The sequence below is a fragment of the Listeria cossartiae subsp. cayugensis genome (genome assembly GCF_014229095.1).
GTDB classification, from domain to species: Bacteria; Bacillota; Bacilli; order Lactobacillales; family Listeriaceae; genus Listeria; species Listeria cayugensis.
Genome location: NZ_JAARZC010000002.1, coordinates 230,685 through 346,027, shown reverse-complemented (window position 1 = coordinate 346,027; position 115,343 = coordinate 230,685). Strand labels below are relative to the sequence as shown.

The window sequence follows — 115,343 nt, the reverse complement described above, 5'->3', positions numbered from 1 at the left end:
AAAAAAAGTTTGAGATAGATTATCTCAAACTCTGTGATTATTCTTTTTTAGTTTTTTGTCGGCAATCGGCGCAAACCCCTTGGAAAGTCAAACGATGATCTTTAACAAGAAAATTCCACTTCGATTCAACGATTTTTTCCACATCTTCTAGTAAATCTTCTTGAATTTCTTCCACAGACCCACATTCTAAACAAACTAAATGATGGTGAAAGTGCTTAGCGCCTTCTTGTCTCAAGTCGTAACGAGATACGCCGTCACCAAAATTAATTTTATCTACCACGCGTAGCTCTGTTAAAAGCTCAAGCGTTCTATAAACAGTTGCAAGACCAGTGTCAGGCGCAATATCTTTCACACGCAAGAAAACTTCCTCGGCACTTAAATGATCTTTTTCATTTTCCAGTAAAACGCGAACAGTAGCTTCTCGCTGTGGTGTTAATTTATAACTAGCATCATGAAGTTGTGCTTTAATGCGTCCAATACGACCTTCCATTATGGTTCCTCCCTTGGTTGCTACAACAAGTTGTCTTTCTAAATTATCATCATTATCATTTAACAATGAATACAGTTTATAATAATTATAAATAAAATGCAAGTTAGGAATTTCCTTTTCACGATAAAAATGGCACGTAGTCAATTCCTATTGCTTATGTTTACTAAGATATCACAAAAGCAATAGGCTGTCTACAATGATTATCAATTACTCATTAATTTCTCGTTATCAATAATAATTATTATTTAGCTTTAGCAAGAAGGAACAAGAAATACGGTGCGCCGATAATCGCGACAACAATCCCCGCAAATATTTCCGATGGTTGAATAATCAATCGTCCAATCGTATCTGCAAGTAATAATAACAAACCACCAGAAAGTGCCGCCGTTACCATTACCCAGCGATGCGCCGAGCCGACTAGCTTCCTCGCAATATGTGGCCCAATCAACCCGATAAAGGCAATCCCGCCACTAACAGAAACGCAAGCCGCAGCAAGACCAACTGCTACTATTAATAGAACAAATTTTTCCCGTTCCACGCGAACACCAAGCCCAGTAGCCACTTGATCTCCAAACGAAAGCACATCTAGCGTTTTCACTTTCATAAAAGCAATCGTCCCTAAAACAATTAACCATGGTAAAAGTGCAAAGACATATTGCCAGCTCGATGCCCAAATATTTCCAGCCATCCATTCCGCATAACGTTGATAATTCTGCGGATCAAGTCGAACAGTTAAAAGGGTAATTAACGCCGCAATCGCCGCCGCAACAGCAATCCCCGTAAGTAGCAACCGGTTAGGCAACAATCCTTCACTCCTACTATAAGAAAGCCCATACACAACAAACGCCGTTAAAATCGCCCCGATAAACCCAATAAAAGGCATAAATAAAACCGGTACATCCATCGTGGAAGGAAAGAAGGAAATATAAAGCATAACCGCAAGACCTGCACCGTTATTAATCCCAAGAATTCCCGGGTCCGCCAGCCCATTTCCAGAAATCCCTTGTAAAATCGTTCCCGAAACCGCGAGCCCAGCACCAACTAAAAGTGCAATAACAATCCGAGGCAATCGAAATTCCGTCACAATAAGCTGTGTGCCCGCATCCGCCATTCCAAAGAAAGATTTAATCACTTCTAAAAATGGCAATTTCGAATAACCAGCATTGACACTATATGTAAAAGTACAAAATATCAGCACACTTAAAATAATTAACGTCCAAATTCGCCGTGATCTTTTTCGCTTTTCTGCAACCGTCATATACATTATAAGTTCCTCCTTTCTTTACGAGCTACATATAAGAAGAAAGGAACCCCGATTAGCGCAAAAATAACACTGATTGGCGTTTCATACGGTGGATTAATAGTTCGCGCCACGATATCCGCCGCTAAAGTCAAAAATGCCCCCACAACAGCCGAACATGGAATAATCCAACGATAATCAACCCCAACTAAAAATCTGACTAAATGTGGCACGATCAAACCAATAAACCCAACCGGCCCAACAACCGACACAGCTAGTCCCGCCAAAATCAACACCACTACCATCGAAGCAATTTTAACAAAAGTTGTTTTTTCACCAAGACCAACTGCAATGTCATCGCCTAAACTTAAAATCGTAATTGACTTACTCAGCAAAATCGCCGCAATAAGCGCACCGAGCAACCACGGCCAAATCGCCGCAAGTTGGCTCCATTTCACGCCAGCAACCCCACCAGCGTACCAAAATGCCAAATCTTGACTCAGTTTAAAATAAATCGCCAGCCCTTCACTAAGTGCCGTAAGAAGTGAACTAACCGCCGCACCAGCAAGTACTAACCTCGTTGGAGACATCGCACTCCCAGCCAGCGAACTAACGCCAAAAACCATGAAAGCACCAATCGCCGCTCCAACAAATGAAAACAAAATTAACGAGTTATAACTGAGCCACGGCATAAATGCAAAACAAACTGCTACCATAAATGTCGACCCAGCATTCAACCCAAGCAAGCCCGAATCAGCCAGCGGATTCCGCGTAATCCCTTGCATAATCGCGCCAGCCACCGCAAACGCCGCACCAATCGCCATATCCGCAATCACCCGTGGAACACGCAAACTACGAATAATCTGATGCTGCGTTTCCGAACTATTATAATGAAAAAGTGCATCCCAAACCGTACTCAAATTAATATCGGCCGCTCCTACCGCAATTCCGAACAAAGCGAGAACTAGAAGCAACAAAAGCCCACCCGAAAGTATAAAAATCGCGACAGTTGGTCTTGTATTCATTTTTATCTGTTTTGACTTATCCATCTGTACATGTTCCTTCCATCTAAATTATCCGCTCATTTTAAGTGATAATAATTATCAGTCGCAAAGAAAATTATATCAATATCAAACACTAAGCGCAATCATTAGTTAGATTCCAGTAACTTCTCAACAATCATATCCAACTGCCCTTCCACTGCTAGAGGATCATAATAAAACATCGTATCAAAATCCATTTGATAAACATTCCCAGCTTTAAACGTCGGTAAATTTTTCCAGATTGGTGAGTCCGTCAAATCTTTCAACGTCTTCTCGCCGTCTTTAGAATCTCCAGAAGAAGTCGTCGTTACAAACATTCTATCTGCCGCAAATTCTGGCAATACTTCTAGTGAAATCTTCTGCCAATCTTGCCCGGCCAGCACATCTTTTTGAATTTTTGCTGGAGCTTTCAACTGCAAAGCATTATAAATCGCTTGACCACCACGCCCCATATTTTGCCCCATCACATAAAAATCTTTGTCCTGCACTTCGTAAATCCCCACTGTTTCATTCGCATCTAGCTTCCCTGCTAATTTCGCTCTACTTTCTTTCGCTTTTTGGTGAAACTTATCTAGCCATCCTTCCCCAGCTTTCTTTTCACCAACCAAATCAGCAATTTGGCGCACATCTTCTTCCACATTTTTAGAAGTCGCATATGGAATTAACACAGTTGGCGCAATTTTCGACATTGCCTCAAATTCATCTTCCTTTGAAACGATAATTAAATCCGGTTGTAATTCCGCCACTTTTTCTGCTGAAACAGGATCACCAATATCCGCAATCCCATCCACTTTCCCTTTCAAAAATGGATTTTCCAGTTGTTTCGCTCTAGCACCAACTGGCTTCATTCCTAGCAAAACAATGTTTCCTAAATATTCCGAAGCGACAATTCGTTTCGGGTGCGCTGGAATCTCTACTTTCTTTCCATTTGTCATTGTATATGTACGCATCTCGACCTGTTCTTTCCCAGCCGATTTGTTATCTCCACAAGCCGTCAAAACCACTGCAATTAAAAGCATTGATACGAGTAAAAAGATACCTTTTTTCAATTGAACCCCTCCTGCAACTGATAATAATTCTCAGTTAGTATAGCAACATTCTTCACAAAGTGCAAATCATCCTCAGCAAAGTATCGCTTGCATCTTTTCCATAAAAACTCTATACTTAACCATTGAGAATGATTATCACCTTAACTTTAAATTGGAGCGATGAAAATGAAAGACCTTCATACAGATAACCTGCAAATTTCATACGACAAACGAATCATTGTTGATGGTTTAGATATAGCCATTCCAGCGAATAAAATAACCGCCTTAGTTGGTGCAAACGGCTCGGGGAAATCGACTATTTTAAAAACGATGTCCCGCTTAATGAAACCTACTAAAGGAGCTGTTTTTTTGGATGGTAAAACGATTCATAGTCAGCCAACCAAAGAAGTTGCCAAACAGTTAGCTATTTTACCACAAAATCCTTCTGCACCTGATGGTTTGACGGTGTTTGAATTAATTTCTTATGGACGTTCCCCGCATCAAAGCAGTTTCAAATCGATTACCGCAAAAGACCGCGAAATCATTTTTTGGTCATTACGTGTAACGAATTTGACGGAGTTTGCGGATCGACCAATCGATAGTTTATCAGGCGGACAACGCCAGCGTGCTTGGATTGCCATGGCGCTTGCTCAAGAAACAGATGTACTTTTCCTTGATGAACCGACAACCTTTTTAGATATGACGCACCAACTAGATGTACTTAATTTATTAAAACAATTAAATCAATCGGAGAACCGCACAATCGTAATGGTTGTCCATGATTTAAATCACGCATCTCGTTACGCCCACCATATGATTGCCATTAAAGAAGGAAAAGTTATTGCAGAAGGCACGCCTGTTAGTGTAATGACCGAACAAACTTTAGAGGATGTTTTTAATATCAAAGCAGATATTTTAATTGATCCACGCAGCGGTGTCCCTCTTTGCCTCCCATACGAAACATGTAACGGATGCGAAATTGTAAAGGAGCTTGATTCCATTGCCAAATGAGGTTTATGACGTAACAATTATCGGAGGCGGTCCAATTGGCTTATTTTCCGCATTTTATAGTGGCTTACGTTCAATGAAAACAAAAATCATTGATGCTGAACCAGCTGTTGGCGGCAAAGTCCGCTACTTTTTCCCTGAAAAAATTATTCGCGACATTGGCGGCATTCCCGCAATTACAGGAGCAAATCTCGTTGCAAATTTAAAAGAACAAGCAGAAACATTTCATCCTACGATTGTTTGTAATGAGCGCGTGGTTGACGTGACCAAACTAACAAATGGCACATTCCAACTAACCTCGCATAACGGCGCGATTCACTTTTCTAAAACGATTGTTATCGCAACTGGTAGTGGCACTTTTGAAGTCAATAAGTTAGAAGCAAATCATGCCGAAGATTTCCCTTTAGCGATTCATTACGATGTCAAAAACATTGAGCAATTCCGCGATAAAGTAGTGGTAGTGTCTGGTGGCGGAAATTCTGCCATTGACTGGGCTCAAACCCTCGAACCAATCGCCAAACAAGTGCACCTTATTTACCGCGGCGAAGATTTTAAAGCACATGAAGAAAGCGTGCGCGAACTTAAAAACTCCCGTGTTGAAATTCATATCCACCACGAAATCAGCGAACTAATTGGAACGAATAACCAACTAACTGAAATTACCGTTTGCTGTAATCAAACGCAAACGACGAAAACAATTGAAACTGAGGCACTTTTTATTAATCATGGTGTGAAAGTAGACCTTGGAACAATGGCTGAATGGGGCTTTGAACAAGCGGATTTCGGCATTGTTGTGGACGATGAAATGAAAACGACGGTCCCAGGCATTTTTGCTTGTGGAGATAGCGCCACCTACCCTCGAAAAATACGCATTATCGCAGCTGGCCTTCATGAGGGACCCATCGCGATTAATAGTGCGAAAAAATATTTAGAACCAACTGCCGCAGATGAAGCGATGATCAGCACACATCACGAAAGTTTTATTGGTTAAAAAAAGGATTTGGGCTCACTCGCCCAAATCCTTTTTCTCTTCACATATCCCAAATTCAACAATCCGCATCATTTCCGTAAAATCATTCGCAAGCGGAACAAAATCTTCCATCGTCGCATTCGGATGGCTTTGCAAATAAATCGTACTCGTCTCTGTAATATGCTTAAAAAGAGCCGCCATCACTTTACGCGCCGCATCCATATTCACATCTTTCTTCAACTTCATCTCACGTAAAACCTGATTCATTTGCGCTTCCGACCGCTCAATCGCCTTATCAAAAAAGCCATCTAGCTTCCCTTTTAATTCAGCTGGCGGATTTCCATAAGCCTGCATAATCAAGCCAAACACCGCGGGATACTGGCGATTAAAATCCAGTTTCATCTTCGTCGACCAAATCGCCATCTCGACAAAGTCACCCCAACGTTCCCCTTCCAGACTAACCTCATTCGTCGCAAAATCAACCGCATAACTAACCGCCGCAATATAAAGCTTTTCTTTAGACCCAAAGTAGTGAAAAATGAGCCCTTTCGAAACACCAGCTATTGCGCAAATTTTATTTGTACTAGCCGCCTGGTATCCTTTTTCCGTAAATTCTTCCATTGCTGCTTCTAAAATTTTCAACCGTTTTTCATCCATTATACTTTCAAATCCTTTTTCTTATAAAGAACAAAGGTTGCCGCAACCATCACGACAATCACCCCGCAAGAAATCAGTGCGTTCGTCCCAGTAATTCCTTTATCCATAATCTCAGATGGAATCGCATAGTTGATTGGTGAAAAATATTTGAAAAAATCGACCTTGTCATTTAAACCAGCCATAATTCCTAAAATATACGTTAAAAATACGAGCGCAAGTGCAACTGGAGAAGCTTGCTTGGCTGAACGAAGCACCGCCGAAATCATAAAGCCAGCACTCATAAATACAGCAGCCACAAGCAACTCGCTAGAAAACACGCGTACAAGCTCCATGACTAAATTACCACCATCAACTCCATTCGGCTTCAAGAAAAGAACAAGTACGACCGAAGCCACAAATGTAATTGCCCAAAAAGCTACAAACGACAATAAGTTCCCAATCATTTTCCAGAAAACTAGACTAGTCCGTGTAATTGGCTGCGCATATAAAAACTCAATCGTCCCGTCCGTTTCTTCTTTAATCAACGCCTGCGCACCTATTAACGCCGCGTATACACATGCCGCAATAAAAATATACTGAAAAACATACGCAAAATAGGCATCAATATTCGTTAAATCTGCCATCGAATCCATATGCAAAATTTTCATCATATCTTGCGGAAGTGCATTCATTTTCGTATTCACTAAATCTTGCATTCCACTACTTTGCATACTTGGGAAGAAAGCCATAAACACACCTAAAATCACAATTACCACAACAGCCCAAACAACCAGACTTTTTATCCGTGTTTTCCATTCAATGTGTAAAATGTTCACTTAATTTCTCCCCCTTCGTATAGCGTCATAAATTTATCTTCCAATTCTTGATTGGTAATCGTTAAATCAGTAATTTCTTTTTCTTGCAATAACGGCAAAATCGTTTTAATATCCTCATCAAAAATAAGCCGCGCTTTCCCCGTTTCCTTTTCGATAATTCTTGCGCCCGCATTCGTCAATTTTTCCAGTGGTAAATTCGTTCCTTTCAGCGCAATCACTTTGCCAGTCATTTGTTGATTGGCGATATCTTCCACCGCGATAATATTACCATTTCGAATAAAAGCAGCCCTTGTACAATATTCTTGAACTTCCCGCAAATTATGGCTAGAAAGAAAAATCGTCATGCCTTCTTTATTGCGCTCGGTCATTTCTTTAAATAAATAATGTTGCATCAAAGGATCAAGCCCATTCGTCGGTTCATCCAAAATAAATAATTTCGGCTCGGTAATAAGTCCCGCAACAATCGCTACTTTTTTCTTATTTCCAAGCGACATTTCTCCAAAACGTTTTTTCGGATCAATCGCAAACATTTCATAATACTTGTTCATTTTTTGTGCCGCGTTTTCAATATGATGAAACTTGGCAGCATAGTGGATAATATCATTAGCAGTCATTTGTGGATAATAACGCACCTCACTTGGCACATAGCCAACCATTTTTTTAATTTCCGCTGAATCTTTCACGACATCTTTCCCGAGAACTGTCGCACTCCCACTCGTTGCATAAATAAAATTCAGTAACACTTTAATTGTCGTTGATTTCCCCGCACCATTCGGACCAATAAAACCATATAGTTCGCCTTCATTTACAGATAAATTCACATTTTCAATTGCTCGCTTTTTATGATAATTTTTTGTGAGCGACTCCACTTTAATTGCTTCCATGTTCTCTCCTCCACACTCAAATTGACCACTTAGTCAATCTGAGTATAAGCCCTTTTGACCAGGTAGTCAATCAAGAACTATTAAACCCTTTTTCACAAAAAAATCTAATCCACCTAAAATCTATAAAAGTAGATAAATTACTGTTTTTCATCTGTATTTATGCTTAGAAAATATGGGATTCAGCCTAAAATCACTAATTTCATTAACCACTCCATTATACATAGAATAATCATATTTCGGATGCTATAATTATAGTTAAGTAAGCAAGTATATGGTGGTGGCTAGTTCTTTCAACAAGAAAGGATGATGCCTATGAATTTTTTGTTAGGAACTCCTGGAAAGGATAATCCATGACCGTTTATGAAGCCCTGTCTTTTGCAGTCGCTTTTGCAACCTTAGTGTTGTTATTAAACAGTCAAAATAACAAAAAAAATAACCACTCATAAACTTTGGACGGTTTAGTGGTTATTTTTATAATACATTAAACTAGCTGCCACCTTAAATGGGCTTACGCTTGAGGGCCATGTTCACGCATGGCTCTCTTTTCACATTAATAATACCACATTCCAACCTCTTCTGACAATGTTTTACATAATGAAGACACAACAATGCTATAACTTTAAATGAGCTAGGTTATCTAGTCCTATATAATGTCTTTCTAAACTGCAGCCATCATAAATAGATTTATGCTTTCATATACTATTATTAAAAAGCCTTCTTCAAAATATAAAGTAACCTTCTATTTGCACCTTGCGTCCTATTTTAGAACAACTTTATTTGATTTTTTATCTATTGAAATTAATAATGAATCTCGATAGTTAGGATCATGAAAGCTATTCCAGGGCACTAAAGAATGATACGCATTCATGAAGCTTACAATAATTCCAGAACCTCGTGAAGTAACATTTATGAAACCGTCCCTCCTTAATTCATCCAGTTTGATATACTTATTAATTGGAAATTCTGTGGAAGCCATGGAAAAAACCTCCAATCCCCGAATCTAAAAGGTCTCTAGTTACAAATAGTAATGAAATCGTAAATAAATCACCCACACTTGTTTTTTTCGCTTTGTCATTTTTCATAGTTTCCTATAAATTTATCTCATACAGTTGAACAAGATTTATTCGTTTTCTTCTATTAATAGTTGTAATTTCCAGTATTGCATGGCATACATTGTTTTAGCATCATGAATGAGTTGTTGTTCTATTAATTGTTCTGCTTCTTCTGGAGTTACTTTGACTAAATTAATAAATTCATCTGCATCTTGTGCCAATGGTTGTTCCATTTTCCGGAGGTCACGCGCTACATAAATATGTAAAAGTTCATCGGCAAACCCAGGTGATGTGTAAAAAGAAGTAAGATACGTTAAATCATCTGACTGAAAACCAGTTTCTTCTTCTAGTTCTCGTCTGGCCGTTACGAGCGGATCCTCTCCAAGCTCCATTTTACCAGCTGGAATTTCGATAATCGTTTTTTCGAGTGGCTTTCGGAATTGTTCTACTAAATACATTTCGCCATCTGCTGAAAACGGAATAATTGCTACAGCCCCGGGATGCTTAACGATTTCGCGTTTGCTCTTTTCCCCGTTCGGTAACTCCACATCATCTACTTGTAAAGCTATCACATTTCCATCAAATATCTTTTCCGTATGAAGTGTTTTTTCTTCCAGTAAGTCCATCTCTGCCACCAACTCCTCGTTTTTTTTCATTATAACATAACTGAGTCCGAGGTGAATTTACATCGCACGACTGATAACATCTATTTTCTAAATATGGTATGATAAGAACAAATAAAGGACACTTTCTAAAATATAAAAACCTTGCAACTTGCCTAGTGCTAGCATACAAAATATACTTAAATGGTAAGTTACTTTCCACTAATCTTTATTTTTAGAAAAACATATTATAAGAAAAGCGGACCTTTTAACAGGTACTTAAAGGAGAAGATGTATAATGACCGTTTTTAAAAAGATATTAGCATTCACAGGTTCTATTTTCCTTGTCATTATTTTGGCTGGTATTCTCACTTTACTAATCCATAATGGCTTGATAATTGCAACGATTGTTATTGCTGTTGCGGCTACCCTATTTTTCTTTTCATCCAAAGCCGGGGACCGCGCGCAAATGATTGCAACTGGATTAACCAAGAAAGAATACAAATATATTCGCACCAACTTAGAAGAAGCTCGCGTGAAAATTATCCGCCTTCAAAAAATCATGACTCAAAACAAAGCGCTATATTCTTTCCAAGAACGCAACAAAACGCTTTTACTTACAAAAAGAATTTACGGTATCGTAAAAGATGAACCAAAACGTTTCTATGAAGCAGAAGATTTCTTTTTCTCCCATCTTGATTCTTTGGTGGAGCTAACCGAAAAATATGCTTTCTTAGAAAAACAACCAGTAAAAGACAAAAAAATCTATCAAACACTTTCTGATACACGTACACTTCTAAATGATTTAAGTCGCGTTATTGAAAAGGATTTATTTACACTTTTAAATCAAGACGTGAATAATCTTGACTTTGAATTAGAAGTAGCGAAAAACTCCATTTCTAAACAGAAAAAGAAATTCGAAAGGGGTACAAAAGATGACCGAGAACAAGCCAAATGAAGAAACAAATGAATTAAAAGATTTAGTAGTTGAGAAAGAATTCAACCAAACGTTAGATGATCTTTTAGCTAACCCGTTTGGATCAGATGGTGAAACTGCTGCAAGTATCGTAAATAACGAAACGGATGCAGCTCCTCGCCTAGTTGATATGCTTACTGAAACAAATAAAAAACAAGCACTAGAGTTATCCAAACAAATCGAACCTGGAAATCAAGCAGCAATTCTTGGTTACGGAGCTCCGGCCCAAGCTAAGCTACATGATTTTTCTCATTCGATGTTAGCACATGTCCAAAAACAAGACGTCGGCCCAATTGGCGATATCATTAGCGATTTAATGTATCGTTTACAAGAAGCAGATCCTGATGAACTTGCGGCTCGCAACAAAAACGTCTTCACAAAAATGTTCCACCGAGTAAAACAATCCATCAATGAAATTACTTCTAAATATCAAAAAATTGGTACCCAAATTGACCGCATCGCGTTAAAACTGGAACACTCAAAAAAGCGTTTAATGGAAGATAACTCTTTCCTAGAACAGCTTTATGATAAAAATAAAGATTACTTCCAAGCACTTAATATTTACATTGCTGCTGGAGAATTAAAATTAGAAGAAATTAATACTAAAATGCTCCCAGAACTTCGTAAAAAAGCGGAACAAACTGGCGACCAAATGGATTATCAAGAAGTGAATGACTTAACGCAATTTGCTGATCGACTTGATAAACGCGTATACGATTTACGTTTAAGCCGTCAAATCACTATTCAACAAGCGCCGCAAATTCGCTTAATCCAAAATACAAACCAAGCACTTGCTGAAAAAATCCAATCTTCTATTATGACTGCCATTCCACTTTGGAAAAACCAAGTAGCTATCGCGCTTACCTTGCTTCGTCAACAACAAGCCGTTGCAGCTCAGCGCCAAGTGTCCGAAACAACCAACGAACTGCTCAAACGAAACGCCGATATGCTAAAAACAAACGCTATCGAAACAGCGCGTGAAAATGAAAGAGGTATTGTGGATATCGAAACGTTGAAAGAAACTCAATCAAGCTTAATCGAGACATTACAAGAAACGCTTAAAATCCAACAAGAAGGCCGTGCAAAACGTGCCGTTGCTGAAAAAGAACTTGTAACAATGGAACAAGAACTTAAAGAACGTTTATTAGAAATGAAATAAGCAAAAAGGCTAGCACCTAATCCGTGCTAGCCTTTCTTATAATCCTTCTAACCGTAAATTTTCAAAGTAAACAGGTTTTAAATTAGTTACAGTAAGCCCTATCAAACGTATGCTATCCTGACCAGTGTAACTCTCTCGGAGCAGTAATGCTGCTGCTTGATAAATTTGATTAGCATCATTGGTATATTCGTTTAAGGTAATCCGCTTGGTAATCGTTGTAAAGTCACTGTAGCGCAATTTTAGTACCACGGTCTTGCCATGTTTTTGTAGCTTAATGAGGCGTTCTTCTACTTTCTTAGCAAACTTCATAAGACTTTGTTCTAGAATTCGATTATCGAGCACATTGAATTCAAAAGTCGTTTCTTTACCAACCGATTTGCGATCACGATGCGGATTCACAATGTTGTTCGAACGACCTCGCACGTGACGATACAACTGATAACCATGCTTATGCAATTCACGAATAAGGTCCCATTCACTCCACTTCTTCAAATCCGCCCCTGTTTCAATCCCAAGTCGATGTAATTTTTCTGCGGTCACTTTCCCTACCCCATAAAATTTCGTCACAGGAATTTGTTCTAAAAAGGCTTCTGCTTCTTCCGGAGCAACCACGGTAATACCCGCAGGTTTTTTGAAATCTGAAGCAATTTTTGCAATGAATTTATTGAAGGATACGCCAGCAGATGCAGTTAGTCCGAGTTCACGGTAAATCGTTTGTTGGATGTCACGTGCAACTAGTGTGGCGGATTTCATTCCTTTTTTATTTTCGGTCACGTCTAAATAGGCCTCATCTAAAGAAAGTGGCTCAATAATATCCGTATATCTGGAAAAGATTTCGCGGATTTGATTAGATACTTCTACATAATGCGCCATATTTCCATGAATAAAAATACCATTCGGACAGAGCTTGGCAGCTTGGCGAGTAGGCATAGCTGAGTGTACACCATATTTGCGTGCCTCATACGAACAAGTCGAAACAACACCGCGCTTATTCGGATCACCGCCAATAATTAGTGGCTTCCCGCGAAACTCCGGGTGATCGCGTTGTTCTACAGATGCGTAAAAAGCGTCCATATCAATATGAATAATTTTCCTACTCGTATCCATAACTGCATCTCCTTTAAAAACGAACAGGCGTTCTTATCTAATTATAAACGCTAACTTAATTAATTACAAGAAAAAAATACCCTATTTTCACAAGGTATTTTCTCCTGTTTTATTTCTTTAAAAATGCGCCTTTTCCGAAGAATTCTATAACTTGCGGCATGACTTGGTAAAGCCGTGTTGCGATATTCATCACGAAAGGTAAGTTGATTTCGCGGCGTCTTGTCCCCATAATTTGCACGGTTTTTCTAGCTACTTTTTCTGGTTTCAAAACTAATTTACCCACTGTTTCTAAGTAGTTCCCTGATTTATCTGCAACCTCGAAAAAGTTCGTTGCAATCGGGCCTGGATTTATCGTCGTTACTTTGATTTTATCGGGAATTAATTCTAAACGCAGCGCATTGGAAAAACCGAGTACAGCATATTTTGTTGCTGAATAGACTGTTGATTTTGGTGTGGCAATTTTGGCTGCTTGAGACGCGATATTGATGATATGACCAGACTTGCGAGCTTGCATTTGTGGTAAGATGAGTTGCGTTAACTGAATCAAACCTAACACATTCGTATCAAACATTTTTTCGATGGTCTCAAACGGGATATCTACTGCATTTTCAAACAAACCAAAACCAGCACAGTTGACTAACACATCTACTTGATATGCCGCATTGATTTCAGCGCTGACTTGTTTTACTTGCTCAAAATCTGTCATATCGAGCGTAAAATAAGTCGCTTCAACTGAAAAATTGGCACTTATTTCTTTTTGTAAAGCGATTAATTTTTCCGTACTTCTTGCTGTAATAATAACGTTTGCGCCAGATGCTGCCACTTGTCTTGTGATTTCTGCACCAAGACCGCTAGAAGCACCAGTAATTAATACCGTTTTATTTTTCAAAAAAGGGTTCATTTCGTCACTCTCCAATTGGGAAAACAGCTAAGTCATACGCTATTTCAGTATTTTCAAAAACAGATTGTGCTTCTATTAATAGTTCTTTACTTGCTTCACGATCGTATCTGGAGCTGATGTGCGTTAATATTAATTTTTTGACGTTGGCTTTTTTCGCAAGACTCGCAGCCTGCAACGTGGTCGAATGCATGTATTCTCCTGCCAGCTTTTCTTTATCGCCTTCAAATGTTGCTTCGTGTACTAACACATCGGCGTTTAGCGCTAATCCAAGTTCACTATCTGTGGCTTTAGTGTCGCCGAAAATACTAATGATTTTCCCTTTTTGCGGCTCATCAATGTAGTCTTTTCCGTTAATGACACGTCCGTCAGCTAATGTGACTGTTTCACCATTTTTCAGATGTTGGAAAATAGGGCCTGCTTCGACACCCGCTGCTATTAATTTTTTCGCATCAAGCGCACCCGGTTTATCTTTCTCAATAATTCGGTAACCAAAGCTACGTAATCCGTGATCCAATTCGTCCGCGGTAATCGAAAACATCTTATCTTCAAAAATCAAACCAGGTTCAATCTCGTTAAAGATAATTTTGTATGTTAGTCTAGTCCCACTTAGTCGTAAAGAAGTTTCAACGTATTCTTCTATTCCAGCTGGACCATAAATAGTTAGGTCGGATTCCCCTCCTTGGAAAGAACGGCTACTTAATAAGCCAGGCAGTCCAAAAATATGGTCACCATGCAAGTGGGTAATAAATATTTTTTCTAGCTTACTTAGTTTAATTTGACTGCGCATGATTTGGTGTTGTGTTGCTTCTCCGCAATCAAATAGCCAAATTGTATTTCGTTCGTTTAACATTGAAAGTGCGATGGATGTGACATTACGGCCTCGTGACGGTACGCCTGCTCCAGTTCCTAAAAAAACAAGTTCCATATATTGTTCCATTCCTTTCCCAGTTCGTGTCTTATTTTATCACATTCTTAAACGAACAGGAAATAAACATTTTCCCAATAAAAACGCTTATAATTCAGAAATAACTGTCAAATTAAAAAAATATTCGAACCAAACAGTTGCACAAATGCCTCATTATGGATAAAATAGTATGGACTAATGAGGAAAATTAATAGCTCATTTAATAAGGCCTTTTTTTGTGGGGTTCTTTTCAAACTAAGAAAACTTTTTCTTAGCAGTTAATTTTTTGCCATTAAGAGAATAAGAAAGAGGGTAAATGACGTATGACAGATGAGTTAGAACAAAAAGCACTGATTACTATTTTTGGCGGTACGGGAGATTTGGCAAATCGCAAACTTTACCCTTCGCTATATCATTTGTACAGTAAGGGATCTCTTGGCGACAATTTTGCTGTTATTGGTACAGCACGTCGTGAATGGAGTAATGATTTCTTCCGTGATAAAGTAAAAGAGTCTATCAAAGACATTGACGGTTCCGAAAAAGACGCGGATGCATTTGCTTCTCATTTCTACTATCAATCTCATGATGTGACGAATAAAGAATCTTATGTAACGCTAAAAGATTTGTCTGATGAACTCGATGCAAAATATGACTTAGGTGGTAATCGTCTATTCTACCTTGCTATGGCGCCGAATTTCTTTGGAACTATCGCAAGTCGTATTAAATCAGAAGGCTTTGTGGACACGGATGGTTTTCATCGTTTAATTATCGAGAAGCCATTTGGCCATGATTTAGCTAGTGCGGAGGAATTAAACGATTCGCTTCGTCAAGCATTTAAAGAAGATGAAATTTATCGTATTGACCATTATTTAGGAAAAGAAATGATCCAAAATATCTCGGTTATTCGATTTGCAAATTCGATCATTGAATCGCTTTGGAACAACCGTTATATCGATAATATCCAAGTTACTTTAACAGAAGTGCTTGGTGTGGAAGATCGTGGACGCTATTACGATGAAAGTGGCGCACTTCGCGACATGGTACAAAACCATATCTTACAAATCGTTTCTTTACTTGCAATGGAGCCACCGATTAATTTATCAACTCGCGAGATTCGTCATGAAAAAGTTCGCGCGCTTCGTTCTTTACGTGTTTTTGAAGGAAAAGAAGTACATCAAAGCTTTATCCGTGGTCAGTATGGTCCCGGTGAAGTAGATGGCAAAGAACTAAAAGGCTACCGTCAAGAAGATAATGTCGACCCTCATTCCAATACAGAAACTTTTGTTGCAGCAAAACTGGAAATCGATAATTTCCGCTGGGCTGGCGTTCCATTTTACATTCGTACTGGTAAACGTCTTGCGAAGAAAACAACGCAAATTGCGATTCAGTTTAAAGATGTACCACTAAACTTATTTGGCCAACAACAATCGCTTGGTGGCAATGTGCTTGTTATTCATATCCAACCTGACGAAGGTATTACGCTTCATTTGAACGTAAAAGAACCTGGTCAAGGAATGGTGACAATGCCAGTCAACTTAAATTATATTCATTCTTCACCAGATGGCATGAATACGCCTGAAGCATATGAAAAATTAATTCTCGACTGTCTGCGCGGCGATGCAACTTACTTCTCTCACTGGGATGAAGTTTCGCTATCATGGAACTTTATCGACCATGTAGCAGATGTTTGGACAAATACAAAAGATCATTTCCCGAACTACAAATCCGGTTCAATGGGTCCAAAAGAAGCAGACGACCTTATTCAACGTGACGGATTCCAGTGGTTCCCAATCGATTAATCAAAAAACCAGAAATATGGCTAATCTAGCCTGTTTCTGGTTTTCTTTGTTTACTTGCAAAAGCTACTAGGCATGTTAGAATAGAGAGGAAAACTAACTAGTTAAAGGAGCTCATATAATGGCTGAAAATATTGATGACTATCTAGAAAAAGGCATGTATGGGGCAAAAGAAATTAATCCCGCTGAGAAGAAAAAATATTTAGGAACTTACCGTGAACGTGTCTTAGTCGCGCTCACAAAAGAAGAAGTTTTAACCCAAGAATATCTTCCAGAACTAGAGAAAGCAATCCTAGAAAATAGTGACTCCAAACTTCTGTTAAACGGATTACTGCATTACAATTCTTTACGCCCTTATATTAAACTTGCAGAAAAATGTAAACATGAATTTTCAATTGTTACTCGTTTGGAAGGTGAAACAGATATTTATCTTGTCCTTGCCTGTCAAAAAGCGGTAAACAAAGAAGATATTCATTTATATAAAGAAGAACAGGTAGAAAAACAAGAAGAACCTGTCTCTTTACTGAAGAAGGTTCGCAAATTGTTTAATTAAGTTTCCCGCCCAACATCGAGGAGGTCGATTTATGTTACATCTTATCACGGTATCACTCGCTATTTTAATGGCGTTACAAACGATTTATTTTTTCATTCGTAAAAACGTCAATATGGGGGTTATGTTTTTACTCATAACTGCTGCCCTTCTACTGCTTAGTACGATTTAATGGAATGTTTGTCTCGACAGCTTGCTTTAACACTTGCTGCATGACACCAATCCCTGTTGCACCTTCAAGAGGAAAACAAAAAGATTGTTTATTGTCTGTAATACTCGCGAGTAGCCCTCTGAACTTTTTACCGCCTAACATCGGGATTTGTTCAGTAGGGTTTATTTGTAATTTTTGCCACTGCGCTTTTAGTTCCTCGAGCTGAATGGTGTCCGCCCCTGTTCCTTTCATCGTGAAGCGAATATCATATGTTGTTGGAACGATATCATCTGGTCGTAAAAAACCGTATTTAGGCGATAAAATTAAGTATTCTTTCGCAAATTGCACTGCGTAGGCTTTACTTAAACGGTGAAATGTTCCGGTGTATACTTCACTTGCTTTTACTGGGCCGATATCCGGCAATTTGTCCCATATTTTCGGTTTTCCTGATGCAATAATAATCAGGTTTGTTTTATTGGATATTCCCACATCATCACTCTTCCTTGTCTCTCTTCGGTATCTTTTTCCTCGATATGTACAAAATGATTATGTTTTAGTACTTGGATGGATGCACCATTTTGCTCGTAGCTTCTGGCAAAAATACGGTTTATTTCAGGCTGGTCTTCTAGCCAAGTGATCATTCCTATTAGCGCTTCGGACATATAGCCTTTATTTTGGTAGTCTGGCACAATACTATAGCCGATTTCTATTTCGCCAGTTTCGTCGGGATTCCCTTGTCCACCAATTTCGCCGATAATCTTATTTTCTTGTTTTAAAACGACTAGGCGTGTCCATTTAATCATTCTATCGTCTTTTTTTACATTTTCTAACACATAGGGTAAATAAAAAAAGAAATCAATTCCAGGCCAATCAGGCGACACGTGGTAGCCACTTGCTTTTTCTAAAGCTTCTGTCCCATTGATTGTTGCTTGAATCATTTCTAGTGTGTAGTTAATTAAAATTAAGCGATCTGTTTCTAAATTATCCACAACTAAAACCCGGCTTTCCTACGAATTTATTACTTTCAATTTAGCAGAATTGGGTAGAGAAACGCAACTAATCTGTGATTTTTTATCCAAATTATTATTTAAATGGTGGAAAACTATAAAAATAAAACTATTCTGACTATATACTTGACCTTTCAATTTTGAATGCGCTTCCATGTTAGTTATAGTCCAAATATAAGACCAGGTACTAATTTCAGTTAAAAGTGCAAGTTGCTTGAATTGTGCAAACTGACGGAAAACTTTCAAAATAACAATTGACAATCGCATGGCAACCGTATATATTAAATACTAACATAACATTTCTTGATATTAATTTTTTCAAAAATGTGCGACTAATCGAAAAATAAAACCATTTAACGAAGGGGATAATGACTTATGAAAACGACTAAATCAGTCATTACAATTTTATTACTCTAGAAGGACTTTGAGCACTGTAGAAATTTACAGTAGTTTGAGTCCTGTTTACGTTAAATGGGATTCTGGCAAAGCATCCCATTGTTTTCATCATTGGGGTGCTTTTTATTTAGCCGGATTTCGGATTTTCAAGCATTAAAAAGCGATTATCAAGCAAGCAGAACTTAATCATATATATTAATGCCACGCTATTTAGTGAATTCTAAAAATTCAGTGTCGGCAAACAATTCTTAATTAGAAATGGGGTAAAGTCATATGCGTAGTGACAAAATAAAAAAAGGTGTCGAACAAGCTCCAGCAAGAAGTTTGCTGCATGCTACAGGTCAAATTAAAAGTCCAGGTGATATGGACAAACCATTTATCGCTATTTGTAACTCTTACATTGATATTGTTCCTGGTCATGTGCATTTGCGAGAACTTGCGGATGTAGCTAAAGAAGCAATTAGAGAGGCTGGCGGTATCCCATTTGAATTTAATACGATTGGTGTAGATGATGGCATTGCGATGGGACATATCGGTATGCGTTATTCCCTTCCCTCTCGTGAAGTGATCGCGGATGCAGCGGAAACGGTAATCAATGCGCACTGGTTTGACGGAGTTTTCTACATCCCAAACTGTGACAAAATTACGCCGGGCATGCTCCTCGCTTCGGTTCGTACAAACGTCCCCGCTATCTTCTGTTCTGGTGGTCCAATGAAAGCTGGATTGTCAGCTCACGGAAAAGCACTCACTCTTTCTTCTGTTTTTGAAGCGGTTGGCGCATTCAAAGATGGCAGCATGTCGCAGGAAGATTTCCTTGATATGGAAGCCAATGCGTGTCCAACTTGTGGATCTTGTGCTGGTATGTTTACAGCGAATTCAATGAACTGCTTAATGGAAATACTCGGTATGGCTGTTCCGGGAAATGGTACCACACTTGCTGTTTCTGACGCGCGCCGTGACCTTATTAGAGAATCTGCGTTTCATTTGATGGATTTAGTTAAAAAAGATATTCGTCCTCGTGACATTATTACAAAAGATGCGATTGATGATGCTTTCGCGCTAGATATGGCAATGGGTGGTTCGACAAATACCGTACTACATACACTCGCACTTGCAAACGAAGCTGGTATTGAAGATTACGATTTGGAACGTATCAATGATATCGCCAAACGTGTTCCCTACCTTTCCAAAATTGCACCATCCTCTTCTTACTCGATGCATGACGTTCATGAAGCTGGCGGCGTTTCTGCCATCGTTAAAGAACTTGTTGACCTTGGTGGCGCCATTCATCCAGACCGTATCACCGTTACCGGAAAAACGATTCGCGAAAATGTAGCTGATGCAAAAATTAATAATACCGATGTTATTCATCCAAAAGAAAATCCATACAGCCCAGTTGGCGGACTTTCGATGTTATTCGGAAATATCGCACCAAAAGGAGCAGCTATCAAAGTTGGCGGCGTAGATCCTTCCGTACAAGTTTTCAAAGGAGAAGCGATTTGCTTTAGTTCTCATGATGAGGCTGTTGAGGCAATTGATAATCATACGGTTCGCGAGGGACATGTGGTTGTTATCCGCTACGAAGGTCCAAAAGGCGGCCCGGGAATGCCAGAAATGCTTGCACCAACTTCCAGTATTGTTGGACGTGGTTTAGGAAAAGATGTTGCCTTGATTACAGATGGCCGTTTTTCCGGAGCTACTCGCGGTATCGCAGTTGGGCATATTTCTCCCGAAGCTGCGGCTGGTGGTCCAATCGCACTCGTTCATGACGGCGATATCATCACGATTGATTTGCCAAACCGGACGCTGAATGTGGATGTTCCTGATGAGGTTTTGGAAGAACGAAGAAAAGAATTACCGAAATTTAAAGCTAAAGTAAAAACTGGTTACCTTGCACGATACACTGCGCTAGTAACGAGCGCCCACACTGGTGGTATTTTGCAAATTCCAGAAGATTTAATCGACTAAAAAATGAGGTGATAAGCGTGATTGATACGACGAAGACAAATGAAAAAGCGACAAAAAAGCAAAGTAAAAGTGGAGCAGAACTTTTAATTGACGCCTTGAAAAAACAACAAGTCGACATGATTTTTGGTTATCCGGGTGGCGCGGTTCTTCCTCTCTATGATGCCTTTTATGACTGTGATATTCCGCATATTCTAACACGGCATGAGCAAGGAGCGATTCATGCGGCGGAAGGTTATGCTCGTGTTACCGGGAAACCTGGTGTCGTTGTTGTAACTAGTGGACCTGGTGCAACCAACGTACTAACTGGTATCGCGGATGCAATGAGTGACTCGATTCCATTAGTCATTTTTACCGGACAAGTTCATACGCCTGGCATTGGAAAAGATGCTTTCCAAGAAGCGGATATGATTGGACTAACAATCCCCATTACGAAATACAATTACCAAGTGCGCGATGTTCGTGACTTACCAAAAATCGTCAATGAAGCTTTCCATATCGCAAGTACTGGTCGTAAAGGTCCTGTTGTCGTTGATATTCCAAAAGACATGGGGATTATCCAAACAGAGTCTGTCCGACCAGATACGATTGATTTGCCGGGTTATCAACCGACTTATTCACCAAACCCACTTCAACTTGAAAAACTAATGCAATCTCTTTCCGCCGCAAGTAAGCCACTAATACTTGCCGGAGCTGGCGTCAATCATGCCAGAGCTACAGCTGAATTACTAGAATTCGCTGAACGCTATCAAATTCCTATCGTGAATACACTGCTTGGTCTGGGAAGTTTCCCGCAAAGCCATGATTTATTCCTTGGTATGGGTGGTATGCACGGTTCTTATGCGGCCAATATGGCGCTAACGGATTGCGACTTGCTGATTAATTTTGGCTCCAGATTCGACGACCGGCTTGCAAGCGCGCCGAAAGAATTTGCCACGAAAGCAACCATTGCTCATATCGATATTGATCCTGCTGAAATCGGCAAAATTATCGAAACGCAAATTCCGATTGTGGCGGATATCAACGAAACACTCACTCAACTTTTACAAATGGAACTTCCGGTTCATCCAGATACATCTCATTGGTATAAATTAAATATGACTCGTAAAAACCGTCATCCTTTTAATTTTGATAGAACGAAAAAAGTGGAAATTAAACCACAGCGTGTCATTGAACTGATTGGTGAGATTACGCAAGGTGAAGCGCTTGTTTCTACCGATGTTGGCCAGCATCAAATGTGGGCGGCACAGTTTTATCCATTCCAATTTGATCATCAAATTATTACGAGTGGCGGCCTTGGCACAATGGGCTTTGGCTTCCCGGCAGCAGTTGGTGCACAGCTGGCTTTCCCGGATAAAACGGTAGTCGCGATTGTTGGCGATGGCGGTTTCCAAATGACTAACCAAGAACTCGCGATTTTAAACGATTATCAAATCAATGTAAAAACGGTCATTATCAATAATGGTTCGCTCGGGATGGTTCGTCAGTGGCAAGAAAAATTCCACGGTGAAAGATACTCCCATTCGATTTTCACGAGTCAACCAGATTTTGTCAAATTATCTGAGGCTTATGGCGTCAAAGGGGTTCGCCTGACGAATCCTGAAACGCTGGAAAAAGATTTAAGAAAAGCGTTCGCTCACCCTGGACCAATTGTCATTGACGTTCATGTTGCCAAAGATGAACTCGTACTTCCAATGGTTCCAAGCGGCAAACCAAATCACCAAATGGAAGGAGTGGAATAAATGCGCCGAATCATTACCGCTACAGTAAACAACTCTTCTGGCGTATTAAATCGTATCACTGGGGTTATCTCCAGACGCCAATACAATATCGATAGCATCTCTGTCGGCTGGACCGAAATCCCAAATGTTTCCCGGATTACCATCGTCGTCCATGTCGATTCCTTATACGAAATCGAACAAGTAACAAAACAGCTCAACAAACAAATTGACGTGCTCAAAGTGAGCGATATTACTGACGATGCGCATATCGAACGCGAACTAGCTTTGCTTAAAATCAACTCCCCCGCCGCCTTACGATCTGAGTTAAACGCAGTCATCGAACCATTTCGCGCAACCGTCATTGATGTCGGCACGAAAAATGTCGTCATTCAAGTAACTGGCACAAGCGAAAAAATTGATGCTTTCGTTGACACAGTTCGCCCATACGGCATTAAACAGATGGCTAGAACCGGCGTAACCGGCTTTACAAGAAGCCCTAAAAAAATGGGTTAAAATCATTTACTACAGAGCAGTCTCTTGCTTTGCTAGCATCAGAACAGCACATCGCTATTCTGAAATATAAAAAGAATTTAGTTGGAGGTTAGGAAAAATGACAAAAGTTTATTATGAAGATGCAGTAAAAAACAACGCACTAGAAGGTAAAACAGTAGCAGTAATCGGGTATGGTTCGCAAGGTCATGCGCATTCTCAAAATCTACGTGACAATGGCAATAACGTTATTATCGGCATTCGCGAAGGAAAATCTGCCGAATCTGCTAGAAACGATGGCTTTGATGTTTATTCTGTTAGCGAAGCCGCTGAAAAAGCAGACGTTATCATGATTCTTTTGCCAGATGAAACGCAAGGTGAAACATACGAAAACGAAATTAAACCTAACCTAAAAGCTGGCAATGCACTTGTTTTCGCACATGGTTTTAACATTCATTTTGACGTAATTAATCCTCCAAGCGATGTAGATGTTTTCCTAGTAGCTCCAAAAGGGCCAGGTCATTTAGTTCGCCGTACATTTGTTGAAGGTGGCGCGGTTCCGTCCCTATTCGCAATCTACCAAGATGCAACTGGAAACGCACGTGATACAGCCCTTTCTTACGCAAAAGGTATTGGCGCAACTCGAGCTGGCGTTATCGAAACTACTTTCAAAGAAGAAACAGAAACAGATCTATTCGGCGAACAAGCAGTTCTTTGTGGGGGCGCGACTCACCTTATCCAAGCTGGGTTTGAAACACTTGTAGAAGCTGGCTACCAACCAGAACTCGCTTATTTTGAAGTACTACACGAAATGAAACTGATTGTTGATTTGATGTATGAAGGCGGCATGGAAAAAATGCGCCACTCCATCTCCAACACAGCTGAATATGGCGACTATGTATCCGGCCCTCGTGTTGTTACAGCCGATACGAAAAAAGCAATGAAAGAAGTACTTACCGACATTCAAAATGGTAACTTTGCTAAATCTTTCATCAATGACAACAAAAACGGCTTTAAAGAGTTCCATAGAATGCGCAAAGAACAACAAGGTCATCAAATCGAAAAAGTTGGTGCTGAACTTCGCGAAATGATGCCATTTGTCAAACCGCAACATTAATACTTAATTCGGATTGCTAGGCGAGTTTTTCGCCTAGCAACCGTTTATCCTTTTTCAATATGAGTTGAAGGTAGAACGCGTTTCTTTCTTAAACTGATACTGAAAGCAGGAAAAATCCAAGCTTCCCTATCTAATATAAAACAAGAGGTGAAATCGAATGAAGAAAATCCAGTTTTTTGATACTACACTTAGAGATGGCGAACAAACACCTGGAGTTAATTTTGACGTAAAGGAGAAAATCCAGATTGCCTTACAACTCGAAAAACTTGGAATTGATGTGATTGAAGCCGGCTTTCCGATTTCTTCTCCTGGAGATTTTGAATGCGTCAAGGCGATTGCAAAAGCGATTAAACATTGTTCTGTAACAGGGCTAGCGCGCTGTGTTGAAGGAGATATCGACCGCGCGGAAGAAGCGCTTAAAGACGCTGTTTCTCCGCAAATACATATCTTCTTAGCAACGAGCGATGTGCATATGGAATACAAATTAAAAATGAGTCGGGCGGAAGTTCTTGCTTCCATTAAACACCACATTAGTTATGCAAGACAAAAATTCGAAGTAGTACAGTTTTCACCAGAAGATGCAACTCGGTCAGATCGTGCTTTTCTAATTGAAGCCGTTCAAACAGCAATTGATGCCGGAGCAACTGTCATTAACATTCCGGACACGGTCGGATATACTAATCCAACCGAATTCGGACAGCTATTCCAAGATTTGCGTAGGGAAATTAAACAATTTGATGAGATTACTTTCGCTTCCCATTGTCATGATGACCTTGGTATGGCGACTGCAAATGCACTTGCTGCAATCGAAAATGGTGCAAGACGCGTCGAAGGTACAATTAACGGGATTGGCGAACGTGCTGGGAATACGGCTCTTGAAGAAGTTGCTGTCGCGCTTCATATTCGCAAAGATTTTTATCAAGCAGAAACAAATATCGTTTTGAACCAATTTAAAAATTCTAGTGATCTGATTAGTCGTTTGTCGGGTATGCCTGTTCCCCGCAACAAAGCAGTTATCGGTGGTAATGCTTACGCGCACGAATCCGGTATTCATCAAGATGGCGTACTAAAAAATCCAGACACGTATGAAATCATCACCCCTGCCCTAGTTGGCGTAGATAAAAACTCGCTTCCTCTTGGTAAACTTTCTGGAAAACATGCCTTCAATACGCGCATGGAAGAAATGGGTTACACACTAACCGAACAAGAACAAAAAGATGCCTTTAAACGTTTCAAACAACTAGCAGATGCGAAAAAAGAAGTAACTGAAGAAGACTTGCACGCGTTAATTCTCGGCCAATCTTCCGAGTCAGCCGATGATTTCGAACTAAAACATTTGCAAGTTCAATATGTTACTGGCGGCGTCCAAGGTGCGATTGTTCGCATTGAAGAACGTGATGGCGCTCTAGTAGAAGACGCAGCAACTGGTTCTGGTAGCATTGAAGCGATTTACAACACAATTAATCGCCTAATGAAACAAGACATCGAATTAACCGATTATCGTATCCAAGCAATTACAGCCGGCCAAGATGCCCAAGCAGAAGTCCATGTCGTCATTAAAAATGACAAAGGCGCTGAGTTCCATGGTATCGGTATTGATTTTGACGTTTTAACAGCTAGTGCTAAAGCTTATTTGCAAGCATCAGGCAAAAGCAAAACCGCCAGCAAGCAAGCTGATTTCGAGGAGGTAAAGTAACGTGACCTATAAAATTACTTCCCTAGCTGGCGACGGAATTGGTCCAGAAATTATGACTTCTGGACTTCAAGTCTTAGAAGCAGTCGCAAAAAAATACAACCATACGTTTGAAATTGACTCCCAACCATTTGGCGGAGCGGGCATTGACGCAACTCAAGATCCAATCCCCCCTTCCACTTTAAAATCGTGCCAAGATGCCGACGCGATTTTACTTGGAGCCATTGGTGGTCCTAAATGGGATAACGCACCGAAACGACCCGAAGATGGCTTACTTGCACTACGAAAAGCACTAGGTCTTTTCGCCAACATTCGCCCTATTCAAGTCCCAAGTTCCATCACGCACCTTTCTCCTTTAAAAAAGGAAATTGTCGAGAACACTGATTTTGTCGTTGTTCGTGAGTTGACAGGCGGACTTTACTTCGGGGAACCGAAACATTGGGACGATGCGGCAGCTGTGGATACTCTAACGTATACACGTGCAGAAATCGAGCGAATTATCGAGAAAGCTTTCGAAATAGCTGCGACGAGAAATAAAAAAGTTACTTCTGTGGATAAAGCGAATGTGCTAGCTTCTAGTAAACTATGGCGTAAAATTGCCGAAGAAGTCGCGAGTCGCCATCCAGATATCACATTAGAACATTTATATGTCGATGCTGCCGCAATGCTTATGATTCAGCGACCAACGACCTTTGATGTTATCGTGACAGAAAATTTGTTTGGCGACATTTTAAGCGATGAAGCGTCGGTTATTACTGGCTCACTTGGAATGCTCCCATCTGCTAGCCACGCGGAAAATGGACCATCTTTATATGAGCCTATTCACGGATCCGCACCAGATATTGCGAATCAAAATATCGCGAATCCAATGTCAATGATTTCTTCGGTGTCGATGATGCTACGCCAATCTTTCTCTCTTTTTAAAGAAGCAGATACGATTGATGCAGCAACAGCAAGAACGATGCAAGCCGGATTTTTAACTGCTGACCTTGGAGGCAATACTTCCACAACAGACTTTACAAATGAAGTTCTAAAACAAATTGAAGGAGGAGAATAAAATGGGGAAAACACTTTTTGATAAACTTTGGAACCGTCATGTCATTTATGGCAAAGAAGGTGAACCGCAATTATTATACGTTGATCTTCATTTGATTCATGAAGTTACTTCTCCTCAAGCGTTTGAAGGACTAAGAATGGAAAATCGACCACTGCGCAGACCAGATAAAACGTTTGCGACAATGGATCATAACGTTCCAACCGAAGATATTTTCAACATTCAAGATCTTGTTGCTAAAAAGCAGATCGAAGCACTGCAAACCAATTGCGAGGAATTCGGCGTAACGCTAGCTGATATGGGTAGTGATCGCCAAGGAATCGTGCATATGGTTGGACCAGAAACCGGACTAACACAACCTGGTAAAGTGATTGTTTGTGGGGATTCTCATACGGCAACACACGGCGCTTTCGGGGCGATTGGCTTTGGGATTGGTTCTAGTGAAGTAGAGCATGTTTTTGCGACTCAAACCATTTGGCAACAAAAACCAAAATCAATGGGCATAGAGATTAACGGCAAACTTCCAAAAGGTGTCTATGCGAAAGATATTATTTTGCATTTGATTGCCACGTATGGTGTTGCTTTTGGAACTGGTTATGCCGTCGAGTATTATGGTGAAACTATTCGAAATATGTCAATGGAAGAACGGATGACAATTTGCAATATGGCGATTGAAGGCGGAGCAAAAATGGGCATGATGGCGCCAGATGAAACTACTTTTGAATATGTGCGCGGTCGTGAATATGCTCCCGCTGATATGGATAAAGCAATTAGCGACTGGAAAACGCTTCAAACTGACCCAGATGCAGAATACGACCTTCATATCCAAATGGATGCGAGTATTTTGGAACCATATGTCACTTGGGGAACGAATCCAGAAATGGGTGTTCCTTTTTCGAAAGCATTTCCAGAAATTAAAGATATGAACTATGAGCGCGCCTATGAATATATGGGGCTAAAACCTGGACAAACGGCGGAACAAATCGAGCTTGGCTATGTGTTTATTGGTTCTTGTACGAATGCCAGACTTTCTGATTTAGAAGAAGCAGCTCGTATCGTCAAAGGAAACAAAGTGAAAAATAATATTCGCGCCCTCGTTGTCCCTGGTTCTCGCCAAGTGCGTAATGCGGCAGAATCCATCGGACTAGATAAAATTTTTATAGAAGCTGGTTTTGAATGGCGTGAACCTGGTTGTTCGATGTGTCTAGGGATGAACCCCGATCAAGTACCGGATGGTGTTCACTGCGCATCAACTTCGAATCGCAACTTTGAAGGACGGCAAGGTAAAGGCGCTCGTACGCATCTCGTTTCACCAGCAATGGCTGCGGCCGCGGCAATCAACGGACACTTTATCGATATTCGAAAGGAGGCGGTTATCAGTGGAGGAAATTAAAGTACACATTGGAAAAACAGTTGCGCTAATGAACGACAATATTGATACCGACCAAATCATTCCCAAAAGTTTCTTAAAACGCATCGAACGTACTGGTTTTGGTGAATTTCTCTTTGATAGTTGGCGTTACCTTCCGAACCGTAAACCGAATCCAGATTTCCCGCTCAATGCTCCGGACCGCCAAGAAGCAACTATTTTGATTACTGGAGATAACTTTGGTTGTGGTTCTTCTCGGGAACATGCCGCCTGGGCGCTACTCGATTACCGTTTTCGTGTGATTATCGCTGGAAGTTATAGTGATATTTTTTATATGAACTGTACGAAAAATGGCGTGCTTCCAATTGTTCTTCCTCGCGAGGCTCGTGAGAAATTAGCGCAAATTTCAGCCGATGAAAAAGTGACGATTGACTTGCCAAACCAGCAAGTTATCAGTTCAGTTGGCACCTACCCTTTTGAGATTGATGCTACGTGGAAAAATAAATTTATTAATGGACTAGATGATATCGCCATTACATTCGAACATATTGATGCGATTAAAGCCTATGAACAAAAAGTGGATTCAATATAAGAAAAGGTAGTGAGGATGATGGAATTAGTTGACTTATTAGTAACAGAAGAAGATGTCGAAAAGGCCTATGATGTATTAAAACCGGTCGTCAAACATACACCACTCGAGTATGATTTTTATCTTTCAGAAAAATATCATTGCAATGTCTATCTGAAACGCGAAGATTTGCAAAGAGTGCGGTCTTTTAAATTACGCGGTGCTTTTTATGCTATTTCTAGATTATCAGCGGAACAATTAGAAAAAGGCGTCGTCTGTGCAAGTGCTGGAAACCATGCGCAAGGGGTTGCTTATACGTGCAAACGAATAACGGTTCCTGCAACGATTTTCATGCCGACAACGACCCCGCAACAAAAAGTATCGCAAGTGAAATTTTTCGGCGGTAGTAATGTGGAAGTTGTTTTAATTGGCGATACGTTTGATGCATCTGCAACAGCGGCGAAAGAATTTGCGGCAGAACACGGTCAGAATTTTATCCCGCCGTTCGATGATCCTGATATTATCGCTGGGCAAGGCTCTCTCGCTGTGGAGATGGTGAAAGATTTAAATAAAGCACACGAGCAAGCGGATTATGTTTTTGCCGGTATTGGTGGTGGTGGCTTGATTAGCGGCGTGGCAACGTATCTCAAAGCGAAAAGCCCAATTACTAAAATCATTGGGGTCGAACCAGCTGGCGCGCCTTCGATGACAGAAGCTTTAAGACAAAACCAAGTCGTGACACTGGATAAAATCGATAAATTTGTCGATGGCGCTGCAGTGAAAGAAGTCGGAAGTTTAACGTTTCAACATGCGAAAGTGTTAGTGGATGAAGTGACAACCGTTTCTGAAGGTGCTGTTTGTTCCACGATTTTGGATATGTATACAAAGCAAGCGATTGTCGCTGAACCAGCTGGTGCTCTCTCTGTCGCTGCACTTGAAACCTATCGCGAGGAAATTAAAGATAAGACGGTTGTTTGCATCGTGAGTGGTGGCAATAATGACATTAATCGGATGCAAGAAATTGAAGAGCGCTCTTTACTCCACGAAGGATTAAAGCATTATTTTATCGTTAATTTTTCGCAACGTCCTGGTGCTTTAAAGGAATTTGTTAACGACGTGCTCGGTCCGCATGATGATATTACTAAATTCGAATATACGAAAAAAGTGAATCGTGGTAATGGACCTGTTATTATCGGCGTTCTACTGCAAGATAGGAATGATTATGAAGGTTTGCTCGACCGGGTTGCGGCATTTGATCCTAGCTATATTCCGATTAATGACAATCAAACACTCTACACATTACTTGTTTAAAACGGGTTCTCGCATCGCGCGGGAACTTTTTTATATTACAGTTTCCTCCTCTGTTATAGTAACAGTTTATTTCAGAAATCAGTTTAAAATCTTTTGTTTAAGGATATAAAGTAGTATAATGATTGTATAGAAATTAAACTGTATTATTTGAAAATAACTTTTTATATATAACAATTCAAGGAGTGGCAATGATGGACGCAGTTAGAAAAAATCGATTATTTCAGCATTCTACAATGGCAGCACTTGTTGGTGGACTTTTCAGTGGGACAACGAGTTTCAAAGAATTACTACAACACGGGGACCTTGGCATAGGAACACTTGATCAATTTGATGGTGAGTTAATTATTTTGGACGGTGAAGCTTTTCAAATTCGGTCAGATGGGCAAGCGTATAAAGTAAAACCGGAAGATACGACACCTTATGCGAGCACCACTTTTTTTGATGCCGATACTTCTTTTTCTGTTTCTGAACCGACTTCGAAACAAGCAGTAGAAGAAAAAATTGCGGAATTAGTGCAAGGACCGAATGTTTTTTACGCGGTGAAAATGACCGGAAATTTCCGTTACGTGGATACTCGCGTCGTACCGAAACAACAACGACCTTATCCACCATTAATTGAAGCTGTAAAAGAACAACCAACGTATCATTTTGAATATATTACGGGTACAATTGTTGGTTTTTGGACACCTGCTTACATTAGCGGTATTGGTGTTTCTGGTTACCACGTGCATTTTATTGATGATCTGCGCAAAATTGGTGGCCACGTATTTGATTACGAAATGCTTGAAGGAACAGTAGAAGTCGCACAACAAACAGAATTCGAATTGCAATTACCGCAAACGACCGAATTCTTGAGAAGTGATTTAAGCACACCTGATATGTTAGAACAAATTGAAGCAGCGGAAAATTGATTCATAGAAAAAGCGCCCAAATTAGCTTGGGCGCTTTTTTTATTCTGTAATAATTTTGTGAACAAGCTTTGGTGCAGTTGCTTGGTCAGCGATTTGGATATTTTCATAGATTTTCGCTTTTACGTTTTCTACATTTTTTTGATCGGCGAAAATGGTTACGAGTGACTCGCCTTCTTGGACTGCATCGCCAACTTTTTTACGTAGCATTAAGCCGACTGCTAGGTTAATTTCGTCTTCTTTCGTTGCACGACCGGCACCTAGAATCATTGCCGCAATACCAATTTCATCAGCGACGATTTGGCTTACGAAACCAGATTGTTTAGCTGGTACTTCGATTTGGTATTTTGCTTGCGGAAGTTTTTCTGGGTGATCGACAATGCTTGCGTCGCCACCTTGATTGGAAAGGAATGTTTTGAATTTCTCAAGCGCTGCACCGTTTTCGATTACTTCGATTAGTTTAGCTCGAGCTTCTTCTAGTGTTTCTGCTTGTTTGGCAAGTACGACCATTTGACTGCCGAGTACAAGAACTAATTCCGTTAAGTCTTCTGGACCTTGCCCTTTTAATGTATCGATGGCTTCTTTTACTTCTAAAGCGTTTCCGATTGCTTCGCCGAGTGGTTGGGACATGTCGGAAATGACTGCCATTGTATTTCTGCCAACATTATTTCCGATGCGAACCATTGCATTTGCTAGGTTTTCTGCATCTTCATCGGTTTTCATAAATGCACCAGCACCTGTTTTCACATCGAGTACGATGGCATCTGCGCCGGCTGCAATTTTTTTACTCATGATAGAGCTTGCAATAAGCGGAATTGAGTTGACAGTTCCTGTTACGTCACGAAGCGCGTACATTTTTTTATCCGCTGGCGTAAGGTTACCAGATTGTCCAATAACTGCTACTTTATCGCGATTTACTAAGTTGATGAAATCTTTTTTATCTAGTTCAATGTGGAATCCTTCGATAGATTCTAGCTTATCAATTGTGCCTCCCGTATGACCTAAGCCACGACCAGACATTTTTGCAACTGGTACACCAACTGCTGCTACAAGGGGAGCAAGAACAAGTGTCGTCGTATCGCCAACACCGCCCGTACTATGTTTGTCGACTTTGATTCCTTCGATTGCAGATAGGTCAATCGTATCACCAGAGCCAACCATTGCCATTGTTAAATCCGCGCGTTCTTGATCATTCATATCTTGGAAAAAGATTGCCATGGCTAGAGCACTTGCTTGATAATCTGGAATTTCCCCATTTGTATAGCCATCAATGAAAAACTGAATTTCTTCTGTTGATAAAGCTTTGCCGTCCCTCTTCTTGGAAATAATATCCACCATTCTCATTTCTCTTCACCCTTTCTTTTTGTCCACTTTAGCATTTTATGTACCTTTATTGAGAACGGTTACACTTTTTAAGTAAACCGTTTTACTAAACAAGAACATGTGCTTAACATGCTCACTATATCGTACTCGCTCACTTGTTGTCAATAGTTTTTGTGCTACTACGATTGATTAGAGAAATATCGAGTAAACGGTTCTCTAGTTTCTCGGTTGGATTTTGCAGGTTTTTCAGCAAAAGTTCTGCGGCAATTTCGCCGATACCGTAGATTGGTTGGCGAACTGTTGTAAGTGGCGGGGTCATATATTCGGCCAGTTCAATATCATCAAAGCCGATGACGCTAAGATCATGAGGGATGCGCAGATTTTTTTCTAGCGCTGCCCGATATGTTCCCATCGCCATTAAATCATTGGTTGCAAAAATGGCGCTCAAGTTTTCTCGGAGTAATTTTTGCGTGGCAATATAACCACCATTCATTGTTTGGTCCCCACTAACAATCCAGCCATCTTTTACAGGCAGTTGATAATCTTTCATGCATGCCAAGTAACCTTCGTAGCGCTCATGTACGTTGTAAAATGATGTATCTGAAATAATGATTCCGATGTTCGTATGACCAAGTTCAATTAAATGCTCCGTCGCCATATAGCCGCCTTTGAAATCATCAATCGCGATATTGCCTTCTTGCCTTGGATTCCGCTGACGATCAAGTAAAATATACGGAGAACGCTTCTCTTCCATGCGTTTGATAACACCTGAAAGCAGAATATTAGGGCTGGCGATAATTAAGCCATCGACAGCCCGGTGTAATAATTCTTCTACGTATAAATCTTCTCGTTCTTTATCATTGGAAGAGTTACAGAGCATAATCATGTAACCTTCTTTATTCAAGTAATCTTCCGCCCCTTTAACCATTTGTGAGAAAAATGGATCGGTTACTTCCGGGACAATCATTCCGATGGTGTTCGTATGACTAACAATCATATTTTTGGCGAAAAAGTTTGGTTTGTAAGACATTTCTTTTGCTGTTTTTAGGACTTTTTCACGAGTTAAATCGCTAAATCGTTCCCCTTTACCATTCAAAATTTGAGAAATTGTCGTAATTGAAACGCCTGTCTTTTCTGCTATTTCGCGGATGGTTGCAGCCATTTAAACTCCCCCAGTCGGATTATCTATTCTCCTTATTTTGCCACATTTGAGCATAATAATAAAGGGGTTTCATGCAAAATTAGTAATTATCTGGTTTGGCTGGTTTTTCGCCGGAAACAATTGCAACGCCTGCACTTGCACCAATACGAGTTGCGCCTGCTTCAATCATTTTTTCTACGTCTTCTTTCGTACGAACGCCACCAGATGCTTTTACGCCGATGTTTGGCCCAACTGTTTTACGCATTAAGGCGATATCTTCGGCAGTTGCGCCACCTGTGGAGAATCCAGTAGATGTTTTAACGAAGTCTGTTCCCGCTTTTACAGCGATTTCGCATGCGCGAACTTTTTCTTCATCCGTTAGTAGGCAAGTTTCGATAATTACTTTTACTAAGGCTTTTCCTTTGGCAGCATCGACAACAGCGCGAATATCGCGTTCTACTAATTCGTCGTCCTTGTCTTTAAGTGCACCGATATTGATAACCATATCGACTTCTTTCGCGCCGTTTTGGATGGCATCTTTCACTTCGAATGCTTTCACTTCTGGAGTATTTGCTCCAAGTGGGAAACCGATAACAGTACATACTACGGATTCTGCTCCAGCAAGTTGTTCAGCGGATAGTTTTACCCAAGTCGGGTTCACACATACGGATGCAAAACCGTATTCTCTCGCTTCTTTTGTTAGTGTTAAAATTTGTTCTTTCGTTGTGTCTGGTTTTAAAGCAGTATGATCGATTATTTTAGCAATTGTCATTTTAAAAACTCCTTTAAATTGTATTTGGTTTCATCATATCGCACCATGGAACATTTGTAAACTAATTGATGAAATTTTGTTCAAGTAGTTGTTTTGCGGTAAATTGGTCGGTAATAAAATGATTGGCATAACCGCCACGAAGCGCGCCATGAATCGCTTTTATTTTTCGTTCACCGCCCGCAACAAGGATAGCTGTTTCTTTTTGTTTTAACTCTTGTAAATTGATGCCAATAGTTCGTTCGTCCATTTTTTCGTCAGCAATTTCACCGTCGATTGTGAAAAAGCGTGAACAAATATCGCCGACTGCTTTTTCTTTTAAACGAGCCTTTTCTTCATCAGAAAAATAGCCTAGGCGGAAAAGCAAGGCTTCATCACGCACGGTTCCTACTGTAAAAATAGCGATATTGGCTTTTTTACCAAGTTCGATGATATTTTTTATATGGCGATCTGCTTCAACCATTTGTTTAGCGAGTGGATTATCAAGAACCACGGGAAGTGGCAATGAAACCGGGGCATTATCATAAGCCGCACCGAATAATGCTAACGTTTCGGCAGCATACGTATTGACATCAGAATGACTCACGCCGCCTTTAAGCTGGACGACTTTTATTTCTGCTTTTAATGGGGCTAGTTTTTGGGCGATTTTGTACATAGTGGTTCCCCAACTTACTCCAAGAATATCGCCATCATGGATAATTTCTTCTAAATATTCCGCGGCACTTTGGCTGATTTGCTTAGTTATTTCGCTATAATCATTGGTTTGGCTGAACGCAACGGTGACGTTTTTTAGTTGGTATTTTTCTTTTAAAGCCACGGCCAGTTCAGTGAGGTTAGAAAATGGATCTTGGACTTCGATTTTGACGTATCCTTTTGTTTTCGCGTTTTGGAGCAATCTGGAAACGGTCGGTCTGGAAACACCTAGACGTGTGGCGATTTCTTGCTGACCGAGATCCGATTGATAATAAAGTCTCGCCACCTCAACGCTGAGCTGTTCTTTTTGTTTATCCATTTCATCCCTCCATCGTTTTCTTTTTAGTATAACGTAAGAACGGGGATAGTTCGAGAGGGAAGATAAAAAAAGACAGCCGCGGCTGTCTTTTTCCTATTAAAAATCTTCTTCTATTTCCTCAAGCGGCGCGGCATATTCATAAATCCCTAACCGCCCAGTTTCGGCAACTTGATTCGCAAGTTGTTTTAAGGATAGCGTTTCACGACTGAGGAATGCTTCTAATAAAAGCGGAATATTCACGCCTGCGACAAGTTCTACTGCATCAAAATTTCCGAGCAAGCGAACGAGCACATTAAACGGAGTGCCACCTTTTAAATCGGTTAGAAATAATACGCCTTCTGTTAAATCGAGTTTAGCTACTTCACTGGCAATTTTCGCCTGTAAGTTTTCCGCGGATTCATTCACTTCAAAAGGAACAAAACTTGTATTTTCTTGTTTACCGCAAATCATTTCCGCAGATTGAATGAGTTCTTTTGCGGCGTTTCCATGAGTACAAACAAAAATTGCTTTCATTGTCTAAACCGCCTTTTTAATAGTCTAACTGACGATAGTATCTTCTGATTTCCATTGGATGACAGTTAATTTTTTCCACGTGTACATCAATACGATTATTAACTGCGTGGATAATAAATGGTGACAACGCCCCTCTGAATTTAGCGGAAATACCAGGCATATCATAATCTTTTGCATCAATCACCGTATAATTAGCGCAGATTTGTGGAATGAAATTAACTACTCTCTCGCTTAAAGAACGCTGGCTATCTTCTGTCACATAAATCGTAACTGGTGTATCTCGTTCCACAATTTCAAACATACCGTGGAAAAACTCATGTGACTCAATCGATTTCGTTTTAATCCAGTGCTGTTCTTCCCAGTAACACATTGCGTATGAATAGGTAGCACCCCACTGATTCCCAGCACCAACGAAATAATGAATGTCGTCTTGATGATGTTTTAGCGCAAATTCTTGACCAAATTTATCTGCCGCTTTTTCTACTTCTACAATCCCTTTAGCAAAATGTTGATCCATTTCTTGATAAAACGCATCATAATCTTCAAATTCACCTGCTAAATACATAAAACGATCTGCCACCATAAAGAATTTTAATTGTTCATTTAACGGATAGGAGATTAAGTGATCTACTAAATTAGCAAGTTCGGTTTCCGCTTTATCAATAAAACCAAATACAGTCGCACCAATTTCATTACATTTTTTCACAGCATCTACTACTTCTTGCGTACTTCCGGTCACCGATGAAATAACCACAAGTGTATCTTTGGTGACACGTTTATTGCCTGTCGTTAGAAACACAGCCGCATTTTCATAAAAAGTTTCTAGCGCCGTTTTTTCTTTCATATGCACCACAGCTTGCATGGCGGATGCGTATGTCCCGCCAATTCCTAGCCAGCAAATATTACTAAAACCACGGTTGTGTATTTGGTCTACCACTTCATTAATTTGTGGGCGTAACTTTAGCGCCCCTTCCATGTTTTCTCTCACTTTTTGTTCATCAAATTTTAACACTCTTCATTCCTACTTTCTTTGATTAAATTTTGGATTTTGTTATTTTATCAAATTCCGGAAAAGCGGATACTTCTAAATTAATCCCTTTTTTCTTGGAAATTTCAAAGGATAATAAATGAACCGGGATAGTCATAAACAGCGGCGTCAGAAGTTCTTCTGCCCGCACACCTAGTAATAAATCATCTGTCTTTTCCCCGCCTGCATCCGCATAAAATGTTCGGATTTTCTTTACATGGCCTTGTAAAAATTGTTTTAATTTTTCTGCGCGGTCTTCTAGTAAGCCTTGAGGTTCAAGGAAGATAATATAGTCTTGCTCGGATAAACCTATATAAGGTCCGTGCATATATTCTTCTAACTCCTTACCAAAAGCTGTAATCCGGATGGTTTCTGTTACTTTGGTTTCTCCTTCGCGCGCTACACCATAAGCAGCACCATACCCTATGAAGAAAACTCGTTCCGCTTCCATCAATTCCTGTGTATGCTCGTCCACCCAAGCAGCTGATTTCTCTATCACTTGTGGTAAATGAGCGTTGATTTTCTTCAACTCCGCGATTTCTGACTGATAAGCCGCTTCCGGTATTTTTTCTTGCAAAAGGGCTAGCTCAAGCGCCATTAAATTCAACATAAGAATGGTTGCACTGTAGCCAAGTGTGACATATGGCATTTCTTCTATGCCCATCCCAAGATCAATTGTGCGCGTACCTTCTTTCGCAATCGGGCTTGTTAAATCGCTCGTTAAAGTGAAAACAATACCTCCTTGACGCTCAATTTCTTTTACGAGATGAATAGTGGAATAACTGTGCCCACCTTGCGATATAGCGATGTATAAGGTGTTTTTGTTTAAGTGAAGCATGTAATTTCCTGCAGTAGACGGTTCTTCCACATATACCGGAATAGCGAGTTTATCCAACATATATAACTGCGCTGCGAATGCCGCATTAGAACTAGAACCTGTTGCAAAAATAACAATTGCTTGATAGTCCACTTTCTCCATTTGAATGACCTTTTGTAAAAGATCTTTTCGACTTCGAATGATATTTTCATAAACGCTTTGTTCCGACCGGATATAATAATCCATGTTTCTCATTTTTTCACCTACTTATTTTAATAAACCTGTGAATGCCCCTAAAATCCCAATTCCTGCGATTAATAGAAGAATCCAATGTGCTTTTAGTCCTTTTTTATCTAACCAGAAAATAAAGAAGGTGAAGCCTAGTGCTAGAATTCCTGGGACGATACCGTCAAAAACACTTTGAATCGTTACTGCATCATCACCAGAACCAAATTTCATTGGCATATTAATGTTTACCATCGTGGCGACCATCGCACCAACAACAGCCAGACCGATAACCGAAGCCCCATAAGACAGTTTATCCATTAACCCAGTTTTTTGAATTTTTTCGATAAAGTTAGCACCAATGTTATAACCAATGAATAACCCATAATAACGAGTCAGAATAGCTGGAATATTGAAAATAAGGAGGAATAAAATCGGCCCTAACATATTTCCTTGTAGCGCTAAGGAAGTTCCAATACCTGTAGCGATAACGCGTAAAGTTCCCCAGAAGAACGAATCTCCAATCCCACTAAGAGGACCCATTAATGCTACTTTTATATTATTGATAGAATCTGTGTCAAAATCTTTATCTTTCGCAGATTGTTCCTCCATCGCAATCGAAATCCCGAGCGGAAAAGTGGAAAGCCACGGTGTTACGTTATAAAATTCTAAATGCCTTTGATAAGAAGAAATTCGTTTGTCTTTATCATTTTTAAAAATTTTGTTTAGAGCTGGTAGCATGGAAAATCCATAACCGAGATTGGATTGTCGTTCGTAGTTCCATGACCATTCCATCGTGAACGAGCGCCAAAAAACTTTCATTAAGTCTTTTTTCGTTAATACGTCAGAACTCTTCATCTTCATAATTTATACCTCCATCATTCGCAAGTGCTGGCTCTGTATTCGTATTTTTCGGACCATTGTCATTTTTAAGTGTTGCATAACCTGTTAAAATTAGCGCTAAACATGCAGCGAAAATCGCTACGCCTGTTACAGGAACTTTTAAGTAAACAGCTAACGCGAAGCCAAATACGAAAAATACCGCATTCTTCTTGTTGACCATCAGTTTGAGAAGCAAAGCAAAACCATATGCTGGCAGTAAACCAGTCGCGATTCCAAGTCCCGTTATAACGAATGCTGGGATGGCATCAAGTACGTTTTGAATAACCGGGCTTCCTACTAAATAGGATGTCGCGACAATAATACCAATTGGCAAGTTGATTGATAAAAATCCACCTAGTAACTGCATTCGACTAATCCCTCGTGAATTTCCCTCGAGTGCGTATTTATCTGCTTTATGAACAAAGTAAGGTAATACGAAAATAAAGCATAGATTTTTAACAACAAGTACAAGGGAGGCAATTGGAATCCCAAGCGCTAACGCTACGGCTGTGCTTTCGCCAGTCGAAATCGCAAAGGCAGTTCCTAGTATACTTCCTGAAATAATTTCTGGAGGGATAGATGCTCCAATAGAAAATGATCCCACAAAAGCTAATTCTAAAGTTGCCCCCATAATAATCCCCATTTGTACATCCCCCATGATAAGCCCGGCGAGTGTACATGTTACAAGTGGTCTTGATAGCATCGATGAACCAAATAAATATTCTCCATTTGCAAGCATTGCTGCAAGTGCAAGCAAAATCGCTGTTCCAAACTGTTCCATAATTTATCCCTTCTTTCGTCTTTTATGCTTCAAAGGTTACTTTTTTTTCGTTAGGCACTTGCTGCATAAACACATCTACTTTTTCTTTTTGAAGCTCTTTTAATTTCTCTACTTCTTCAGGTGTTAAATTAACTGCTTTGGAAAAATTGGCTGTTCCTTCTCTTTGCTTCGTTCCGCCTAGATTTAACATCAGGATTTTACCATTCGTGCCATGGATTAATTTGTAAGCGTCTTCAACTGATTCGACAACAATAAGCATGTTGTATTTATCAGTGACACCTGAATTAATCGCCTCGATACTTTCATCGATACTTTTCATGACTAATTTTGCCGCCTCTGGTTTCGCAAGCCGTATTGCCGACTTACGGAAATCGTCCGCTGCTACCCCATCATTTGCCACTAAAATTGTATTTACATCTAAAGCATTAAACCAAGATACAGCTACTTGTCCATGTAGTAAACGATGGTCTACTCTTAGAAATTGAATCATTTTTTCTTCCTCCTTCGTATTAGTTAAAATCAACTACATATTTGGTCGACTCAGCATCTTCATAATGATATTGGATGGCAATCGGCATTTCATTTTCTGCATAAAAGACACTGCTCAATTTAAAAACAGGATCATTTTCGTTTATATGCATATTTTTGATTTGCTCATTCCCAGCTAAAATAAGTTGAAGTTCCTGCTCAAGCTCAAATAATTTATATTTACCTGAATTAACAAGCTCAATAATATTAATAATTTGAAAATCCTTCGCTTGTAAATCAGGGTATAAACTTAACGGTAAAATTAAACGATCTAGTGTGACACCGTGCTCACTCTTTTGGACAAACTTGATAGAATACACAAGTTCATTCTCTTTTATACCAAACTTCTCTGCGTAAAACTTGCCAGCTTTGCGAATGTAAAAGTCTTTAATGTCTTTTTTCAGATTTTCATTGGTATCGGTTTTCATAACACCTGTCATTTCTAAAATGTTCTGAGCTGTTAGTTTTGGTTGAACGTACAGCCCAACACCGTTTTTACGAACAACTAAACCTTCTTCGACTAATAAATCTACCGCGCGGCGAATCGTTGTCCGACTGCTAGAAAAAATTTCTTGTAAGGCTGTTTCGTTTGGCATAAGCATTCCCGTCTTATATTCATCACGATTAATACTATCTTTTATTTCTGAAGCAATTACTTCAAAAAGTGGCTTTTTAGATCCCATTTCACTCATCCTCCAAGTAATCAAATATGTTTTTTGCATTGATTTTGTATTTGATTTGATTACCAATTAGATATTGTTTGCTGTACTCAAACGGTTCATCATTTTGATCAAATGCTTTACTTACCACTTCAAAAAGCGGCGTGTTTAGTGGTACCTTTAATGCTTCTGCTAGCTTTTCATTCGCTGATACAAAGCGCAATTCTTCGCGCCCGTAGGTAGGTTTAATACCAAAGCGCTTTTCTAACACATTGTATAGCGAGGAATTATTTAAATCGATTTTATCAATACCAGCAAATCTCGCGCTATCAATAAAAGATATTTCATAAGAAAACGGCTTATTATCAACTATTCTTCGCCGAACTAATTTAAACACCGGCTTATCTTCACTTAAGTTTAAAAAGTGGTTCACCTCGTCTTTGCCAGCTACTATTTCTTGTGACATTACTTCTACCTTTTGTTCTCCCGGCAATTGACTACTCATGGAATTCATTTGAAGTATATTGATTGTTTGCTTTTGGTTGATTTCGATTCCTCTTCGGTTTCTTTTTTGGATGACCGCTTCTTTTTCAAGTGTATCAAGTGACCTTCTGAGTGTGGTCCGGCTGACACCTAGTTCGTTTTCAAGCGCACGTTCTGATGGGAAACTTGTTTCTCCGGCTGCTACTTTTTCTTGGATAAGCTGTCTTAGTTGTTCTTCACTTTGCATTGCTGGCGACAAGTCTTTATATTCCATATTTCCACCTCTTTTTTCAAATCATTTATCTATTTCACTTTTTCAAAAGATACAGCTTTAAACATTTTTAATACCACTTCATTGTAAACGGTTGCATTTTATTTGTCAATAGTCTTTTTACATAAAAAAGCATAAGGTAGATTTTTCAATCCAACTCATGCTCTGTTTGATTATTTAGTTGTAGGTAGTGCTCCAACTACTGGGTGCGGGATGTATAGTTCTTCTAGATAGTTAACTTCCGAAGTGGTTAGTTTAATATTTAGCGCCTCTACCGCGCTTTCTAGGTGACTTTCTTTTTGCGCTCCGATGATTGGCGAAGTGATTTCATCTTTATTTAATAGCCACGCTAGAGCAATTTTATCTCGAGATACTTGGTGTGTTTCCGCAAGTTCAGCAACACGTTCAATAATACCTCTATCCGCATTCATCATGTCATCGTATTTAGATTTTTGAACTGGGTCCGTTTCGGAACGATTCGTCGTTTCATTCAAATCACGTGTTAACCGCCCTGATGCTAGTGGACTATATGGTGTAATCGCAATTTTTTCATCGCGACAAAACGGAACCATTTCTCGTTCTTCTTCCCGGTATATCATATTGTAATGATTTTGCATGGAAACGAATTTTGTCCAGCCATTTCTTTCTGCGACGCGTTGTGCTTTTTGGAACTGCCAGGCATACATCGCGCTCGCACCGATGTAGCGTGCTTTTCCGGACTTAACGACATCATGTAAAGCTTCCATCGTTTCTTCAATCGGCGTATTTTCATCGAAACGGTGAATAATATATAAATCTACATAATCTGTTTCTAATCGTTTTAAACTGTGGTCAATTTCGCTCAAAATTGTTTTTCTAGATAAACCGCCACTATTCGGATGATCCGGTCGCATGGTTTGATGTACTTTGGTTGCTAACACAATATCATCGCGGTTGGCGTAGTCTTTTAGCGCGCGTCCAACAATTTTTTCACTTTCACCGTAGGAATAAATATTAGCGGTATCAAAGAAATTAATGCCTAAATCGAGTGCTTTTTTAATAATTGGGCGGCTGTTCGCTTCGTCCAAAACCCATTTATGAATCCATTTGTCCTTATCACCGAAGCCCATTGTTCCTAAACAAATTTTTGAAACATCCATTCCAGTGTTCCCAAATTTAACATATTCCATTCAAAACCCTCCTAGTTAATTTCTAGTACTACTACAGCATAAACCTTGAAGTCCACTCCAAGTCAACCTTTAACTATAAAAAAAATCCCCCGGAGTGTTCCGAGAGATTTTTCTTTTATTAATAAAATTGATCTGGCAGTAAAGTTTCGCCGAGTTTTATGTTATCACGGTAATCAATCGGAATATCAACTACGACTGGCCCTTCTGTTTCAAGCGCTTCTTTTAAAACGTCTGCAAGCTCTGCTGGATTTGTCACGCGAAGTCCTTTTGCTCCGAAACTTTCTGCGAATTTAACGATATCGACATCACCAAAACGAACCGCCGCTTCTTTACCGTATTTCATTTTTTGTTGGAAAGCCACCATATCATAGCTACCATCATTCCACACTAAGTGTACAAGTGGCGCACGCAAGCGGACTGCTGTTTCTAATTCCATCGCGGAAAATAAGAAACCACCATCTCCAGAAATCGAAACAACTTTTTCACCCGGATGTACAAGCGTGGCCGCAATTCCCCAAGGAAGCGCAACACCAAGCGTTTGCATACCGTTACTGAAAAGCAGACGGCGTGGTTCGTAGGAGCGGAAATGACGTGCCATCCAAATGTAATGCGAGCCAACATCAACGGTTACAGTTACGTTGTCATCAATTGCCGAACGTAGCGTTTGAATAACCGACAATGGATGTACTCGGTTAGTTTCATCACTTTCTGGTGGAACATCTCGTTCTTCCAATTGAGCGTGAAGTTCTTTTAATGTTTCTAACTCTTTATCCGCTAATTCTAAACCGCTGAATTTTGCATTAACACGGTCTAAAGTAAGCGCGATGTTGCCGACTAATTCCGTTACAGGTTGGTAATAATGATCAATATCAGCGCGAATATCGTCTAAATGGACAATCGTTCTATCACCAGAGGCATTCCAAGCTTTTGGATCGTATTCAATTGGATCATACCCCACTGTAATAACTAAATCAGCTTTATTGAGCAAAATATCTCCCGGTTGATTACGGAACAAGCCAACACGCCCAAAGAAGTTATCTTCTAAGTCGCGCGAAATGACGCCAGCTGCTTGGAAAGTTTCTACTACAGGAATGCTTGTTTTTTGAAGTAAGCGGCGAATTGCACCAGTTACTTCCGGGCTTGATGCACGCATACCTAATAATAATACAGGCAATTTTGCTTTTTTCAAACGGGCAACTAGTTTAGCGACTTGTTCTTTGGAAGCTGGGCCGTTTTCTGGTTTTGCAAGTGGACGAATCGCTTTTACTGGCACATTTAGTTCGTTAACGATATCTTGTGGCAAACTGATAAAAGCGGCACCTTGATTCGGTTCAGCTGCGGAGCGAAATGCGTTGGTGATAGCTTCTGGAATACTTTCGGCGTGCACGACTTCTTCACTATATTTTGTAATCGGGCGGAAAAGTGCTGCGTTATCCATCGATTGGTGAGTTCTTTTTAGCCGATCTTGTCGTGTGACGTTTCCGGCAATTGCAACAACTGGATCGCCTTCTGCTGTCGCGGTTACAAGTCCTGTTGCAAGATTGGATGCGCCCGGCCCACTAGTTACAAGTACAACTCCTGGTTTTCCAGTTAGACGCCCAATAGCCGCAGCCATAAATGCAGCATTTTGTTCGTGTCTGCTGACGATTAATTCCGGCCCACGCTCTTCCATTACATCAAAAACTTTATCGATTTTTGCTCCAGGAATACCGAAAACATGGGTGACACCTTGATTAATTAAACTGTCTACAACTAAGTCTGCACCTGATTTTCCTTTTACAATTACTTTTTCTTGTTCCTTTTCAAGCTTTGCCATTTCCATCATCCTTTTGTTATATAAATTATTTATATTTTAATAGTACAGATTAAAACGAATTCTTATTTACAAGAATTATTATACTCCTCAAAAGAATTATTGCAAGGTTAGCGGCTTGAAAACTGTTATATAATTACATAAAAACTGTTATATATAAAACAACAAAAAACACACAGTATATCTTCTCCCTAAGAAGTACGCTGTGTGTTTTCATTAGTTTAACGTGAACAGATTAAAGTTTAGTAACTTTTTCTGCTTGTGGGCCACGTTGACCTTCAACGATTTCAAATTCAACGCTTTGACCTTCGTCTAAAGTTTTGAATCCTTCACCTTCGATAGCGCTGAAGTGTACGAATACATCATCTCCGCCTTCTACTTCGATGAAACCGAAGCCTTTTTCACTGTTAAACCATTTAACTGTACCTGTTTGCATATTTCACAAACCTCCAAAAATTTTCTTAATATGTTTCTTTTACTAACGAAAAAGATGTTAACAACAAGCTAAGCATTTTTTCAATTACAAAATTCACATATTAGCAAAAATACTCATCTATTCAATATCCTTGCTAATACATAAATTTAGTTCCGTCAACACTTATATATTAACGCCAACGAACAAATAAATCAAGCAAAAAAGTCGCACGGTTACAAAATAGATTATTCAGTTTACTATCTGAAAAACCCTGCTATAAGCTAATTCTTATAACAGGGTTTTCTTATTAATCAATAATACTTTTATCTTTAATACGCCATTTCACAAGTAAATTATGTAATGGTTTACGAACAAGGAAATAAACGCCTAGAGAGATCAGAACAGAAGCGGTACCAAGGAAAAATCCGCCAAGTACATCTGTCGGGAAATGCACTCCAAGATAAACACGTGTATACATTACGAACAAGATGAAACCATAACCAATGATTCCGATAACGATTTTTTGCCACATTTTTGGCACGGTGAAAATTAAGAACATCGCTGCAAGGCCATAGAAAACAGCTGTAGCAGTCGCGTGTCCACTTGGGAAACTAAAGCCAGACTCACTCACTAACCAATTAATGCTAGCCGGGCGTGTACGAGCAACCAAGCTTTTCAATGCAAGGTTTAGGACAACGCCACAAACGAGCATCGTTCCACCGAACCAAAGCCCCACTACAAATTTTCGTAAAAAGAATAAAATAAGTACGACTACAATCGTTAAAATGATTGTTGTTTCAGCGCTACCTAGGTTAGTTACTAATTTGACGATGGACGTTTTATCCGGCTGAATTCCGCCTCGGATTTTTTCAATCCAGCTTAGGTCAAAGCGGGCTACCCAATTGCTTTCTGTTGCGATTGCTGATGCGATAGTAATAAATAAAATAAGGCAAAATCCGCCAATAACGAATAACGGTGTTGCTTTTTTTCGATTTGTATTCATGGTTAACTCCTTTTCATTCAGTTGTTTTTAGAAATTCTTTTACTTCTTTAACAAGTTCTTGATATTGCGCTTGTTCTTCGGTCGCTTCATTGCTCAGTTTAGTAACGGCACCATTTTCATAGCTCACGGAACCATTACTAACAAAAGTAGCATTGCCGATTAGCTGTAAGGAAATTTCGCCAGCTTCGTCTTTTTTCGCGGTAACTTGAACTCTTCCACCATCATTATAAACATTCAGCGGTGTTTCAAACGTATCATTATCTAACATTTTTTTTATCAAGCTACATGCCGACATCGCAGTTCCGCAAGCATTCGTGAAGCCGACACCACGTTCAAAAGTTCGCACATAAATAGCATCATCGCGCAAACGTTTCACAAAACTCACATTGACACCATCTGGAAAATACGGGTTTTCGCTATTTAAATAACTCGCTAATTTTTCTTGTTTATCGGAATCTAACACGGCTTGGTCCACAAAGGTAATCAAATGTGGATTAGGAACAGAAACAGCTGAAAAAGCTAATTTTGGGTCCAGTTCAGGAACTACTTGATTAAACAATCTTTCTACGCCTACATGCATCGGTAAACTTTCTGGGTTAAATTTAACCGGGGAAATTTCGACTTGATAGGTTGGAATATCAAAACCAAGCGAAGTTGCTTTTTTGACATCCAGTGTCGCTTTCATCGTTTCCACTTTCGCTTCAGATAAGCCGTTTTTTTCAAGCAAATAGCGAGCTACAGTTCTTAAACCGTTACCGCACATGGAAGCAATCGATCCGTCAGAATTAACGACTTGCATTTGACCAATTGGCGCCGCTTGATTACTTTTGGTGACGTATAAAATCCCATCCGCCCCACCAAGTGAATGCTTTCTATCACAAAGTTTTATTGCAAAATCAGCACGTTCCGCATCAGACCAAGCAGTTATCTGATTTTCTTCTTCATCAACTATGAAAAAATCATTTTGCGAACCATGTACTTTTGTAAAGTGAATTGTTGCCATGACCTCAAGCAACCTCCTTTAATTGGAATTACGTCTATAATACCACATCTTAAAATAAAAAAGCTTGGGGAACCTCCTTTTTAACTTACTAGGATTTTCCCCAAGCGCAGATTATGCTTCGTAGTGGTTTACAACAATATCAGCACAGCGGCCACATAGAGTTGGATGTTTCGGATCTACGCCCACATCTTTTTTCACCACGCGGCAACGTTCGCAAGTTTCGCCTTCTGCAACAGTAATTTGAACAGCTACTTGATTCGACTTAAAGGCAGATTCTGGTGCATTTTCTAAACCTTCAACTAGTTCAAAATCAGAGACGATAAATAGTTGCGCGAAATCACCTTCTAAGGAATCAAACAATGTTTTCGCTTCGCCGTCCACATATAGCGTTACTTTTGCAAGCATTGATTTACCGATTAATTTTTCGTTACGAGCGAATTCTAATGCTTTTTGGACGTTATCGCGAATTTGCATGAACGCGTCCCATTTCGCTGTAATTTCTTCGCTACCAGCTAATACTTTCACATCTGGCAAGTCTTGTAAATGAATGCTTTCCACGCCTTCACCAATTAAGCTATTCCAAACTTCTTCTGTCGTATGAGGTAAAATTGGCGCAAGTAATTTTGTCAGCGTAACAACTGCTTCATAAAAGACTGTTTGCATTGCGCGGCGATCATGACTATCAGCTGCTTCAATGTAGACAACATCTTTGGCAAAGTCCATATAAAATTGGCTTAATTCTACTGTACAGAAATTGTTGATTTGGTGATAAATTGTTGAGAATTCGAACGCTTCGTAGCTATCTTTCACATTTTTCACTAAATCGTTTAATTTGATTAGCATGTATTTGTCTACTTCACGTAAGTTTTCATAAGAAACTGCATTTACAGTTGGTTGGAAGTCATTGATGTTACCTAGTAAGAAACGCATTGTGTTACGGATTTTACGATATACTTCGGATACTTGTTTTAAGATTTCATCACTAACGCGAACGTCGGCTTGATAATCCACAGAAGCAACCCAAAGGCGCACAATATCCGCACCAAGTTGTTTAATTACTTTGCCTGGAAGTAAAGTATTTCCAAGCGATTTACTCATTTTGCGACCTTCGCCGTCTAGTGCGAAACCATGACTTAAAACGTTACGATAAGGCGCTTCGCCAGTGATTGCTACAGCAGTTGTTAACGACGAGTTAAACCAACCACGATATTGGTCGGAGCCTTCCATATATAAATCAGCTGGACGACTTAATTCTGGGCGAGCATTCAGTACTGCTTGATGACTAGAACCAGAATCAAACCAAACGTCCATAATATCGGTTTCTTTCGTAAATTCGCCATTTGGGCTACCCGGATGCGTAAAGCCAGCAGGTAATAGATCTTTCACATCACGCTCAAACCAAACGTTCGAACCATGCTCACGGAACAGTTCAGAGATATGGTTGATTGTTTCGTCTGTGATAATTGCTTCCCCATTTTCTGCATAGAAAATTGGAAGTGGCACGCCCCATGCACGTTGACGAGAAATAACCCAGTCGCCGCGGTCGCGAACCATATTGAATAGACGTGTTTCACCCCAAGCTGGAGTCCAATTAACACCTTTGACAGCTGCGAGTAAATCATCACGGAATGCGTCAATCGAAGCAAACCACTGCGCTGTTGCACGGAAAATAACTGGTTTTTTCGTACGCCAATCATGTGGATAAGAGTGAGTGATGAATTCCATTTTTAGTAATGCGCCCACTTCTTCTAATTTTTCTGTTACCATTTTGTTCGCTGTATCGTAAAATACGCCTTCAAATCCTGGTGCTTCCTCTGTAAATACACCACGATCATCTAAAGGAGCAAGTACTTCTAAATCGTATTTTTTCCCGATTAAAAAGTCATCTTCCCCGTGTCCAGGAGCCGTATGAACCGCACCCGTACCAGCTTCTGCAGTAGCATGCTCACCGTTCATTACTAAAGAATCACGGTCATAGAGTGGGTGTTTTGTTACAATGCGGTCAAGTTCAGAACCACGAACCGTTTTCACAACTGTCGCATCTTCAAAACCTAATTTTTCACGTAAGCTTGGTAAAAGTGCTTCAGCTACAACATATTTTTCACCAGCGGATTCAATTACGACATAATCCAAATCAGGATTAACAGTAATACCCATGTTGGCAGGGATTGTCCAAGGCGTAGTAGTCCAGATAACGATATTTGTTCCTTCATCTAGTACGCCTTTTCCATCTGTTACTTTGAAAGCTACGAAAATCGAAGCAGATGTTTTATCTTGATATTCGATTTCTGCTTCCGCAAGTGCAGATTCACTTGAAGGAGACCAATAAACTGGTTTTTTCCCTTTGTAGATATAGCCTTTTTTCGCCATTTCGCCGAAGACTTTGATTTGTTCTGCTTCGTATTCTGGTAAAAGCGTGATATAAGGATTTTCCCAGTCACCGTTAATACCAAGACGTTTGAAGCCTGTGCGTTGGCCATCTACTTGCGTCATCGCGTATTCAGCACATAGTTTACGGAATTCAGCAATAGACATTTCTTTCCGTTTTACGCCTTTTTTGGCGATAGCTGTTTCGATTGGTAGCCCGTGTGTGTCCCAGCCCGGAACATACGGAGAACTGAAGCCAGCCATTGATTTATAACGAACGATAATATCTTTAATTGTTTTATTTAGCGCATGCCCCATGTGAAGCTCGCCGTTTGCATAAGGAGGTCCATCATGCAAAATGTACGTCGGACGCCCAGCATTTTTTTCTTGAATTTTTTCGTATAGCTTTTCTTCTTCCCATTTTGCTTGCCATTCTGGTTCTTTGTTTGGCAAATTCCCACGCATCGGAAAATCTGTTTTTGGCATTAATAACGTATCTTTATATTCCATGTTTTCTTCTCCTTTAAAACTTTATTTTTAAACGCAAAAAAATCTCTCCCAAAAAGGGACGAGATTCGCGGTACCACCCTTGTTGACATGCATTCTAACTGCTTGCCCACTTCATTAGTGCCATAACGCTGGCTTGCGCTAACACTTACTCAAGCGGTTGCTTTTTCGGGTTAGAACTAAAGAGTGATTTCGATTTCTTAGAGGATAGCTGGCCTCGCACCATTCGCCAACTCGCTTCATATCCTTAATCTAAAAAATGTACTTGTCTCTAATAATCGTTTTTAACGTTCTTCTGATTGAGATTCTACTTCTTTGATAGATGCAAGTTCTGTCGCATCTACATCGTAAGCCATCATTTGTTGCCAATCTTCGCTTTTAATTAAATCCATTTGCGCTTCTACTAACATACGTAGACGCTCGCGGAATACTTTGGATTGGCGTTTTAAGTCTTCAATTTCAATCGCGATTTTGCGTGCTTTAGAAAGAGAATCGCTTAAAATACGGTCAGCATTTTTTTCTGCTTCACGGACAATAAGTTTTGCTTCTTTTTCAGCGGAAGCTTTCACTTCTTCGGCAGCTGTTTGTGCCACGATTAATGATTTGTTTAACGTTTCTTCAATGTTAGTAAAATGAGCTAAACGTTCTTCACTATTATCTAAAGTGTCCTCAATACGCTTTTTCTCTTTAATAACTTGTTCATAATCTTTAATGATTTGATCGAGGAAGTCATTTACTTCGTCTTCGTCATAACCTCTAAAACCACGGGTAAACTCTTTGTTATGTATATCCAGCGGCGATAATGGCATATCTAGCACCTCCATACGACTATTGTTTATAAATACCTAACATACATTTTACCATAGTTATTTGCTTTTTCCTAGAATTTATATTGAAAAATGATTAGATTAAAAATCCAGCTTTATCTAAGGCGGCAATAGCAAGTTCTAATTGTTCTTTTGTATCTGCTTCAATTGTGTGCAAATGTGTTCCGTCCGTTAGTCCTGACAGCATAGTCGCTCCAGTTGTCTGCACTTTTTTGACAAATTTCTCAACGTCAAAACGACTTTTCAAATGTAACGATGCGGTAATTTCGCCGTAAATCGGATGGTCGACAATTACGTCAATAATCGATACGCCGTGGTCTACCAGAATGTTTAGCTCTTCGGCAGCTTGTTCTTTCGTATGTTTGACGGCAATCACGCGGCGTTCTCCAGTATAGCCTGTTTCTTTCGCGTAAATGTAACCTTGCGGGGTAGCCATAATCGGCTCGTTTCCAGCTTTTAGGAGCGAAATATCTTGCACAATTACTTGGCGGCTAACATTTGTTTTGCTCGCAAGTTGATTCCCTGAAATGGGTGCTTCTGCTTCTTTTAACCATTTTAAAATCAGTTGGCGGCGCGTATCACCTAATATTTTTTTCATCTTCTCACCTTTTTCGTAGTAATTTGTCGATTTCTTCTTTGAAAATAACACTATCACTTAATTCATTTTCTTTCCCAAAAGACAATCGGATAAATCGGTTTGCTTCTTCTTCCGTTTTTCCAGTTGCAATTAATGTTTTCGACGGGGCTGAATCACGCAAACTGCAAGCGCTCGTTGTTGAAATTTGGATATCGGCTTCGTTTAATGCGAGTAGCGCTTCTTGCCCTTGCATATTGGGCAGCGTCAAACCAAGGATAAATGGCGATGTATTTTGCCCGCCTTCTACCTCGACTCGTTCTGTTAATGTTTCGCAAATGGCCGCTTTAAGTGTCGCAATCCGACTTGCTTCTTTTTCTCTATTTCCCATTATATCATAGGCAGCTGTCGTAAAGGCAGCAATTGCTGGAACATTTACTGTGCCTGGTCTAAAGCCAAATTCATGATGGACGTACGGCAAAGCAGCTTGCAGCGGAAAATCAGGTTTCATAAACAGCAATCCCGCCCCTTTTGGTCCGTAAATTTTATGCGCGGAAATGCTAAAACTGGTTACATCGCTTAATTCTAACGGGATTTTACCAAACGATTGCACGATATCGGTATGAAAATAAATTCCGGCTTGTTTGGCAATATGCGCTAATTCTTTGATTAGTTGAACGGTCCCGATTTCAGAATTAACATGTTGGATGATAATCAGCCCGGTTTCAGCAGAAATCATTTTCGCTAAACTAGCCGGCTGCACTTGCCCAAACGAATCAACTGGCAATTGTTTTACGTGGCATTTCCCCGCTTGCTCGAGCGCTTCCAACTGTTGCCAAACGGAGGCATGTTCGAGCGGACTAACTAGTACTTCTTTCTTTTTACTTGTATGTAGTAGCGTTTGAATCGCGATTTGATTACTTTCCGTCCCACCACTCGTAAATATAATTCCTCGGCTTGGAACATTTAACATATCCGCAAAACTTCCCCGACATTTTTCTAAAAGGGCTGCTGCTTTCGTCCCGGCATCGTGTAAACTTTCCGAATTAGCAAAGAACTCTCTTGATGCATTCATAAAAACTTGTAAAGCTGCCTCGCTCATTTTGGTTGTAGCTGCATGGTCAAAGTAAATCATTTCTTATCGCTCCCCTAGAATTTTATACTTGAAATTAGTTTTGTTTTGTGTGATTATAGATGACAAGACAACTGTATATTCATTAAGAAGTATACAATTAATCGAACCTACTATGCAAGAGGTGGAAATGATGACAAAAGAACGAGTTATTATTGTCGGAAGCGGCATATCTGGTTGTATGGCTGCCCTCAGATTAATGGCGGATTATGATGTGACGATAATCACAAAAGGCTATAAAGAAGAAAGTAATTCCATGCTCGCTCAAGGTGGTGTCGCAGCGGCAGTGTCAAAAAGCGATACCCCGAAAAAACATTTTAGCGATACGATTCAAGCGGGTTGTTTTCATAATAAAGTTCTCGCGGTAAATCAACTCGTTACTTGTGGCCCAGCTATTATACAAAAACTAATTGATGAAGGCATGACATTTGATAAAAAAGATGGCGAATTTTCACTTGGGTTAGAAGGCGCACACAGGCTACCGCGGATTTTACATACTGGCGGCGATCAAACTGGTAAATATCTTACTACTTTTTTGCAAGCACAATTGACGAATATTGACTGGCAAGAGGAGCAAATGGCCATCGAGATTATCAAGCATAAGGAAGTAGCCATTGGCGTTCATTGTTTAGATAAAAAAAATCAGCTACATACGTATTACGGCGAACATATTATTTTAGCAAGTGGTGGGCTTGGGCAGCTTTTTCCAGTTACGACAAATGCGCAGACGATTTCTGGTGACGGGCTGGCGATGGCTTACCGAGCGGGTGCTAAACTGACCGATATGGAGTTTATTCAGTTTCATCCAACTTTGCTTTTTTTAAATGGGCGTTGTCACGGGCTTATTTCTGAGGCGGTTCGTGGGGAAGGTGCTAGGATTGTTCGCGCGGATGGATCAGCTGTGATGGCCGGTGTTCACCCGCTGGCGGACCTTGCGCCGCGTGATATTGTTGCGGCGACATTGTTTGAAGAAATCGAACGTGGAAATGCAATCTTTCTTGATATAACGGAGGTCACTCATTTTGAAGAACGTTTCCCTGCAATTAACGCCAGTTTAGATGCGCACCAAGTCCCGTTTCGCGAAACAAAGCGTATCCCAGTTCATCCCGGCGCCCATTTTTTGATGGGTGGTATTCGCACTGACCTTCACGGAAAAACGAATATTCCCGGTCTCTATGCTATTGGTGAGGTCGCGAATGCTGGTGTGCACGGGGCTAATCGACTCGCGAGTAATTCACTTCTTGAAACCCTTGTCTTTGGCGAAAAAGTAGCAGAGTACATTCATACACAGAAACCTAATCAAAAAAAATATCCACTAATCTCGCGCGCCAGCTCAACTAAAACGCCTCATTTACCTAATAAACAACTTCTTCAAGAGAAAATTTGGGAAACGCTTGGGATTTCGAGAAAACCAGAGAAAATCACTGAATTGCTTCACTGGCTAGCTGATTTTGATTACGCCAACAACACTCGAGAAACAGCCGAGCTTAGCCACATGATTATTACCGCAAAATTAATCGCCGAAAGTGCACTTAAACGAACCGAAAGCCTCGGCGCACATCGAATTTTAAAAGGAGTAACGAAATGAACTCAATACTTATGAATCAAGCAATCCAAGCATTTTTACTTGAAGATATTGGTCAATATGATTTAAGCGCAGACACGATTTTTGCTAGTGACACTATTGGGAAAGGCGTTTTTCTAGCGAAGGAAAGCGGCATTCTTTGTGGTATTTCTATTCCCCCAAAAGTGTATGAGATTATTGGTGGTGATACGCGATTTGAAGCGTATAAAAAAGATGGAGATTCCATCAAAAAAGGAGATATCATTGCGACCGTATCAGCTCCTGTGCGCACACTACTTTCCGGTGAGCGGGTCATTTTAAATTTAATGCAACGGATGAGTGGCATTGCGAGTCAAACGAATCTTGCCGTAAAACAGTTAGATGATTCGACCATTCGAATTTGTGATACGCGAAAAACTGCGCCCGGTCTGCGCGCCTTCGATAAATATGCCGTACAGACCGGTGGCGGCTTTAATCATCGTAACGGTCTATACGATGGCGTTATGTTAAAAGATAACCATATCGCCTTCTCTGGCGGCATTACCGAAGCCATAGCTATAGTCCGCACAAAACTAGGGCATATGGTGAAAATTGAAGTTGAAACGGAAAACGAAGCTCAAGTGAAAGAAGCTGTCCAAGCTGGTGCCGATATTATCATGTTGGATAATCGTGCACCAGAAGAAGTCGCACAACTTGTTAAGCTAGTTCCAGCACATATAGCGACGGAAATTTCCGGTAATATCACTTTGGAAAATATTCATCGTTATCAAGGTTCTGGTGCGAATTACATTTCTTTAGGCTCCCTAACACATTCTGTTCGCGCACTCGATATCAGTTTTAATAGCGAAGGAGGAATAAAAGCATGAACTTACTGGAGACGGTGGAACAAGATACAATGCCAGCCCGTTATAAAAGGATGACGCAAACCGAAATGATCGCTCGTGTTACAGAAATTAAAGCCCAACTCGGCGACGATCTTTTTATCCCCTGTCACCATTATCAAAAAGACGAGGTTGTTCCCTTTGCGGATGCGATTGGCGACTCGTTGCAATTAGCGCAAATTGCAGCAAAGAATAAAAAAGCGAAACACATCGTTTTTTGCGGAGTTCATTTTATGGCGGAAACGGCGGATATGCTTACGACCAATGAGCAAATTGTTACGTTACCAGATATGCGCGCCGGTTGTTCAATGGCAGATATGGCGGACATTCACCAATTAACAAATGCTTGGCCTAAATTGCAATCACTTTTTGGCGATACGATTTTGCCTGTGACTTATATTAATTCGACTGCCGCAATTAAATCTTTCGTTGGCGAACATGGTGGTACAACTGTTACATCCAGCAACGCAACCAAAATTGTCTCATGGGCGCTCAAACAAAAAGAGCGTATTTTCTTCCTGCCCGACCAACATCTAGGTCGAAATACCGCCTTCGAACTAGGCATCCCGCTCGAACAAATGGCGATTTGGAACCCGATTAAAAATGAACTGGAATATGAAGGCAATTTGGACGATTGTAAAGTCATTCTTTGGAAAGGCTACTGCTCCGTCCATCAACATTTTACCGTTAAAAATATCGAAAACATTCGTAAAAATCATCCGAATATGCGAATTATTGTTCATCCCGAATGCACGCATGAAGTGGTTTCTTTAGCAGACGATTCAGGCTCAACGAAAAAAATCGTGACGGAAATTAGTAATGCTGCGCCAGGGACGGAATGGGCTGTTGGTACAGAAGCTAATCTAGTCGGTCGCATTATGCAAGAAAATCCCGATAAGAAAATCGTTTCGCTCAACCCATTTATGTGTCCGTGTATGACGATGAACCGTATCGATTTGCCCCATTTGCTCTGGACACTCGAAGCCATTCAAAACGGCGAGCAACGCAACCAAATAAAAGTTGATGCTGAAACAACCAAATTTGCATTAAAAGCATTAGAAAGAATGCTCCAATTAAGCTAACAAAAAAACGAAAGCAGCGGCTGCTTTCGTTTTTTATTTTAAATAACCAATTTCGATACGAATTTTATCTTTTTTCGTTCTGCCACCTGTCGATAATACTTTCACACGACCATACCCGCGCGCAGATAATACATCCTCTTCCTCACATTCAAAATCCGGATTTTCAACGGTTTTCCAATTTACTTTAACAAGCCCAGCAACGACCAATTGTTTCGCTTTTTGCCGGGAAATATGGTGCGCATTACTTATAATCACATCCAGTCGCATACTTGAAACGGTTAAGCCCATTTCCTCCCAAACGACCGGCGCATAGACCGCATTAGCCAATTCTGTCTCTTCTAACATCACATTCACTTTACCAATTTTTTCAAGCTGCAACGTTAAATAGTCCTTCATGGAACTTTCGACTAAAAGCTGCCATTCCGTATCATTGTTTAAAATGTCACCAAAAATATCGCGTTTCATACCAAGCGACATCAATGTTCCAAGGATTTTTTGGTGCGTGAGTGTCGTAAATTTCACCGGATAGCGAATATGGAACAACGCAATCTCAAAATCAGCTTCTGTTGGCGTATAATAGTCCGGATAAATCAGTGCGCGGCGACGTTCCGCGTGCTCTACTCCACCAAAAAACTGGACATTAATTTGTTCATATCCGCCAATCACCGTTTCAGTAATAAATCGCTGCCTCGGGTCCAAGAAATCCGTCAACTGCGGCGTATATTCATTTTCTACTTGCATCGTAATTCCTAAAATCTTATCAATAAATGCGTATTCTTCCGCGCGAAAATGCTGATAAATTCCATCCATCATAATTTCTCCCTTTCATTCCGTGCCAAGTCTTTAGCGTTATTATACCACGAAAACAGCTGCTACTAGGCTAATCTTGCTTAATTATGAAAAAAAGACACCCATTTGAAAACGGGTGCGCTTTTTAAAATAACATTGGAATAACGTACACTTGAATTAAACCTGTTAAAACTCTCATCGCATATTGGAAAATGAAATAAGCCACAAGGGACGAAATATCAAACATACCAATCGGCGGAATAATCCTTCTAAAAGGCTCTAAAATCGGTTCAAAAATGCGTGCTAGCAATTGGCCAATTTTGGATTCTCTTGCACCTGGGAACCAGCTCATCAAGAAATAAATAAACATGAGTGTTGGCAACCATCTAATAATAAATAAGATGACCTCCACCACTTGATATAAAATACTTTGCAATCTAGCTCACACCTCTATTTCATCACATAAAGTTTTGTTCGTCGAGCATTTCGGAAATAGAGCCATCCACTTCCACATTGTCTGGAGTACATAAGAAAATATTATTGCCAACGCGTTGAATATCTCCACCTAATGCATACACTGTACCGCTCAAGAAATCGACAATACGCGTCGCTTGATCATGGCTAATACGTTGCAAGTTTACAACAACAGATTTGTATTCTTTTAAGTAATCCGCTAGTTCTTGGGCTTCTGCATATACACGCGGTTCCGCAAGTACCATACGACTAGAAAACTGAGCTCCCTGCATACTAACCACCTTCGCATCATCTTCTTCAACAGCATAAAAACGGTTTTTATTAGGTCTTTCTTTCTTCGTTTTCTTTTGCATAGGTTCAGGTTCCCTCGCTACTTCTTCTTCATAATATTCTTCCTCTTCATCTAAGAAAAAGAATGACTTAAATTTATTCGATAGTCCCATTTGTTACACCTCCATATTATCGTCACTCACCAAAGCTCTTCCTACTCGTATAAATGTTGCACCTTCTGTAATGGCAATTCCGTAGTCATTTGTCATCCCCATAGATAACTCCGTACATGGAATGTTTTTTAACTGAAGCGCATGAATTTCTTGCTGCAATTGCTTTAACTCATGAAATACGTGATGCAGCTCTATGTCGCTATTTGTAATTGGTGCCATTGTCATTAAACCAACAATCTCAATGAACGTAAAATCCGCTTCTTGTAAAAAAGATAGCGCCTCTTCTTTCGAAAAACCATGCTTGCTTTCTTCACCAGAAATATTTACTTGTAGGAAACATTTAACTGGTTTAGTAGCGCGCTTTTCGATTTCCTTTGCAAGCGATGATCGGTCAAGCGAGTGCAAATAATCGATTTTTGGTAATACATCTTTTACTTTACGTGTTTGCAAAGAACCAATGTAATGCCAACAAATGTCGTCTTTATCTGCAAGTGCTACTGTCTTTTCAAGAAAAACATCGGCACGATTTTCACCGAAATGGCGAATACCTAAATCATAAAGCTCTGTGATTCCAGCAACATCGATCGTTTTTGTAACAGCTACTAATGTTACATCTTTCGGCTCGCGATGACTTGCTTCACAAGCTTGCTCGATTTGTGCCGTTACTTTTTCTAAATTAGCTTGTTTTGTCATTTTTAATCACCTTATATAATTCCCGAAGCGCTTTATTTAAAACACTTCTTGTTATAATCAGATACCCGGTCACTTGGCAAAGCTTCAAAAGTGGCCGGGTGAATTTGTGTTATAAGTATTATCCGCGACGATTACGGTTACGGATGAATGCTGGTACATCAACGTCTGAACTATTTTGTTGCGGTTCAGCTTGTTGTTCATGAACAGGTGCATTTGCTTGTTGTGGTGCGTTTTGTGCGTAATCATTTTGTTGTTCTTCTTGTACAGCATAATTAGGACGATTTACTTGAATGGATTGATTTGGACGACGATTAGCTTGTGCTTGTTGCGCTTGCTTTTCTTCGTCAAAACCTGTTGCGATAACAGTAACAATTAATTCGTCTTGTAATTCGTCGTTAATAACAGAACCGAAAATCATGTTTACATCCTCGTCAGATGCGCTAGATACGATTTCTGCTGCTTCTTGTACTTCATAAAGACTAAGGTTAGATCCACCTGTAATATTCATTAGGACACCTTTTGCTCCATCAACGGAAGTTTCAAGAAGTGGTGAAGAAATGGCTTTTTTCGCAGCTTCGGCAGCACGGTTTTCACCAGTTGCGATACCGATTCCCATAAGGGCTGAACCACGGTTAGTCATAATAGTTTTTACATCGGCAAAGTCTAAGTTAATTAAACCAGGAACAGCAATCAAATCAGAAATCCCTTGTACACCTTGACGTAAAACATTATCTGCTTCACGGAAAGCTTCAAGCATAGGTGTATTTTTATCAACAATTTGAAGTAAACGGTCATTAGGAATCACGATTAGCGTGTCGACTGCTTCTTTCATTGCTTCGGATCCAGCTAGGGCTTGTTTTGTACGTTTTGGTCCTTCAAAACCGAATGGTCGTGTTACCACACCAACAGTTAACGCGCCCATTTCTTTTGCAATTTGAGCGATAACAGGTGCAGCACCAGTTCCAGTTCCGCCGCCCATTCCAGCAGTTACGAATACCATATCAGAGCCTTTTAAAGCTTCTTCAATTTGTTCGCGGCTTTCTTCTGCTGCTTTTTTACCAATTTCAGGTACAGCACCCGCGCCTAGACCACGCGTTAATTTTGTACCGATTTGTAATTTTGTTTCTGCTTTTGCTAAGTTAAGTGCTTGAGCGTCTGTATTAACGGAGATAAATTCTACCCCTTGAACACCATGCTCAATCATACGGTTTACAGCGTTATTACCGCCGCCGCCAACACCGATTACTTTAATTGTTGCCAAACTTTCTGAACTAGTGTCAAATTCTAACATATTATTGCCTCCTATTTGCCGATTTATACGATACGATTTTCTTGCTGATATACCAGCTATTCGCTTTTATTCAAAAAATGCGCCGAAAAAATTCTTCATTTTTGTGGATACTTTTTCGTCATCTGATTTCTTTTGCTTTGGTTTCGCTTGTTTTTGTTTTGGTGCTTCGTCGTCGTAACGAGGTTCGCTTGCAGTCGAGCTTACATCGCGTCCTTCTAACTCAGCCATTTGGTAAGCATATTTGATTAAACCTACAGCAGTTGTAAAGGATGGTTCACGAACACCAATATAATCAGGAATTGCTAGTCTAACGTGTGCTGCTAATGTTTTTCCAGCCAAATCAATTGCGCCCGGAATAGCCATCGAGCCACCAGTTAGTACATAACCTCCTGGAAGATGCGTTTTGCCAACTCGTGCTAGTTCTTCTACTACCAATTGGAAAATTTCTTCCATACGTGCTTCGATAATATCCGCTACTTCTACTTGTGTAAAATGTTGTTTTTGGTCACTACCGATAACATCAATAGCAAAAACTTCATCTGGAGAAGCATCATCATAAAATGCGTAACCATGCTCTAATTTGACACGATCTGCATTGGCAGTTGATGTATTCAGTCCAAGCGATAAGTCTTTCGTAATGTTATCTCCACCAACTGGAATCACACCAGTATATGTTAGTCGCCCTTGTTCAAACACACTAACGGTAGTCGTTCCTGCTCCAACATTTACGAGTGCCGTTCCAAATTCTTTATCGTCTTCTGACAAAGAGATGGATGCTTCGGCAAGTGGTTGTAACGCAATATCAGAAATTTCAAGTCCTGCACGTTCCACACAACGTAACGTATTATGTAAAATTGTTTTTGAACCAGTAATTAATGTGCCTTCCATTTCTAAACGTACGCCAATCATTCCGCGTGGATCTGTAATCCCAGTTAATCCATCCACAACAAACTGATCTGGAATGGTATTAATAATTTCTCTTTCAGGAGATAGAGGAACAACTTGAGCGGCATCCATTACATTCCAGACATCTTCATCTGCAATTTCACGGTTTTCGCTACCTACTGCCACAATTCCTCGGCAAGCCTCTAAATGTACCTGATTGGATACTACCCCAACGATTACTTGAGAAATTTCTACGCCAACCATTCTTTCTGCTTGTTCAATTGCCTTTTTGATGGATTCTACAGTCTTGTCTATGTCGATAATGATCCCTTTTTTGATTCCGGAAGATTCGACATTCCCAACACCGATAATATTGAGTCTATCGTCAGCCATTTCTGCGATGATTACTTTCACAGAAGCTGTTCCAATGTCTAAACTTACATAAATTTCGCTATCACCCATTTATCGGCACCTCCTTTTATTCTAGTCATTTAAGATTTATTTATTTCATTTTTTATACCGAGCAAAAGCCGGTTTTTTAACTTGCTTGAATAAGCTATGAAACTTCTTTATTTTTATGGCGTCAGTGTAGAATGATTGCCCATTCTGCCTAACATACAAAATCACTTATTTACAGTCTACACTAAGAAAGAAGGTAATAAAAGCACAAAGAACAATTTTTGGCAAATTCTTAGGATATTTTTTTCATTTTATTCAAAAAGCGAACAAGTGTTGGTATCCCTTGGTCTGAGGTCACCATTTTGTTACCTTTTTGAAACATCTGTTACCTATAAATTTGCCAAAAGTTAGCGCGAAGAATAATTATATTATTGGTTTGATTTTTTCTTTTCTTCGGCTTTTTCTTCAGCTGCTTTTTTCTCAGCATTTTGTTGATAATAACTTTGGAAATAAGAACCAACTTCGATATCAATAACACCTTTTTGACCATTTGCTAGTTGCGCGACGATGGCTGGATAGTGTTGCATTTTTTCTGCAAAAGTACTGATGTCTGCGGAAACCTGATTGCCATCATTCATATATAATTCAATATGGCTTTTGTCGCTGTCGGTTGGACTATAAATCACTTCCGAAATGGAGCTAACGACTTCCTTTGGCAATTTATTAATTTGCTGTACCATTTTTTCAAGGGTTTTGCCGTTTTCAAAGTTTTGGAAGAGCAAATCATTACCAATTGGAAATTGTCGTGGTTGATCCGTTAGCATAATACCACTTTCAAGCACATCGTAGTATTTTCCGTCCGCTTGTTGGTAGCCGATTGTTTTAAATTCGGTTATGTTGATTTGCACATCATTTAAACCTTCTTTAGAAACAGTCGCATCTTTAATGAGTGTGTTTTTCTTGAGCGTGTCTTCGGTTTTTCCATTTCTTATACCGATGACAAACTCGCCAATTGTAAGTCCGCTTTCTTTTCGTACTTCATTTTCAGTAAGTTGTTTATTGCCGCTTACAGTAATTTTATCTAACTTACTTAATGGTGATAGAAAATAAAGCGTAATAGCTATCAAAATCGCAAAAATTCCGATTAAAATGGCTAGATGTCGTATTAATTTTTTTTTGCGGTATTTTTTTAGTTCTGGAATACGATTTTCAATGGAAATTACTCGTTTATTCTCCGCCATTTTACTCGCTCCTTTCTGCGATTTATTTCATAATACTTAGTACAGCTTCCACTAGTTTTGCGGCTGCATCAGGGCGTCCCATCTGCTTGGCGCTTAGTTTCATGCTGTTTAGTTTTGCTTCGTCATCCAAAATCGAATCAACGGCCGCCATTAAATCGGTAGTTTGTAATTCTGCTTCTGTAATGACGATTGCTGCATTATTTTTTTCTAATGCACGCGCGTTGTTTTCTTGATGATTCGCAGTTACGTATGGACTAGGAATTAAGATACTTGGCACTCCAAGCGCTGTTAGTTCTGCAAGCGTTGTTGCCCCTGCTCTTGAAACAACCAATGTCACCGCGTTTAAAATTTTCGGCATATCATAAATAAATGGTTGAACGCTAATATGATTACCTAAATGTAACTCGGCTAAAGCATCTTTTATTTTTTCATAATGTACTTCACCGGTTACATAAAGCAGTTGAAAATCGCGATTGTTCCATTCGGGTAAAATCGCCTCAACAGCTTCATTCACGCCGCGTGCCCCTCGACTGCCTCCGAAAACAAGGACAGTTGGCTTTCCGGAAACAAGTCCGTATGCCTCAAGCGCACCTTCTGAGTCAACTCCAACTACTTCCGAAGCGCGTGGATTACCAGTAAAAACAATTTTTTCTGATGCAAAAGAATCGCTTACTTCTTCAAAACAGATCGCCACTTTATCCGTGTAACGGCTTAAAAATTTATTCGTTAAGCCAGCAACACTATTTTGCTCGTGGATTAAAGTAGGGATTTTTAATTTTGCAGCCGCATATACGACTGGGCCGCAAACATATCCACCTGTACCGATAACCACATCAGGCTTAAAGTCGCGTAAAATCTGTTTACTTTTTTTGGCACCACTTAGAAAACGCATGACCGTTTTAATATTTTCAACAGATAATGATCGTTTAAAACCAGTAATTTCAATGGCTTCAAAAGGAATGCCTTCACGTTTAACGATGCCAGCTTCTAATCCTTTTTCGGTTCCAATGTATAAGAACTCCGCTTCGGGATGTACTTTTTTTAATTCTCTGATGAAAGCAAGCGCTGGATAAACATGTCCTCCAGTACCGCCACCACTTATTGCTACTTTCATTTTTCCACCTCTTCTATTAGTTCGCTGATCGCATCCATATAAGCATTTCCGCGAACTTCAAATGTTCGGTATTGATCCCAACTCGCACAAGCTGGTGAAAGTAAGATAATATCTCCTGGTGCAGATTCCCGATACGCAACCGGAACAGCGGCCTCCACATCATCAACATAATGCACATCGATGCCTGCAATTTTCCCAACGCGGCCAATTTTATCTGCTGTTTCGCCGAAGACTATTAAAGATTTTACATTTTTGAAAAATGGTAGCAATTCATCGAACGAATTGCCGCGATCTAAGCCCCCAGCTAGAAGAACAACTGGATTTTTAAACCCTCTTAATGCACTTTGTGTTGCAAGAATATTCGTTGCTTTGGAGTCGTTATAAAATTTACGACCTTGCCATTCAACAACAAATTGCGTCCGATGTTCTACGCCTTTAAATGTTTCTAACACGTGCATAATTTCTTCGTTTGAAACACCTAATGTTTTCGCTACAGCAACGGATGCGAGAACGTTTTCTAAGTTATGCTCTCCAGGAAGTAAAATATTATCACGTGCGCCAATTACTTCATCGTTGAACATAATATTTCCATTTTGCACATAGCTTCCTTGGCCAAGACGTTGCGTTGTGGAGAATGGGATAATTTGGGCTTTTGTTTGTTTTGTTAAGTTTTTCAGCTCTTCTTGATCCCAGTTAATTACTAAGAAATCATCGGCTGTTTGATTTTTTTGGATGTGCCATTTTGCTTGAACGTATTCACTACGGTCTGTATGGTAATCTAAATGTGCCTCATAAATATTCGTAATGACCGAAATATGCGGCTTGAATGTTTCTACGCCCATTAATTGGAACGAAGATAATTCCATCGAAATATATTGATCACTTGCCGCATTTTCAGCAACAGCGGATGCTGGAAAACCAATGTTGCCTGCGAGTAAAGAACTATTTTCTTTGTGTGCATTTAACATATGGTGGATAATCGTTGTTGTCGTTGTTTTACCATTGGTTCCTGTGATTCCGACAATCGGCGCCTCAGAAATTTGGTAAGCTAATTCCACTTCTGTAATGACTGGAATTTTCAGTTTTAACGCTTTTTCAATCATTGGGTTGTTATATGGAATTCCAGGGTTTTTTATAACAAGCTCAAATCCCTCATCCAAAAGTTCAATCGGGTGCGAACCACAAATGACTTTAATGCCTTGTTCAAGTAAACCTTGTGCTTCTGGATTTTCGCTAAAAGGTTTTTGGTCGTTAACTGTAACAAACGCTCCCAGTTTATGCATAATTGTTGCCGCGCTAACACCACTTCTTGCAAGACCCAAGACAAGCACTTTTTTGTGATGGTACATTTCAATTTTTTTCATTTCCTTTGGTTCCCCCATTTATATCAAAATTGGCGGTCGTATTTATGAGATTCACAAAAACGACGGAAAGCGCCAACCAGATTCTGTAAAAAAACAGCTAACTAGAGACGCTTTTGCCGCAAAAATCGCGGCGCATTATTTAAAAGATGACTACACAGACGGAGATAATTGCTCCGATTAGCCCGATTCCCCAGAACGTTAAAACGACACGCCATTCAGACCAGCCGCCAAGTTCAAAGTGATGATGAATTGGTGTCATACGGAAAATTCGTTTCCCTCCAGTTGCCTTAAAGTAAAACACTTGTAAAATAACAGATGCTGTTTCAATCACGAAAATAATTCCGATTAACAGTAACAGCCATTCTTGATGTACTAAAATAGAAACTGCTGCGATACTTCCGCCAAGTGCAAGTGAGCCGGTATCTCCCATGAAGATTTTCGCTGGATTTTTATTAAATAATAGAAATCCAAGCATACCGCCGACAATTGCAAAACAGAAAATCGCGACATCCATTTGTTCTTGGTAAAAAGCAATCACACCAAAAGCAGAAAAAGCAATCACAGATAGACCAGAAACAAGTCCGTCTAAACCGTCTGTTAAATTGACTGCATTGGAGAAACCAACTAACCAGAACAAGATGAAGATAACAAAGAACCAGCCAAGATCCACTTCGATATTCGTAAATGGAATATTAAGTGTTTCGGCAAATCCACTAAAATGATACACAAGATAAAATAAAATCGAAATCGCAACTTGACCTAAAAACTTCTGTTTTGAAGTAAGACCTAAGTTACGTTTTTGAACTACTTTGATATAGTCGTCCAGAAAACCTAAAGCGCCAAATAATGCCAGCGCGATAAATAGTAGCCACGTAGCCGCACTAACTTCCCCACTGATGAACGAAAAGATTAAAAAGCTAATCAGCATGGCGATAATGAATACAACTGCACCCATTGTTGGTGTTCCTGATTTCTTTTCATGCATTTTCGGGCCTTCATCTCTAATACTTTGGCCGAATTTTAACTTCACCAAAAATGGTATAAATAGCGGGACACCTATCACTGTAATGATAAAAGCCACTGCAAATGTTGATACTAACATGTATAAAGACACAATAAATTCTCCCCAATCTGTTTGTCAAAGCACTTCACTTCATATTTTATGCGAGTCCGAGTTTTTTTTCAATAGCTATTCGAGCTTCCACGCGATCATCGAAATCAATAACCTCATCGCCAATCAATTGATAATCTTCATGGCCTTTTCCAGCAATCAGAATAACATCCCCTGTTTCGGCCTCGTTTACTGCAAAACGAATGGCGTCTCGGCGGTTCTCATGAACAACATAAGAATTGCTATCTGGAACGCCTTGAATCATATCTTCAATAATCGCATGTGGATTTTCACTGCGTGGATTATCGGATGTGAAAATAGGGTTTGTTGCATAGTCAACAGCAATTTTGGCCATTTGTGGTCGTTTTCCTTTGTCACGGTCGCCGCCGCAGCCAACAACGACAAAAACGCGTTTTTCTGCAAATTCATCAATCGTTTGCAAAACATTTAACAAGCCGTCTGGTGTATGAGCATAATCGACAATGACAGGGAAATCTTGCCCTGCATGTACGAGTTCGAAACGTCCTTTGACACCTGGTATAGTTTCCACGGTCGCAATTGCTTTTTCGATTGGAATATGTAGTGCGAAACTAGTGGCAATCGCAGCTAATACGTTATAAACGCTGAAGTTCCCAATCATTTTTATTTTCAAAGCGAAATTACCAACTGGTGTCGCTAAATCAAAGGTAGAACCATCGCTTGTAATTTTAATATTGCTTGCTTTAAAATCAGCTTGTTCTTTAATTCCGAAAGTAATAACGTGAGCGGCTGTTGCGGTTTGCATGCGCACGCTTTCCGTATCATCTGCATTGAGTACAGCAATTTTTGGATTACTTGTATGATAGCTATTACCTAGTTGCGCGAATAGTAAACTTTTTGCGTTGGCATATTCTTCCATTGTATGGTGATAATCTAGGTGATCTTGAGATAAATTCATGAATACAGCGACATCATAGTCTGAGCCGTATACGCGACCTTGAACGAGCGCGTGTGAGGATACTTCCATCACAGCCGTACTTACTCCGCTAAGTAACATATCTCGGAAAGTTTCTTGTAACGTGAGGCTATCTGGTGTTGTATTTTTCGTTTCTAAAATTTGGTCACCAATTTTGCGATACATCGTACCAATTAAGCCTGTTTGTTCGCCATTTTCACGAACGATTTGTTCTACTAAGTGGCTCACGGTTGTTTTCCCGTTGGTGCCAGTAATCCCAACTAATTTTAATGCTTGGGTTGGTGAACCGTAAAAATAATCGGCTAACATCGCCATGGCACGTTTGGAATCTCTAACGTATAATACCGGAATCGCAACGTCCACTGGTTTTTCTGCGATAATTGCTACCGCACCAAGTTCTACTGCGCGTGCTGCGAACTGATGTCCATCCACCAATTCCCCGTCTATACAAATAAACAGTGTCCCTGGTTGTACTTTTCTACTATCTTGGGCGATTTGACTAATTTCGATTGCTTCACTCGCCTCGCCAGTATAAACCGGGATAGCTTGCATTAGTCCCTTTAACTTCATTCTTGCCATCTCCTCAAACTTATTCTTTCTGTTAGTTTTGCTAAAACCAAAAAGAATCCTTTTCTATCTTAGCAAAAACAACAGCGTATAGCTACCACGACAAAAGACACAGATTGCATTTAAAGTTAGAAGTATGCCACTTTGTAAAGCTGACATACTTCTATCTTCCTATTATTGATTGAGCAAATCGCCGATACCGGCATTTTCTTGGATGTCAGTCGCTTTTTTATTTTTTTCTGCGGTATCTTGATCGTGATTTTGATTAAAATCGCCAATTTCTTCTGGTGGCGCGAGGGTTAGTTTCATTTTCGTGTCGCTATTAATGACGCTACCCTCGGAAACGCTTTGTTCCCTCACATAACCATTTCCTGAAAACTCAAAAGGAATACCGGTTATTTCAGAAACTTTCAGCGCATCGTCTTTAGACCAAGTAATCATATTTGGTGCGGTCATATCGCCGTCCGTCATTAAAATAACTTTTTGTCCTTGCATGATGGCGCTATTTGCTTGTGGCAGTTGTTGGACAATCTTTTTACCATTGCCGACTACGACTGGTTCCAAGCCTTTATCTTCTACTGCTTTTTTAGCTTCTTCCACTGTTTTCCCTGCTAAAACTGGTACTTTTTCAGAAGCTAATTTTTCCACATCACCAGGTTTAATGTTCATGTACTGTAGACTGTTTTTCATAACAGGATTAAATACTTCTGACACTGCTTCACCACCTGTTTGGCTACCAGATAATTGCGGTTGCTGCATTGTTACGTAAATAACTAATTCAGGATTGTCCGCTGGTGCCATACCGAGGAAGGAGAAGATATAATTATCTGCGCCAGTCATATATTTCCCTGTTTTTGGATCTGGAATTTGCGATGTCCCTGTTTTACCAGCTACATCATATCCTGGAATCGCATATAATTTACCAGTACCATTTTGGCCGCTAATAACGTTTTTTAATTCGTTACGTGTTTTCTTGGCGGTTTCTGCACTGATTGGTTTGCCGGCAATTTTTGTTTCTGTTTTGGTTTCTTCGCCTGTGTTTGAATCTTTTACACTGGAAACAACATATGGTTCTTTCATTGTGCCGTCACTGGCAATTGCGGATGCGGCTTGAATCATTTGCATCATCGAAACGGTTGTCCCTTGTCCGAAAACGGTTGTTACTTTTTCAATTGGGTAGTTATAGAGGATTTTACCGTTTGTTTCATTAGGTAAGGCAATTCCTGTTTTCTTCCCAAAACCAAATTTATCTAAATAGGTTTTAAACGTATCTGTGCCCATTTTGTTTAGGAGTTTAGCGAAGGCGACGTTACTAGAACGTTCTACCCCTTCACGATACGTAATGGAGCCCCAACCATTTCCGTTGTTATGGTCATGGATGGCAATATCGCCTACTTTGTAAGAACCAGATTGATAGTAATCATTGGCATTATATACATTTGTGTCAATCGCAGAAGCAAGGGAGATAATCTTCATTACCGAACCCGGCTCATAAGCATACTCAACAGGTAAATCTTGCCAAATACTAGAACTATTCCCAGTAATCGTTGAACGGTCAGCTGGATTGAAAGAAGGACGTTGACTAATAGCTAAAATTTCACCCGTTTTTGGATCAGCTACAACAGCCATCATATTTTTCGGTTTGTATTTTGCGTCAACAGTAGTCATCGTATCTTCTAAAAAGGTTTGAATCTTTTTATCTAGCGTCAGCGTGATATCTTTACCATCTTTCGCTTCTGTTACTTTATTTTTAGAATTAGGCAAAATATACCCCATTCTGTCTGTGCTGTAGTCAATCTTGCCGTTTTTACCAGTTAAAATATCGTTATAACGGGATTCAATTCCCATTTTACCTTCTAAAACAGTAGTATTCTTCTCTTCTTCTTGTTGTGCAAAACCGATTAATTGTGTCGCAAACGTTCCATTAGGATAGAAGCGTTCGGATTGGCGGGTAAATTCAATACCCGGCAGTTTCTCTTTGTCGATTTCTGCTTTTGTTTCTGTGGAGATTTTTTTACCAGCAGCGCCGAATTCGACTTGATACTTTCCTTTTTCTTGGAGTTTATCTAAAATGTCAGATTCGTCCATCGGAATATATTTTGCAAGTACGCGCGCTGTTTTTTCTTCGTCCACTACACGCATCGGATTTTTCGTTGTTTTGGAAAGTTTATCACTAACAACTGCTGCAATCGTGTAAGAAGCCGTATCCTCTGCCAACACTTCTCCTTTACGATCTAAAATGGAGCCGCGTTTTGCTTCGAGAACACTGCTTTTTAAATGTTGTTTAGATGCTTTTGCTGCAAGTGGAACTCCATTTGCTTCTCCCGTAATTTGCAAATAAAGAAAACGGCCAGAAACTAAGAGAAAGAGAATCGTGAAAAAGATAAAAAGTACAAGAGCTCCCCTTCTCATGTTACCTATACGCCGTTTCATTGACCATCTACCACTTTCACATTATCGCCATCAAGTTTTAACCCTTTTTCTTTAGCGATTTTTAAAATACGTTCATATCTCCCTAGATCTTTTACTTCTACTTTTAAGTCTTCATTTGATTTTTGTTGTTCGAGAATTTTAGTTTCTTTTGTTTGAATTTCTTGGTTTACGGTGTAAATTTGAGCTTGTACACTAATGATACGAAAAGCAACAACTAAAACAATCGCAAGCGCAATCGTGATGATTAGTTTTTCCCCGAGCGTCATTTGACCACGTCTTAGGATTTGTTTTTTAGGCTGTTCCGCTTCTCTATGTACTCTATTTGGTTCGAGATTCGATTTATAGGCGACATTGCTCACATTTTTTCAACTCCTGCTATTTGATAATTTTTTCGATCACGCGTAATTTCGCTGAACGTGCTCGGTTGTTTTGTTCCAGTTCCTCTTCACTTGGTACGATTGGTTTTCTTGTAGCAAGTTTGAAATCTGGTTTATATTCATCTGGAATGACTGGAAGACCTGGTGGTAAATCTGGTCCTTTTGTCGCTTCTTGGAATAATTGCTTAGTTATGCGGTCTTCTAATGAATGGAACGTAATTACGCTAATTCTGCCGCCTGGTTTTATTAAAGTTAAGGCTTTTTCAAGCGAATCCTCTACTGCACCTAATTCGTCATTAACGGCAATTCGGATAGCTTGAAAAGTGCGTTTCCCTGGATGTCCGCCTTTTCTTCTTGCTGGCGCCGGGATAGCTGTTTTGATAATATCTACTAGTTCGCCGGTTGTTTCAATTGGTTTTACTTCACGACGACGTTCGATTTCACGAGCAATTTGTTTCGAGAATTTTTCTTCACCATACTGAAAAAATATACGGATTAAATCTTGGTAAGACCATTCATTGACAATAGTTTTTGCTGTCAATTCTTGTTCTTGATCCATTCGCATATCTAGTGCAGCATCTTGGTGATAACTAAAACCACGTTCTCGTTCGTCTAATTGAGGGGAAGAAACACCTAAATCATATAAAATCCCATCAACTGCTTCAATTCCACGCTCGTTTAATGCTTCTTTCATATCGCGAAAATTGGCTTTAATAAAAGTCACTTTATCGCTATAATCTGCTAGTTTAATTTCTGCATTATCAATCGCTGTTTGATCTTGGTCAAAAGCAAATAAATGCCCTTTTTCATTAAGCTTATTTAGTAAATACTCGGAGTGACCTGCGCCGCCAAGTGTTGCATCGACATAGATTCCGTCTGGTTTTACTTCAAGCATATCGACTGTTTCATGTAGTAATACGGTTTCGTGCTTAAACATGCAATTCCCCTCCTTAAATATCGAAGCCAATCATATTTTCGGCTAAATCAGCAAAAGATTCTTCTGCCTCGTTAAAGACATCGTCCCACTCTGATTTACTCCAAATTTCAATACGACTTGAAACCCCAATAATAACTGTTTCTTTTTCCAAATCCGCATACTGTAATAAGTTGGATGGAATATTAATCCGACCTTGTTTGTCTAGTTCACATTCAGACGCACCGGAAAAGAAGAAACGTGTAAAGGAACGAGCATCTTTCTTAGTAAGTGGTAAGGTTTGGAGCTTTTCTTCAAGCTTTTTCCATTCCTCTTGTGGATAAGCAAATAAACACTTATCAAGTCCTCGGGTTATAACAAAATTATCCCCCAAAAGCTCACGGAATTTAGCTGGCACAATTAATCTGCCCTTTATATCGATGTTGTGTTGATATTCTCCCATGAACATTAGACTTCACCCACTTTCATACATACCACTTTACCACATCTCCCCACTTCGCACCACCCAAAACCTAAAAAAGTGCAAAAAAAAATCATTCTAGCCAAAGCGCAGAATGATCAAATCCCTATTTAAAGCCATTTACAGCTATTCTTATTTGTGAAAAACAATGTGGGGCTCGGTGGAGGTATTCCCCACTTTTACCCCAAAATCATTTTGCTAGTACTTTTTGCCAGCCAGATTTTAATGCTACCGCCGAAAATACAATGCTTAAAATCCCCAGAATAATCGTAAAAGCAGCCATTCCATATTTACCAATAAATGGCGCGAATACTAAACTGACAGAGCCAATCATTTTACCAACTTGGAACACTATACCGTTCAGCGCCATATAAGCCCCGCGTCTATCATCATCCACAATTGCCGCTAAAATCGTTTGACGTGTTGGTACGTAAAGCAATTCTCCAATTGAAAGTACTACCGTGGCAAGAAGTAGTATTGCCAAATTATTAGCAAACGCGCATACCGCAAAACCTACCGCAAACAGAGTAAAGCCTACATACATGATAGGTTGCTGCGCCCGTTTCGTCACAAATCTCGCAATTGGCACAGTGAAAAGCACAATAAACAAAGTATTCACCGCTGTTAACACACTCACGATTTGTACCCCATTTAAAGAAATACTTCCAAGTGGTCCTAAATGCACAAGTAGCGCCTGCACATCTTCCGCCAAACGAACCGAAATGTAATTGCTTCGTTGAAATTCAATCGACATAATCGCAATTCCACCGATAGTATATAGAAGAAAACGATAATCATGTAATACTTGTCCGTAATTTTTCAACATCCCCATTAAACCATACGTACCTTTTTTGGGGATAACTTTTTGTTGTAATGTCTCAGAAATAAGAGCAATCGTCAACCACGCCGTTACAAAGGACATTACAAATAGCGCGACAAGAAGCGGGAAGAGATAATCCACAAAAAACCACCCACCGACAATAATTCCAATCATTATCGATAAATTATTCGCCCAGTAGCTAATTGAATACATAAACGAACGATTCTCCGGCGTACTCACATCAATCAACATCGCTTCTCCCGCTGGATTAATAAGCCCCTGCGCCACACCAATAACTAACAGCATCACAAAAGTCATCCACGGCGAATGGAAAAATGGTGAATTACAAAGTACCATCCCAAGAAAAGCAACCACTTTTAACAATTCCCCAGCGACCATTAATTTCTTTCGACCAATAATATCCGCCAAATGACCGCCGTACATACCCGCAAGAAATTGCGCCAACACGTTAATCATCAAGAGAATTCCAGCAACGCCACTATTGATTTCCATTGAAAAATAAATTGCCATAAAAGGAAAAATCATCGAACCGATTACTTTACTCAAAAATTGAATTAATATCCGCGCACGAATATTCGGGTGTAACTCTCTAAACATGACATCCCCTCCATTTGCAATTTTTCTGACTTCTCTGTTAGTATAAAAGGGATACATACATATAAAAAGGGTATTCATTCTGATAAATTGTCCCCTTTTAGAATGGAGTGAATTCATGGATAAGGATTACTTTACGATGCGAGCGTATCTATACAGCATAACGACTGAGTTAGACGCGCCTTTTAAATTAAATGATTTAGCCAATATTTGGTTTTGCACGACTAAAAATGCCAAGCGTAAATTACAACAATATCAAGCAAAAGACATGCTTACTTATCTTCCTGGGCTCGGCCGGGGACATGTTTCACGGATTATCTTTCCTAAACAACTGGAAGAAGAGGTACTGGCAGTTTTAGAACAAAGCCTAGCAGAAGATGCATTTAGCGATATTTTATTTTTACTCCAATTGCCTATTCCCAAAAGTTGGTTTACGGGCATCTCCACTGAAATCCAGCAAATGTTCGGCTTGCAAGTAACAGAAAATCAACAAGAAATACTCCGCTCAATCGTTCGCCGCAAACTCACCACTTTAGATCCACTTAAAACCTCTGTATCTATGGAAGCTTTTCTCATTACTCAAATTAGCGATACACTCGTCAAATATGATGAAACGAAAAAGTGTATTGTCCCTCATATTGCTCACCACTGGAACGTTTCCGATGACTTTACTGAGTGGACTTTTTATTTACGTAAAAGTGTTTTATTTCATCACGGGCGAATGCTTGATAGTGAAGATGTGAAGTATAGTTTGCTCCGTTCTATGCAAACAAAATCTGTTTCCGCTTGGCAATTACAAGATATTAAAACGATTAAGTGCCTAAACAAATTCACACTTTCTATTCATTTGAAAAAGCCTGAACCGTTTTTTATTCGTTATTTATGTACGGCCAATATGGCGATTTTACCGCGTGACGTTATTTTTGATGAATATAAATGGATTTCTACGGGGCCGTTTCGAATAGTCGAGCGCAATGATGAACGTTTAGTTTTAGAAGCCTTTGATGGTTATTTTTTAGAGCGACCGATTCTTGATCGAGTAGAATTTTGGACAGCTCAAACCGGGGAGACATTAAAAACGATTCCGATGCAATTTACTTCGGTTGATTATGCAGAAAATACGGCCTATGTTGAGCGGCGCAAACTTGGTGTAGGTGTTAATTTTATTTGTTTCAATATGCATAGACACGGCGTCCCGCAACATCCCGCATTTCGCGAAGCTATTTATCAGCTGATTGATTGTCAAAAAGCACGCGAGCAAGATTTCGAAAACTACGGAACGGTGGCGTCCAACTATTTTCCAGAAAAGTCCATTCCGCCGAAAAAGCAACCTGAAAAAATCGCCGCCTTATTAAAAGAAGCCAATTACCGTGGAGAAAAAGTGATATTCGGCTCAACCCAACACCCTACTGCCTTAAAAGAAGCAAAGTGGATTCGGGAGGAGGCGCTACAATTCGGGATTAAGCTTGAACAAAAATTTATCACGCATCACGAAGCTTCTTACTCTAAAGTCCCAGAACAAGAAACGGATTTTATGATGATGGGCGAAATTCCGGCTTCCGATAACGAAATGGCTTATTTGGATTTTCTCAACAACCCCTATCTCTTACCGCAACAACTATTCAACCAATCCATTATTGCCGAGCTCAAAAAAAAATTGGATGCATTTAAAGCAGAAAAAGACGCCTCCAAAAGAGACGCCTTACAAACAGAAATAGATCGCTGGCTAACAGCAAATCATTATTTAATTTATTTGCATCACCCTGAAAAAAGTCAGTCGCTTCATTCAATGATGAAAGGAATTGCCGAAAATCCGTATGGCTATTTTGATTTAAGCAAAGTTTGGATTGAAACGAACCCGCTTAAAAACGTAAAATCAGACTATAAATAATGCCATATAGATAAAGCACCACATAGAGCAAGGCAAAAATGAAGAAGCACAGTCGCCAGTATCCTCGAAGGATTTTACGAAATTGGATTTCGCCTTCTTTTTTCGCAGCCATCACAACGATAGCGATGCCTAAGATAAATAAAAATAGTAAAATATAGAGTAAAAATGAGCGATTAAATAGCACAATCATGAAAAAATGAACAGCGATAATTAAGAAAATAGTAGACAAGTCAGCGGCTAACATAATTCTCCGCTGGCTTTTCTTTATTTTAATACTGGAAAAAAACATCGTAAAAATAAATACCACCACTGGTAAAATAATAATAATTGCTGTTGAGTTAGTTAACCAATCAAACATTGCTTTCTCCTTCCAACCCTTTAATTAGATGATATAACGTGTGAAGCGTAGGAAGTGACTCCCCTTTTGTTAAAATCGGCAATACGATTCCGTCAATTTCTGTCATGCGATTGTTCATTCGATCAAGTGCCATCGAGGAAAAATTAGTAGCAGTCACTCGGCAAATGGTTTCCACTTTTTCTAACGCATTTTCTATCGGTAAAACCATTTGAATTTCTTTCACAATTGTTTTTAACAACACATGCCATTCTTCATTTTCTAGGAGTTTCCCATTTGGAACTTGAAGGACAGCTGTGAGTGGATTAATCACGGCATTGATAAATAATTTTTCTTGGATAATAGCCAAGTAACTATCGTGTTTTTCAACAGGAAAAGCTGGATTCGATTGTAGTATTTCAGCTACATCAGCATTTACTTCACCTTGATACACGCTATACTTTGTCCGGCCATGACCACGCCAAATGACCGTAGTATCATTTTCCCGACCTGCACCATGTTCACTAATACCTAGCAAGATAGTTCGTTTTGCGCCAAGTAGTGACAAACTATCTAAATGCGCCGCTCCGTTTTGAATAAATAACAGCGTAACTGTTTCAGGTAGTTTTTGTAGTATTGGTAAAATTGCTTGTAGTGAATATTGTTTAACGGCAACAATTAATAACTGTTGTTCGGACAATTTGGCTGTGTCTGTTATTTCTGTTGCTTGTATATGTATATTTTTTAATTCAACATTATCTTTTAAAGAAAGCCCTTTTTGATTTAATAGCTCGCTTTGTTCTTTTCTGCGGGTAAAAAGTGTGAGCTCTGCTTTTTCAGCAAAATTAGCTGCGTATAAAAGCCCCATCGCTCCTGCTCCAATAATCCCGACCTTTAGTTGGTTCGCCATTTTGTTCAGCTCCATATTGGTTAATGCTTTTATTTTATCAGAAGTAGCGATTGTTTGCACTTTTTGGCGCAAACAAAAACCTCGAAAGACCCATGGCGTCTTTCGAGGTTCGTTTTCAACAAGTGAAACGTCACCTGTTTTTAACAATATTAGCTGTTTGCTACATCTTTGCCATCATATTGTCCACATTCTGGACATACGTGATGGGAAAGTCTGTATTCGCCGCAATTCGAGCATTCGTTCATGCCCGGAAGTTGAAGTTTCACGTGAGTACGACGCTTACGCTTTTTGGCTTTTGAAGTTCTTCTAAAAGGTACTGCCATTTCCTTACACCTCCTTGACGATAACTAAGTACTTGTATCGTTAATCTAAGAAAAATAAATTCCTTAATATATTCCAGCTTCACGGGGAGTTTAGTCTTCTTTTTTCTCATCGAAAAAATTGGCTAATCCCGCAAGACGAGGATCCACTTTTGGTTCTTTTGCTATTTGTTCTAGTAGGTTGCCTTCTTCTGTTTTCATTTCCCATTCATTGCCTCGTGGAAGTTTACTCATATCGAGTGCCTCTTCACTGAAAACTTGCATTGGAATTTCAACAAGTAAAAGTTCTTCTACTACAGGGGTTAAATCGACCATATCCTGTTCCATCACATGCCAAGATTCATCTAGAACTTGTTCTTTGGATTTCACAAAGGTTTCCGTCGCGTGCACTTCATAAGGATAAATAACATCCTCTAATGTACGAGCACATGGAAGTGTCCACTCGCCCTTCATTGTCAGGTTAGCGGTAACTTCTTCTGGGTGTACAATAAGTTCCCCAGTTACTTGTACGGGGCTTGCATCACGAACGTCTATATTGTTCTCTTGAAAGAACTTTTTTAGGTCAGCTTTTTCATTAATCGTGAAGTTGCTGTCACGATATTTTTTTAATTGACTGATAGACCATTTCATCCTACATCACTCCAAGCGCAACACAAAATATTATAGCTTTTTTAAAGGCTTTTGTCAATGCTTTTTCGGTGACCAAAACTCCCAGTCCGATTTTATGCTAAAATAGATTATCTAAAGGAGGGAACCGAAATGAAAGCAACTGGAATTGTGGTCGAATATAACCCGTTTCATAATGGACATAAACTGCATCTAAATAAGGCACGTGAGTTAACAAAAGCAGATGTGGTGATTGCGGTAATGAGTGGTTCTTTTGTACAGCGCGGCGAACCGGCGATTGTGCCAAAATGGGAACGGACGAAGATGGCGCTTGCTGCTGGGGTGGATATCGTTGTTGAGCTACCTGTTTCGTTCGCTACACAACATGCGACTATTTTTGCGGAAGAAGCTGTTCGGATTTTAGATGCGCTTCATGTTGATTCGCTATTTTTTGGAAGCGAACATGGGGTTGCGGAAGATTTTTCAGTCGCTGCTAGAACAGTGGTCGAAAATGAAGCAGCATTTAATCAGGCAATTCAGCTGGCGTTAGTTGATAAGAAAACTTCTTATGCGAGAGCTTATACAGAAGCTTTTAAAAAGTTGTTTGGCGCGGATTTATTGGACGTCACGCAACCAAATAACATTCTCGGTTTCCATTACGCGCTTGCGGTTCAAAAACAAAACCCAGTAATTTCCCTCCAAACTATTCCGCGCGAACATGCCGGTTATCATGACGAGGAAGCGAATCACGATCAAATTGCCAGCGCGACTGCAATTCGAAAATTAATTCTTTCTGGAAAATCCGAGGAGGCTATCCGTTATCTCCCTGCTTCTACTATAGAAGTTTTTAAAAATTATACCGGACCTTTTTTATCGTGGGAAGACTATTGGCCACTATTGAGGTATCGCTTAATTCAAGCCAGTTCGGATGAGCTTGAAGGGATTCGCGGGGTTAGTGAAGGCATTCAAAACCGGATGCAAGTCGCGGCAACGAAAACTCGGAATTTTGCTGATTTTATTGAAAATATGAAAACAAAACGTTACAGTAACGCACGATTACAGCGAACGGCTCTGCAAATTTTGTTAAATGCGAAAGAACAGCCTAGCTCGCCCTATATCCGCATACTCGGCATGAATAAAACGGGTCAAAAATACTTATCGCTTCATAAGAAAAACATTTCTCTCCCTATTGTTACAACTGTTTCCAAAGCAGCACCCGGACTTTTAGAAGAAGATTTACGAGCAACTTCTATTTATACGCTGACAAATGGACTTGAAAATTATCAAGCAGGCGACTTTCATATTCCACCAATTTTAACCTTGTAAATCTTTGCAAGGTTTTTGGTTGACTTTTGTGGAGCAATTTTGCTAAGATATTTGTCCGACTCAAAAAACAGGAGGTATGTGTATGGTACAAGAATATATTCGATTAAGAGGAGCGCGTGAAAACAATCTCCAAAATATTTCTCTGGATATTCCGAAACGAAAAATCACTATTTTTACTGGTGTATCTGGTTCTGGAAAATCTTCTATTGTATTTGAAACTATAGCCACGGAATCGCAAAGACAGTTAAACGAAACATACAGTGCTTATCTTCGTAATTTCCTTCCGAAGTATACGCAACCGGATGCGGATTCAATTGAAAACCTCTCCACCTCTGTTATTATTGATCAAAAACGACTTGGCGGTAACTCCCGCTCCACACTTGGTACCATCACAGACATTAATTCGATTTTGCGATTACTTTTCTCGCGGGTCGGCAAACCTAGCATCGGCACAGCAAATCTATTTTCTTTTAATGATCCTGCTGGTATGTGTCCCGACTGCCATGGTGTTGGTCAAAAAGTCTCGGTTGATTTAGTCAAATTACTTGATCCAAATAAATCGCTCAAAGAAGGCGCCATCTTATTCCCGACGTTTTCGGTTGACTCATGGTACTGGAATTCCTATGCTTATTCCGGCTTTTTTGATGTGAATAAAAAAATAAAAGATTATACCGAAGAAGAATACAACATGCTTTTACATGGAAAAGATATTAAAGTCTTTCTAGAAACTCCGATGGGTAGTATGAACGCAACGTACGAAGGTTTAATTCCGAAATTCAATCGTTTATACATTCAAAAGGAAGGCGAAATGTCCGCTTCCACGAAAAAACGTGTCGATAAGTTTACACATATTGCGCCTTGTACAACTTGCGAAGGCACAAGACTTTCTGCGCAAGCTTTATCTTGTAAAATAAATGGCGCAAATATCGCCGACTTCACAGCGATGCAATTAGATGAATTAAAAGAAACGATTGCGAGCATTGCTGACCCTATCGCCGCTCCAATGGTCAAAAGTGTCACAGAGCGACTTCAACATTTAATTGATATCGGACTTGGTTATATGACGCTCGACCGCCAAACCGCTTCCCTTTCAGGAGGAGAATCACAGCGCGTCAAAATGATTCGTCATTTAAATAGTAGCTTGACTGATTTACTTTATATTTTCGATGAACCAAGTATTGGTCTTCATCCACGTGATGTCCATCGTTTAAATGAATTACTCGTTAAATTACGCGATAAAGGAAATACTATTCTCGTCGTCGAGCATGATCCCGATGTGATTAAAATTGCTGATCATATTGTCGATGTTGGCCCGCATGCTGGGAAACATGGTGGTGAAATTCAGTTTGTCGGAAGTTACCCAGACTTACTAAAATCAGATACACTAACTGGCCGTTTTCTCAATCGCCATTTACCAATTAATGATAAACCACGCACACCAAAAGGCTTTTTAACAACAGAAAAAAGTAGTCGCTTTAACTTGAAAAATATTCAAGCGAGCATCCCGAAAGAAGTGCTTACGGTGATAACAGGTGTGGCTGGTTCTGGGAAAAGTACGCTGATTCATTCCGTATTTCTCAAAGAACATCCAGACGCGATTGTTATCGATCAATCAGCGGCTCATGCAAATATCCGCTCCAATCCAGCAACCTATACGGGCATCATGGATCCGATTCGAAAAGCCTTTGGGAAAGAAAACGATGTCAGCCCGTCCCTCTTTAGTTATAACTCCAAGGGTGCCTGTGAAAACTGTAAAGGACTTGGTTTTACAACGATGGATTTAGCTTTCATGGATTCGATTCGCACACCTTGCGAAGTCTGTCACGGCAAGCGATTCCAAGATTCCGTTTTACAATATAAACTGGACGGGAAATCGATTAGCGATGTATTAGAATTAACCGTCTCCGAGGCGCTAGAGTTTTTCACGGATAAAAAAATCTTGAAGAAAATTGCGGCAATGGAGGAAGTTGGAATTGGCTATGTTACACTTGGTCAAGCACTTAGCACGCTTTCGGGCGGCGAATGTCAACGCCTAAAACTTGCTAATAAGCTGCATAAAAAAGGATCCATTTACATTATGGATGAGCCAACAACCGGACTGCATATGTCGGATATCGAGCACATTCTGGCAATTATTCACTCGCTTGTTAATAAAGGAAATACCGTTATTGTGATTGAACATAATGTCGATATTATTCGAAATGCTGACTGGATTATCGATCTTGGTCCAGAAGGAGGTAGTTCAGGCGGGCAAATTATTTTTGAAGGCGCGCCGCTTGATTTACTCGAAAATAAACAATCATTAACCGCTAAATATCTTTAATATGAAAAAAGCCGTTTTGTCTGAGTGTAGACAAAACGGCTTTTTTTATTGTAGTTTTTCTAAATAGTTAACAGCATCTTGGAAAGTTTTCACTGGGACAATTTTCATTTTGGAGTCGATGTCTTTCGCTGTTTTTACTGCAGTATCGTAGTTGCTTTCGACGCTCGGATCACTTTTCTTCATTTCTTGCGTGATTGGATCATTTGGTGCGAAGAAGATTTTCGCGCCACTTTTATCTGCGGCAACGACTTTCTGATCAATCCCGCCGATTCTGCCAACGGTTCCATCAGGATCAATTGTGCCCGTCCCCGCAATTTTCTTCCCATCTGTAAGGTCATTTATTTGGAAACGGCTGTAAATTTCTAGGCTGAACATTAGACCGGCAGATGGTCCACCGATTTTTTCGGAGTCGATTTTCACGGTTGGGTCTGCGGTGATTTTTTCATCATCTACTAGTGTGATACCAATTCCTGGTGTACCTTTTTTATCAATGGCGGTTAATTCGATGTTAGCTACTTCGTTTTTATCGCCGTGTTTATAGTTGATTTTGACTGTGTCGCCTACTTTTTTACTGTGGATGTAATCAATGAATTCTTGGCTAGATTTGAAAGCATGTCCATCGATTTCTGTAATTAAATCCCCAGCGTGAAGAACATCGGCTGCTGGCACGTCATCTTTTACACTTAGTACATAGACACCATCATACGTAACTTTAACTTCTTGACCGGCTGCTTTATAGGCAACTTGGATGGCATTGTTTTTGGATTCGTTCATCATTTGCATTTGGCGAACGTTATATTCTTCATCGCTTTCATTTTCGTATTTGATATCGCTATCTTTTTCTAATTCATGATAAGGCAAAAATTTGGCGGTCATATATGTATAAATATTCGCCTTTCCCATCGCGATTGTCACTAGACTTAGTGAGCCATCTTTCTTATTTGGATGGTCATCAACTGTAACGAGTGGAGCAAGTTCTTCCGTTCCACCAGGTTTTGAAATATAATACGGAACTGGAATAAAAAAGCCCGCTATAATAATAATTAACAGCACTATCGCCGTTATTTTTTTCCACTCTTTACGCATTATTTGTCCATCTCCTACTTACTTGAATTTTGCTTGTACTTGTTCGTTCACGATTTCTGGAACAAGTTCGCGGATATCGCCTTGGTACTGCGCCACTTCTTTTACCATACTCGAACTTAAAAAGGAATATTTCGTGTTGGTCATAACAAAAAATGTCTCGATTTCGGCATTGAGTGTTCGATTCATCGACGCAATTTGCATTTCATATTCAAAATCACTTACTGCTCGAAGCCCTCTAACAATCGCAGTAGCCCCGCGTTTAGCAGCATAGTCAACCGTTAATCCGCTCGCGCTTTCTACTTGAACATTCGGCAAATGGGCGGTTACTTGCTTAATCATTTCCATTCGTTCTTCCACGGTGAAAAGTGGTTTTTTGGATGAATTATTTAAAACGGATACGTAAAGCACATCGAAAATTTTCGCTGCTCGTTCAATAATATCCAAATGCCCATTCGTAATTGGATCAAATGTCCCGGGGATAACGGCAATTTTGTTTCCCATTTCTACGCCTCCTGAAATTCAAATATCGATAAAACAGTAATTCCGTATGATACTGATTTGATTTTCTCGAATTTGCCAATAGTATCTGGCATGACTGCTTCTTTGTCGTGCTCGCAAATAATTCTTGCTTGTTCGTTCACTAATTCTAATTTTTCCAGAGCCATCATTAGTTTTTCTAATTGTTGCTTTTTATATGGTGGATCTAAGAAAACAAGGTCGAATTTCCACTCGTTTTTGTGAAGTAGCTTGAGTGCTCGTTCGGCGTCATTTCGGTAGACTTCCGCTCGCTCGGTAAAATGGCAGCCCTCAAGGTTTTGGCGGATTGTTTTAATCGCCAGTGTTGCTTGGTCAATAAATACTGCTCGCTCGGCACCTCGGCTTAGTGCTTCGATTCCCAGCCCGCCGCTACCAGCAAATAAATCCAGAACGATATCCCCATCAAAAAATGGACCGATAATCGAAAATAATGATTCTTTTACTTTGTCTGTAGTTGGTCTTGTATTATTTCCTGGAACTGCTTTTAAAGCATGTCCTTTACGTTCTCCTGCAATGACTCTCATGTTTTTGCACAACCTTTACTTCAATGTCTTTTTTACTTTATCATAAATAGATGCAAAAAAACAGCAAGACTAGTTGAAATAGTCTCGCCGTTTTGGTTAAATACTGATTTGTACATCTTCATTTTTGTGTTCGTACATCATTTCTTTTTTGGATTCGTATTCTGTTTTTAAGAACGGACGGAAAGACATTTCCACGCGTTTCACGTAATGAAAACGAGAAACTTTGTTAGAGATATCTTCTACTTCGGCCATATCACAATACAATACCGCATATTTTAACTTGCGCGATACATAATGAACATTTCCAAATCGCTTCAAAGATCTAACTTGTTTGAGATGATTCATCCAAACGACGATAGCTTGTCTATCATTTTCCATTGTTTAAGCTCCTTCTTTTTAGGATAAGCTTTACGCTGAACAACCGCAGCCTCCCCCGCTGCCACATCCACCTGTAGAACAAGCAGATTTTGTTTCAAAAAACGGATTACCGGTTGGTACTTTGATATTCTTTGAAACTGCACTTGCGAGAAGCAGGCTGATTTCATCCAAGAGAGATTGTAAGTCCATCTCTGCACGACGAAAAGCTGCTACATTTTGGTCCATGTCGACTTCGCGTTTATAAGCACGAGTCTTTCTGGTTACTTCTTTATAGTCAGGATGATACCGGCCGAACCGCTGTACTTCCTCGTATTGTTCTTTTATTCGTATAAATTGACGAATATTTTTTTGTGAATTAGCGTCATTTAGTAATACTTCTTTGGCGCTTTTATAATTTTGCGCTTCCTCGGAGTTTAGAATCATGCTAGCAAGCTCATCTGATAAATCGAGTAGCGCCATATTTTCCATTGTAGCGAGCAATCTAGCCACCTCCATATAACTTACTTTTTTATTATACCATAGAACTATTATTTAATAATAAAATTTTGCGTATAGTATTTCTGATACGTGCCTGCACCCATGTAGGTATACGAACCATCGAGTAAATTCTCTCTGTGACCTTTAGAGTTAAGCCAACCTTCTACCGCCGCCGCACTATCGACATAATTATAAGCGATATTTTCTCCGGCTTTCGTATATTTGACATTACCCGCACTCAAACGTTTGCTTAAATCGCCTTGAGTTGGTGAAGTATGATCAAAATAATTATTTTTCTTCATATCAACACTATGTCCATACGCCACCTTCGCAACGGATTCGTCCCAAGCTACTTCTTCTACCCCGTAGCGATCGCGAAGGACGTTCGTAATTTCTAGTACTTGTTTGCTAGAAGCATCATCAATCGCATTCCAATCTTCTGGTGATAGCTTTTCTTCATAAATTTCTCCTTGATAAGATAATTCATAAGGACGCATTTTGATGAAAGATAATTTATTGAGGTAACGTACACTAATCAGTTTGGACTTGAATTTATCGAAATTCAGTTGCGCATAAACGCCGCTTCCAATGTTGACGATTGGGCGAGCATTTAAGTCTTCCTCAGAAAGTTCGAATTTATAATAGCTGTCTTTATAGTTGAAGGATATTTCCGATTGCAAATTGGCATCGGTAAATACTTTTTCGGTGGACATACCAATTGTATATGGCATGACATTTAAATCTTGCCCTAGCGCGTAAACGGTTTGAACGATGTTATTTGTGACGCCGACTTGCATGTAGCTTGTTCCTGGTTGACTATAAATATAATTGTCGTAACCGTATGCTGTTTTGTCCACTCGCACCGGGTCGCCAAATTCTTTCTTTAACTCGCTTACGTTTTTATTAATAAATCTTGCCAAGCTGGAACTATCTTGCACTTGTTTCGGATTTTCATTCGTTGTTTTTTTATCATCAGGAAAATTGGATTTTGTTGCGGTATCCTCGGCAGTATTTTGCTCTACTGATTTACTGAAAAATAGATCTGTGTTGTATCCAATGAACAGGCAAATGATTAATAGCACAGCTACTCGCATTATAAACTTCACATTTTGCCCTCCTCGGCGGTATTTTGTTTTCTTGATGTAACTTTCATTTTACCAATACTATTATCATTTGAAAAGCTTTAAAAGCCATAAAAAAACAATTACGAGAAAACGGCATAATGCGCGCTTCATCATAATTGTTTTTTATTTTTATAAGAAAATCGAAATAACAACCATTGCTACGAATAAAATTGTCATATAGTTTAACGAGTATATGAACATCCATTTTGCCCATTTGATGCTATCTTCCATTTTAAAGCCATAAATGCTCAGTGCTAGCCAGCCGATATTAAGTAATGTTGCTAAAATAACATAAACGATGCCTAGGTCAAACATAAAGAACGGCAAGATAGTTAATAAAATTACCCAGAAAAACATACTTTTCTTCGTGCGTTCAATGCCTTTGACTACTGGCAACATTGGAATTCCAGCAGCGGCGTATTCCTCTTTCCGTTTAATCGCGATGGCATAAAAATGTGGTGGCTGCCAACAAAACATCACGAGAAATAGCATGATTGGTACGATGCTAAACGATGGCTCAACTGCAAACCAACCAATTAACGGCGGTACAGCTCCCGAAAAGCTACCAATTACGGTGTTACTAACTAGTTTTCTTTTTGCATAAAGCGAATAAACGACTACATACAAAAAGACCCCGATAACGCCAAGAACTCCAGCTTGCCAAGTTGTCATAAATAACATAATCGTCCCGACAACGCCTAGCACAAGCGCGACCATTAAGGCACGCTTACCAGAAATTTTCCCGGTCATTGTTGGTCTATTTTTTGTTCTTTCCATAATTCCGTCAATATCACGGTCGATGACATTATTAAAAGCGCCCGAAGCAGCTACAATAAGTGCTGAACCGACGATAGTAAAAAATATCACGTCTACATTTTGAATAAAAGAAATTCCATTTAACTGAAAGGCTAACCACATACCTGTAAAAGCAGTAATCGTATTGGAATTCACGATACCAATTTTCACAAGCTCGGTAAAATCACGGACAGTAAATCTACTCGCCGATAACTCCCCAGTCTTTTCTATCTGATTCACTTTTTCTCCCCCTAACACTTGCTGATATAAACCAGTGATTGCGAACTGATAGATATCTTATACCCTTATTATGTGAAAAATACGCCCCTTTTGTCAATAAATCGGCTTTAGTCTTGTACGCTTTACTTCTTTAAATAAACACGCTACAATTAGTTTGATGTGTACTCATGAACTTATACATAGAAACAAATTTTAGTAAAATCTCACACGCATCTAAAGGAGAGATTGGTAGATAATGAAAAAATTCTTGAAAGTTTGGTCCGTACTGACGATTATTTGTATGACAGTCGTTGTGTTTGGTGGAGCGCTCGTGACGAAAACTGGTTCAGCTGACGGTTGTGGTAATAGTTGGCCGCTTTGTAATGGACAGTTAGTTCGTTTGACAGACGTTACTCCGGAAAAATTAATTGAATTCATGCACCGAATGACGACGGGAATCAGCTCGATTTTTGTTATCGTTTTAGCGATTTGTGCTTGGATTTATATGAAAAACCGTCGCGAAACAAAACCACTTGCGATTATCGCTGTATCGTTTCTAATTATTCAAGCGTTAATGGGAATGGCGGCTGTTGTTTGGGGACAAAATCCGTACATCATGGCGCTGCACTTTGGCATTTCGATTATCTGTTATGCTTCTATTGTATTGCTTGCTTTGATGATCTTCGAGGTAGACAGGAAGTTTGATGCTAGAAACCTTGTAATGGGGACGAAATTACGCATTAATATTTACGCACTGACGATTTACACTTACTTAGCAGTTTACACTGGTGCGCTTGTACGACACGAAAAAGCAAGTATGGCCGTTCCAGTTTGGCCGTTTGAAAATGGTCACTTTATTATGCCTACTTCCGTACAAGATTATGTGCAGTATTTCCACCGGTTAGCCGCCTTTATTTTGATTGTTTGGTTACTGTATGTAACTTGGATTGTGTTCCGGGATTACAGAAGATATCGCGTGCTGACTTTTAGCATGGTGTTGTCACTTGTGTTTATTGCACTTCAAGCCGTTACTGGGGCGCTTTCTGTTTATACAGGAGTGAACTTGTACATCGCGCTTGCCCATAGCTTAATTATTACGATGTTGTTCGCGCTACTTTGCTACTTATGTTTACTGGCATCGAGAAGTAAAAGTAATCGACTACGAATAAAATAGAGATAATGGCTGGTAACTTTTTGTTGCCAGCTTTTTTTGATTTATCTGCGGCTTTTGCGTCGTTTTATGCTAAAATAAATGAGAGTATAAGTCAAACGAGGTGGATAACTTGGATAAAACAAAGAGAAAAATGATTTATGAGACGTTTATGCTTATTCTCATATTACTTTCCCTTGCTCTATTACCGTACAGAAATACCTTTACTTTTATCTTAAATTGGATTATTTGGGCGATATTTACACTGGATTATCTTGTTCGGCTTTACCGGGCGGATAATAAGTGGCATTATGTGAAAACCCATCCATTTCAACTGATTGCGATTATTCCATTCTACACTGGCTTCCGAGCGGCTCGAATTGTTAGCTTTGTCCATCTTTTAACGATTACTGCGATGGGAAGAAGATATATTGTCCCGATTTATAACTTTTTCCGTTCCAATGGTTTGAATCGATTTTTGATGATTTTCGTATTGCTCGTAATTATTATTCCCGTTCCGATGGTCTTTATTGAACCCGAAATCAATAATTATCCGGATGCGCTTTGGTGGGCGATTGTAACGGCGACAACGGTTGGTTATGGTGATATTGTTCCTGTCACACCGATTGGGCGGATTTTAGCTTCGATTATGATGCTATTTGGGATTGCGTTTATCGGGATGATTACTAGTACGCTTACCAACTTTTTCCGCGCGAAGAAAACATCTACTTCTAGTACACAAAGAGCGAGCAAAATTACTCAATTAATTGCGGATACACCAGATTTAACGAAAGAAGAAATCGCGGTGGTAGAACAATTTCTGACACTAAGAAAAAAAGAATTAGCCGATGAAAATGCAAAAAGTGATAGCGAATGATGCTATCACTTTTTTATTCGTTTTTCGACTTGGTCACGGTAACGTTCGGACAATGCTTCGACAGCCAAAATACGCTCAAAGTCTTCGTTTGTTCCTTTTTTATGAAGTACTTTTTCATGGCAAAAGGCAACGGTTACCCCGTGTGATTCTTGGTGAATTTGGTTGATTTCATCCGTTTCGGTTATCATACCTGGCGTAATGGTTCGACAAAGATAGCCAGTTAGTCCGGTTTCGTGGATTGCTTTGTAGAGATTCGGGATGGCATTGAATTTTTCAATTGTGCTGCACGGGTTTCGTGCTTCGGTTACTTGGATAATGGTTTCGCCAATTTGAAATTTATCACCTATTTGGACTGTGTTTTCTAGCATATTTGTGACGATTAGATTCTCACCAAAAGCGGTTACTTGTAGGTCTTCGCCGAACATTTCTGCCCATTTTGCGTAATGCTCGTATGGATAAATACAGACGGTCCGGTCTACCCCGCCGTGATATTTCAAATTGTGTGGTGCATCATTTTCGAAGCCATTCATCGTGAGAGTTGCTGTTTTTACGCGCTGTTTTTCGATGCCAGTCATCATTTTTTTGTTATTTTGGAGGTCTAGTTCTTTTGGCTTTCCGACTGCTAAATGGATGATTTTTCGTTCCATCTGTTTGCTCCTTTGATGTTATTTTTTTCGGCTTAAAATAGCAAGAATTCCGGTAATAAGCGCGATAACACTGATGGCTACTGCAGTCCACAACAGAATAGTATTGTCACTTGCGTCGCTTTTGTCTTCAGCTGTATTCTCAGCTCCCGCCACTACTTCTCCGTGTGAACCTGTTGTTGAATTGGACGATTCTTTTATAATTTTCGTTGTCGCGTGCGGGGTTTCGGAATCTTCTGCTCCTACCCACTCGACAATCGAGCCATCTTCATAATACTGGTAGGCGTTCCAAGCAACTTCCCCTTCTTCACTTGGGTTTTTAGCGATAAAACTGAAACGTTGGAATTGGCCTTTCTCAATACCGTTTCCTTCTGTTTGCCAAGTCACTGTGTCATTTTTCTTGTCGACGGTTGTTGTCCAGCCTGGCACTGGTTCATACGATTCGAAAGACACACCTTTTGGTACTTTTAAAACGATTTTCTTGGATGCCGCGTCTTTTTCGGATGGTACTTTCATCGTGTAGGTTTCCCAAGATTCAACATTTGACTCACTTGGTTGCACGGAAACATGGGCGCTTGCATGAAATGGAATGACAAAAACAGCTAATAAAACGACGAGCGAACTAATAATTTTTTTCATTGTTTTTCCCCTTTACTGAGTAATATTGGTCGTGAATGTTTGATTAATATCGGTAAAATCTTTCGTTAAACCATGAACGGTTATTTCCCAATTCCCGGTTTGATTAATATAAAGTCCTTCTGCGAAATATTGTGTATCATTGGCTAGTTTTGCTTGAAAAGTCGATTTTTCGTCGGTTTTGGTGGATTTCGTGGTGATGGTGACTTGCTCAAAATCTGTTTTTGCCGAGCCATCTGCTGAAGTGAATGTGATGATAAATTGGTTTTGACCAACTGTCGCGGGCTCCACTCGTAAATTGATTTTGGCCTGTTCACCGTCTGCTGCAATTGTTTCGTCAAATGCTTTTGGTGCAGGTGGTGGTGGCGTTTGCACATTGGTTAAAACACTTGCGACTATAAGGATGATGGTGCCAATGATAAGTTCCACTAGGATTGTTTTAAATGGCATTTTTTGATTTTTGAGTTTGAGATAGATGTAATGCCCTAGGCCAAGCAGCGCCATCAGCAAAAATAAACCAATTTTGAAAAGAAGTAATTTGCCGTAGTTGGTTGTAAATAGATTGGCCATTTGCCCGATGTTCATAACCGCCATGAGCAAGCCGCTGACCAAAATTGATGCGACGGCGATGATTGCGACGATGGCAAAGCGACTCCAAATTGCGCGCGCTTTTCCAGTTCGCGGTAATACGAATAATAGTACCAAAATCCCGCCAACCCAAACACTTGCCGCAATCATATGAAGCATATCGGCTGTGATACTTACTATTTTATCGGCACTCGCTGCAGCATGTCCATTCTGAGCCTTCGCGAAAATTAAATAGCCAATTAATGCGGTCTCGGTTAAAAGCGCAAACCAGCTCGATTGTTTATTTTTGTAAAACATGATGAAAGTGAAAATGGTGAGTACAAGCCAAACGACAAATTCGCTAATCCAAATATAGCCAGTTTTTGTAGCTAAAAAAGCGGTTAATTGGTTTGGTTGAAAACTTTTGCTAATTGATACTCCTGTGGTGATACTTGTTTGAACGAAAAGTTGCATTAGGAGCGCTACACCTAAAAACACGAGTGCTGTCCAGGTTACTTTTTTCAAGCGGCTGGATATTTTTTCGGTCAGCGGTTCTTTCCGCGGATAAAGACCTAAGCCGAACAATAGTACCCCAATAAACAATGAAAATCCTATGTATAATATTGCTTTTTGAATCGAGCTAATTTGCAAGTCTGCGCCATTCGACGGTACTTCGGTCGCTTGGAAGGTTGCTTTTGTATCACCTAACTTAAAGGAAATCAAACCCGTTACCGCATGACCATCAGCCGAAACCACTCGCCATGAAACCGAATAGACATCTGCTTTTAAATCAGCTGGCAATAAAGCCTCTACCATATGATTATTCTTTTTAGAAACAGCCGTCTTCCCAGTTTTCACTCGTTCCCCACTAGAATTTTTCACTTCTATCAACGGGAAATCGGCTTCAATTTCTTCATTAAAAACAAGCGTTACTTTTTCTGGTGCGGTTTTAATATGTGATTGATCGGCTGGATTCGAATTTTCCAAATAAGCATGCGCAGAAACATGCTGAACCGGTACGATGAGTATAAATAATAAGATGACAACAAAACTGACCCTTTTCAATAATTTCATTTGAGGCTCCTTTGTGAACGAACGGTTTTACTCTTTTTAACTTATCACGTGCAAGAATTGAATGGAAATAATCGGCTCAGTTACTATTGCAAAAGATGCGTAAACTATGGCATAGTAAAAGAAAAGGAGGTTGTGCTATGCTTCGTTATATCGAATTATTTTTTATGTTTGCATTTGTTACGCTCATCACGATGTGGCTCCAAGCACTTCTGGCAAAATGGAAACCAACTATTCTTAGTTCTTTCTGGCTTCGAACACTGACATTTGTCATTATCGGCTACGCTTTAATGGCGCCAACACTTTACATAGGCAATTTGTTACTAAAATAAGTTCAGTTGCTTTCACATCGCAGTTAGATGTTTTATACTGAGTAGTGGGAGGTGAATTATATGAAAAAAATGTTAGTAGAATTTAGAGATTTCGCGTTAAAAGGGAACGTACTTGACCTCGCAGTTGCGGTAGTTATCGGGGCTGCATTCGGGAAAATTGTTTCATCTTTAGTAGATAATATTATTATGCCACTTGTTGGTGTGCTTCTAGGTGGGCTTGATTTTACAGATTTAAGTTTCAAAGTCGGTAAATCAGTTATCCAGTACGGTGCTTTCATTCAATCCATCGTTGACTTTGTCATCATCGCTTTTGCTATTTTTATTTTCGTCAAAATACTTACTAGCTTTATTAAGAAAAAAGAGCAACCGGTTGAAGAAACACCAGTGCCTCCTACTGAGGAATACTTAAAAGAAATTCGCGATTTATTGAAAGAACAACAGAAATAACCGAAAAAATCCTTCTTTTGTGGAAGGATTTTTTATTTGTGCTAAACCGCTAATTTGCCAATATGAACTTCCATTAAACATTGATACTCCCTCGTTTAATTTGCTCCAATAAGCTTTTCATGTTGTTACTAGTTTGTACAGCTAACTTATCTAAAGCAGAAATTGCGGCTGATTTATTTCCGCTTAATTGATGCTTAATATCATCAAAAACTATTTCCGCACTCTGGAAGATATTTGTAGCTGCTTTATTCAATAAAATAACATCTTGAAATTTTGTATCTTCAAATAACGCCGTATCAATATAAGGTCGATATATGGCTAACACATGCTCTAAATTTGATTCCATATCCTTTACAGCACTTCCTACACCTCTAACGGTTAACAAGATTTCTTGCAACTTTCTTATGTACTCTCTCAATTCCTCTTTTAAGTGATAATCTCTATCTGTAAAAGGGATTTTCACGATTGATAGTCCTGTTTGGATGTTTTCTAAGTATCTAATAGCGGACTTTATTACTTGTTTTAATTGATTAATAATACTTCGAATTGAACTCAATACCGGCATTAATAAATTCGTGGTTTTAGCAGAAAAATCTCGAAAATTTCTATCTAATAATCGCTGTTTCTTCCCCATTCCGTCTTTCAAAGCTTTGGATTCTTTTAAGACATACGCTTGTGTCGCTGGCGGCGCTCCTACACTTTGGACTTTTTGCGTTGCGCTTAAAAGTTTATCTGCTTTTTCAAGTTCATTCGATACGTACGTAACTTGGGCGCTAAAAGTTAATACTTGCTTAACAACCAAATCTTTATTTTCATCTAATATTTTGTAATGTTCTTTTAATTCTGTCACCATGGCATCGCTTAAATATTGGTCATTAATCCCTTTAAATAACTCAGGTATTGCTTGCATTTTTATTTTAGATACTTGATCCATCATGTCTTCCGTCCTTAAAGCAAGATCATTAACTAGCGCTGGAATATCCACCAAAAGATCTATCGCATTAAAGAAACTCCCCGAAACAACATCTAACACTTCTCCTAAAATGGGCAAAGTTCTTACTCTTTGCATAAAATCTATTGCCGCATAACTTACTGGTTTGGCCTTTTCCATCTCATCCCGAAACTCAGCATAATTAGCTAATGAAGTAATAATTCCACCAAATTCTCCTTCCGCCAACAAGTTATCAAAAGTTTCTTGTAAAGAAGTCGTTCGATTGTCCAAACTACTTCCCTCATTATTCACTAAATCGACCGCTGTATCTAAATAAAACTGCCCCCTACTTATTTGCTCCATCATTCGTGTCCGTAAACTATTAGCCAAAATTCGAATATTATCTGGATTCATATCGATTTTCTGCCCTTTTCCTCCCCCAGTCAAAACCTTTCCACTCCAAATACCTACGGGAAGATAAGCATCTGCATCAATTGGAATATTTTTACCTTTAACCGTGATACCTGCATCATCATAACCTGTATGATTAGAAAGAATAGTTTGTAGCCAAGGAACATTATTTTGAAGAATATGGGATTCACCTGGAAGACGATTTCCGTATCCTAATCCACGTTCCCCCAAGGTTAATGGGTCATATTCACTTAAATAGTTTATGATTCTTGGATTGTTTTTGTCATAAGTTCCTTTAGGCAAAATAGCTGGATTATAGGTGACACTTCTTATGCCGTCATTTTTTGAAGCTATATAATTAGATAAACCTCCACCTAAAGAGTTTCCTGCAACATTTTTAATATCATATTTTTGACTTTCTTTTTTGTATGCTGCGTCTGCTTCTCTTAATTGAGTGTTGGGAATAGAGCCAGGGAGTGTACCGTCTGTTAGGAAATCTTGGGTGCCTTGCGTACCTTCGAAAATCATGCTGATTTCGCCTGTAGTTTTATTCTCGACAATCATATAGTCAAGACCAGAAGCTTTGTTGTACTCACCTTCTCTAACTATATACACTGTCCCATTTACATGTAACTCGCTAAATGTTTTAGGATGTCTATAAACCCATTTTCCACTTAACTCAATCAAATCAGTATCTGGTGTTCCTATTTTTGTTGTCATCTCTGATTAGCCCCTTGTTATTTAATTGATATTTCTGCTCTTATGTCTTCTCCATCTGGTAATCCAACTCTATTTATTATGAGATTCGTATATATTATGAACGGATAGCTTCCTTTTGGTAATCCTAATTCTTGTTGAAAATCTTTGGATAAATTATCTACTACTTCTTGTTTGGGCAATGTCTCCTCTTTTGAAAAGAAATTCATTGCTATGGTTATATTTTTACTGGTAGGGTCATCTTTGGTGAAGAGGGTACGCAATTCTTCTGCCGAAATTTGGGGATTTGCAAGATAAGCATTATACACACTTGAATACTCAAGATATGGCAATGCAATAAAATAGTACTTTCCTTGATTCCCATATGGAGATGCTTTACTTAGAGCTTCATCTGTCATTCCTACCAAATCAAATTTTTTCGCTAATTCTTCTGCAAATTCATTTAAATGCTGAAATTCTGCTGCATACGCTTTTGCATATAACCCACCTATAATAGCTTGTTCTACTTCGCCTTCAGCTTCCTTAGCGCTTCCTACTTTATCTTCATTCAGAATTAATCCTACAGTTACAGATGTGTTAAATTTAATTGGTTGCTTACACTCCAAAATGACCACCGCAGCATTGCGAGCAGGTACTACATTAGTAACTTCTACTTCCGTTTTATATTTTGTATTCATATAATCTATTGCTACTTGCTTAATCTCTTCCTCATGTTTTTTCACTCGCTCTGCTGACTTATTCCCATCCACAAAAGAATATCCCTGTCCAACATAATCCTGCACGGGCGTAGTGCCTTCTTGTGCTTTTTCTTGCTCTGTTTTCTCATTCATATTGAAACAACCTCCTAATAATAATAGACATGCTAACAAAACCATTATTTTTTTCTTCATCTGTTCTCCTATCAGCTTCTGTTATTTTTAAGTTTGTTTTTACCTTTGATAAACTCTTGCTCATTTAACTGATACTTTTGCCTCTATATTCTCTCCATCAGGTAGTCCTACTCTATTTACTATAAGATTCTTATATATTACGAAAGGATAATTACCTTTTGGCAATCCTAATTTTTGTTCAAAATCTTTAGCTAGATTATCTACTACTTCTTGTTTAGGCAACTTGTCTTCTTCTGAAAAGAAATTCATTGCAATTGTTATATTTTCACTAGTTGGATCATCTTTTGTGAACAAGTCTCGTAATTCCTCTACTGAAATTTGAGGGTTTTCTATATATGCATTATATACACTTAAATACTCACGATACGCTAGTGTAATAAAATAGTACTTTCCTTGATTTCCATAGGGCGATGCTTTAACTAAGGCTTCATCAGTCATTCCTAGCAGATTATATTTTTTTGCTGTTTCTTCTGCAAAATCATTTAAATGTTTGAATTCTGCCTCATATGCCTTTGCATATAAGCCCCCTATAATAGCTTGCTCTATTTCGCCTTCATCTTCTTTAGTGAATCCTACTTCGTCCTTGTTTAAAATAAAGCCCACCGTAACAGATGTTGTAAACTGAATAGGCTCCTTACATTCTACGATTACAACCGCCGCATTTCGAGCTGGCACCACATTAGTTACTTCTACATTTGTTTTGTATTTTGTTTTCACGTAATCAATAGCTACTTGTTTAATCTCTTCTTCATGCTTTTTTACGCGTTCCGCTGATTTATTCCCATCCACAAAAGAATATCCTTGTCCAACATAATCTTGCACAGGGGTAGTTCCTTCTTGCGCTTTCTCTTGCTCTGTTTTCTCGTTTATATTGAAACAGCCTCCCAATAATAATAAACTTGCTAAAAAAAACATTATTTTTTTCTTCATCTGTTCTCCTATCGGCTTATGTATTTTATCTCTTTGGGATTTCATGTATATCTGTATTTCATGCTCATCTTATATATTCTAGTATTCTTTTTATTTAGTAATGCCTTCCACATCTACATTTTCTCCATCGGGTAATCCTACTCGGTTTACAATGAAATTCTTAAATAAATTAATCGGGTACTCTCCATTTGGTAAGTCTGATTCTGCTTTAAATTCTTCAGCTAAGCTATCTACTACATTTTGATTGGGAAGTTTATCTTCGTTTGAAAAGAAGTTCATTACAATTGTCATGTTCTTACTTGTTGCATCATCTTTTTTAAATAAGGCACGTAGCTCCTCTGCTGAAACTTGGTTATTACTTAAATATGCATTATATGCACTTAGATAATCATCATATCCTACAGTTAGAAAATAATATTTCCCTTGATACCCTTTAGGTGAAGCTTTGATTAACGCTTCCTCTGTGTAACCTTCTAAATTGTATTTTCCCGCTAACTCTTCTGCAAATTCATCTAGATGATGGAACTCTGCTTCATACGCCTTTGCATAAAGTCCCCCTACAATTGCTTGTTCAACTGCTCCTTCGCTACTAGATCCACTTCCAATTTCATCTTTTTTATTAAGCATAAATTTTACAACAACCGAAGTAGTAAACTGAATTGGCGCCTCGCTTTCCACAATGACAACCGCTCCATTGCGAGCTGGTACCACATTATTTACTTTCACATCCGTCTTATATTTTGTTTTCATATAGTCTATCGCTACTTGTTTTATCTCTTCCTCATGTTTCTTCACTCGTTCTGCCGATTTATTCCCGTCCACAAATGAATACCCCTGTCCAACGTAATCCTGCACAGGCGTAGTTCCTTCTTGCGCTTTTTCCTGCTCTGTTTTCCCATTCATATTAAAACAGCCTCCCAAAAACAATAAACCTGTTAACAAAACCATTATTTTTTTCTTCATCTCTTCTCCTACCTACTTCTGTATTTTATCTCTTTGAAATCTTAATTTTTTCCAATTATTCGAACGCTTAAATTGCTATAAATTTAAATCATCCAAATAACAATCATATTTAAATTGTTACTCTCAAATAAGAATATAGTTAAAAATCCTCATAATATCATCCTAAAATTATATCATAAATTCACAAAGTGAAATGTGACAGAACAACGAACAACACTTCAATAAAACGCTGATATGGTCCATTTTCAAGTAATGCCTTTTATACAAAAAGATGATTTTTTCACAATACTTCCTTTTATTGATAATTTCTTCAAGTTTAATTGCTTGAACCTCTGATTGAACAAAAAAATTAGGCTATTCACCCCCCTATCAATTTCAAGAGGGAAATAGCCTAATTAAATAAATTACAGTATTATCGTTGTTGCTTCTTCCATTGTATCGCTAAGAACATTTCGACTGCTGCGACAACTAAAAAGATAATTTGTAAAATAAATACATAACCAATAATCAGTAATTGCACTACCATCCATACTGCCAAAACAGCGGCGGCTGCAAACAAGACTTCTTTCGTTCGTGGTAATTTTTTCAGCAAATAAATCAGTGCTGCTAAATGGAATAAGCCAACAAAGACGAATAAAAATATGCCCGGTACTAAATAATCGACAAACGGTGAACCATCAAGTAAGCCAGTTGAAAGAGAAAGTAGACCACCGCTTGGCATGAAAATCATTGATAAGCCTCCATAAATTGCCCCAACTGCTGTAAATCCAACTAATAAAATACTACTGATACGTGTCCAGTTCATGGCGTTCTCCTAGTCGTTTTTCTAGTAGTATACCACGAAAACTTTTATTCTGCCGCTTTTCTTCGTTTTATTTTTTTGATTAAATCAATCAGTACAAAACCGGCAATTCCGCATGCGACAACTGTTGTAAGATACCAAGCTGGGCCAGATTCCGCGCGCACCCCAAGCCAATAAGTCACGGTTTTCGGATTAAAAAATGCAAAGCAAATCGCGCAGAATGCAATCATTCGACCAATAATGGAATTTTCTCTCATAACAAGTGCATCTCCTTTTCTTTTATTATAACAATGGTTAGGTAATTGCTTCTTGCTTTTTCGGTCCCAAAATTGTTTAACACATGACAAATTTTGGTTTTTCTCACAAAAAAACTACGACAAGGGGCTTCCCTGCCATAGTCCTATAAATTATTTATTAACGATGTTCACTTGCTGCTCATTTACGAGTGGATAAATTGCTAGTTCTTGACTCTCTAAATCCTCTTGATGCATATCCACGCCAGTAATTTGGCTATTTTCGTAAGTTCTATAATAATAGATGCCTTTATCAATATTGCAGCATGAGGAATAAATGGTATGCTCATATTTTCCCCCACCAACATCACAAAGCCCTTTTTGCTGTTCTACCGAGCCTAAAATATGGAAAAATTGGCTAATACTTTCAGATTCAGAATCACCTGAAATGGAATTCAACTTGGTAAACGTTGCCTTCACAAAACGAGACATGGAGGATAAATCACCAGGTAAACCAATCCCACCCATTCCGCGACTATAAGCATCCAAGTCAATTTCGCTGGAGAAAGTATTTTCTGGTGTTTTACTGGAAAGCGCTCGATAATTATTTAGATTAAATAGCTGGTAATCAAATGTTGGATTATTTGTTAATACCCCTAATGGATTATCATAGATGCGAAGACCATCTTTCACAGACTCAATCACGATGGATTCAGTTTGATCTGCCATCAACCAATGAAGCGGAGAAAGTGGCAGTTGCTCACTAAAACTAATATTAACAAGATTGATTTTATCAAGTAGTACTCTTGCTTCTTTTACAGTAGCGCATTGACTAAGAATCCATGGAATAAATTCAAATGGTGTCACATTATCTTTTCCTTCCGCAAATTCCTTATAATCAGCATTCCCTGAGAAATTGAGTCCCGCCATACTAAGCCCTTTTTCATTGGTGGCGTCGTAGTACAAAGGATAGTTTTCCATCACAGCAGCAATACCAATTAACGCATAATGTTGATTAATATCCTCTACCTTGCGAAAACGGAACGGATAATTTTTTGGCGTAACAACCACAACCTCTTTGTAAGAAAGTTCATAGTCAAAATTCCTTCCAAAATAGTGATCTTTTGTTGTATAAGTTATTGACGTACACATCAAAAATCCCTCCTCAAATTTTTCAGCTTACACGTATATAAGTACCCTCGGCGTTTTGGGTAAAACATAATTTGTTGTTTTTTTCACAATAAAACGGAACAGTTGCTAATCGCTAACTCCCTCCGAGGGCGTGCAACCTAGATCATTAAAAAAATTTACTTTATCATAAGTTTGTTTTCATTTTTCCACTACAAAAAAAAGATCCCTGAAAAAATTCAGAGACCTTTTTAAAATTGTTCGGTTGATACGATGCTTACATCATACCGCCCATGCCGCCCATTCCCATGTCAGGAACAGCTGATGGACCGTTTTCGTCTGGTTTGTCTGCTACAACTGCTTCTGTAGTTAATAGAAGTGCTGCAACGGATGATGCGTTTTGTAGTGCGGAACGTGTTACTTTAGTTGGATCGACAATACCAGCGTCAATCATGTTTACCCATTCGCCGTTTGCTGCGTTGAAACCAACGCCAACTGCTTCGTGTTTCAAGCGTTCTACGATAACGGAACCTTCTAGGCCAGCGTTATGTGCGATTTGGCGAACTGGTTCTTCTAGGGAACGAAGCACGATGTTGATACCAGTTTCTACGTCGCCTTCTGCTTCTAGTGCTGCTACTTTGTTGTAAATACTTACAAGGGCAGTACCACCACCAGCTACGATACCTTCTTCTACAGCTGCGCGAGTAGAGTTAAGGGCATCTTCAATGCGTAATTTACGTTCTTTTAGCTCTGTTTCAGTTGCAGCGCCAACTTTAACGACAGCTACTCCACCTGCAAGTTTTGCTAAACGTTCTTGTAATTTTTCTTTATCAAATTCAGAAGTAGTTTCTTCCATTTGCGCACGAAGTTGGTTTACACGAGCGCTAATTTGTGTGGAATCGCCTGCTCCTTCAACAATTGTAGTATCATCTTTAGTTACGACTACTTTGTTAGCTGTTCCAAGTTGATCAATGGTAGCTGTTTTCAATTCTAAACCTAAATCTTCAGTGATTACTTGTCCACCAGTTAAAATAGCTACGTCTTCTAGCATTGCTTTACGACGATCACCAAAACCTGGAGCTTTCACGGCTACTACGTTAAATGTTCCGCGAAGTTTGTTTAGAACTAGAGTTGCTTGAGCTTCTCCTTCAACATCTTCCGCGATAATTAACATTGGACGACCTTGTTGAACTACTTGCTCTAAAACTGGTAAGATTTCTTGAATGTTGTTGATTTTTTTATCTGTGATTAAGATATATGGTTTTTCAAGAACAGCTTCCATTTTATCGGAATCGGTTACCATGTAAGGGCTAGTGTAGCCGCGGTCGAATTGCATACCTTCTACTACGTCTAATTCTGTTGCAAAGCCTTTGGATTCTTCAATAGTGATAACGCCGTCGTTACCAACACGTTCCATTGCTTCCGCGATTAATTTACCAACTTCTTCATCACCAGAAGAAATAGCTGCAACTTGAGCGATAGACTCTTTGCTTTCAATTGGTTTAGAAATAGCTTTTAATTCTTCAATAGCTGTTGCTACGGCTTTTTCGATACCGCGGCGAACGCCTACTGGGTTTGCTCCAGCTGTTACGTTTTTTAAGCCTTCTTGAATCATTGCTTGCGCTAAAACGGTCGCTGTTGTAGTTCCGTCCCCAGCAACATCATTGGTTTTAGAAGCAACTTCAGATACAAGTTTTGCTCCCATGTTTTCAAATGGATCTTCTAATTCGATTTCTTTTGCAATCGTTACACCATCATTTGTAATTAACGGAGAACCGAATTTTTTTTCTAAAACAACATTACGACCTTTTGGGCCAAGCGTTACTTTTACTGCGTTTGCTAGTTGGTCGACACCACGTAACATGGCACGACGAGCATCTTCACTAAATTTAATATCTTTTGCCATTTTATATTTCCCTCCGATTATTTCTTTTTTTAAAATTATTTAGTAATTGCTAAAATGTCACTTTCACGTAAAATCAGATAGTCAGTTCCTTCATACGTTACTTCTGTTCCAGAGTATTTTGCGAAAATTACTGTGTCACCTTCTGCAACTTCAAGTGGTTCTTTTGTTCCGTTTTCTAGAACACGACCTGAACCGACTGCAACAATTTTCCCTGATTGCGGTTTTTCTTTGGCAGAGTCTGGTAATACAATCCCACTCGCTGTTTTTTCCTCTGCTTCAAGTACTTCAATTACAACACGATCTCCTAATGGTTTTAACAATGTAAATGACCTCCTCTGATATAATTACATTTTTCATTTTAGCACTCGACACATCAGAGTGCTAATACAGTTATTATGATACCAAACTGAATAAAAATTGCAAGCAAAAACGTTTAAAAAATGGAAGAATTCTTATTTGCGGTAAAGCTTGATAACTAGTACAATAAGGAGAGCTATTTCCGCTTGTTTAAAGCAATTTAGCAAGAGTTTGTTTTTAGAGAGGATGCGTATTTTTTGGCTAAACGTTATATTACGATTGTTTTAGTTTATTTGTTATTATTGTTTTCAGCATCTATTGGAATTCCAATTGTTCAACATATTATATTAAGTATCACTTCTCTTTCAGCGGAGGATGCTGCAGCTTATGGAATGGTAGCTTGGTCGATATTTTCTAATCTGTTGTCGCTCGCCATTATTATTCCGATGCTTTATAGAAAACCAAAAGAAAATAAAATCGAACTTGGTGAAAAAACAAAACCATTTCTAAGCATCGTTTGGATTATTGGTGGTGTGATTGGCTTATACGTGGCGCAAATCATTTGTAGCATTATTATTACGATGATTTCTGGAGATATGAATAGTTCAGCAAACACTGAATTACTAGTTGATTTGACTAAAGCAGCGCCGATTTTCTTGATTTTCATTTCGATTCTTGGTCCGATTTTGGAAGAACTTGTGTTTAGAAAAGTGGTTTTTGGTGGGCTGAGCAATGTGATGAATATTCATGTGGCTGCGGTTATTAGTTCCCTTTTCTTCGGACTGCTTCATGGGGATATTTCGTTCTTACTGACTTATTTTGTCATCGGACTTATTCTTTGTTTTCTTTATACGAAAACGAAACGGATTGTGGTTTCGATGGGCGCGCATATATTAATGAACACGATTGTTTTGCTTTTGAGTCTCGGAATAATTGGAGGATAATATGAAAAATTCATTAATTAAGCAAAGTTTTCTTTATTTTGCGCTTGGTCTTGTATTTGTATATTTTGTTATTGTTCGTGTGGCTGAATACGGTTATGATATCCTAGCTTATATACTTATTATAATGACATTAATGGATTTTGGGATTGGCATTGGCCTGATTATCACCGGACTTAAAAGACGTAAAAAAAACCTGTAGAAAGTAAGTTTAACTTACCTTCTACAGGTTTTTTTATTCTGATTTCGCTGGATAATTTTCCAGAAAATAGATTAACGTTTGTAATTCCGTTGTAAGATCGATATGGTGCACACGAACTTGTTTTGGAACACTGATACGAGCTGGTGTAAAGTTTAGGATACCTTTTACATCTGCTTCGATTAAACGATCTACCGTTACTTGTGCTTCGTCAGCTGGAACTGTCAGAATAACTACTTCCACACCGTTTTCACGAACAATTTCTTCCATATCGTTTAAATGATAAATTGGAATATCTTGTTGAACACTACCTACTTTCGCTGGATCTACATCAAATGCAGCAACGATTTTGATATTATTGTTTTTCATGAAATTATAATGTAATAATGCTGTACCTAGGTTACCTACACCGATTAGTGCAACATTTGTCTGTTTGTCCTGACTGAGTGTTTTGCTGAAAAAGTCGAGTATGTATGAAACGTTATACCCGTATCCTTTCTTACCTAATGCGCCAAAGTACGAAAAATCACGTCGAATAGTCGCTGAATCAACTTTCACCGCTTCACTTAATTCCGCTGATGATACTCGTTCCTTACCTGACTCATCTAGGTATTTCAAGTAACGATGATATAATGGTAAGCGTTTTGCTGTCGCTTGTGGAATTTTGGTTGTTTCCTCCATCATGCCTTCTGTCCCTTCTTCTTTAAAATTTTTTCTGAAGTTGAAGCTTTTGTGAACTGTACTTCCTTTCACATGCTTGCTTATATACTATAAACATTTCACAAGGAATGCACAAACTTTTTGCTCATGACTTTCAAGTAAGGTTTTGTCCCGCAAAATATCTGGCGCAGTCCTTCTTTTCTATTTTACGCTAAAATCACAAATAATGCGAGTGTTTTCACAAACTAATCGTTTCGTGAACAATTGGCTATCTCATTGCGATTACTTGGCTTTTAAGATAAACTAGTAGGGAGAACGTTCGAGGAGAGAGATTATGATATTATTACAAGTTCAGCAAATTTCTAAATTCTTCGGTGCAGAAGTAATTTTAGATAATATTAAATTAGAAGTTAAAACTGGTGATCGAATTGCTTTAGTTGGCAGAAATGGCGCAGGAAAATCTACTTTACTTAAAATCATCGCGGGCAAAATGAGCTATGACGGCGGAACCATTTCTAAACCTAAAAGTGTCGAAATTGGCTATTTGGCGCAAAACACTGGGCTAGAATCTTCCAAAACCATTTGGGATGAAATGCTTAGCGTATTTGATTCCCTGCGAAAAATGGAAGCAGATTTGCGCAAAATGGAGTTTCGTCTTGGTGAACCAGAGCTATATAATGACCCGGAAAAATATCAAGCATTGATGACGGATTACGATACATTACAGCATACCTTTAAAGAAATTGGCGGTTATACGTATGAAGCAGAGATTCGCTCCGTTTTAAATGGATTACGCTTTTATCCTGATGATTACGAAGTGGAGATTGCATCTTTAAGTGGTGGGCAAAAAACGCGGCTCGCACTTGCCAAGTTATTGCTAGCTAAACAAGACATTCTCGTTCTCGATGAACCGACCAACCATTTAGATATCGAAACGTTAGCATGGCTAGAAACGTATTTACAAAACTATCATGGCTCGCTACTTATCGTGTCTCATGACCGCTATTTCCTTGATAAAGTCGTTAACCAGGTATACGAAATCAGCCGTACAAAAATCGATCACTACAAAGGAAATTACAGTTCGTTTGTCAGTCAAAAGCAAGCGAAACTAGAACAAATGTGGAAAGAATTTGATAAACAGCAAAAACAAATTGCGAAACTAGAAGATTTTGTTGCGAGAAATATCGTTCGCGCATCCACAACTAAGCGCGCGCAAAGCAGAAGAAAACAATTAGAAAAAATGGATGTGCTCGGGCGACCTCAAGGGGATGAAAAAGCAGCCCATTTTGGTTTCCAATTTGAAAAGCAAACTGGTAAAGATGTTTTAATGGTAGATCAGCTAAGCATTGGTTACGCGAAAGATAAACGCATTGCTTCCAATCTAACCTTCGAAATGAAACGTCAAGACAGCCTCGCGCTCGTTGGTCCAAACGGAATTGGCAAGTCTACCCTACTTAAAACACTTATTCGCGACATTCCAGCTCTAAGTGGCGAATTTCACTTTGGCGCTGGCGTGAAAATTGGCTACTACGATCAAGAACAAGCCAAACTGACTTCCAACAAAACCGTTTTAATGGAACTATGGGATGATTATCCTGAATTAAATGAAGTCAACGTCCGGACAACACTTGGTAATTTCCTGTTTTCAGATGATGATGTCCTTAAAAATGTCCAATCCCTGAGCGGCGGCGAAAAAGCACGACTCGCGCTTGCTAAACTCACTTTACTTGAAGCCAATGTCCTCATTCTCGATGAACCGACCAATCATTTAGACATTGAAAGTAAAGAAGTGTTGGAAGCTGCTTTAATCGATTTTGAAGGGACGATTTTGTTCGTTTCCCATGACCGTTATTTCATTAACCGGATTGCTTCGAAAATCGTCGAACTAGCTCCAGAAAAAGCGACCGTTTTCCTAGGCGATTACGATTATTATCAAGAAAAATTAGCAGAAGCAAAAGAACTCGCACGACTTGATGCTGAGGACCGCCGCAAAAAAGGCGAACAAGTCGAAGCAACTGCCTCCGTTCGAAAATTAAACTACCAAGAAGAAAAAGAGCAACAAAAACTACTTCGGCAACGAAAAAGAAAACTGGAAGAAGTAGAGCAAGCCATGGAAGAAACCGATGAAAAAATCGCCGAACTCGAGCTACAATTAACCAAACCAGAAGTTTTCCAAGACCATGAAAAAGCCTTAGAAATCACTCAAGAGCTGGACGCGGTGAAAGCGGACGGCGAAAAACTCATGGAAGAATGGGAAACCATAAGCGAAGAACTGGAATCCATGTAATCTGCATAAAAAAAGGAGCAAATAATGAAAAAGATTTTAATTATTTCTGGTTCAATTATCGTTAGCTTACTTGTCATTATTACCATTTGTGCGAGTTTTTACTTATATAGTTATGCTTTAGCGCGTGACAATTCCAGCATGGACGATACAGCAACAACAGACGAAACAACGGAAACGGCCAAACTGGCGAAGAAAAATCGCGAGGCAAATGTCGCTTGGATGGAAAAGCAAAATCTCACGCAATGGACTGAAGCCTCAGCCGACGATTTGAAACTCGTTGCCAATTATTTAGCAGCCGATAAACCATCTAATACGACAATCATTTTAGCACACGGCTATCGCGGCAAAAGTGGAAAAGTCGAAATGGCTGGCCTAGCACGGATGTATCATGAAAAATTTGGCTTTAATGTTTTAATGCCAGATGCCCGAGCACACGGTGAAAGTGAAGGCGAAAATATTGGCTTTGGCTGGCCCGAACGCAAAGATTACGTGCAGTGGATCGACCAAGTAATCGACAAAAATGGAACCGATACAGAAATCGCACTCCACGGTGTTTCTATGGGCAGCTCTACCGTCCTTATGACGAGCGGCGAAAAACTACCAAAACAAGTAAAAAGTGTCATCGCAGATTGCGGCTATACTTCGATGGATGCTGAACTTTCCTATCAATTAAAAGCCATGTTCCATTTACCGAATTTCCCAATTATCCCAACAGCTAGTCTGATAAACAAAGCGAAAGAAGGATTCTTTTTCAGCGAAGCAAGTGCCGTTGACGCAGTCGCTAAAACTGACTTACCGATTTTCTACATTCACGGTGATTCGGATGCTTTCGTCCCTACTTATATGGTGGACGAACTATACGACGCTACAAATAGCTATAAAGAAAAGTGGATTGTAAGAGGTGCAGAACACGGTCAAGCATTCACGGTAGATCCGAAAACATACGAAGAAAAAGTACGCCAATTTTTAAATAAAACGATGTGAAAACTAGCGATTTTCTAAGAACTATATGCTATCAGTTATACAGAGGAAAAACTTGGCAAATAATAACTAAATATGTTACCATATAAATGAAAAGAGAGCCATGCGTCAACATGACTCCCTCGCAAACACCATTTAAGATGGTGACAGCCTTTTATATGATTTATTTAAAAACCACTAGCTGTCAGGCTTATGAGTGGTTTTTATTTTTTGTCATTTTTGCTGTTCATGATCGTTACGATTAAGACTGCAAAAGCAATCATCAGCGTAAGACTCTCGAAAACAGTCAAACGTTTATCCTTTCCAGGTAACGCCTAAAAACAACATAAGCACCACCTACTTTCCGGATGAAAAAGGCTGGTGCACCACCATAAACTTGCTTGCTTCACAATTATAGCATGCCAGCATCTTGAGAAAAAGAGTTGGTGCGAAAGTTGTATTTTAGAGGCATAATCGGAAAATTAACCTTGAATAAATCTAATAAAAATAAACTGCAGTGAAAATAATTGTTCACTTTCACTGCAGTCCGAAGCGTGCGGAACGAAAAATTCCGTACGCTTTTTCATATATCTTCCAGCAATAATCCCGGATTGGCATTCATATCAAAATTACTACGTTTTCCTTGCAAGAAGCTCACTGTCCCAGCGGCTGCAATCATCGCCGCATTATCACCACATAGCGATAACGGTGGAATAATCAGTTCTGTGTTCGGAAGTTCTAGTTTTACTTCTTGAATAAGTCGTTCTCGTAAACCTTGATTCGCCGCCACGCCTCCCGCAAGAAGCAGTTGTTTCACATCGTACTCTTTAGCTGCCCGAATCGTTTTGCTTACTAAAACATCCACGACACTTGCTTGAAAACTCGCCGCCATATCATTTGGATTCGGTTCCTCGCCGCGCTGTCTTAAATTGTGAAGCGTATTGATAAAGGAAGACTTCAAGCCGCTAAAACTAAAATCAAATGAGCCATCATCCATCATCGCACGCGGAAAATGAAAAGTATCTTCACCATCTTTGGCAAGTTTATCAATTTGCACGCCACCAGGATATGCGAGACCAAGTGTACGCGCCACTTTATCATAAGCTTCACCAGCCGCATCGTCCCTTGTTTCACCGATAATCTCAAATTCATTATCAGCTTTCATTAAAACGAGTTCGGTATGCCCGCCGCTGACAACTAACGACAATAACGGAAATTTAAATTCTGTTTCAAAGCGATTTGCATAAATATGACCAGCAATATGATGCACGCCGACTAAAGGTAAATTATGCATAAAAGCGAGCGTTTTAGCTGCGTTCACGCCGATAAGCAGTGCGCCAACTAGACCTGGCCCTTCTGTCACAGCGACCCCGTCCAAATCATCCATCGTCACATTCGCTTGTTTTAAAGCTTCTTCAATCACAAGTGTAATTTGTTCCACGTGATGTCGCGATGCAATTTCTGGAACGACTCCGCCAAATCGTTTATGGCTTTCAATTTGTGAAGCCACTACACTCGATATAATTTCATTACCATTTTTCACAACAGAAGCTGCTGTTTCGTCACAGCTAGATTCTATCCCAAGAATTAATGTATTTTTTTTCATAAGTCCACCCACATCACTAGCGCATCTTCTTTCGTATCCGGATAATAGTTTTTCCGAATGGCGCCGTCTTGAAATCCTAATTTTTTATAAAGTCTTTGTGCTACATCATTAGATACGCGAACTTCGAGCGTCATTCGAACAACACCGCGCTCTTTCGCAACCCGAATCATTTCCCGCAAAAGTGCCTCGCCGTAGTGATTGCCTTGATAATCTGGATGAATCGCAATATTCGTAATGTGCCCTTCATCTAAAACGAGCCAAACACCTGCATAGCCCACTACCTGCTCCTCATAAATCGCAAGCAAATAATAAGCGTATTGATTAATAATAAATTCATTCCGAAAAGCTGCTTCTGTCCAAGGTACCGTGAATGCCGCATTTTCGACATTCATAATACTTTTTAAGTCAGCAACCGTTGCTTCTCGAAAAATTAAGGCTTCTTCCAAACTCACTCGGAACCCCTCGATTCCAACCATTTACTTTCCGCTTCTGCCAATTTTAAATAGTCTGGAACAAAATTGTCCGCTGGTTCGCCGTCCAAGTCCGCCGCTAATTTTACAAGTGAACTAGCCCGCGCATACGTATAATCCGCCTGAGCAAAAATCGCTCGTTCACCAAGAATCGCTGTCACTGCTAGCTGAATTTGCTCCGTCAACGTTCCCACGAATAAAATTGTATCGTCACTTTGAGTAAATTGCTCTACTAATTCGGTAAGCGCAATATGACCATCTGCTACAACGTTCTTCATTTTGCCACAGTTCGCTTGATAAACCCCCGCGTACACATTACCACGGCGCGCATCCATTAATGCAACCACTTTTCCAGGAAAGTATAAGCCATTTTCTGCTAAAAGTGCCAAAGAAGAAATCCCAACAATCGGAATTCCCGCATCCCAGGCCATTGTTTTCGCGACAGTTACGCCGATGCGCAGTCCGGTATAAGAACCCGGCCCTTTTGCTACAGCAATTTTTTCTAAGTCTGTCGGTTTTACGCCACATTCCTCCATTAAAGCAGCAATCGCCGGAAGTAGGCGCACACTATGATTTTTTTTCAAATTCGTTGTATATTCACCGAGAACAACACCCTCATTAAAAAGTGCTATCGTCATCGTATCGGAAGACGTATCCATCCCAAGTATCATTTCCCAAAAACCTCCATCGCAAGTTGCTCGTACCTTTCCCCAACTGGCTTCACAACCATTTTGCGCGTATTCTCATCTATATGAAAAAGCTTAATTTCCAAGTATTCTTCTGGCAAATCTTCGCGAACAAACTGTGCCCATTCAACCACACTAACACCCGCTCCGTAGAAATACTCCTCCAAACCAAGTTCATCAGCCGAAGTATCTTCCAAGCGGTACACATCCATATGATAAAGTGGCAAGCGCCCTTTCTTATATTCGCGAATAATAGTGAATGTCGGACTTTTAATCATTTGCGGAATCAAAAGACCTTCACCAAGTCCTTTTGTAAATGTAGTTTTTCCAGCGCCGAGATCACCTTCAAGTAAAATCACATCTCCAGCTGCCAGTTGTTCACCAAGTTGTTTTGCGCGAAGTCTTGTCTCTCTTTCACTTGTCATTATTAATTCGAATTCCATTAGCTCACCCGTCCATCATTTTCTCTACATATCATACCACAAAGCCGCGCCAAAATAAAAAACAAAAAACGCAACGACCTGAGTCGCTGCGTCTTTCCAGAGAATTAGTAAACTCCACTGTTTATATACATTTGTCTTGCAAAATCGCTTATGATTAAAGTTAACTCTTCTTTAGAAAGAATTTGTTCTTTTGTTGGAAAATCAGAAATTGGAACAAATTTTTCTGCTTTTGTTTCTAGTTTAAAACTGATAGACTCTGGATTCGTATTGTTTAATGTATCTTCTACTTTTCCGCTAATAGTTAATGTATCTAATGTATTATTTTTTCCTGGTTTTACAGCAATATCGAAATTAATCATTAGTTTTTTATCATCTAGTAACTTATCAGCAGCCGTTTTAAGGCCTGTTAGTAGCTCACTATACTGTGTGTCAAAGTCTTTTACTTGATCTGAACCTTGGCTTTCTGTCATTACTTTGAAATCCGCTTTTACTGCTTCTTCATTCATTAATTCACGAAGTTCTGTTAGTAATTTTACAACATCTTCTTTTTTAAGTGAAACCGTGATTGTACCATCTTCTGCTTCTTTAAAACGATCTTTTTCCAAACCTTGGAAATAGTCTTCTGATAGTTTTGTTATTTTTTCATTGATATTTTTTCTAGCACCTTCATACGCTTTTTCATCAATCTTCACTTCAGTGCCATCTGTTAATAAACTCGTTAATTCTTCTGTACTAATATATTTATCTTTTAAACCGGGCATTTCTGTGTCAATTTTAGACCACATGCCACCTGTCGCTTGATCTAAAAAGCTAAGTAATGACGCGTCTGGTTTAACGATAGATTTAAGTGGAATATATGAATTTCCTGACTCTAAATCCGATAAAACACTGAAATCCATGGAAAATGGTAACATATTATTCGTAGATTTTATATTAGCTTTTGTTTCTGTCTTGTTGGCTTTTTTATCCGTTGAAGTCGTTACAGATAGTTTAATATCTTTTAGAATACCAATCATTTGCGAGCTAGAGTCGTCGCTTGGTATTTGGATATCTGTTACACCCATCGTAGTAGTATATGTAGACTTATCCGGAGCATTTTTCCCATTTTTTAATGTTTGAATAAATTTCCCTTGTGGTGTTTTTGCTGCTTTTTCTTCTGCGCTTTCCCCACATGCACTAATTACTAATGCTAAAACTAACAGAATTGAAAGTAAAATCCCTTTTTTCATTGTTCTCCTCCTACTTAGTTGATACATTAAAATTAACACATATAAAGTACTGAAAACAAGCCATTTTCCAAAGTGTTCATAAGTCTGTCACAAATCACATCATAAAAAAACGTCCCTTATGAGAAGGACGTTTTTATTTTGGAGTTACTTTTATAGAAGTAGCATTTTCAGACACTTTCCCCGGAGCTGGTGAAGTAATATCTGTTCCTTGTGGGAATACGGCTTTGATTGTGTCATCATCTTTAATATCTGTTAGTTTCATCGTTTTGCCAGTTGTTGCGTTAGTCACGGAAGTATTGCTACTTACGGTGACGATAACTTCGCTGGCATAATTATTTTTTTCGCCATTCCATGTTAATGTTCCATTGACTGTTAACTGCTTATTATTCTCCAATAAACTAGTGTCAGTTACTGATCCATCAAGGACTAAAGCAGGAACTTCTTCCTTATTACAACCCGCCAAAAATAGTACAACTAGTAAAACCGGCAACATTATTTTTCTAAAACCTGTCATCGCGCTCTCTCGTCCTCTCCGAAGCTTTTCGTTCTTTCTAGCATAGCATTTAGCGGAAATACAGGCAATCGTTTTCTTTGTTTCTTAAACAATTCTTATACACCTAGCAAAATGCCGATAAAAGCTGCCACCAAGCCAAACACATATGTACAGCCTAAATATGAAAATAATACGCGATAATTTGTTTTCCATTTTAATTCCATACTCTCCACTTTGAATGTTGAGAATGTCGTATATCCACCCATAAATCCTGTGCCAAGAAACAGCTGCCAGTCAGGACCAAGCGTAGAAGATAATAGAAAACCTAACAAAAATGAACCAGTTATATTAATGAAAAAAGTCGCGAAAGGAAAGTTCGTCTTCCATTTACTTTTAACAAAAACCGAAATCCCATATCGTAGCATTGCGCCTAGTCCCGCACCAAAACCAACCAGTAAAAAATTAATGAACATGGCGCGCACCTCGTTTTAGCAATGTATCGCTAAGCATTCTACCAAGCTTCACCATCACAAGCCCACCAATTAAACTAACCAAAACATAGCTAATCGCCAAAATCACATCACCATTTTGCAACAGTTGAATTGTGTCGACACTAAAAGCAGAAAACGTTGTAAAAGCACCAATGAATCCCGTTCCAATCCCATTTAAGATTACTAATGAAATACGCGATTTCTCCGCCAAAAACTGCATGAGAAAAGCCAGTAAAAAACAACCAATCAAATTAACAGCCAAAGTCGCATAAGGAAATCCCTCACCACCAAGCCATAAATTCATCGCATATCGACACATCCCACCTAGCGCACCAAAAATCCCCACATATAAAAAATACATCCTCTAAGACCCCACTTCACAAAAAACCACCCTGAAACATTTACATTCGGGGCAGTCGCCTTTGTCCTATTTCTTCTATACTATAACGCAAAACATTCCTTTTATTCAACTCACCGGAAGTCGCAGGATTGTCTTCATTTTTTCTGGGTCAGCTTTACGTGGATCGCTCAAATAAATTTCGTGATGCTTCCGAACAGCTCCTGTATCATTATGGAGCCCCTCTATTTCCATAAATTGATGCATTTCCGCCACTGTCTTCACTTCTTCACTAAACGGCCCAATATGCATCATTTGCACACATTCACCTTCTTCAAAACGAACCAATTTCACACGGCTCGTATCGACATCAGGCTTTTTCTTCTTAGCAACCTCTTTCGCCCACTCCAACACTTCTTCGGTAACAAAATCTGGTTGTCTAAGAAGTGAGGTCCAAAGCCACGCATTCCGGTCATGCAAATCGAACATTCCCTCAGACCACCAAAAGCCTTCCAGCGGCGGCACAACAAAATCCGTATAACCATCCAGACGCGTCTCGCCCATTTTACTCATTTTAATCGTATAAGCAATCGCGTAAAGAGACTGCACCGCTTTTTGATATTCCTCGCCGTCTGGGTCACCTTTCCCATCCACCATCAAAAAATTCATCTCTGGCACAAAAATACGCTCAGGTTTCCGTTTTGGCGCATAAAATTTCTTTTCGTCTTTTTTAAAATCCATTTTCTTCTCAGTCATTTGAATTCCTCCTCGTTCATCCAGTCTGGCATCAGCTTCTGAAAATTATCATGACTCGCTGCCGTCTTCGCTGCATAATTCATTAACTTTTTAAAATTACGAGATTCATTTTTCGCCGCCCAATTAACGGCCGAAGTAATATGCATCGCCGTGTAAAGCGCATAAAGATTCCAAAAATCCGTAACTTCTTCTTTATCAATATAGCCTAAAATATTTCCTCGTGCAAAAGGAATACTGACCTCTGTTGTAAAAAAGCCAATTTTTGCTAAATCAAATAAAGGATCTCCGAACTCTAGCCGATTAAAATCAATAAGCCCCACAAATTTTTTATTATCCAAAATAATATTTGCCGGATGAAAATCGCCATGTTGTAAACAAATCGGTCTATTTTTTAACCTAACTATATTCTCAAGAACAAATTTTTCTGTTTCCATTAAAAAAGGAGCTGTGACTCCTAATTTTTTTAGTTCCTGTGCTTTTCGATTAAATTTGGCTGCCTGAAAATCAAACCAATTCATTACTGGTATATCTAAAGGTAGTTCATGGATTTTCCGTAAAAGTTCCCCTGCCGAAAAACCAGCTTTAAACTGTTCCAAATTCGACAATTGTTTCATACCACTTTCCGCATCTTCTCCGCGCAAATACTCAATAATCATGTAGCCCTCTTCACCAATAGAGCCGAAATCATAAGCCTTTGGAACAAGTGGAATTTGAGAACTTAACGCGCGGATTATTTCAAATTCTTGCTTCCGTTCTTGAAGCAAATCTATGGAAAAAACACGAACAAGGTAAGTTTCATCCACTTGATATTTCCTATCAACAGAAAAACCTTTTTTTATTTCCGAAATCACTTTCGCATTATGCAACATTTTTAGTTGTGCCACATCCATAATCAGCTTTCCCTCCTATAAAACTCGCTATCCTCCATTATACAAGAATACGCTTACTTTTTCTTCATTATCTATGCAGAATTTGTTGACAAAATAAAGGCTTCAATATTATAATTAATTTTGCTACAGATACGCGGTCGTGGCGGAATCGGCAGACGCGCTAGGTTGAGGGCCTAGTGGGGTAAAACCCGTGGAGGTTCAAGTCCTCTCGGCCGCATCAAAAAAGACAGTCTTGGTTAATTATAACCGGACTGTCTTTTTCATTCTCACGACAAAATATCATAAGCCATCTTATACTTCGTTGATTTTGCGAAATGCGTGCTTGCATGCTTTTTCACCCGGTCAATCAGAATGGGATCGTTGGACGCATCGATTTTTTTTAGTAGTTTCATCATTTTCGATTCGTAACTCACTTGCTCGTTTTGGTGATATAAAAGCAGGGTTTCGGTGTATTCCATGAAGTAATTCAGCTCTTGCACTCGCTCAATTACTCTGTTCATGATTCCCATTAATGATGTTGCTTTTTCGACAGACCCTTTTTCCGCAAAAATGACCATCAATTCCGTTATGACAAGATAATCATTATTGTTAAAGCTTGTATTAGTAGTTTCATAGGCCATCAGTTCTTCATACAAACTGGTGATTTTCTCATCAAATAGCGCTTCATTTCCTTCGATATTTTCAATTTCTGCCATTTTTAATTGAACGACAAAATAATAGATTTTTTTCGCTTCGGGGTATTTGGAAAAGTAATGCAGTGTTTGTTCAAATCTATTTTTTGCTTCTTTCATAAAGCCGATTTGAAAATAAATATAGCCATAGAAATAGAGAATGGACACAAACCGTTCTTGTTCTTCATCCTTTATTAAATCCCACGCTTGCTGAATATGCCCAAGTGCTGGTTCATAGATGCTTTGGCAAATATAATTAATACAGATACACACGTGAAAAACAGCATGAAAATCTTTATTATTCGTAATATCCACGCATTTTTCCCAGTATTCTACTGCTAATGGATAATCGCACGTTGCATGAGAATGTTTTACCGCCTGACTATAGTAATAGTAGGAAAGTAACTGGCGCGAAAATGATTCAGCCGCGTGTTTTTCTGTACTATTTAAATATTTCGTTTCAACTTCCTCGGCTTTAGCAAATTCCCAAGTTTTATAGTAAAATGCTACTTTTAAACAATAAAAACTAAGCTCGACAGTTGGTGATTCATGCAGTAAATCCACTGTTTCAGCTATTTTATTTAAACGTTTTTCCATTTCTGCTGGATTCGAAAATACCAATAGTTCAAAAATTTCATCCATTTCTCTCAGTAGCTCTTTATTTGTTTCTTCCTCGCTCATTAATAATACTTCTTCTGGTATTTCTAGCCTTCTTGCTATATGCATCAACGTTTCAAACGAGCCAAATTTTATGCCATTTTCGATATTTGCTAAATAAGGAACTGAAATAATTCCTTGCGCTACTTCTTTTAATGTTAGCTTCTTCTCTTTACGAATATTTTTAATTCGCAAACCGATTAAATTCATGATGTCACCGCCAATTTTTCCATATTTTCCTTTTAATTATAAACTTTTACTAACGGAAAACAACCGTCTTTTTCAACTATCTTCTATTTTTACTATCCTGCATTTTTGCTATTATAGCGCTTTGCAAAATGCTGTCTCTTACATACAAAACGTTTCAGACCATAAAAGCTCGATTGCTTTTTGACCTAAAACGATTAATTAGCTCTATTTAATCTTCAAAAAAATTCACTAAACTGTCATAACTAGCTCTTCGGAATTTTGACTTGTTTATCAGTATAGGGAAAACAGAAATATTCCCACATATTCCTTATTTCACCTAATACTGACATCTTATTAATTTTTTAGTCTGCTCCCACATGCGACTAATTCCGTTAATAAACAACAAGACTTTTGGATTCTTTCCCTTATCAAATCCGAAAAAATCGCTACACATTCCCTTTTAAAACTTGTTCTACGCAAAAATGGAAACGTAGATTTTCATTTTACCATCGAAAATAAATAATTTTGCAAAAAGGAAACATCGTCCTTTTTCGGCTTTTTTGAAGATGTTTTTGGTCCGTTTTATCTAAAAAGGCGAAGATAGCAGCTATCCTCGCCTTTTTTCATTTAAATAAAATATGTTTTTTCTTCATGTAAAATACGATTGATGCCGCTACAATCATTTCTGAAATCGGAATCGCTAGCCATACACCAGGAATACCAATGATTGGTGGTAGTACTAACAAGAAGATAACCATAAATATAATCTCGCGCGAAATCGTAATCCATGTCGCCATTTTTACTTTGTCCGATGTTTGGAAGTAAGTCATCATTACAAAGTTGAATCCCATGAACAGATAAGCCGTATAGAATAATTTGATGCCGTTACTTGCTAGGTCTCTAATTTCTGGGCTAAAGTTCCCGAACATCGA

At 39.3% G+C, this 115,343-nt stretch carries 118 protein-coding genes, 1 tRNA gene, 1 pseudogene and 1 other annotated feature (1 of these 121 only partly in view); of the genes and pseudogenes, 32 read left to right on the top strand and 88 right to left on the bottom strand.

From position 1 onward, the window contains the following. Positions 1–37: 37 nt before the first annotated feature. The 4 genes from fur to HCB49_RS08795 form a co-directional block, all read right to left on the bottom strand. Complete coding sequence (gene fur, locus HCB49_RS08810) at positions 38–490, bottom strand: ferric iron uptake transcriptional regulator (protein ID WP_070785259.1); 453 nt, start codon at positions 488–490, stop codon at positions 38–40. 241 nt (positions 491–731) lie between these two features. Next, positions 732–1,754: a FecCD family ABC transporter permease gene (locus HCB49_RS08805; RefSeq protein ID WP_185403843.1), complete on the bottom strand. Its 1,023-nt coding sequence runs from the start codon at positions 1,752–1,754 to the stop codon at positions 732–734. After that, positions 1,754–2,779 carry a FecCD family ABC transporter permease gene (locus tag HCB49_RS08800; RefSeq protein ID WP_185480919.1) on the bottom strand — a complete coding sequence of 342 codons (1,026 nt, stop codon included), beginning with the start codon at positions 2,777–2,779 and terminating at the stop codon, positions 1,754–1,756. The genes HCB49_RS08805 and HCB49_RS08800 overlap by 1 nt, the downstream gene beginning before the upstream one ends. A 101-nt stretch (positions 2,780–2,880) precedes the next feature. After that, complete coding sequence (locus tag HCB49_RS08795; protein WP_185604717.1) at positions 2,881–3,822, bottom strand: iron-hydroxamate ABC transporter substrate-binding protein; 942 nt, start codon at positions 3,820–3,822, stop codon at positions 2,881–2,883. Positions 3,823–3,987: 165 nt separating this feature from the next. Between HCB49_RS08795 and HCB49_RS08790 the strand changes: the two genes are divergently transcribed. Further along, positions 3,988–4,812 carry an ABC transporter ATP-binding protein gene (locus HCB49_RS08790; protein ID WP_185392115.1) on the top strand — a complete coding sequence of 275 codons (825 nt, stop codon included), beginning with the start codon at positions 3,988–3,990 and terminating at the stop codon, positions 4,810–4,812. Beyond that, positions 4,802–5,800 carry an NAD(P)/FAD-dependent oxidoreductase gene (locus HCB49_RS08785; protein ID WP_185604716.1) on the top strand — a complete coding sequence of 333 codons (999 nt, stop codon included), beginning with the start codon at positions 4,802–4,804 and terminating at the stop codon, positions 5,798–5,800. Before HCB49_RS08790 ends, HCB49_RS08785 begins: the two co-directional genes overlap by 11 nt. Before the next feature lie 15 nt (positions 5,801–5,815). Here the strand turns inward: HCB49_RS08785 and timR are convergent, their stop codons facing one another. From timR to HCB49_RS08760, 5 genes are all read right to left on the bottom strand, one after another. Beyond that, positions 5,816–6,436 carry a macrodiolide transporter TimAB transcriptional regulator TimA gene (gene timR, locus HCB49_RS08780; protein ID WP_185604714.1) on the bottom strand — a complete coding sequence of 207 codons (621 nt, stop codon included), beginning with the start codon at positions 6,434–6,436 and terminating at the stop codon, positions 5,816–5,818. Then, positions 6,436–7,251, bottom strand: coding sequence for a macrodiolide ABC transporter permease TimB (timB, locus tag HCB49_RS08775; RefSeq protein WP_185604713.1), 816 nt, complete (start codon positions 7,249–7,251; stop codon positions 6,436–6,438). The genes timR and timB overlap by 1 nt, the downstream gene beginning before the upstream one ends. Then, a complete protein-coding gene (gene timA, locus HCB49_RS08770; RefSeq protein ID WP_185604712.1) occupies positions 7,248–8,135 on the bottom strand; it encodes a macrodiolide ABC transporter ATP-binding protein TimA in 888 nt (295 codons plus the stop codon). Before timA ends, timB begins: the two co-directional genes overlap by 4 nt. Before the next feature lie 757 nt (positions 8,136–8,892). Further along, positions 8,893–9,111, bottom strand: a complete 219-nt coding sequence (locus tag HCB49_RS08765; protein ID WP_185604711.1) for a hypothetical protein — start codon at positions 9,109–9,111, stop codon at positions 8,893–8,895. 144 nt (positions 9,112–9,255) lie between these two features. Beyond that, entirely contained in the window at positions 9,256–9,813 is a 558-nt protein-coding gene (locus tag HCB49_RS08760) for an NUDIX hydrolase (protein WP_185604821.1), read from the bottom strand. Between the two features lie 274 nt (positions 9,814–10,087). Between HCB49_RS08760 and HCB49_RS08755 the strand changes: the two genes are divergently transcribed. Next, positions 10,088–10,747, top strand: coding sequence for a 5-bromo-4-chloroindolyl phosphate hydrolysis family protein (locus HCB49_RS08755; protein ID WP_185392121.1), 660 nt, complete (start codon positions 10,088–10,090; stop codon positions 10,745–10,747). Then, complete coding sequence (locus tag HCB49_RS08750) at positions 10,725–11,924, top strand: toxic anion resistance protein (RefSeq protein ID WP_185604709.1); 1,200 nt, start codon at positions 10,725–10,727, stop codon at positions 11,922–11,924. Before HCB49_RS08755 ends, HCB49_RS08750 begins: the two co-directional genes overlap by 23 nt. 36 nt (positions 11,925–11,960) lie before the next feature. Here the strand turns inward: HCB49_RS08750 and dinB are convergent, their stop codons facing one another. The 3 genes from dinB to rnz all read right to left on the bottom strand — a co-directional run bounded on the left by dinB (position 11,961) and on the right by rnz (position 14,857). Next, positions 11,961–13,031 (bottom strand): DNA polymerase IV, encoded by a 1,071-nt coding sequence (gene dinB, locus HCB49_RS08745; protein ID WP_185604707.1) that lies wholly within the window; start codon positions 13,029–13,031, stop codon positions 11,961–11,963. A 109-nt stretch (positions 13,032–13,140) separates the two neighbouring features. After that, positions 13,141–13,932 (bottom strand): SDR family NAD(P)-dependent oxidoreductase, encoded by a 792-nt coding sequence (locus tag HCB49_RS08740; protein WP_185604705.1) that lies wholly within the window; start codon positions 13,930–13,932, stop codon positions 13,141–13,143. Between the two features lie 4 nt (positions 13,933–13,936). After that, the gene (rnz, locus tag HCB49_RS08735) at positions 13,937–14,857 is read right to left on the bottom strand and encodes a ribonuclease Z (protein ID WP_185604704.1); all 921 of its coding nucleotides are present in this window, start codon (positions 14,855–14,857) and stop codon (positions 13,937–13,939) included. 302 nt (positions 14,858–15,159) lie between these two features. On the opposite strand from rnz, the gene zwf reads away from it, so the two are divergent. The 3 genes from zwf to HCB49_RS08720 all read left to right on the top strand — a co-directional run bounded on the left by zwf (position 15,160) and on the right by HCB49_RS08720 (position 17,354). Next, positions 15,160–16,635, top strand: a complete 1,476-nt coding sequence (zwf, locus tag HCB49_RS08730) for a glucose-6-phosphate dehydrogenase (protein WP_185392125.1) — start codon at positions 15,160–15,162, stop codon at positions 16,633–16,635. Positions 16,636–16,753: 118 nt separating this feature from the next. Next, complete coding sequence (locus HCB49_RS08725; protein WP_185604703.1) at positions 16,754–17,185, top strand: YueI family protein; 432 nt, start codon at positions 16,754–16,756, stop codon at positions 17,183–17,185. A gap of 31 nt (positions 17,186–17,216) precedes the next feature. Then, on the top strand, positions 17,217–17,354 hold the full coding sequence (locus HCB49_RS08720) for a hypothetical protein (protein WP_003763184.1): 138 nt from the start codon (positions 17,217–17,219) through the stop codon (positions 17,352–17,354). Here the strand turns inward: HCB49_RS08720 and HCB49_RS08715 are convergent. Beyond that, entirely contained in the window at positions 17,334–17,822 is a 489-nt protein-coding gene (locus tag HCB49_RS08715) for a DUF6884 domain-containing protein (RefSeq protein ID WP_185604701.1), read from the bottom strand. The genes HCB49_RS08720 and HCB49_RS08715 overlap by 21 nt on opposite strands. Continuing rightward, positions 17,795–18,322 carry a GNAT family N-acetyltransferase gene (locus tag HCB49_RS08710; protein WP_185480932.1) on the bottom strand — a complete coding sequence of 176 codons (528 nt, stop codon included), beginning with the start codon at positions 18,320–18,322 and terminating at the stop codon, positions 17,795–17,797. The genes HCB49_RS08715 and HCB49_RS08710 overlap by 28 nt, the downstream gene beginning before the upstream one ends. A gap of 687 nt (positions 18,323–19,009) precedes the next feature. Between HCB49_RS08710 and ilvD the strand changes: the two genes are divergently transcribed. The 10 genes from ilvD to budA all read left to right on the top strand — a co-directional run bounded on the left by ilvD (position 19,010) and on the right by budA (position 30,934). Beyond that, on the top strand, positions 19,010–20,704 hold the full coding sequence (gene ilvD, locus HCB49_RS08705; protein ID WP_003728794.1) for a dihydroxy-acid dehydratase: 1,695 nt from the start codon (positions 19,010–19,012) through the stop codon (positions 20,702–20,704). 17 nt (positions 20,705–20,721) lie between these two features. After that, on the top strand, positions 20,722–22,443 hold the full coding sequence (gene ilvB, locus HCB49_RS08700; RefSeq protein ID WP_185604700.1) for a biosynthetic-type acetolactate synthase large subunit: 1,722 nt from the start codon (positions 20,722–20,724) through the stop codon (positions 22,441–22,443). After that, complete coding sequence (gene ilvN / locus HCB49_RS08695; RefSeq protein WP_003723150.1) at positions 22,444–22,935, top strand: acetolactate synthase small subunit; 492 nt, start codon at positions 22,444–22,446, stop codon at positions 22,933–22,935. Positions 22,936–23,032: 97 nt separating this feature from the next. Further along, positions 23,033–24,028 carry a ketol-acid reductoisomerase gene (ilvC, locus tag HCB49_RS08690; protein ID WP_003723151.1) on the top strand — a complete coding sequence of 332 codons (996 nt, stop codon included), beginning with the start codon at positions 23,033–23,035 and terminating at the stop codon, positions 24,026–24,028. A 157-nt stretch (positions 24,029–24,185) separates the two neighbouring features. After that, positions 24,186–25,724: a 2-isopropylmalate synthase gene (locus HCB49_RS08685; protein WP_070293960.1), complete on the top strand. Its 1,539-nt coding sequence runs from the start codon at positions 24,186–24,188 to the stop codon at positions 25,722–25,724. Position 25,725: 1 nt separating this feature from the next. Beyond that, positions 25,726–26,778, top strand: a complete 1,053-nt coding sequence (gene leuB / locus HCB49_RS08680; RefSeq protein WP_185604699.1) for a 3-isopropylmalate dehydrogenase — start codon at positions 25,726–25,728, stop codon at positions 26,776–26,778. A gap of 1 nt (position 26,779) precedes the next feature. Continuing rightward, entirely contained in the window at positions 26,780–28,168 is a 1,389-nt protein-coding gene (gene leuC, locus HCB49_RS08675; RefSeq protein ID WP_185604698.1) for a 3-isopropylmalate dehydratase large subunit, read from the top strand. Further along, a complete protein-coding gene (gene leuD / locus HCB49_RS08670) occupies positions 28,155–28,736 on the top strand; it encodes a 3-isopropylmalate dehydratase small subunit (protein WP_185604697.1) in 582 nt (193 codons plus the stop codon). The genes leuC and leuD overlap by 14 nt, the downstream gene beginning before the upstream one ends. 18 nt (positions 28,737–28,754) lie before the next feature. Next, complete coding sequence (ilvA, locus tag HCB49_RS08665; RefSeq protein WP_185604820.1) at positions 28,755–30,023, top strand: threonine ammonia-lyase; 1,269 nt, start codon at positions 28,755–28,757, stop codon at positions 30,021–30,023. A gap of 191 nt (positions 30,024–30,214) precedes the next feature. Further along, positions 30,215–30,934, top strand: a complete 720-nt coding sequence (budA, locus tag HCB49_RS08660; protein WP_185604819.1) for an acetolactate decarboxylase — start codon at positions 30,215–30,217, stop codon at positions 30,932–30,934. A 39-nt stretch (positions 30,935–30,973) separates the two neighbouring features. On the opposite strand, the gene HCB49_RS08655 is transcribed toward budA, so the two are convergent. The 21 genes from HCB49_RS08655 to HCB49_RS08555 form a co-directional block, all read right to left on the bottom strand. Further along, the gene (locus tag HCB49_RS08655; protein ID WP_185604696.1) at positions 30,974–32,275 is read right to left on the bottom strand and encodes a pyrimidine-nucleoside phosphorylase; all 1,302 of its coding nucleotides are present in this window, start codon (positions 32,273–32,275) and stop codon (positions 30,974–30,976) included. A gap of 130 nt (positions 32,276–32,405) precedes the next feature. Continuing rightward, complete coding sequence (locus tag HCB49_RS08650; protein ID WP_185604695.1) at positions 32,406–33,416, bottom strand: substrate-binding domain-containing protein; 1,011 nt, start codon at positions 33,414–33,416, stop codon at positions 32,406–32,408. 79 nt (positions 33,417–33,495) lie between these two features. Next, complete coding sequence (deoC, locus tag HCB49_RS08645) at positions 33,496–34,167, bottom strand: deoxyribose-phosphate aldolase (RefSeq protein WP_185530194.1); 672 nt, start codon at positions 34,165–34,167, stop codon at positions 33,496–33,498. 61 nt (positions 34,168–34,228) lie between these two features. After that, positions 34,229–35,176, bottom strand: a complete 948-nt coding sequence (gene deoR / locus HCB49_RS08640) for a DNA-binding transcriptional repressor DeoR (protein ID WP_185604694.1) — start codon at positions 35,174–35,176, stop codon at positions 34,229–34,231. 96 nt (positions 35,177–35,272) lie between these two features. Beyond that, positions 35,273–35,689 carry a PTS sugar transporter subunit IIA gene (locus HCB49_RS08635; protein ID WP_003723160.1) on the bottom strand — a complete coding sequence of 139 codons (417 nt, stop codon included), beginning with the start codon at positions 35,687–35,689 and terminating at the stop codon, positions 35,273–35,275. Positions 35,690–35,705: 16 nt separating this feature from the next. Continuing rightward, positions 35,706–36,701, bottom strand: a complete 996-nt coding sequence (locus tag HCB49_RS08630; protein ID WP_003739379.1) for an SIS domain-containing protein — start codon at positions 36,699–36,701, stop codon at positions 35,706–35,708. A 22-nt stretch (positions 36,702–36,723) separates the two neighbouring features. Then, positions 36,724–37,788 (bottom strand): SIS domain-containing protein, encoded by a 1,065-nt coding sequence (locus tag HCB49_RS08625; RefSeq protein ID WP_185604693.1) that lies wholly within the window; start codon positions 37,786–37,788, stop codon positions 36,724–36,726. A 12-nt stretch (positions 37,789–37,800) separates the two neighbouring features. Beyond that, a complete protein-coding gene (locus HCB49_RS08620; protein WP_003723163.1) occupies positions 37,801–38,622 on the bottom strand; it encodes a PTS system mannose/fructose/sorbose family transporter subunit IID in 822 nt (273 codons plus the stop codon). Then, positions 38,603–39,421, bottom strand: coding sequence for a PTS mannose/fructose/sorbose/N-acetylgalactosamine transporter subunit IIC (locus HCB49_RS08615; protein ID WP_003723164.1), 819 nt, complete (start codon positions 39,419–39,421; stop codon positions 38,603–38,605). The genes HCB49_RS08620 and HCB49_RS08615 overlap by 20 nt, the downstream gene beginning before the upstream one ends. 22 nt (positions 39,422–39,443) lie before the next feature. Further along, positions 39,444–39,911, bottom strand: coding sequence for a PTS sugar transporter subunit IIB (locus tag HCB49_RS08610; protein WP_061395426.1), 468 nt, complete (start codon positions 39,909–39,911; stop codon positions 39,444–39,446). Positions 39,912–39,930: 19 nt separating this feature from the next. Further along, positions 39,931–40,632, bottom strand: coding sequence for a GntR family transcriptional regulator (locus HCB49_RS08605; RefSeq protein WP_185604692.1), 702 nt, complete (start codon positions 40,630–40,632; stop codon positions 39,931–39,933). Between the two features lies 1 nt (position 40,633). Then, positions 40,634–41,365, bottom strand: coding sequence for a GntR family transcriptional regulator (locus HCB49_RS08600; RefSeq protein ID WP_185604691.1), 732 nt, complete (start codon positions 41,363–41,365; stop codon positions 40,634–40,636). 170 nt (positions 41,366–41,535) lie between these two features. Further along, on the bottom strand, positions 41,536–42,531 hold the full coding sequence (locus HCB49_RS08595) for an aldo/keto reductase (RefSeq protein WP_185604690.1): 996 nt from the start codon (positions 42,529–42,531) through the stop codon (positions 41,536–41,538). 118 nt (positions 42,532–42,649) lie between these two features. Next, entirely contained in the window at positions 42,650–44,347 is a 1,698-nt protein-coding gene (alsS, locus tag HCB49_RS08590; RefSeq protein WP_185604689.1) for an acetolactate synthase AlsS, read from the bottom strand. 232 nt (positions 44,348–44,579) lie between these two features. Further along, positions 44,580–44,780, bottom strand: a complete 201-nt coding sequence (gene cspB, locus HCB49_RS08585) for a cold-shock protein CspB (protein ID WP_003723180.1) — start codon at positions 44,778–44,780, stop codon at positions 44,580–44,582. A 286-nt stretch (positions 44,781–45,066) separates the two neighbouring features. Next, positions 45,067–45,762, bottom strand: coding sequence for a phosphatase PAP2 family protein (locus HCB49_RS08580; protein WP_185480946.1), 696 nt, complete (start codon positions 45,760–45,762; stop codon positions 45,067–45,069). A gap of 13 nt (positions 45,763–45,775) precedes the next feature. Continuing rightward, positions 45,776–46,765 (bottom strand): diaminopimelate epimerase, encoded by a 990-nt coding sequence (gene dapF / locus HCB49_RS08575; RefSeq protein WP_185604688.1) that lies wholly within the window; start codon positions 46,763–46,765, stop codon positions 45,776–45,778. 111 nt (positions 46,766–46,876) lie between these two features. After that, complete coding sequence (gene ileS / locus HCB49_RS08570; protein WP_185604687.1) at positions 46,877–49,642, bottom strand: isoleucine--tRNA ligase; 2,766 nt, start codon at positions 49,640–49,642, stop codon at positions 46,877–46,879. A 51-nt stretch (positions 49,643–49,693) separates the two neighbouring features. Then, positions 49,694–49,927, bottom strand: a binding site (T-box leader). Further along, positions 49,924–50,448 (bottom strand): septum site-determining protein DivIVA, encoded by a 525-nt coding sequence (divIVA, locus tag HCB49_RS08565; RefSeq protein WP_008948332.1) that lies wholly within the window; start codon positions 50,446–50,448, stop codon positions 49,924–49,926. It overlaps the preceding feature by 4 nt. 94 nt (positions 50,449–50,542) lie before the next feature. After that, positions 50,543–51,064 carry a transcription repressor NadR gene (locus HCB49_RS08560; protein ID WP_185396989.1) on the bottom strand — a complete coding sequence of 174 codons (522 nt, stop codon included), beginning with the start codon at positions 51,062–51,064 and terminating at the stop codon, positions 50,543–50,545. A 4-nt stretch (positions 51,065–51,068) separates the two neighbouring features. Beyond that, positions 51,069–52,175, bottom strand: a complete 1,107-nt coding sequence (locus HCB49_RS08555) for a cysteine desulfurase family protein (protein ID WP_185604686.1) — start codon at positions 52,173–52,175, stop codon at positions 51,069–51,071. Positions 52,176–52,305: 130 nt separating this feature from the next. Here HCB49_RS08555 and nadB point away from each other — a divergent pair, with 130 nt between their 5' ends. The 3 genes from nadB to nadA are packed head-to-tail and all read left to right on the top strand — an operon-like array spanning position 52,306 to position 55,699. Further along, a complete protein-coding gene (gene nadB, locus HCB49_RS08550; protein WP_185604818.1) occupies positions 52,306–53,760 on the top strand; it encodes an L-aspartate oxidase in 1,455 nt (484 codons plus the stop codon). Continuing rightward, positions 53,757–54,602, top strand: coding sequence for a carboxylating nicotinate-nucleotide diphosphorylase (gene nadC / locus HCB49_RS08545; RefSeq protein WP_185604685.1), 846 nt, complete (start codon positions 53,757–53,759; stop codon positions 54,600–54,602). Before nadB ends, nadC begins: the two co-directional genes overlap by 4 nt. Then, the gene (gene nadA, locus HCB49_RS08540) at positions 54,599–55,699 is read left to right on the top strand and encodes a quinolinate synthase NadA (RefSeq protein WP_185604684.1); all 1,101 of its coding nucleotides are present in this window, start codon (positions 54,599–54,601) and stop codon (positions 55,697–55,699) included. The genes nadC and nadA overlap by 4 nt, the downstream gene beginning before the upstream one ends. 33 nt (positions 55,700–55,732) lie before the next feature. On the opposite strand, the gene HCB49_RS08535 is transcribed toward nadA, so the two are convergent. From HCB49_RS08535 to HCB49_RS08460, 16 genes are all read right to left on the bottom strand, one after another. Beyond that, complete coding sequence (locus tag HCB49_RS08535; RefSeq protein ID WP_185604817.1) at positions 55,733–56,509, bottom strand: YlmH family RNA-binding protein; 777 nt, start codon at positions 56,507–56,509, stop codon at positions 55,733–55,735. A 124-nt stretch (positions 56,510–56,633) separates the two neighbouring features. Beyond that, positions 56,634–56,924, bottom strand: a complete 291-nt coding sequence (locus HCB49_RS08530; RefSeq protein WP_185392149.1) for a YggT family protein — start codon at positions 56,922–56,924, stop codon at positions 56,634–56,636. Between the two features lie 22 nt (positions 56,925–56,946). Further along, on the bottom strand, positions 56,947–57,405 hold the full coding sequence (locus tag HCB49_RS08525) for a cell division protein SepF (RefSeq protein WP_185392150.1): 459 nt from the start codon (positions 57,403–57,405) through the stop codon (positions 56,947–56,949). A 3-nt stretch (positions 57,406–57,408) separates the two neighbouring features. Beyond that, positions 57,409–58,098, bottom strand: a complete 690-nt coding sequence (locus HCB49_RS08520; RefSeq protein WP_185604683.1) for a YggS family pyridoxal phosphate-dependent enzyme — start codon at positions 58,096–58,098, stop codon at positions 57,409–57,411. Between the two features lie 118 nt (positions 58,099–58,216). Next, complete coding sequence (gene ftsZ, locus HCB49_RS08515; RefSeq protein WP_185604682.1) at positions 58,217–59,389, bottom strand: cell division protein FtsZ; 1,173 nt, start codon at positions 59,387–59,389, stop codon at positions 58,217–58,219. A 66-nt stretch (positions 59,390–59,455) separates the two neighbouring features. Beyond that, positions 59,456–60,736, bottom strand: a complete 1,281-nt coding sequence (gene ftsA, locus HCB49_RS08510) for a cell division protein FtsA (protein WP_185480955.1) — start codon at positions 60,734–60,736, stop codon at positions 59,456–59,458. Between the two features lie 365 nt (positions 60,737–61,101). Beyond that, on the bottom strand, positions 61,102–61,914 hold the full coding sequence (locus HCB49_RS08505; RefSeq protein ID WP_185604681.1) for a cell division protein FtsQ/DivIB: 813 nt from the start codon (positions 61,912–61,914) through the stop codon (positions 61,102–61,104). 22 nt (positions 61,915–61,936) lie between these two features. Then, complete coding sequence (gene murG / locus HCB49_RS08500; protein WP_185604680.1) at positions 61,937–63,028, bottom strand: undecaprenyldiphospho-muramoylpentapeptide beta-N-acetylglucosaminyltransferase; 1,092 nt, start codon at positions 63,026–63,028, stop codon at positions 61,937–61,939. Further along, complete coding sequence (gene murD / locus HCB49_RS08495; protein WP_185604679.1) at positions 63,025–64,392, bottom strand: UDP-N-acetylmuramoyl-L-alanine--D-glutamate ligase; 1,368 nt, start codon at positions 64,390–64,392, stop codon at positions 63,025–63,027. Before murD ends, murG begins: the two co-directional genes overlap by 4 nt. Before the next feature lie 139 nt (positions 64,393–64,531). After that, complete coding sequence (gene mraY, locus HCB49_RS08490) at positions 64,532–65,506, bottom strand: phospho-N-acetylmuramoyl-pentapeptide-transferase (RefSeq protein ID WP_185392156.1); 975 nt, start codon at positions 65,504–65,506, stop codon at positions 64,532–64,534. A gap of 46 nt (positions 65,507–65,552) precedes the next feature. Then, positions 65,553–67,028 (bottom strand): UDP-N-acetylmuramoyl-L-alanyl-D-glutamate--2,6-diaminopimelate ligase, encoded by a 1,476-nt coding sequence (locus HCB49_RS08485; RefSeq protein WP_185604678.1) that lies wholly within the window; start codon positions 67,026–67,028, stop codon positions 65,553–65,555. Positions 67,029–67,199: 171 nt separating this feature from the next. Continuing rightward, on the bottom strand, positions 67,200–69,458 hold the full coding sequence (locus HCB49_RS08480; RefSeq protein ID WP_185604677.1) for a penicillin-binding protein: 2,259 nt from the start codon (positions 69,456–69,458) through the stop codon (positions 67,200–67,202). Continuing rightward, positions 69,455–69,817, bottom strand: a complete 363-nt coding sequence (gene ftsL, locus HCB49_RS08475; RefSeq protein WP_008948351.1) for a cell division protein FtsL — start codon at positions 69,815–69,817, stop codon at positions 69,455–69,457. The genes HCB49_RS08480 and ftsL overlap by 4 nt, the downstream gene beginning before the upstream one ends. A 16-nt stretch (positions 69,818–69,833) precedes the next feature. Then, complete coding sequence (rsmH, locus tag HCB49_RS08470; RefSeq protein ID WP_008948352.1) at positions 69,834–70,772, bottom strand: 16S rRNA (cytosine(1402)-N(4))-methyltransferase RsmH; 939 nt, start codon at positions 70,770–70,772, stop codon at positions 69,834–69,836. A 13-nt stretch (positions 70,773–70,785) separates the two neighbouring features. Beyond that, a complete protein-coding gene (gene mraZ, locus HCB49_RS08465) occupies positions 70,786–71,217 on the bottom strand; it encodes a division/cell wall cluster transcriptional repressor MraZ (RefSeq protein ID WP_003723756.1) in 432 nt (143 codons plus the stop codon). Positions 71,218–71,419: 202 nt separating this feature from the next. Further along, a complete protein-coding gene (locus HCB49_RS08460; protein ID WP_185480963.1) occupies positions 71,420–72,667 on the bottom strand; it encodes an MDR family MFS transporter in 1,248 nt (415 codons plus the stop codon). Positions 72,668–72,782: 115 nt separating this feature from the next. Here HCB49_RS08460 and HCB49_RS08455 point away from each other — a divergent pair, with 115 nt between their 5' ends. Continuing rightward, positions 72,783–74,555 carry an SgrR family transcriptional regulator gene (locus HCB49_RS08455; RefSeq protein WP_185604676.1) on the top strand — a complete coding sequence of 591 codons (1,773 nt, stop codon included), beginning with the start codon at positions 72,783–72,785 and terminating at the stop codon, positions 74,553–74,555. On the opposite strand, the gene HCB49_RS08450 is transcribed toward HCB49_RS08455, so the two are convergent. The 4 genes from HCB49_RS08450 to HCB49_RS08435 form a co-directional block, all read right to left on the bottom strand. Further along, positions 74,527–74,913, bottom strand: coding sequence for a DUF3397 domain-containing protein (locus HCB49_RS08450; protein ID WP_008948355.1), 387 nt, complete (start codon positions 74,911–74,913; stop codon positions 74,527–74,529). The two genes, HCB49_RS08455 and HCB49_RS08450, sit on opposite strands and share 29 nt — an antisense overlap. Then, on the bottom strand, positions 74,906–75,799 hold the full coding sequence (locus HCB49_RS08445; RefSeq protein WP_185604816.1) for a 2-dehydropantoate 2-reductase: 894 nt from the start codon (positions 75,797–75,799) through the stop codon (positions 74,906–74,908). The genes HCB49_RS08450 and HCB49_RS08445 overlap by 8 nt, the downstream gene beginning before the upstream one ends. Positions 75,800–75,948: 149 nt before the next feature. Next, positions 75,949–76,122 carry a 50S ribosomal protein L32 gene (gene rpmF, locus HCB49_RS08440; protein ID WP_003726143.1) on the bottom strand — a complete coding sequence of 58 codons (174 nt, stop codon included), beginning with the start codon at positions 76,120–76,122 and terminating at the stop codon, positions 75,949–75,951. Positions 76,123–76,212: 90 nt separating this feature from the next. After that, the gene (locus HCB49_RS08435; RefSeq protein WP_185480965.1) at positions 76,213–76,749 is read right to left on the bottom strand and encodes a YceD family protein; all 537 of its coding nucleotides are present in this window, start codon (positions 76,747–76,749) and stop codon (positions 76,213–76,215) included. A gap of 129 nt (positions 76,750–76,878) precedes the next feature. On the opposite strand from HCB49_RS08435, the gene HCB49_RS08430 reads away from it, so the two are divergent. Further along, positions 76,879–78,051 carry a nucleotidyltransferase gene (locus tag HCB49_RS08430; RefSeq protein WP_185604675.1) on the top strand — a complete coding sequence of 391 codons (1,173 nt, stop codon included), beginning with the start codon at positions 76,879–76,881 and terminating at the stop codon, positions 78,049–78,051. Positions 78,052–78,133: 82 nt separating this feature from the next. After that, positions 78,134–80,374 carry an ATP-binding cassette domain-containing protein gene (locus HCB49_RS08425; protein WP_185604674.1) on the top strand — a complete coding sequence of 747 codons (2,241 nt, stop codon included), beginning with the start codon at positions 78,134–78,136 and terminating at the stop codon, positions 80,372–80,374. Between the two features lie 45 nt (positions 80,375–80,419). Here the strand turns inward: HCB49_RS08425 and HCB49_RS08420 are convergent, their stop codons facing one another. The 7 genes from HCB49_RS08420 to cyoE all read right to left on the bottom strand — a co-directional run bounded on the left by HCB49_RS08420 (position 80,420) and on the right by cyoE (position 85,535). Next, complete coding sequence (locus HCB49_RS08420; protein WP_185604673.1) at positions 80,420–81,460, bottom strand: SepM family pheromone-processing serine protease; 1,041 nt, start codon at positions 81,458–81,460, stop codon at positions 80,420–80,422. Positions 81,461–81,478: 18 nt separating this feature from the next. Further along, positions 81,479–81,961 (bottom strand): pantetheine-phosphate adenylyltransferase, encoded by a 483-nt coding sequence (coaD, locus tag HCB49_RS08415; RefSeq protein WP_185604672.1) that lies wholly within the window; start codon positions 81,959–81,961, stop codon positions 81,479–81,481. 2 nt (positions 81,962–81,963) lie between these two features. Further along, positions 81,964–82,521, bottom strand: a complete 558-nt coding sequence (gene rsmD, locus HCB49_RS08410) for a 16S rRNA (guanine(966)-N(2))-methyltransferase RsmD (protein ID WP_185480970.1) — start codon at positions 82,519–82,521, stop codon at positions 81,964–81,966. 96 nt (positions 82,522–82,617) lie between these two features. Continuing rightward, positions 82,618–82,899: a YlbG family protein gene (locus tag HCB49_RS08405; protein ID WP_003726138.1), complete on the bottom strand. Its 282-nt coding sequence runs from the start codon at positions 82,897–82,899 to the stop codon at positions 82,618–82,620. A gap of 30 nt (positions 82,900–82,929) precedes the next feature. Next, on the bottom strand, positions 82,930–83,379 hold the full coding sequence (locus HCB49_RS08400) for a YlbF/YmcA family competence regulator (protein ID WP_185604671.1): 450 nt from the start codon (positions 83,377–83,379) through the stop codon (positions 82,930–82,932). A gap of 47 nt (positions 83,380–83,426) precedes the next feature. Beyond that, a complete protein-coding gene (locus HCB49_RS08395; RefSeq protein ID WP_185392167.1) occupies positions 83,427–84,482 on the bottom strand; it encodes a CAP domain-containing protein in 1,056 nt (351 codons plus the stop codon). Positions 84,483–84,629: 147 nt separating this feature from the next. Continuing rightward, a complete protein-coding gene (gene cyoE, locus HCB49_RS08390) occupies positions 84,630–85,535 on the bottom strand; it encodes a heme o synthase (RefSeq protein WP_185604670.1) in 906 nt (301 codons plus the stop codon). Between the two features lie 235 nt (positions 85,536–85,770). Between cyoE and HCB49_RS08385 the strand changes: the two genes are divergently transcribed. Together HCB49_RS08385 and HCB49_RS08380 are read left to right on the top strand one after the other, a co-directional pair. Continuing rightward, entirely contained in the window at positions 85,771–86,688 is a 918-nt protein-coding gene (locus HCB49_RS08385) for a COX15/CtaA family protein (RefSeq protein WP_185604669.1), read from the top strand. Between the two features lie 109 nt (positions 86,689–86,797). After that, on the top strand, positions 86,798–87,541 hold the full coding sequence (locus tag HCB49_RS08380; RefSeq protein WP_185480972.1) for a potassium channel family protein: 744 nt from the start codon (positions 86,798–86,800) through the stop codon (positions 87,539–87,541). A 5-nt stretch (positions 87,542–87,546) separates the two neighbouring features. On the opposite strand, the gene HCB49_RS08375 is transcribed toward HCB49_RS08380, so the two are convergent. From HCB49_RS08375 to HCB49_RS08365, 3 genes are read right to left on the bottom strand one after another with little or no spacing between them, the layout of a single operon-like run. Beyond that, positions 87,547–88,188, bottom strand: coding sequence for an MOSC domain-containing protein (locus tag HCB49_RS08375; protein WP_185604668.1), 642 nt, complete (start codon positions 88,186–88,188; stop codon positions 87,547–87,549). Positions 88,189–88,206: 18 nt separating this feature from the next. Continuing rightward, on the bottom strand, positions 88,207–88,824 hold the full coding sequence (locus tag HCB49_RS08370) for a YcnI family copper-binding membrane protein (RefSeq protein WP_185604667.1): 618 nt from the start codon (positions 88,822–88,824) through the stop codon (positions 88,207–88,209). 12 nt (positions 88,825–88,836) lie between these two features. Next, positions 88,837–90,462 carry a copper resistance CopC/CopD family protein gene (locus HCB49_RS08365; protein ID WP_185604666.1) on the bottom strand — a complete coding sequence of 542 codons (1,626 nt, stop codon included), beginning with the start codon at positions 90,460–90,462 and terminating at the stop codon, positions 88,837–88,839. 137 nt (positions 90,463–90,599) lie between these two features. Here HCB49_RS08365 and HCB49_RS08360 point away from each other — a divergent pair, with 137 nt between their 5' ends. Together HCB49_RS08360 and mscL are read left to right on the top strand one after the other, a co-directional pair. Then, on the top strand, positions 90,600–90,791 hold the full coding sequence (locus tag HCB49_RS08360) for a hypothetical protein (protein ID WP_185604665.1): 192 nt from the start codon (positions 90,600–90,602) through the stop codon (positions 90,789–90,791). Between the two features lie 60 nt (positions 90,792–90,851). Then, complete coding sequence (mscL, locus tag HCB49_RS08355) at positions 90,852–91,238, top strand: large conductance mechanosensitive channel protein MscL (protein ID WP_008948372.1); 387 nt, start codon at positions 90,852–90,854, stop codon at positions 91,236–91,238. A gap of 73 nt (positions 91,239–91,311) precedes the next feature. Here mscL and HCB49_RS08350 read toward each other — a convergent pair whose 3' ends face one another. From HCB49_RS08350 to groES, 9 genes are all read right to left on the bottom strand, one after another. Then, positions 91,312–93,300, bottom strand: a complete 1,989-nt coding sequence (locus HCB49_RS08350) for an SA1320 family protein (protein WP_185604664.1) — start codon at positions 93,298–93,300, stop codon at positions 91,312–91,314. Positions 93,301–93,317: 17 nt separating this feature from the next. After that, on the bottom strand, positions 93,318–94,187 hold the full coding sequence (locus HCB49_RS08345; protein ID WP_185604663.1) for a DUF1672 family protein: 870 nt from the start codon (positions 94,185–94,187) through the stop codon (positions 93,318–93,320). A gap of 60 nt (positions 94,188–94,247) precedes the next feature. Beyond that, positions 94,248–95,117, bottom strand: a complete 870-nt coding sequence (locus HCB49_RS08340; RefSeq protein ID WP_185604662.1) for a DUF1672 family protein — start codon at positions 95,115–95,117, stop codon at positions 94,248–94,250. A gap of 90 nt (positions 95,118–95,207) precedes the next feature. Then, on the bottom strand, positions 95,208–96,080 hold the full coding sequence (locus tag HCB49_RS08335) for a DUF1672 family protein (RefSeq protein WP_185604661.1): 873 nt from the start codon (positions 96,078–96,080) through the stop codon (positions 95,208–95,210). Positions 96,081–96,492: 412 nt separating this feature from the next. Beyond that, positions 96,493–96,885: a hypothetical protein gene (locus tag HCB49_RS08330; protein ID WP_185604660.1), complete on the bottom strand. Its 393-nt coding sequence runs from the start codon at positions 96,883–96,885 to the stop codon at positions 96,493–96,495. 44 nt (positions 96,886–96,929) lie between these two features. Continuing rightward, positions 96,930–97,139 (bottom strand): hypothetical protein, encoded by a 210-nt coding sequence (locus tag HCB49_RS08325; RefSeq protein ID WP_185397012.1) that lies wholly within the window; start codon positions 97,137–97,139, stop codon positions 96,930–96,932. 150 nt (positions 97,140–97,289) lie between these two features. Beyond that, positions 97,290–98,267: a choloylglycine hydrolase gene (gene bsh / locus HCB49_RS08320; protein ID WP_185604659.1), complete on the bottom strand. Its 978-nt coding sequence runs from the start codon at positions 98,265–98,267 to the stop codon at positions 97,290–97,292. Positions 98,268–98,520: 253 nt separating this feature from the next. Next, positions 98,521–100,149, bottom strand: a complete 1,629-nt coding sequence (gene groL, locus HCB49_RS08315; RefSeq protein WP_008946500.1) for a chaperonin GroEL — start codon at positions 100,147–100,149, stop codon at positions 98,521–98,523. Positions 100,150–100,184: 35 nt separating this feature from the next. Further along, complete coding sequence (gene groES / locus HCB49_RS08310) at positions 100,185–100,469, bottom strand: co-chaperone GroES (RefSeq protein ID WP_011702849.1); 285 nt, start codon at positions 100,467–100,469, stop codon at positions 100,185–100,187. 234 nt (positions 100,470–100,703) lie between these two features. Here groES and HCB49_RS08305 point away from each other — a divergent pair, with 234 nt between their 5' ends. Together HCB49_RS08305 and HCB49_RS08300 are read left to right on the top strand one after the other, a co-directional pair. Continuing rightward, the gene (locus tag HCB49_RS08305) at positions 100,704–101,390 is read left to right on the top strand and encodes a CPBP family intramembrane glutamic endopeptidase (RefSeq protein WP_185480984.1); all 687 of its coding nucleotides are present in this window, start codon (positions 100,704–100,706) and stop codon (positions 101,388–101,390) included. A 1-nt stretch (position 101,391) separates the two neighbouring features. Further along, positions 101,392–101,596: pseudogene (locus HCB49_RS08300) on the top strand (DUF4305 domain-containing protein). A 26-nt stretch (positions 101,597–101,622) separates the two neighbouring features. Here the strand turns inward: HCB49_RS08300 and HCB49_RS08295 are convergent. Further along, positions 101,623–102,270, bottom strand: coding sequence for a redox-sensing transcriptional repressor Rex (locus HCB49_RS08295; protein WP_003753229.1), 648 nt, complete (start codon positions 102,268–102,270; stop codon positions 101,623–101,625). Between the two features lie 310 nt (positions 102,271–102,580). On the opposite strand from HCB49_RS08295, the gene HCB49_RS08290 reads away from it, so the two are divergent. Further along, complete coding sequence (locus tag HCB49_RS08290) at positions 102,581–104,533, top strand: ABC-F family ATP-binding cassette domain-containing protein (RefSeq protein WP_185604658.1); 1,953 nt, start codon at positions 102,581–102,583, stop codon at positions 104,531–104,533. Positions 104,534–104,557: 24 nt separating this feature from the next. Next, positions 104,558–105,517 carry an alpha/beta hydrolase gene (locus HCB49_RS08285; protein WP_185604657.1) on the top strand — a complete coding sequence of 320 codons (960 nt, stop codon included), beginning with the start codon at positions 104,558–104,560 and terminating at the stop codon, positions 105,515–105,517. Between the two features lie 200 nt (positions 105,518–105,717). Here the strand turns inward: HCB49_RS08285 and HCB49_RS14445 are convergent, their stop codons facing one another. From HCB49_RS14445 to HCB49_RS08235, 11 genes are all read right to left on the bottom strand, one after another. Beyond that, entirely contained in the window at positions 105,718–105,777 is a 60-nt protein-coding gene (locus HCB49_RS14445) for a hypothetical protein (RefSeq protein WP_232048003.1), read from the bottom strand. A gap of 299 nt (positions 105,778–106,076) precedes the next feature. Beyond that, positions 106,077–107,099 carry a tRNA (adenosine(37)-N6)-threonylcarbamoyltransferase complex transferase subunit TsaD gene (gene tsaD, locus HCB49_RS08280; RefSeq protein WP_185604656.1) on the bottom strand — a complete coding sequence of 341 codons (1,023 nt, stop codon included), beginning with the start codon at positions 107,097–107,099 and terminating at the stop codon, positions 106,077–106,079. Then, on the bottom strand, positions 107,096–107,551 hold the full coding sequence (gene rimI, locus HCB49_RS08275; RefSeq protein WP_185604815.1) for a ribosomal protein S18-alanine N-acetyltransferase: 456 nt from the start codon (positions 107,549–107,551) through the stop codon (positions 107,096–107,098). The genes tsaD and rimI overlap by 4 nt, the downstream gene beginning before the upstream one ends. Next, positions 107,548–108,240, bottom strand: a complete 693-nt coding sequence (gene tsaB, locus HCB49_RS08270; RefSeq protein ID WP_185604655.1) for a tRNA (adenosine(37)-N6)-threonylcarbamoyltransferase complex dimerization subunit type 1 TsaB — start codon at positions 108,238–108,240, stop codon at positions 107,548–107,550. Before tsaB ends, rimI begins: the two co-directional genes overlap by 4 nt. Beyond that, the gene (gene tsaE, locus HCB49_RS08265; RefSeq protein WP_185604654.1) at positions 108,237–108,698 is read right to left on the bottom strand and encodes a tRNA (adenosine(37)-N6)-threonylcarbamoyltransferase complex ATPase subunit type 1 TsaE; all 462 of its coding nucleotides are present in this window, start codon (positions 108,696–108,698) and stop codon (positions 108,237–108,239) included. The genes tsaB and tsaE overlap by 4 nt, the downstream gene beginning before the upstream one ends. Positions 108,699–108,802: 104 nt before the next feature. Beyond that, the gene (locus tag HCB49_RS08260; protein WP_185604653.1) at positions 108,803–109,927 is read right to left on the bottom strand and encodes an Lmo2079 family surface lipoprotein; all 1,125 of its coding nucleotides are present in this window, start codon (positions 109,925–109,927) and stop codon (positions 108,803–108,805) included. A 133-nt stretch (positions 109,928–110,060) separates the two neighbouring features. Then, on the bottom strand, positions 110,061–110,441 hold the full coding sequence (locus HCB49_RS08255; protein WP_008948390.1) for a hypothetical protein: 381 nt from the start codon (positions 110,439–110,441) through the stop codon (positions 110,061–110,063). A gap of 95 nt (positions 110,442–110,536) precedes the next feature. Further along, positions 110,537–110,893, bottom strand: a complete 357-nt coding sequence (gene crcB / locus HCB49_RS08250; RefSeq protein WP_185604652.1) for a fluoride efflux transporter CrcB — start codon at positions 110,891–110,893, stop codon at positions 110,537–110,539. Further along, complete coding sequence (crcB, locus tag HCB49_RS08245; protein WP_185604651.1) at positions 110,883–111,272, bottom strand: fluoride efflux transporter CrcB; 390 nt, start codon at positions 111,270–111,272, stop codon at positions 110,883–110,885. Before crcB (HCB49_RS08245) ends, crcB (HCB49_RS08250) begins: the two co-directional genes overlap by 11 nt. Before the next feature lie 105 nt (positions 111,273–111,377). Beyond that, positions 111,378–112,004 (bottom strand): GyrI-like domain-containing protein, encoded by a 627-nt coding sequence (locus HCB49_RS08240; protein WP_185480994.1) that lies wholly within the window; start codon positions 112,002–112,004, stop codon positions 111,378–111,380. Then, a complete protein-coding gene (locus tag HCB49_RS08235; protein WP_185604650.1) occupies positions 112,001–112,894 on the bottom strand; it encodes an aminoglycoside phosphotransferase family protein in 894 nt (297 codons plus the stop codon). Before HCB49_RS08235 ends, HCB49_RS08240 begins: the two co-directional genes overlap by 4 nt. 133 nt (positions 112,895–113,027) lie before the next feature. On the opposite strand from HCB49_RS08235, the gene HCB49_RS08230 reads away from it, so the two are divergent. Then, positions 113,028–113,111 (top strand) — tRNA-Leu (locus HCB49_RS08230). A 49-nt stretch (positions 113,112–113,160) separates the two neighbouring features. On the opposite strand, the gene HCB49_RS08225 is transcribed toward HCB49_RS08230, so the two are convergent. Next, positions 113,161–114,432 (bottom strand): helix-turn-helix domain-containing protein, encoded by a 1,272-nt coding sequence (locus HCB49_RS08225; protein WP_185604649.1) that lies wholly within the window; start codon positions 114,430–114,432, stop codon positions 113,161–113,163. Positions 114,433–115,034: 602 nt separating this feature from the next. Continuing rightward, positions 115,035–115,343: the final stretch of a multidrug efflux MATE transporter FepA gene (gene fepA / locus HCB49_RS08220; RefSeq protein WP_185604648.1), read on the bottom strand. It continues 1,023 nt past the right edge of the window; 309 of the gene's 1,332 nt are visible here — the last part of the coding sequence; the start codon falls outside the window, past its right edge — the gene reads right to left on this strand; its stop codon occupies positions 115,035–115,037.

Bases quoted from the DNA above. Each gene is read 5' to 3' on its own strand.
- fur (WP_070785259.1), bottom strand. From the start codon at position 490: ATGGAAGGTCGTATTGGACGCATTAAAGCACAACTTCATGATGCTAGT.
- HCB49_RS08805 (WP_185403843.1), bottom strand. From the start codon at position 1,754: ATGTATATGACGGTTGCAGAAAAGCGAAAAAGATCACGGCGAATTTGG.
- HCB49_RS08800 (WP_185480919.1), bottom strand. From the start codon at position 2,779: ATGGATAAGTCAAAACAGATAAAAATGAATACAAGACCAACTGTCGCG.
- HCB49_RS08790 (WP_185392115.1), top strand. From the start codon at position 3,988: ATGAAAGACCTTCATACAGATAACCTGCAAATTTCATACGACAAACGA.
- timR (WP_185604714.1), bottom strand. From the start codon at position 6,436: ATGGATGAAAAACGGTTGAAAATTTTAGAAGCAGCAATGGAAGAATTT.
- timA (WP_185604712.1), bottom strand. From the start codon at position 8,135: ATGGAAGCAATTAAAGTGGAGTCGCTCACAAAAAATTATCATAAAAAG.
- HCB49_RS08765 (WP_185604711.1), bottom strand. From the start codon at position 9,111: ATGGCTTCCACAGAATTTCCAATTAATAAGTATATCAAACTGGATGAA.
- HCB49_RS08760 (WP_185604821.1), bottom strand. From the start codon at position 9,813: ATGGACTTACTGGAAGAAAAAACACTTCATACGGAAAAGATATTTGAT.
- HCB49_RS08755 (WP_185392121.1), top strand. From the start codon at position 10,088: ATGACCGTTTTTAAAAAGATATTAGCATTCACAGGTTCTATTTTCCTT.
- HCB49_RS08750 (WP_185604709.1), top strand. From the start codon at position 10,725: ATGACCGAGAACAAGCCAAATGAAGAAACAAATGAATTAAAAGATTTA.
- dinB (WP_185604707.1), bottom strand. From the start codon at position 13,031: ATGGATACGAGTAGGAAAATTATTCATATTGATATGGACGCTTTTTAC.
- HCB49_RS08740 (WP_185604705.1), bottom strand. From the start codon at position 13,932: ATGAACCCTTTTTTGAAAAATAAAACGGTATTAATTACTGGTGCTTCT.
- rnz (WP_185604704.1), bottom strand. From the start codon at position 14,857: ATGGAACTTGTTTTTTTAGGAACTGGAGCAGGCGTACCGTCACGAGGC.
- zwf (WP_185392125.1), top strand. From the start codon at position 15,160: ATGACAGATGAGTTAGAACAAAAAGCACTGATTACTATTTTTGGCGGT.
- HCB49_RS08725 (WP_185604703.1), top strand. From the start codon at position 16,754: ATGGCTGAAAATATTGATGACTATCTAGAAAAAGGCATGTATGGGGCA.
- HCB49_RS08720 (WP_003763184.1), top strand. From the start codon at position 17,217: ATGTTACATCTTATCACGGTATCACTCGCTATTTTAATGGCGTTACAA.
- ilvD (WP_003728794.1), top strand. From the start codon at position 19,010: ATGCGTAGTGACAAAATAAAAAAAGGTGTCGAACAAGCTCCAGCAAGA.
- ilvN (WP_003723150.1), top strand. From the start codon at position 22,444: ATGCGCCGAATCATTACCGCTACAGTAAACAACTCTTCTGGCGTATTA.
- ilvC (WP_003723151.1), top strand. From the start codon at position 23,033: ATGACAAAAGTTTATTATGAAGATGCAGTAAAAAACAACGCACTAGAA.
- HCB49_RS08685 (WP_070293960.1), top strand. From the start codon at position 24,186: ATGAAGAAAATCCAGTTTTTTGATACTACACTTAGAGATGGCGAACAA.
- leuC (WP_185604698.1), top strand. From the start codon at position 26,780: ATGGGGAAAACACTTTTTGATAAACTTTGGAACCGTCATGTCATTTAT.
- ilvA (WP_185604820.1), top strand. From the start codon at position 28,755: ATGGAATTAGTTGACTTATTAGTAACAGAAGAAGATGTCGAAAAGGCC.
- budA (WP_185604819.1), top strand. From the start codon at position 30,215: ATGGACGCAGTTAGAAAAAATCGATTATTTCAGCATTCTACAATGGCA.
- HCB49_RS08655 (WP_185604696.1), bottom strand. From the start codon at position 32,275: ATGAGAATGGTGGATATTATTTCCAAGAAGAGGGACGGCAAAGCTTTA.
- HCB49_RS08650 (WP_185604695.1), bottom strand. From the start codon at position 33,416: ATGGCTGCAACCATCCGCGAAATAGCAGAAAAGACAGGCGTTTCAATT.
- deoC (WP_185530194.1), bottom strand. From the start codon at position 34,167: ATGACAATTGCTAAAATAATCGATCATACTGCTTTAAAACCAGACACA.
- deoR (WP_185604694.1), bottom strand. From the start codon at position 35,176: ATGGATAAACAAAAAGAACAGCTCAGCGTTGAGGTGGCGAGACTTTAT.
- HCB49_RS08635 (WP_003723160.1), bottom strand. From the start codon at position 35,689: ATGAAAGCAATTTTTGTTTGTACTCATGGAAACGCCGCAAAAGAACTC.
- HCB49_RS08625 (WP_185604693.1), bottom strand. From the start codon at position 37,788: ATGAGAAACATGGATTATTATATCCGGTCGGAACAAAGCGTTTATGAA.
- HCB49_RS08620 (WP_003723163.1), bottom strand. From the start codon at position 38,622: ATGAAGATGAAGAGTTCTGACGTATTAACGAAAAAAGACTTAATGAAA.
- HCB49_RS08615 (WP_003723164.1), bottom strand. From the start codon at position 39,421: ATGGAACAGTTTGGAACAGCGATTTTGCTTGCACTTGCAGCAATGCTT.
- HCB49_RS08610 (WP_061395426.1), bottom strand. From the start codon at position 39,911: ATGATTCAATTTCTAAGAGTAGACCATCGTTTACTACATGGACAAGTA.
- HCB49_RS08605 (WP_185604692.1), bottom strand. From the start codon at position 40,632: ATGGGATCTAAAAAGCCACTTTTTGAAGTAATTGCTTCAGAAATAAAA.
- HCB49_RS08600 (WP_185604691.1), bottom strand. From the start codon at position 41,365: ATGGAATATAAAGACTTGTCGCCAGCAATGCAAAGTGAAGAACAACTA.
- HCB49_RS08595 (WP_185604690.1), bottom strand. From the start codon at position 42,531: ATGGAATATGTTAAATTTGGGAACACTGGAATGGATGTTTCAAAAATT.
- alsS (WP_185604689.1), bottom strand. From the start codon at position 44,347: ATGGCAAAGCTTGAAAAGGAACAAGAAAAAGTAATTGTAAAAGGAAAA.
- cspB (WP_003723180.1), bottom strand. From the start codon at position 44,780: ATGCAAACAGGTACAGTTAAATGGTTTAACAGTGAAAAAGGCTTCGGT.
- HCB49_RS08580 (WP_185480946.1), bottom strand. From the start codon at position 45,762: ATGAATACAAATCGAAAAAAAGCAACACCGTTATTCGTTATTGGCGGA.
- dapF (WP_185604688.1), bottom strand. From the start codon at position 46,765: ATGGCAACAATTCACTTTACAAAAGTACATGGTTCGCAAAATGATTTT.
- ileS (WP_185604687.1), bottom strand. From the start codon at position 49,642: ATGGAATATAAAGATACGTTATTAATGCCAAAAACAGATTTTCCGATG.
- divIVA (WP_008948332.1), bottom strand. From the start codon at position 50,448: ATGCCATTATCGCCGCTGGATATACATAACAAAGAGTTTACCCGTGGT.
- HCB49_RS08560 (WP_185396989.1), bottom strand. From the start codon at position 51,064: ATGAAAAAAATATTAGGTGATACGCGCCGCCAACTGATTTTAAAATGG.
- HCB49_RS08555 (WP_185604686.1), bottom strand. From the start codon at position 52,175: ATGATTTACTTTGACCATGCAGCTACAACCAAAATGAGCGAGGCAGCT.
- nadB (WP_185604818.1), top strand. From the start codon at position 52,306: ATGACAAAAGAACGAGTTATTATTGTCGGAAGCGGCATATCTGGTTGT.
- nadC (WP_185604685.1), top strand. From the start codon at position 53,757: ATGAACTCAATACTTATGAATCAAGCAATCCAAGCATTTTTACTTGAA.
- nadA (WP_185604684.1), top strand. From the start codon at position 54,599: ATGAACTTACTGGAGACGGTGGAACAAGATACAATGCCAGCCCGTTAT.
- HCB49_RS08535 (WP_185604817.1), bottom strand. From the start codon at position 56,509: ATGGATGGAATTTATCAGCATTTTCGCGCGGAAGAATACGCATTTATT.
- HCB49_RS08525 (WP_185392150.1), bottom strand. From the start codon at position 57,405: ATGGGACTATCGAATAAATTTAAGTCATTCTTTTTCTTAGATGAAGAG.
- HCB49_RS08520 (WP_185604683.1), bottom strand. From the start codon at position 58,098: ATGACAAAACAAGCTAATTTAGAAAAAGTAACGGCACAAATCGAGCAA.
- ftsZ (WP_185604682.1), bottom strand. From the start codon at position 59,389: ATGTTAGAATTTGACACTAGTTCAGAAAGTTTGGCAACAATTAAAGTA.
- ftsA (WP_185480955.1), bottom strand. From the start codon at position 60,736: ATGGGTGATAGCGAAATTTATGTAAGTTTAGACATTGGAACAGCTTCT.
- HCB49_RS08505 (WP_185604681.1), bottom strand. From the start codon at position 61,914: ATGGCGGAGAATAAACGAGTAATTTCCATTGAAAATCGTATTCCAGAA.
- murG (WP_185604680.1), bottom strand. From the start codon at position 63,028: ATGAAAGTAGCAATAAGTGGTGGCGGTACTGGAGGACATGTTTATCCA.
- murD (WP_185604679.1), bottom strand. From the start codon at position 64,392: ATGAAAAAAATTGAAATGTACCATCACAAAAAAGTGCTTGTCTTGGGT.
- HCB49_RS08485 (WP_185604678.1), bottom strand. From the start codon at position 67,028: ATGAAGTTAAAGGGACTAATGCAAGCTATCCCGGTTTATACTGGCGAG.
- HCB49_RS08480 (WP_185604677.1), bottom strand. From the start codon at position 69,458: ATGAAACGGCGTATAGGTAACATGAGAAGGGGAGCTCTTGTACTTTTT.
- rsmH (WP_008948352.1), bottom strand. From the start codon at position 70,772: ATGTTTAAGCACGAAACCGTATTACTACATGAAACAGTCGATATGCTT.
- mraZ (WP_003723756.1), bottom strand. From the start codon at position 71,217: ATGTTCATGGGAGAATATCAACACAACATCGATATAAAGGGCAGATTA.
- HCB49_RS08460 (WP_185480963.1), bottom strand. From the start codon at position 72,667: ATGTTTAGAGAGTTACACCCGAATATTCGTGCGCGGATATTAATTCAA.
- HCB49_RS08455 (WP_185604676.1), top strand. From the start codon at position 72,783: ATGGATAAGGATTACTTTACGATGCGAGCGTATCTATACAGCATAACG.
- HCB49_RS08450 (WP_008948355.1), bottom strand. From the start codon at position 74,913: ATGTTTGATTGGTTAACTAACTCAACAGCAATTATTATTATTTTACCA.
- HCB49_RS08445 (WP_185604816.1), bottom strand. From the start codon at position 75,799: ATGGCGAACCAACTAAAGGTCGGGATTATTGGAGCAGGAGCGATGGGG.
- rpmF (WP_003726143.1), bottom strand. From the start codon at position 76,122: ATGGCAGTACCTTTTAGAAGAACTTCAAAAGCCAAAAAGCGTAAGCGT.
- HCB49_RS08435 (WP_185480965.1), bottom strand. From the start codon at position 76,749: ATGAAATGGTCTATCAGTCAATTAAAAAAATATCGTGACAGCAACTTC.
- HCB49_RS08430 (WP_185604675.1), top strand. From the start codon at position 76,879: ATGAAAGCAACTGGAATTGTGGTCGAATATAACCCGTTTCATAATGGA.
- HCB49_RS08425 (WP_185604674.1), top strand. From the start codon at position 78,134: ATGGTACAAGAATATATTCGATTAAGAGGAGCGCGTGAAAACAATCTC.
- HCB49_RS08420 (WP_185604673.1), bottom strand. From the start codon at position 81,460: ATGCGTAAAGAGTGGAAAAAAATAACGGCGATAGTGCTGTTAATTATT.
- coaD (WP_185604672.1), bottom strand. From the start codon at position 81,961: ATGGGAAACAAAATTGCCGTTATCCCCGGGACATTTGATCCAATTACG.
- rsmD (WP_185480970.1), bottom strand. From the start codon at position 82,521: ATGAGAGTCATTGCAGGAGAACGTAAAGGACATGCTTTAAAAGCAGTT.
- HCB49_RS08405 (WP_003726138.1), bottom strand. From the start codon at position 82,899: ATGGAAAATGATAGACAAGCTATCGTCGTTTGGATGAATCATCTCAAA.
- HCB49_RS08385 (WP_185604669.1), top strand. From the start codon at position 85,771: ATGAAAAAATTCTTGAAAGTTTGGTCCGTACTGACGATTATTTGTATG.
- HCB49_RS08375 (WP_185604668.1), bottom strand. From the start codon at position 88,188: ATGGAACGAAAAATCATCCATTTAGCAGTCGGAAAGCCAAAAGAACTA.
- HCB49_RS08370 (WP_185604667.1), bottom strand. From the start codon at position 88,824: ATGAAAAAAATTATTAGTTCGCTCGTCGTTTTATTAGCTGTTTTTGTC.
- HCB49_RS08365 (WP_185604666.1), bottom strand. From the start codon at position 90,462: ATGAAATTATTGAAAAGGGTCAGTTTTGTTGTCATCTTATTATTTATA.
- HCB49_RS08360 (WP_185604665.1), top strand. From the start codon at position 90,600: ATGCTTCGTTATATCGAATTATTTTTTATGTTTGCATTTGTTACGCTC.
- mscL (WP_008948372.1), top strand. From the start codon at position 90,852: ATGAAAAAAATGTTAGTAGAATTTAGAGATTTCGCGTTAAAAGGGAAC.
- HCB49_RS08350 (WP_185604664.1), bottom strand. From the start codon at position 93,300: ATGACAACAAAAATAGGAACACCAGATACTGATTTGATTGAGTTAAGT.
- HCB49_RS08345 (WP_185604663.1), bottom strand. From the start codon at position 94,187: ATGAAGAAAAAAATAATGGTTTTGTTAGCATGTCTATTATTATTAGGA.
- HCB49_RS08340 (WP_185604662.1), bottom strand. From the start codon at position 95,117: ATGAAGAAAAAAATAATGTTTTTTTTAGCAAGTTTATTATTATTGGGA.
- HCB49_RS08335 (WP_185604661.1), bottom strand. From the start codon at position 96,080: ATGAAGAAAAAAATAATGGTTTTGTTAACAGGTTTATTGTTTTTGGGA.
- HCB49_RS08330 (WP_185604660.1), bottom strand. From the start codon at position 96,885: ATGAACTGGACACGTATCAGTAGTATTTTATTAGTTGGATTTACAGCA.
- HCB49_RS08325 (WP_185397012.1), bottom strand. From the start codon at position 97,139: ATGAGAGAAAATTCCATTATTGGTCGAATGATTGCATTCTGCGCGATT.
- bsh (WP_185604659.1), bottom strand. From the start codon at position 98,267: ATGTGTACGTCAATAACTTATACAACAAAAGATCACTATTTTGGAAGG.
- groL (WP_008946500.1), bottom strand. From the start codon at position 100,149: ATGGCAAAAGATATTAAATTTAGTGAAGATGCTCGTCGTGCCATGTTA.
- HCB49_RS08295 (WP_003753229.1), bottom strand. From the start codon at position 102,270: ATGATGGAGGAAACAACCAAAATTCCACAAGCGACAGCAAAACGCTTA.
- HCB49_RS08290 (WP_185604658.1), top strand. From the start codon at position 102,581: ATGATATTATTACAAGTTCAGCAAATTTCTAAATTCTTCGGTGCAGAA.
- HCB49_RS08285 (WP_185604657.1), top strand. From the start codon at position 104,558: ATGAAAAAGATTTTAATTATTTCTGGTTCAATTATCGTTAGCTTACTT.
- tsaD (WP_185604656.1), bottom strand. From the start codon at position 107,099: ATGAAAAAAAATACATTAATTCTTGGGATAGAATCTAGCTGTGACGAA.
- tsaB (WP_185604655.1), bottom strand. From the start codon at position 108,240: ATGATACTTGGGATGGATACGTCTTCCGATACGATGACGATAGCACTT.
- tsaE (WP_185604654.1), bottom strand. From the start codon at position 108,698: ATGGAATTCGAATTAATAATGACAAGTGAAAGAGAGACAAGACTTCGC.
- HCB49_RS08260 (WP_185604653.1), bottom strand. From the start codon at position 109,927: ATGAAAAAAGGGATTTTACTTTCAATTCTGTTAGTTTTAGCATTAGTA.
- HCB49_RS08255 (WP_008948390.1), bottom strand. From the start codon at position 110,441: ATGACAGGTTTTAGAAAAATAATGTTGCCGGTTTTACTAGTTGTACTA.
- crcB (WP_185604652.1), bottom strand. From the start codon at position 110,893: ATGTTCATTAATTTTTTACTGGTTGGTTTTGGTGCGGGACTAGGCGCA.
- crcB (WP_185604651.1), bottom strand. From the start codon at position 111,272: ATGTATTTTTTATATGTGGGGATTTTTGGTGCGCTAGGTGGGATGTGT.
- HCB49_RS08240 (WP_185480994.1), bottom strand. From the start codon at position 112,004: ATGACTGAGAAGAAAATGGATTTTAAAAAAGACGAAAAGAAATTTTAT.
- HCB49_RS08235 (WP_185604650.1), bottom strand. From the start codon at position 112,894: ATGGATGTGGCACAACTAAAAATGTTGCATAATGCGAAAGTGATTTCG.
- HCB49_RS08225 (WP_185604649.1), bottom strand. From the start codon at position 114,432: ATGAATTTAATCGGTTTGCGAATTAAAAATATTCGTAAAGAGAAGAAG.